104 protein-coding genes and 3 pseudogenes (2 of these 107 running past the window's edge) are annotated in these 113,780 nt (G+C 69.9%); 45 read left to right on the forward strand and 62 right to left on the reverse strand.

The annotated features are described in order from the left end of the window. On the reverse strand, positions 1-1,767 hold the 5' portion of the coding sequence (locus tag ACQP2E_RS29785; protein WP_433826253.1) for an ATP-binding protein. The gene continues 852 nt to the left of window position 1, outside the view; only the first 1,767 of its 2,619 coding nucleotides appear in the window; its start codon is at positions 1,765-1,767; its stop codon lies off the left edge, out of view. 76 nt (positions 1,768-1,843) lie between these two features. Here ACQP2E_RS29785 and ACQP2E_RS29790 point away from each other — a divergent pair, with 76 nt between their 5' ends. From ACQP2E_RS29790 to ACQP2E_RS29805, 4 genes are all read left to right on the forward strand, one after another. Next, entirely contained in the window at positions 1,844-2,881 is a 1,038-nt protein-coding gene (locus ACQP2E_RS29790; protein ID WP_433826254.1) for a class I SAM-dependent methyltransferase, read from the forward strand. Positions 2,882-2,938: 57 nt separating this feature from the next. Continuing rightward, positions 2,939-3,442: a hypothetical protein gene (locus ACQP2E_RS29795; RefSeq protein ID WP_433826255.1), complete on the forward strand. Its 504-nt coding sequence runs from the start codon at positions 2,939-2,941 to the stop codon at positions 3,440-3,442. A gap of 63 nt (positions 3,443-3,505) precedes the next feature. Further along, entirely contained in the window at positions 3,506-4,342 is an 837-nt protein-coding gene (locus ACQP2E_RS29800) for a helix-turn-helix domain-containing protein (RefSeq protein ID WP_433826256.1), read from the forward strand. Then, complete coding sequence (locus ACQP2E_RS29805) at positions 4,335-4,724, forward strand: VOC family protein (RefSeq protein WP_433826257.1); 390 nt, start codon at positions 4,335-4,337, stop codon at positions 4,722-4,724. The genes ACQP2E_RS29800 and ACQP2E_RS29805 overlap by 8 nt, the downstream gene beginning before the upstream one ends. Here the strand turns inward: ACQP2E_RS29805 and ACQP2E_RS29810 are convergent. The 7 genes from ACQP2E_RS29810 to ACQP2E_RS29840 form a co-directional block, all read right to left on the reverse strand. After that, positions 4,721-5,341 (reverse strand): LytR C-terminal domain-containing protein, encoded by a 621-nt coding sequence (locus ACQP2E_RS29810; RefSeq protein WP_433826258.1) that lies wholly within the window; start codon positions 5,339-5,341, stop codon positions 4,721-4,723. The two genes, ACQP2E_RS29805 and ACQP2E_RS29810, sit on opposite strands and share 4 nt — an antisense overlap. Continuing rightward, positions 5,331-5,840: a sigma-70 family RNA polymerase sigma factor gene (locus tag ACQP2E_RS29815; protein ID WP_433826259.1), complete on the reverse strand. Its 510-nt coding sequence runs from the start codon at positions 5,838-5,840 to the stop codon at positions 5,331-5,333. Before ACQP2E_RS29815 ends, ACQP2E_RS29810 begins: the two co-directional genes overlap by 11 nt. A 36-nt stretch (positions 5,841-5,876) precedes the next feature. Further along, positions 5,877-6,509, reverse strand: coding sequence for a response regulator (locus ACQP2E_RS29820; protein WP_433826260.1), 633 nt, complete (start codon positions 6,507-6,509; stop codon positions 5,877-5,879). Next, the gene (locus ACQP2E_RS29825; protein ID WP_433826261.1) at positions 6,506-7,768 is read right to left on the reverse strand and encodes a sensor histidine kinase; all 1,263 of its coding nucleotides are present in this window, start codon (positions 7,766-7,768) and stop codon (positions 6,506-6,508) included. The genes ACQP2E_RS29820 and ACQP2E_RS29825 overlap by 4 nt, the downstream gene beginning before the upstream one ends. A gap of 6 nt (positions 7,769-7,774) precedes the next feature. Then, positions 7,775-8,515 carry an ABC transporter permease gene (locus ACQP2E_RS29830; protein WP_433826262.1) on the reverse strand — a complete coding sequence of 247 codons (741 nt, stop codon included), beginning with the start codon at positions 8,513-8,515 and terminating at the stop codon, positions 7,775-7,777. Then, positions 8,512-9,426, reverse strand: a complete 915-nt coding sequence (locus ACQP2E_RS29835; RefSeq protein WP_433826263.1) for an ABC transporter ATP-binding protein — start codon at positions 9,424-9,426, stop codon at positions 8,512-8,514. Before ACQP2E_RS29835 ends, ACQP2E_RS29830 begins: the two co-directional genes overlap by 4 nt. An 82-nt stretch (positions 9,427-9,508) precedes the next feature. After that, positions 9,509-10,705 carry a glycosyltransferase gene (locus tag ACQP2E_RS29840; RefSeq protein ID WP_433834094.1) on the reverse strand — a complete coding sequence of 399 codons (1,197 nt, stop codon included), beginning with the start codon at positions 10,703-10,705 and terminating at the stop codon, positions 9,509-9,511. A 173-nt stretch (positions 10,706-10,878) separates the two neighbouring features. Between ACQP2E_RS29840 and ACQP2E_RS29845 the strand changes: the two genes are divergently transcribed. Further along, complete coding sequence (locus tag ACQP2E_RS29845; protein WP_433826264.1) at positions 10,879-11,310, forward strand: SRPBCC family protein; 432 nt, start codon at positions 10,879-10,881, stop codon at positions 11,308-11,310. Here ACQP2E_RS29845 and ACQP2E_RS29850 read toward each other — a convergent pair whose 3' ends face one another. Further along, the gene (locus ACQP2E_RS29850; protein WP_433826265.1) at positions 11,311-12,189 is read right to left on the reverse strand and encodes a helix-turn-helix domain-containing protein; all 879 of its coding nucleotides are present in this window, start codon (positions 12,187-12,189) and stop codon (positions 11,311-11,313) included. A gap of 602 nt (positions 12,190-12,791) precedes the next feature. On the opposite strand from ACQP2E_RS29850, the gene ACQP2E_RS29855 reads away from it, so the two are divergent. Next, a complete protein-coding gene (locus tag ACQP2E_RS29855; RefSeq protein WP_433826266.1) occupies positions 12,792-12,980 on the forward strand; it encodes a hypothetical protein in 189 nt (62 codons plus the stop codon). 98 nt (positions 12,981-13,078) lie between these two features. On the opposite strand, the gene ACQP2E_RS29860 is transcribed toward ACQP2E_RS29855, so the two are convergent. Then, a complete protein-coding gene (locus ACQP2E_RS29860) occupies positions 13,079-14,668 on the reverse strand; it encodes a phytoene desaturase family protein (RefSeq protein WP_433826267.1) in 1,590 nt (529 codons plus the stop codon). 97 nt (positions 14,669-14,765) lie between these two features. Here ACQP2E_RS29860 and ACQP2E_RS29865 point away from each other — a divergent pair, with 97 nt between their 5' ends. Further along, on the forward strand, positions 14,766-15,230 hold the full coding sequence (locus tag ACQP2E_RS29865) for an SRPBCC family protein (protein ID WP_433826268.1): 465 nt from the start codon (positions 14,766-14,768) through the stop codon (positions 15,228-15,230). 47 nt (positions 15,231-15,277) lie between these two features. Here ACQP2E_RS29865 and ACQP2E_RS29870 read toward each other — a convergent pair whose 3' ends face one another. Further along, positions 15,278-16,066 carry a hypothetical protein gene (locus tag ACQP2E_RS29870; protein WP_433826269.1) on the reverse strand — a complete coding sequence of 263 codons (789 nt, stop codon included), beginning with the start codon at positions 16,064-16,066 and terminating at the stop codon, positions 15,278-15,280. 64 nt (positions 16,067-16,130) lie between these two features. Between ACQP2E_RS29870 and ACQP2E_RS29875 the strand changes: the two genes are divergently transcribed. Further along, the gene (locus ACQP2E_RS29875; protein ID WP_433826270.1) at positions 16,131-16,340 is read left to right on the forward strand and encodes a hypothetical protein; all 210 of its coding nucleotides are present in this window, start codon (positions 16,131-16,133) and stop codon (positions 16,338-16,340) included. Positions 16,341-16,345: 5 nt separating this feature from the next. On the opposite strand, the gene ACQP2E_RS29880 is transcribed toward ACQP2E_RS29875, so the two are convergent. Next, on the reverse strand, positions 16,346-16,759 hold the full coding sequence (locus ACQP2E_RS29880; RefSeq protein WP_433826271.1) for a hypothetical protein: 414 nt from the start codon (positions 16,757-16,759) through the stop codon (positions 16,346-16,348). 110 nt (positions 16,760-16,869) lie between these two features. On the opposite strand from ACQP2E_RS29880, the gene ACQP2E_RS29885 reads away from it, so the two are divergent. Next, positions 16,870-17,226: a DUF6401 family natural product biosynthesis protein gene (locus ACQP2E_RS29885; protein ID WP_433826272.1), complete on the forward strand. Its 357-nt coding sequence runs from the start codon at positions 16,870-16,872 to the stop codon at positions 17,224-17,226. 309 nt (positions 17,227-17,535) lie between these two features. Beyond that, the gene (locus ACQP2E_RS29890; protein ID WP_433826273.1) at positions 17,536-18,915 is read left to right on the forward strand and encodes a helix-turn-helix domain-containing protein; all 1,380 of its coding nucleotides are present in this window, start codon (positions 17,536-17,538) and stop codon (positions 18,913-18,915) included. A gap of 29 nt (positions 18,916-18,944) precedes the next feature. Here the strand turns inward: ACQP2E_RS29890 and ACQP2E_RS29895 are convergent, their stop codons facing one another. Next, the gene (locus ACQP2E_RS29895; protein ID WP_433826274.1) at positions 18,945-20,513 is read right to left on the reverse strand and encodes a mechanosensitive ion channel family protein; all 1,569 of its coding nucleotides are present in this window, start codon (positions 20,511-20,513) and stop codon (positions 18,945-18,947) included. A 222-nt stretch (positions 20,514-20,735) separates the two neighbouring features. Between ACQP2E_RS29895 and ACQP2E_RS29900 the strand changes: the two genes are divergently transcribed. The 6 genes and pseudogenes from ACQP2E_RS29900 to ACQP2E_RS29925 form a co-directional block, all read left to right on the forward strand. Then, positions 20,736-22,898 carry an ATP-binding SpoIIE family protein phosphatase gene (locus tag ACQP2E_RS29900; RefSeq protein ID WP_433826275.1) on the forward strand — a complete coding sequence of 721 codons (2,163 nt, stop codon included), beginning with the start codon at positions 20,736-20,738 and terminating at the stop codon, positions 22,896-22,898. A 29-nt stretch (positions 22,899-22,927) separates the two neighbouring features. Beyond that, positions 22,928-24,172, forward strand: a complete 1,245-nt coding sequence (locus ACQP2E_RS29905) for a cation:proton antiporter (protein ID WP_433826276.1) — start codon at positions 22,928-22,930, stop codon at positions 24,170-24,172. A gap of 246 nt (positions 24,173-24,418) precedes the next feature. Continuing rightward, the gene (locus tag ACQP2E_RS29910; protein ID WP_433826277.1) at positions 24,419-25,033 is read left to right on the forward strand and encodes a VOC family protein; all 615 of its coding nucleotides are present in this window, start codon (positions 24,419-24,421) and stop codon (positions 25,031-25,033) included. Between the two features lie 103 nt (positions 25,034-25,136). Continuing rightward, a complete protein-coding gene (locus ACQP2E_RS29915) occupies positions 25,137-25,373 on the forward strand; it encodes a hypothetical protein (protein WP_014446469.1) in 237 nt (78 codons plus the stop codon). A 1-nt stretch (position 25,374) separates the two neighbouring features. Continuing rightward, positions 25,375-25,515, forward strand: a pseudogene (locus ACQP2E_RS29920) (Clp protease N-terminal domain-containing protein); the annotation flags it as partial. A gap of 111 nt (positions 25,516-25,626) precedes the next feature. Next, positions 25,627-25,932 (forward strand): annotated as a pseudogene (locus ACQP2E_RS29925) (Clp protease N-terminal domain-containing protein); the annotation flags it as partial. A gap of 66 nt (positions 25,933-25,998) precedes the next feature. Here the strand turns inward: ACQP2E_RS29925 and ACQP2E_RS29930 are convergent. The 3 genes from ACQP2E_RS29930 to ACQP2E_RS29940 form a co-directional block, all read right to left on the reverse strand. Beyond that, positions 25,999-26,478, reverse strand: a complete 480-nt coding sequence (locus tag ACQP2E_RS29930) for a GNAT family N-acetyltransferase (protein WP_433826278.1) — start codon at positions 26,476-26,478, stop codon at positions 25,999-26,001. 78 nt (positions 26,479-26,556) lie between these two features. Then, on the reverse strand, positions 26,557-27,504 hold the full coding sequence (locus tag ACQP2E_RS29935; protein WP_433826279.1) for a pirin family protein: 948 nt from the start codon (positions 27,502-27,504) through the stop codon (positions 26,557-26,559). Between the two features lie 3 nt (positions 27,505-27,507). After that, on the reverse strand, positions 27,508-27,948 hold the full coding sequence (locus ACQP2E_RS29940; protein ID WP_433826280.1) for a MarR family winged helix-turn-helix transcriptional regulator: 441 nt from the start codon (positions 27,946-27,948) through the stop codon (positions 27,508-27,510). A gap of 94 nt (positions 27,949-28,042) precedes the next feature. Here ACQP2E_RS29940 and ACQP2E_RS29945 point away from each other — a divergent pair, with 94 nt between their 5' ends. Continuing rightward, on the forward strand, positions 28,043-28,777 hold the full coding sequence (locus ACQP2E_RS29945) for a hypothetical protein (RefSeq protein ID WP_433826281.1): 735 nt from the start codon (positions 28,043-28,045) through the stop codon (positions 28,775-28,777). Positions 28,778-29,810: 1,033 nt separating this feature from the next. Here ACQP2E_RS29945 and ACQP2E_RS29950 read toward each other — a convergent pair. Beyond that, positions 29,811-29,939, reverse strand: coding sequence for a hypothetical protein (locus ACQP2E_RS29950; protein WP_433826282.1), 129 nt, complete (start codon positions 29,937-29,939; stop codon positions 29,811-29,813). A 100-nt stretch (positions 29,940-30,039) separates the two neighbouring features. Between ACQP2E_RS29950 and ACQP2E_RS29955 the strand changes: the two genes are divergently transcribed. Next, positions 30,040-31,623, forward strand: a complete 1,584-nt coding sequence (locus ACQP2E_RS29955; RefSeq protein WP_433826283.1) for a phospholipase D family protein — start codon at positions 30,040-30,042, stop codon at positions 31,621-31,623. A gap of 64 nt (positions 31,624-31,687) precedes the next feature. Here the strand turns inward: ACQP2E_RS29955 and ACQP2E_RS29960 are convergent. Together ACQP2E_RS29960 and ACQP2E_RS29965 are read right to left on the reverse strand one after the other, a co-directional pair. Next, a pseudogene (locus ACQP2E_RS29960) lies at positions 31,688-32,020 on the reverse strand (GNAT family N-acetyltransferase); the annotation flags it as partial. 9 nt (positions 32,021-32,029) lie between these two features. Beyond that, positions 32,030-33,091: a protein-L-isoaspartate O-methyltransferase family protein gene (locus ACQP2E_RS29965; RefSeq protein ID WP_433826284.1), complete on the reverse strand. Its 1,062-nt coding sequence runs from the start codon at positions 33,089-33,091 to the stop codon at positions 32,030-32,032. 42 nt (positions 33,092-33,133) lie between these two features. Here ACQP2E_RS29965 and ACQP2E_RS29970 point away from each other — a divergent pair, with 42 nt between their 5' ends. Next, positions 33,134-33,913: a transglutaminase-like domain-containing protein gene (locus ACQP2E_RS29970; RefSeq protein WP_433826285.1), complete on the forward strand. Its 780-nt coding sequence runs from the start codon at positions 33,134-33,136 to the stop codon at positions 33,911-33,913. Positions 33,914-34,020: 107 nt separating this feature from the next. Here the strand turns inward: ACQP2E_RS29970 and ACQP2E_RS29975 are convergent, their stop codons facing one another. Genes ACQP2E_RS29975 through allB form a run of 3 tightly spaced genes read right to left on the reverse strand, consistent with a single transcriptional unit; the run spans position 34,021 to position 37,467 of the window. After that, complete coding sequence (locus tag ACQP2E_RS29975) at positions 34,021-35,154, reverse strand: phosphotransferase (RefSeq protein ID WP_433826286.1); 1,134 nt, start codon at positions 35,152-35,154, stop codon at positions 34,021-34,023. Beyond that, positions 35,151-36,134, reverse strand: coding sequence for an allantoicase (alc, locus tag ACQP2E_RS29980; RefSeq protein ID WP_433826287.1), 984 nt, complete (start codon positions 36,132-36,134; stop codon positions 35,151-35,153). Before alc ends, ACQP2E_RS29975 begins: the two co-directional genes overlap by 4 nt. A 10-nt stretch (positions 36,135-36,144) precedes the next feature. Beyond that, positions 36,145-37,467: an allantoinase AllB gene (allB, locus tag ACQP2E_RS29985; RefSeq protein WP_433826288.1), complete on the reverse strand. Its 1,323-nt coding sequence runs from the start codon at positions 37,465-37,467 to the stop codon at positions 36,145-36,147. A gap of 93 nt (positions 37,468-37,560) precedes the next feature. On the opposite strand from allB, the gene ACQP2E_RS29990 reads away from it, so the two are divergent. Together ACQP2E_RS29990 and ACQP2E_RS29995 are read left to right on the forward strand one after the other, a co-directional pair. Further along, positions 37,561-37,986, forward strand: coding sequence for a glutaredoxin domain-containing protein (locus ACQP2E_RS29990; protein WP_433826289.1), 426 nt, complete (start codon positions 37,561-37,563; stop codon positions 37,984-37,986). Positions 37,987-38,342: 356 nt separating this feature from the next. Further along, positions 38,343-39,005: a hypothetical protein gene (locus tag ACQP2E_RS29995; RefSeq protein WP_433826290.1), complete on the forward strand. Its 663-nt coding sequence runs from the start codon at positions 38,343-38,345 to the stop codon at positions 39,003-39,005. Positions 39,006-39,385: 380 nt separating this feature from the next. Here ACQP2E_RS29995 and ACQP2E_RS30000 read toward each other — a convergent pair whose 3' ends face one another. The 6 genes from ACQP2E_RS30000 to uraD form a co-directional block, all read right to left on the reverse strand. Beyond that, entirely contained in the window at positions 39,386-40,522 is a 1,137-nt protein-coding gene (locus tag ACQP2E_RS30000) for a DUF6986 family protein (RefSeq protein WP_433826291.1), read from the reverse strand. Between the two features lie 35 nt (positions 40,523-40,557). Next, positions 40,558-42,105 (reverse strand): malate synthase A, encoded by a 1,548-nt coding sequence (aceB, locus tag ACQP2E_RS30005; RefSeq protein WP_433826292.1) that lies wholly within the window; start codon positions 42,103-42,105, stop codon positions 40,558-40,560. 110 nt (positions 42,106-42,215) lie between these two features. Continuing rightward, a complete protein-coding gene (locus tag ACQP2E_RS30010; protein WP_433826293.1) occupies positions 42,216-43,589 on the reverse strand; it encodes an 8-oxoguanine deaminase in 1,374 nt (457 codons plus the stop codon). Next, on the reverse strand, positions 43,586-44,437 hold the full coding sequence (pucL, locus tag ACQP2E_RS30015; protein ID WP_433826294.1) for a factor-independent urate hydroxylase: 852 nt from the start codon (positions 44,435-44,437) through the stop codon (positions 43,586-43,588). Before pucL ends, ACQP2E_RS30010 begins: the two co-directional genes overlap by 4 nt. A 13-nt stretch (positions 44,438-44,450) precedes the next feature. Beyond that, entirely contained in the window at positions 44,451-44,813 is a 363-nt protein-coding gene (gene uraH, locus ACQP2E_RS30020; RefSeq protein WP_433826295.1) for a hydroxyisourate hydrolase, read from the reverse strand. Beyond that, entirely contained in the window at positions 44,803-45,309 is a 507-nt protein-coding gene (uraD, locus tag ACQP2E_RS30025) for a 2-oxo-4-hydroxy-4-carboxy-5-ureidoimidazoline decarboxylase (protein WP_433826296.1), read from the reverse strand. The genes uraH and uraD overlap by 11 nt, the downstream gene beginning before the upstream one ends. Before the next feature lie 94 nt (positions 45,310-45,403). Between uraD and hrpB the strand changes: the two genes are divergently transcribed. Beyond that, positions 45,404-47,917 carry an ATP-dependent helicase HrpB gene (hrpB, locus tag ACQP2E_RS30030; protein ID WP_433826297.1) on the forward strand — a complete coding sequence of 838 codons (2,514 nt, stop codon included), beginning with the start codon at positions 45,404-45,406 and terminating at the stop codon, positions 47,915-47,917. Between the two features lie 773 nt (positions 47,918-48,690). Here the strand turns inward: hrpB and ACQP2E_RS30035 are convergent. From ACQP2E_RS30035 to ACQP2E_RS30090, 12 genes are all read right to left on the reverse strand, one after another. Further along, positions 48,691-50,997, reverse strand: coding sequence for a putative bifunctional diguanylate cyclase/phosphodiesterase (locus ACQP2E_RS30035; RefSeq protein ID WP_433826298.1), 2,307 nt, complete (start codon positions 50,995-50,997; stop codon positions 48,691-48,693). Positions 50,998-51,050: 53 nt separating this feature from the next. Then, positions 51,051-51,773 (reverse strand): PP2C family protein-serine/threonine phosphatase, encoded by a 723-nt coding sequence (locus tag ACQP2E_RS30040; RefSeq protein WP_433826299.1) that lies wholly within the window; start codon positions 51,771-51,773, stop codon positions 51,051-51,053. An 81-nt stretch (positions 51,774-51,854) separates the two neighbouring features. Beyond that, positions 51,855-52,889: a hypothetical protein gene (locus tag ACQP2E_RS30045; protein ID WP_433826300.1), complete on the reverse strand. Its 1,035-nt coding sequence runs from the start codon at positions 52,887-52,889 to the stop codon at positions 51,855-51,857. Positions 52,890-52,911: 22 nt separating this feature from the next. Beyond that, positions 52,912-54,057 (reverse strand): transporter substrate-binding domain-containing protein, encoded by a 1,146-nt coding sequence (locus ACQP2E_RS30050; protein ID WP_433826301.1) that lies wholly within the window; start codon positions 54,055-54,057, stop codon positions 52,912-52,914. 24 nt (positions 54,058-54,081) lie between these two features. Then, positions 54,082-54,324, reverse strand: coding sequence for a membrane protein insertion efficiency factor YidD (gene yidD / locus ACQP2E_RS30055; RefSeq protein ID WP_433826302.1), 243 nt, complete (start codon positions 54,322-54,324; stop codon positions 54,082-54,084). Continuing rightward, positions 54,321-56,051, reverse strand: a complete 1,731-nt coding sequence (gene treZ / locus ACQP2E_RS30060; protein ID WP_433826303.1) for a malto-oligosyltrehalose trehalohydrolase — start codon at positions 56,049-56,051, stop codon at positions 54,321-54,323. The genes yidD and treZ overlap by 4 nt, the downstream gene beginning before the upstream one ends. Further along, a complete protein-coding gene (treY, locus tag ACQP2E_RS30065; protein ID WP_433826304.1) occupies positions 56,048-58,315 on the reverse strand; it encodes a malto-oligosyltrehalose synthase in 2,268 nt (755 codons plus the stop codon). The genes treZ and treY overlap by 4 nt, the downstream gene beginning before the upstream one ends. Next, the gene (gene glgX, locus ACQP2E_RS30070) at positions 58,315-60,426 is read right to left on the reverse strand and encodes a glycogen debranching protein GlgX (protein WP_433826305.1); all 2,112 of its coding nucleotides are present in this window, start codon (positions 60,424-60,426) and stop codon (positions 58,315-58,317) included. Before glgX ends, treY begins: the two co-directional genes overlap by 1 nt. A gap of 207 nt (positions 60,427-60,633) precedes the next feature. Next, a complete protein-coding gene (locus ACQP2E_RS30075) occupies positions 60,634-60,897 on the reverse strand; it encodes a UBP-type zinc finger domain-containing protein (protein ID WP_433826306.1) in 264 nt (87 codons plus the stop codon). Beyond that, positions 60,894-62,468, reverse strand: coding sequence for a Na+/H+ antiporter (locus ACQP2E_RS30080; RefSeq protein ID WP_433826307.1), 1,575 nt, complete (start codon positions 62,466-62,468; stop codon positions 60,894-60,896). The genes ACQP2E_RS30075 and ACQP2E_RS30080 overlap by 4 nt, the downstream gene beginning before the upstream one ends. Positions 62,469-62,522: 54 nt before the next feature. Beyond that, positions 62,523-63,119 carry a fibronectin type III domain-containing protein gene (locus ACQP2E_RS30085; protein WP_433826308.1) on the reverse strand — a complete coding sequence of 199 codons (597 nt, stop codon included), beginning with the start codon at positions 63,117-63,119 and terminating at the stop codon, positions 62,523-62,525. Positions 63,120-63,150: 31 nt separating this feature from the next. Then, complete coding sequence (locus ACQP2E_RS30090) at positions 63,151-63,819, reverse strand: EcsC family protein (protein ID WP_433826309.1); 669 nt, start codon at positions 63,817-63,819, stop codon at positions 63,151-63,153. Positions 63,820-63,977: 158 nt separating this feature from the next. Here ACQP2E_RS30090 and ACQP2E_RS30095 point away from each other — a divergent pair, with 158 nt between their 5' ends. The 3 genes from ACQP2E_RS30095 (at position 63,978) to ACQP2E_RS30105 (ending at position 66,885) form a co-directional block, all read left to right on the forward strand. Then, positions 63,978-64,880 carry a proteasome assembly chaperone family protein gene (locus ACQP2E_RS30095; protein WP_433826310.1) on the forward strand — a complete coding sequence of 301 codons (903 nt, stop codon included), beginning with the start codon at positions 63,978-63,980 and terminating at the stop codon, positions 64,878-64,880. A gap of 167 nt (positions 64,881-65,047) precedes the next feature. After that, positions 65,048-65,695, forward strand: coding sequence for a hypothetical protein (locus ACQP2E_RS30100; RefSeq protein WP_433826311.1), 648 nt, complete (start codon positions 65,048-65,050; stop codon positions 65,693-65,695). A 215-nt stretch (positions 65,696-65,910) separates the two neighbouring features. After that, positions 65,911-66,885 (forward strand): DMT family transporter, encoded by a 975-nt coding sequence (locus ACQP2E_RS30105; protein WP_433826312.1) that lies wholly within the window; start codon positions 65,911-65,913, stop codon positions 66,883-66,885. Between the two features lie 510 nt (positions 66,886-67,395). Here the strand turns inward: ACQP2E_RS30105 and ACQP2E_RS30110 are convergent. The 5 genes from ACQP2E_RS30110 to ACQP2E_RS30130 all read right to left on the reverse strand — a co-directional run bounded on the left by ACQP2E_RS30110 (position 67,396) and on the right by ACQP2E_RS30130 (position 76,212). After that, the gene (locus ACQP2E_RS30110; RefSeq protein ID WP_433826313.1) at positions 67,396-69,387 is read right to left on the reverse strand and encodes an ATP-binding protein; all 1,992 of its coding nucleotides are present in this window, start codon (positions 69,385-69,387) and stop codon (positions 67,396-67,398) included. Between the two features lie 424 nt (positions 69,388-69,811). Beyond that, on the reverse strand, positions 69,812-70,435 hold the full coding sequence (trmB, locus tag ACQP2E_RS30115) for a tRNA (guanosine(46)-N7)-methyltransferase TrmB (protein ID WP_433834096.1): 624 nt from the start codon (positions 70,433-70,435) through the stop codon (positions 69,812-69,814). A 76-nt stretch (positions 70,436-70,511) separates the two neighbouring features. Continuing rightward, entirely contained in the window at positions 70,512-71,498 is a 987-nt protein-coding gene (locus ACQP2E_RS30120; protein ID WP_433826314.1) for a TolB family protein, read from the reverse strand. A 1,526-nt stretch (positions 71,499-73,024) separates the two neighbouring features. Beyond that, entirely contained in the window at positions 73,025-74,815 is a 1,791-nt protein-coding gene (ggt, locus tag ACQP2E_RS30125) for a gamma-glutamyltransferase (protein WP_433826315.1), read from the reverse strand. Between the two features lie 83 nt (positions 74,816-74,898). Beyond that, a complete protein-coding gene (locus ACQP2E_RS30130) occupies positions 74,899-76,212 on the reverse strand; it encodes an alpha/beta hydrolase (RefSeq protein WP_433826316.1) in 1,314 nt (437 codons plus the stop codon). A 314-nt stretch (positions 76,213-76,526) separates the two neighbouring features. On the opposite strand from ACQP2E_RS30130, the gene ACQP2E_RS30135 reads away from it, so the two are divergent. Beyond that, positions 76,527-77,642, forward strand: coding sequence for a PQQ-dependent sugar dehydrogenase (locus tag ACQP2E_RS30135; RefSeq protein WP_433826317.1), 1,116 nt, complete (start codon positions 76,527-76,529; stop codon positions 77,640-77,642). A 3-nt stretch (positions 77,643-77,645) separates the two neighbouring features. On the opposite strand, the gene ACQP2E_RS30140 is transcribed toward ACQP2E_RS30135, so the two are convergent. From ACQP2E_RS30140 to ACQP2E_RS30160, 5 genes are all read right to left on the reverse strand, one after another. Next, entirely contained in the window at positions 77,646-77,897 is a 252-nt protein-coding gene (locus ACQP2E_RS30140) for a hypothetical protein (protein ID WP_433826318.1), read from the reverse strand. A gap of 87 nt (positions 77,898-77,984) precedes the next feature. Beyond that, complete coding sequence (locus ACQP2E_RS30145) at positions 77,985-78,239, reverse strand: hypothetical protein (protein WP_433826319.1); 255 nt, start codon at positions 78,237-78,239, stop codon at positions 77,985-77,987. Positions 78,240-78,250: 11 nt separating this feature from the next. Beyond that, positions 78,251-79,927 (reverse strand): sodium:solute symporter family protein, encoded by a 1,677-nt coding sequence (locus tag ACQP2E_RS30150; protein WP_433826320.1) that lies wholly within the window; start codon positions 79,925-79,927, stop codon positions 78,251-78,253. A gap of 60 nt (positions 79,928-79,987) precedes the next feature. Continuing rightward, the gene (locus ACQP2E_RS30155) at positions 79,988-80,644 is read right to left on the reverse strand and encodes an HAD family hydrolase (protein ID WP_433826321.1); all 657 of its coding nucleotides are present in this window, start codon (positions 80,642-80,644) and stop codon (positions 79,988-79,990) included. Beyond that, a complete protein-coding gene (locus ACQP2E_RS30160) occupies positions 80,641-81,492 on the reverse strand; it encodes an LLM class F420-dependent oxidoreductase (RefSeq protein WP_433826322.1) in 852 nt (283 codons plus the stop codon). The genes ACQP2E_RS30155 and ACQP2E_RS30160 overlap by 4 nt, the downstream gene beginning before the upstream one ends. A 208-nt stretch (positions 81,493-81,700) precedes the next feature. Between ACQP2E_RS30160 and ACQP2E_RS30165 the strand changes: the two genes are divergently transcribed. Beyond that, positions 81,701-82,849: a glycosyltransferase gene (locus ACQP2E_RS30165; protein WP_433826323.1), complete on the forward strand. Its 1,149-nt coding sequence runs from the start codon at positions 81,701-81,703 to the stop codon at positions 82,847-82,849. An 80-nt stretch (positions 82,850-82,929) separates the two neighbouring features. Here ACQP2E_RS30165 and fgd read toward each other — a convergent pair whose 3' ends face one another. Continuing rightward, positions 82,930-83,925: a glucose-6-phosphate dehydrogenase (coenzyme-F420) gene (fgd, locus tag ACQP2E_RS30170; RefSeq protein ID WP_433826324.1), complete on the reverse strand. Its 996-nt coding sequence runs from the start codon at positions 83,923-83,925 to the stop codon at positions 82,930-82,932. A 10-nt stretch (positions 83,926-83,935) separates the two neighbouring features. Then, the gene (locus tag ACQP2E_RS30175; RefSeq protein WP_433826325.1) at positions 83,936-85,765 is read right to left on the reverse strand and encodes a sigma-70 family RNA polymerase sigma factor; all 1,830 of its coding nucleotides are present in this window, start codon (positions 85,763-85,765) and stop codon (positions 83,936-83,938) included. 132 nt (positions 85,766-85,897) lie between these two features. Here ACQP2E_RS30175 and ACQP2E_RS30180 point away from each other — a divergent pair, with 132 nt between their 5' ends. The 4 genes from ACQP2E_RS30180 (at position 85,898) to ACQP2E_RS30195 (ending at position 88,955) form a co-directional block, all read left to right on the forward strand. After that, entirely contained in the window at positions 85,898-86,296 is a 399-nt protein-coding gene (locus ACQP2E_RS30180; RefSeq protein ID WP_433826326.1) for an ATP-binding protein, read from the forward strand. A gap of 95 nt (positions 86,297-86,391) precedes the next feature. Next, the gene (locus ACQP2E_RS30185) at positions 86,392-87,528 is read left to right on the forward strand and encodes a PP2C family protein-serine/threonine phosphatase (protein ID WP_433826327.1); all 1,137 of its coding nucleotides are present in this window, start codon (positions 86,392-86,394) and stop codon (positions 87,526-87,528) included. A gap of 74 nt (positions 87,529-87,602) precedes the next feature. Continuing rightward, the gene (locus ACQP2E_RS30190; RefSeq protein ID WP_433826328.1) at positions 87,603-88,064 is read left to right on the forward strand and encodes a MarR family winged helix-turn-helix transcriptional regulator; all 462 of its coding nucleotides are present in this window, start codon (positions 87,603-87,605) and stop codon (positions 88,062-88,064) included. 9 nt (positions 88,065-88,073) lie between these two features. Further along, a complete protein-coding gene (locus tag ACQP2E_RS30195) occupies positions 88,074-88,955 on the forward strand; it encodes an LLM class flavin-dependent oxidoreductase (RefSeq protein ID WP_433826329.1) in 882 nt (293 codons plus the stop codon). Between the two features lie 99 nt (positions 88,956-89,054). Here the strand turns inward: ACQP2E_RS30195 and ACQP2E_RS30200 are convergent, their stop codons facing one another. Further along, the gene (locus tag ACQP2E_RS30200) at positions 89,055-89,405 is read right to left on the reverse strand and encodes a histone-like nucleoid-structuring protein Lsr2 (RefSeq protein ID WP_111649460.1); all 351 of its coding nucleotides are present in this window, start codon (positions 89,403-89,405) and stop codon (positions 89,055-89,057) included. A 190-nt stretch (positions 89,406-89,595) separates the two neighbouring features. On the opposite strand from ACQP2E_RS30200, the gene ACQP2E_RS30205 reads away from it, so the two are divergent. Continuing rightward, positions 89,596-90,027: a hypothetical protein gene (locus ACQP2E_RS30205; RefSeq protein WP_433826330.1), complete on the forward strand. Its 432-nt coding sequence runs from the start codon at positions 89,596-89,598 to the stop codon at positions 90,025-90,027. Beyond that, complete coding sequence (locus tag ACQP2E_RS30210; RefSeq protein WP_433826331.1) at positions 90,018-91,244, forward strand: D-alanyl-D-alanine carboxypeptidase family protein; 1,227 nt, start codon at positions 90,018-90,020, stop codon at positions 91,242-91,244. Before ACQP2E_RS30205 ends, ACQP2E_RS30210 begins: the two co-directional genes overlap by 10 nt. Before the next feature lie 18 nt (positions 91,245-91,262). Here ACQP2E_RS30210 and ACQP2E_RS30215 read toward each other — a convergent pair whose 3' ends face one another. Further along, complete coding sequence (locus ACQP2E_RS30215; protein ID WP_433826332.1) at positions 91,263-91,760, reverse strand: DUF456 domain-containing protein; 498 nt, start codon at positions 91,758-91,760, stop codon at positions 91,263-91,265. A gap of 182 nt (positions 91,761-91,942) precedes the next feature. On the opposite strand from ACQP2E_RS30215, the gene ACQP2E_RS30220 reads away from it, so the two are divergent. Then, positions 91,943-92,842 carry a sigma-70 family RNA polymerase sigma factor gene (locus tag ACQP2E_RS30220; RefSeq protein WP_433826333.1) on the forward strand — a complete coding sequence of 300 codons (900 nt, stop codon included), beginning with the start codon at positions 91,943-91,945 and terminating at the stop codon, positions 92,840-92,842. Between the two features lie 63 nt (positions 92,843-92,905). Here the strand turns inward: ACQP2E_RS30220 and ACQP2E_RS30225 are convergent, their stop codons facing one another. After that, complete coding sequence (locus ACQP2E_RS30225) at positions 92,906-95,224, reverse strand: HelD family protein (protein ID WP_433826334.1); 2,319 nt, start codon at positions 95,222-95,224, stop codon at positions 92,906-92,908. A gap of 174 nt (positions 95,225-95,398) precedes the next feature. On the opposite strand from ACQP2E_RS30225, the gene ACQP2E_RS30230 reads away from it, so the two are divergent. Continuing rightward, entirely contained in the window at positions 95,399-95,920 is a 522-nt protein-coding gene (locus tag ACQP2E_RS30230; RefSeq protein WP_433826335.1) for a hypothetical protein, read from the forward strand. A gap of 50 nt (positions 95,921-95,970) precedes the next feature. On the opposite strand, the gene ACQP2E_RS30235 is transcribed toward ACQP2E_RS30230, so the two are convergent. Further along, a complete protein-coding gene (locus ACQP2E_RS30235) occupies positions 95,971-96,822 on the reverse strand; it encodes a sigma-70 family RNA polymerase sigma factor (protein ID WP_433826336.1) in 852 nt (283 codons plus the stop codon). Between the two features lie 247 nt (positions 96,823-97,069). Between ACQP2E_RS30235 and ACQP2E_RS30240 the strand changes: the two genes are divergently transcribed. Then, positions 97,070-98,605, forward strand: a complete 1,536-nt coding sequence (locus ACQP2E_RS30240; protein ID WP_433826337.1) for a DEAD/DEAH box helicase — start codon at positions 97,070-97,072, stop codon at positions 98,603-98,605. A gap of 259 nt (positions 98,606-98,864) precedes the next feature. On the opposite strand, the gene ACQP2E_RS30245 is transcribed toward ACQP2E_RS30240, so the two are convergent. Genes ACQP2E_RS30245 through ACQP2E_RS30255 form a run of 3 tightly spaced genes read right to left on the reverse strand, consistent with a single transcriptional unit; the run spans position 98,865 to position 102,903 of the window. Then, positions 98,865-99,407 carry a YceI family protein gene (locus ACQP2E_RS30245; RefSeq protein WP_433826338.1) on the reverse strand — a complete coding sequence of 181 codons (543 nt, stop codon included), beginning with the start codon at positions 99,405-99,407 and terminating at the stop codon, positions 98,865-98,867. Positions 99,408-99,442: 35 nt separating this feature from the next. Beyond that, a complete protein-coding gene (locus ACQP2E_RS30250) occupies positions 99,443-102,217 on the reverse strand; it encodes an ATP-binding protein (protein ID WP_433826339.1) in 2,775 nt (924 codons plus the stop codon). 35 nt (positions 102,218-102,252) lie between these two features. Then, positions 102,253-102,903 (reverse strand): hypothetical protein, encoded by a 651-nt coding sequence (locus ACQP2E_RS30255; protein WP_433826340.1) that lies wholly within the window; start codon positions 102,901-102,903, stop codon positions 102,253-102,255. 17 nt (positions 102,904-102,920) lie between these two features. On the opposite strand from ACQP2E_RS30255, the gene ACQP2E_RS30260 reads away from it, so the two are divergent. Continuing rightward, positions 102,921-103,100, forward strand: a complete 180-nt coding sequence (locus tag ACQP2E_RS30260; RefSeq protein ID WP_433826341.1) for a hypothetical protein — start codon at positions 102,921-102,923, stop codon at positions 103,098-103,100. Between the two features lie 64 nt (positions 103,101-103,164). Here ACQP2E_RS30260 and ACQP2E_RS30265 read toward each other — a convergent pair whose 3' ends face one another. From ACQP2E_RS30265 to ACQP2E_RS30275, 3 genes are all read right to left on the reverse strand, one after another. After that, a complete protein-coding gene (locus ACQP2E_RS30265) occupies positions 103,165-104,220 on the reverse strand; it encodes an App1 family protein (RefSeq protein ID WP_433826342.1) in 1,056 nt (351 codons plus the stop codon). A gap of 89 nt (positions 104,221-104,309) precedes the next feature. Then, positions 104,310-104,954, reverse strand: coding sequence for a hypothetical protein (locus tag ACQP2E_RS30270; RefSeq protein WP_433826343.1), 645 nt, complete (start codon positions 104,952-104,954; stop codon positions 104,310-104,312). Between the two features lie 124 nt (positions 104,955-105,078). Continuing rightward, positions 105,079-105,432: a hypothetical protein gene (locus ACQP2E_RS30275; protein ID WP_433826344.1), complete on the reverse strand. Its 354-nt coding sequence runs from the start codon at positions 105,430-105,432 to the stop codon at positions 105,079-105,081. Positions 105,433-105,538: 106 nt separating this feature from the next. Between ACQP2E_RS30275 and ACQP2E_RS30280 the strand changes: the two genes are divergently transcribed. From ACQP2E_RS30280 to ACQP2E_RS30315, 8 genes are all read left to right on the forward strand, one after another. After that, positions 105,539-106,414 (forward strand): NAD-dependent protein deacetylase, encoded by an 876-nt coding sequence (locus tag ACQP2E_RS30280; protein ID WP_433826345.1) that lies wholly within the window; start codon positions 105,539-105,541, stop codon positions 106,412-106,414. Between the two features lie 112 nt (positions 106,415-106,526). Then, positions 106,527-107,537: a LacI family DNA-binding transcriptional regulator gene (locus ACQP2E_RS30285; RefSeq protein WP_433826346.1), complete on the forward strand. Its 1,011-nt coding sequence runs from the start codon at positions 106,527-106,529 to the stop codon at positions 107,535-107,537. 147 nt (positions 107,538-107,684) lie between these two features. Then, positions 107,685-109,373, forward strand: coding sequence for an ABC transporter substrate-binding protein (locus ACQP2E_RS30290; protein ID WP_433826347.1), 1,689 nt, complete (start codon positions 107,685-107,687; stop codon positions 109,371-109,373). A gap of 62 nt (positions 109,374-109,435) precedes the next feature. Continuing rightward, positions 109,436-110,482: an ABC transporter ATP-binding protein gene (locus ACQP2E_RS30295; RefSeq protein ID WP_433826348.1), complete on the forward strand. Its 1,047-nt coding sequence runs from the start codon at positions 109,436-109,438 to the stop codon at positions 110,480-110,482. Then, positions 110,479-111,459, forward strand: a complete 981-nt coding sequence (locus ACQP2E_RS30300; RefSeq protein ID WP_433826349.1) for an ABC transporter permease — start codon at positions 110,479-110,481, stop codon at positions 111,457-111,459. The genes ACQP2E_RS30295 and ACQP2E_RS30300 overlap by 4 nt, the downstream gene beginning before the upstream one ends. A 3-nt stretch (positions 111,460-111,462) precedes the next feature. Beyond that, positions 111,463-112,512: an ABC transporter permease gene (locus ACQP2E_RS30305; RefSeq protein WP_433826350.1), complete on the forward strand. Its 1,050-nt coding sequence runs from the start codon at positions 111,463-111,465 to the stop codon at positions 112,510-112,512. Continuing rightward, the gene (locus tag ACQP2E_RS30310) at positions 112,509-113,519 is read left to right on the forward strand and encodes an ABC transporter ATP-binding protein (RefSeq protein ID WP_433826351.1); all 1,011 of its coding nucleotides are present in this window, start codon (positions 112,509-112,511) and stop codon (positions 113,517-113,519) included. Before ACQP2E_RS30305 ends, ACQP2E_RS30310 begins: the two co-directional genes overlap by 4 nt. 64 nt (positions 113,520-113,583) lie before the next feature. Continuing rightward, on the forward strand, positions 113,584-113,780 hold the start of the coding sequence (locus ACQP2E_RS30315; protein ID WP_433826352.1) for a GH1 family beta-glucosidase. The gene runs 1,120 nt beyond the window's last position; 197 of the gene's 1,317 nt are visible here — the first part of the coding sequence; it begins with the start codon at positions 113,584-113,586; its stop codon lies off the right edge, out of view.

The following is a 113,780-nucleotide window of genomic DNA, read 5'->3' on the forward strand; positions in this document are numbered from 1 at the left end:
GACCTCGGTACGCTCGGCGAACACCATCCCCGCGTCCAGCAGCGCGCCGGCTTCCCGTGGCCGCTGCTGGTCGATCAGGTGCCAGGCGATGTTGGTGTACGCCCGGCAGGCGTGGTCGTCCTCCCCCGCCGCCAGCGCGACCGCGAGACTCTCCTCCAGCAGCTCCCGCCCCCGTGGATCGTCGACGTCCCAATACGCGTAACCCACGTTGTTCAGCGCGTGCGAGAGCACCGCCGCGTCGCCGGCGGCCCGGGCCAGGCCGATCGCGCGTTCGCCGGTCAGGATCGCGTCGGCGGGCTGGCCACCCAGGGCGTGCAGCTGGGACTGGTTGCTGAGCCCGAACGCCAGCGCGGCCGGATCGCCCGCGTCTTCGAGGACGGCGACCGCTTCCACGGCGGCTTTCTCGGCCGGTGGGCGCCGGCCCGCGTACCAGTAGAGGCGGGACAGCCGGCGCAGCGCCAGGCCGAGCGCCGCCGTGTCGGGCAGGGCCCGGCGCAACAGGACGGCTTCCTGCTGCGCGGTGACCGCCGGTTCGTCCAGGCCGAGGGTGTAACACTCCTCGGCGTACGCCTCCAGCAGGCCGGCCCGTTCGCCGGGACCGAACGCGGCGCGGTGTTCCAGGACGAGCCGGTAATGGGCGGCGGCTTCCCGGTGCGAACCGGCGCTCACCGCCTCCCGCGCCGCGGCTGGTGCGTACCGGACCAGCAGATCGGTGTCGCCGGCCTCGGCCGCGTGGTGCACGATCCGGGACAGGTCGGCGCCACCGTGTGCCAGGAGTGCGGCCAGCACGGCCCGGTTCGCGGCGATCCGGCGGGACGCGGTCAGGCCGGCCGCGACGGCCAGGCGCATCAGCTCGTGCCGGAACGCCACCCGGGCCGGCGTGACAGTGAGAACTCCGTGCTGCTCGGCCGGGGCCAGCACGTCGAGGCCGCCGGGCACCACCGCGCCGACCAGCCAGTGATCCACCGTGGACGGGATCACCGAGAGCAGGCCGAGGGCGTCGCGGCACCGGCCGTCCAGGGATTGCAGCCGGGCGTGCACGGCCTCGGTCACGGTAGCCGGCACCGCGTCGGCGTCACCGGCGGCGAGGACCTCGGTCACGAAGAACGGGTTCCCGTTGGTGACCGTGAAGATCCGGTCGGCCTTGACCGAGGCACTCCCGGCCGGCACGCGGACCACGGCGCCCCCGGCCGACCGGCCGGCCACGGTGCCCTCGGCGAGCAGGCGCACCGCCTCGGGTGACAACCGGGCCAGCGGCAGCCTGCGCATCGGCGCTCCGGCGGCCAGCCCGAGCAGGCCGTGCAGCGGGTGGCCGGCGCCGATCTCGTCGTCGCGGTACGTCCCGACCAGCACCACCGGCAGCGCGGTGATCCGCCGGACCAGGAACCGCAGCACGTCCAGCGTCGCCTCGTCGGCCCAGTGCAGGTCCTCCACGACGAGCACGGTCGGGTGACCGGGCCAGTCCAGCTCGGACCGGAACGCCTCGAACACCCGGGACCGGTCGCCGGAGCCGAGTGCGTCGGTCAGCGCCGTGCCGACCTTGCCGACCAGGTCACGCAGCGGGCCGAGCACCCGCGGGGTGGCGAGGTCGTCGCAGTACCCGACGAGCAGCCGCCCCTCGGCCGGCAGCACCGAGCGGACCGAGCCGACCACGGTGGACTTGCCGATGCCGGCCTCGCCGGTGACGAACACGACCGAGCCGTGGCCGTCGAGGGCCTGCCGGGCCGCGGCGCCCAGCTCGGCCAGCTCGTGCTCCCGTTCCAGCACTTCTAGGTACGTCCCTTCTCCGACCTAGGTAGTTCACACCGATTCCGGCACGAGCCGACACCCGTAGAACGGATTCATGACAGTTGACGAGCAAAAACTCATGCAATTCGTGCACCGTTTCGTGGGCGACCTCGGTGCCACGATGGCCGCCGGAGGCATCGTCATCGGCGATCGGCTGGGCCTCTACAAAGCCCTCGCCGGATCACCCGCGAAGCCCGAGGAACTCGCCGAGAAGACCGGCACGGCACCCCGGTACGTCGAGGAGTGGCTGCGCGGTCAGGCCGCCGGTGGTTACGTGGAGTTCGACCCGGCGACCGGCGAGTACTCGCTCACCGAGGAGCAGGCGTTCGCGCTGACCGATCCGGACGGCCCGATCTTCGCGCCCGGCGCGTTCCAGCTGGCCCTGGGCTCGCTGCGGGCCTCGCAGAGGGTCGAGTCGGCATTCCGGACCGGTGAGGGCATCGGCTGGCACGAGCACGACGACGACGTGTTCGCCGGGTGTGAGCGGTTCTTCCGGCCCGGGTACAGCGCCCATCTGGTCGCCGAATGGCTGCCGGCGCTGGACGGCGTCGTGGGCAAGCTGCACCGGGGCATCCGGGTCGCCGACGTGGGCTGCGGGCACGGCGCTTCCACGGCCCTGATGGCGCAGGCCTTCCCGTCGTCCGACTTCACCGGCTCCGACCTGCACGCCGGTTCGATCGACCAGGCGCGCAAACGGACCAGCGGGATCCGCTTCGAGGTGGCCGGGGCGCAGACCTTCGGCGGCGGGCCGTACGACCTGGTGACCACGTTCGACGCACTGCACGACATGGGTGACCCGCTGGGCGCGGCGCGGCACGTGCTCTCCCAGCTGACGCCGGACGGAACCTGGCTGATCGTGGAGCCGGCGGCCGGCTCGACGGTCGGCGACAACCTGAACCCGGTCGGGCGGGTGTACTACTCGTTCTCCGCGTTCCTCTGCGTACCCAGCGCTCTTTCCCAAGAGGGTGGTTACTCCCTCGGCGCACAGGCCGGCGAGGAGCCGATCCGCCGGCTGGTCACCGACGCCGGCTTCACCCGCTTCCGCCGGGCCGCCGAAACACCCTTCAACATCGCCTATGAGGCTCGTCCATGAATTGATCAACGCGTGAGCGGGTAGATAATGCTGTCGACCAAGGGAAAGGACCCTCGCGTGACGGACGTACCGCTCTACGCCAAGCTGGGATTCACCGACGCCGAGTGGGGGCTGATCGCCGGCCTGCCGCAGTCGGTGCTCACCGCGGCGAGCGCCGCCACCCACGACAGCGCCCGCAAGACCCGTGCCGAGGTGGCCGCCGGTCTCGACCGCATCTCGGACGCCCGCGCGTCGGCCAGTCAGCTGGTCTCCGCCGCCGCGTCCGCCGCGGTGGTCGAGGCCGGTGACCCCGAGCTGGGTGAGGAACCGCCGGTCATCGAGCCGAGCGACCCGGCCGGTTACGCCGCTGATGTGCTCGGCCGGGCCGCCGAGGTCGCGACGCTGCTCTCGATCAAGGTGTCGGCCGCGGACGCGGAGACCTACAAGCACTGGCTCGTCGAGATCGCCGACGAGGTGGTGGGCGCGGCCTCGACGGGCGGCGTGCTGGGCATCGGAGGCGACACGGTCACCGAGAACGAGCGCAGCTTCCGCGACGACCTGGCCAAGATCCTCGCCGGCTGACCACCCGCGCGCCTGGCCGCGATCCTGTCAAGATCGCGGCCAGGCAGGTGCGACCATCGAAGGATGACGGTCGACGAATACGCGCAGGCCCGCCCGGCCGCGCCGCTGCGGCCGTTCATCGGGTTCTATTCCGGTTACCGGCAGAACGGTCTGCCGCCGGGCCGGCATCGAGGGCTGCCCTCGCCGTACCTCACCCTGATCTTCACGATCGACGATCCTCTCGTGGTGGCCGCGCATCCGGATCCGCGCCAGACGCCCGGCCGGTTCGACGCCCTGCTCGGCGGCCTGCATCTGACGCCGGCGCTGATCACCCACGACGGCCGGCAGTCCGGCGTTCAGGTCGCACTCTCGCCGGAGGGTTGCCGCGCGCTGCTCGGTCTGCCCGCCGCCGAACTGGCGAACCTCGACGTCGACGCCGCCGCCGTTCTCGGCGAGAGGTTCGTCGGCGAGATCCGGGAGCGTCTGGCGGCGGCTCCGGACTGGCCGGCCCGCTTCGCGGTCCTCGACACCATGCTGGGCTCGCTCACCCGGGACGCTTCCGGTTTCCATCCCATCGGGTACGCGTACCGCAGGCTGCTGCGCCACGACGTGCCGATCGCCGAGCTGGCCGGAGAGGTGGGCTGGAGCGGGCGCCACCTGACCGGCCGGTTCCGTGCCGAGCTGGGCCTGCGCCCGAAAGAGGCGGCCCGGGTGGCCCGTTTCGACAGGGCCCGGCGTTCGATCCGCCCGGGTGTGCGGCTGGCCGACGTGGCGGCCACGCACGGGTACGCCGACCAGTCGCACCTGGTCCGGGACTTCCAGGCGTTCGCCGGGTGCTCACCGACGACATGGCTGGCCGACGAGTTCGGTTTCGTCCAAGCCCTGCCGCTGTCACCGGGCGACGATGAGTCTCATGACTGACACGATGGTGTGGCCGACCCTGCAGGCCAACGACGCCCGGGCGCTGATCCGCTTCCTGGTCGACGCGTTCGGCTTCCAGGAGAACGTGGTGTACGGCGACGGCGATCAGGTGGACCACGCCCAGCTGGACTGGCCGCTGGGCGGCGGGATCATGCTGGGCTCCGGCAAACCCGGCTCGGTGTGGTCCCTGAAACCGGGCACGTTCGGCGCCTATGTGGTGACCGACGACGTCGACAAGCTGCACGAACGCGCGGCGGCGGCCGGCGCCGAAATCCTCAAGCCGCCGTTCGACACCGATTACGGGTCGCGGGACTTCACCGCCCGCGACCCGGAGGGCAACCTGTGGAGCTTCGGAACGTACCGCGGTTCTGCCCGGGGCTAGCAGCGGTGGGGCAAACCGTCCGGGCCGATCGCGGCGAGCGACTGGTTCACCTCGGTCGGCGTGCCCAACTGGTGGAACGCCGGTCCGAGCATCAGCTCGACGGTGTTGTCGGCCTGGTCCGGGACGAACACCGTCTCGGCCTGCCCGATCAGATAGGCCTGGACCAGGACGGCCTCGCCGACACCGGCCGGGCCGTACCGGATCACCGCGACCGTGTCGTCCGGCAGCGGGTTGATCGCGGTCCACCCGCTCGCCACGAATCCCCGGGTCCGGAAGTCCTCGGCCACCGTCTCGGCCCGCTCGTCGTCGACGACCCGGATAGTGACCTCGCCGGGCGCGTTCGGAAGGGTGAGGTCGACCGGGACCGCGCAGATCGTGACGGGCAACGAGATGGCGGGGTTCGCCACGGCGGGGCTCTCCTCCTCCGGAGGCTGCCGGGTCACCAGGGCGCCGGCCGTCACCACGGCGACCAGCGACAGCGCCGCCCCGGCGGCCGCGGCCCGGCGGCGCAGCGCACGGCGGCGGCCCTGTGCCCGGACGTCCGCGGCCGGGGCGAGCAGCACACCGTTCACGTCGTCCTCCAACTCGCCGAGCACCTCGCGGATGTCACGCGGCATCACTCACCTCCACGTCGCTGAGCAGCAGTGCGAGGGCGGCACGGGCCCTCGACAGCCGGGCTTTCACGGTGCCGGCCGGTACGCCGGCGCTGGCCGAGATCTCCTGGACCGACATGTCCAGCAGGTAGTGCATGGCGATCGTCTGCCGTTGCGTCTCCGGCAACCGCTGGAGCGCGGCGACCACCGCCACCCGCTCCGGCGAGGGTCCGGCAGCGGCGTCGGCGGGCGGGCCGAGCCGGATGTGCGCGGCGAGCCGCCGGCGCAGGCCACGCCAGCGGTTCGCGGCCAGGTTCCAGGCCACCTTGCGGACCCACTGCTCCGGGCTGTCATATCCGGAGACCTTCGGCCACTGTTGCCAGGCTCGGGCGTACGCCTCCTGGGTGATGTCCTGGGCGTCGCCGAGATCACCGCAGACGGCGTACACATGGAAGAGCACCCGGCGCGCGGTGCCCGTATAGAACGCGTCGAAGTCCGCGCTCTCCCCGTCAGGTCTTCGCATACCTGAATACACACCGTTGCCGATGAGACGGTTGCATCAGTTCTTGCCGAGCAGGCCGAGTTCGAACGCGGTGGCGACGGCCGAGGCGCGGTCGCGGACACCCAGTTTCGCGTACGCATGAAGCAGATGCGTCTTCACGGTGGCCTCGCTGATGAAGAGCCGGCCGGCCGTCTCCCGGTTCGTGCAGCCCTGCGCGATCAGCGCCAGCACCTCCAGCTCGCGCTGACTCAGCGGCTCTTTTGCCGGTGACCGCAGCTCGCCCATGAGCCGGCCGGCGACCGCCGGGGAGAGCACCGACTCGCCCCGGTGCGCCGCCACGACGGCCCGGAACAGGTCCTCACGCGGGGTGTCCTTCAGCAGATAACCGGTGGCGCCCGCCTTGATCGCCGGCAGCACGTCGCCGTCGGTGTCGTACGTGGTCAGCACCAGCACCCGGGCCGCCGAGCCGGCCGCTTTCAGCTCGCGGATCGTGGTCACGCCGTCCATCACCGGCATCCGCAGGTCGAGCAGCACCACGTCCGGGGTGACCGCGCCGGCCACGGTGAGCGCCTCCCGGCCGTTCGCCGCCTCGCCGAGCACGGTGAACCGGTCGTCGGCGGCGAACATGCCGCGCAGACCGTCCCGGACGACCGGGTGGTCGTCGACGATGAGAAGACCGATCCCGGTCATGCCACGCCACCCACCGCAATGGCCGGGACACAGGCGGAGAGCGCGGTCCCGGAACCCGGCTCGGACTCGACCTCGAGGCTGCCGGCGATGCGGGTCAGTCGTTCGCGCATGGCGTGCAGGCCGTACCCGCCGGTCTCGCTCGCCTCGCGCGGGAGTTCCGGGTCGAAGCCGGCGCCGTCGTCCCGGACGTCCAGGGTCACCACATCCTCCATGTAGGAGAGGGTGAGGCCGACCCGGCCGGCGCCGGCGTGCTTGGCGACATTCGCCAGCCCTTCCTGGGCGGTACGCAACAGGGTGGCCTCGATCTCCGGGAGCAGCCGGCGAGGAACGCCGGTGGTGGTCAGGTCGGCGTTCACCCCGGCCCGCTCGGACCAGGTCTGCACGACCTCGCCGAGCGCGTCCGGGAGGGCGGTTCCGTCGAGTTGCTGCGGGCGCAGGGCCTGCACCGAGCGGCGCGCCTCGGCGAGGCTCTCCCTGGCCAGTCGTTTCGCGGCGGTCAGATGGTGATCCCGGCCGCCGGCGTCGGCCTCGGCAGCTTCCAGCTGGGTGACGATGCCGGTCAGTCCCTGCGCGAGCACGTCGTGGATCTCACCGGCCATCCGCTGCCGCTCGTCCAGCACACCGGCTTCCCGGGCCTGGACGAGCAGCTGGGCGTGCAGACCGGCGTTCTCCCGCAGCGCCGTCTCGAGCTTCTGGTTCGCCTCGGCCAGGTCCACGATCACCTGCGCCCGGCGGATCGAATTCTTCTCGGTCTTGATCTCCACGTAGAACATCACGCCGGCGATCAGCACGTTGAGGGCGATCGCGAAGCCCCAGAAGATGAACCCACCCTCAGCGGAGAGGGTGGGCAGGCCGCCGACCTGGGAGAGCGCCGCGATCGACGCCACCGGGAGGACGCCGAGCAGCCGCCAGAAGCCGTCCAGCGCCAGCCCGATGAACAGGTACCCGGTCCAGGTGAAGAAGCCGAAGAGCGGATGCATCCAGACCAGGAGGGCGTAGAAGCCGATCATCCCGGCCAGGAAGATCAGCATCAGCCCGCGGCGCTTCTCCCACTGTGGATGCATGGTGATCCAGAAGGCGATCCAGGCCGCCACGGTTACGGACACCGACAGGATCACCCAGCCCGGTGGCTTGTCGACGAAATCCGGGCCGACGGCCAGCACCAGCGCCGTCGAGATGGCCAGCGTCCCGTACGGCAACCAGGTCCGCCACGCCTCACGAGCGCGTTCCGAGCCCTCCTGCTCCGCCGCCGCCAGCATGTTTCCTCACTCCCACCGGAAGAGCTTCGCCGCCGCCGCACCGAAGATGAGCAGGTACCCCAGGAGCACGGTAACCGACAGCAGGTTCGGCCACTGCCCGGTCATCGCCTCGTGCATCAGGCGCTCACCGGCGGCCAGCGGGGTGAAGTCAGCGATCCGCTGGATGATGTCCGGCATGACCTCGCGCGGGGCGTAGAGGCCGGCCAGGAACATCAGCGGGAAGAACAGGATCAGGCCGACAGCGTTCGCCGCCTTGCCGCTGGGCGCGAGCGCCGCGATCAGCAGCCCGACCGCGAAGACGCCGCAGACCGCCAGCACCACCGCGAGCAGGAACGCGATCGGGGACTTCGGGAGGGGCACACCGTAGGCGATCCCGGACACCGTGAACACCAGGATCGTGGACAGCACCACGGTGATCGCGGAGAACACCAGCTGGGCGCCGAGCAGCGCGATCGGCCGGACCGGCGTGGTCGCGAGCCTGCGCAGGATGCCCTTCTCGCGGTAGTTGGCAAGCACCGTGGGCATGCCCTGCAGACCGATCATGGCGACGCTGAGCGCGATCACGATGCCGGCGTAGATGTCCACCACCCGCAGTCCGCCGAGCTCGGCGCTCGGCTCCCGGAAGTCCGGGATCGCACCGAGGATCGAGATGAGGATGACCGGGAAAAGGACCACGAAGAAGAGGTAGACCGGCTCGCGCAGCGCCGTCCGGAACTCGGTGGTGACCAGCTTGACGAAGACATTCATGACGGGTGCTCCTCGCTGGTGCGGCCGGTGAGGCGTACGAAGGCGTCGTCGAGAGTGGCCTGTTCCAGGCGCAGCTCGACCGCGACGATCCCGTTGACGGCGAGCACCGAGGTGACCGCGTGCAGCAGGTTGCCGGTGCCGGTGACCTCGATCCGGTCACCCTGACGGCTCATCCGGCTCACCTCGGGCAGCGAGGTGAGCAGCTCGTCGGCGATCGGCGCGGACGGCCGGAACCGGATCGTCTGGTCCGGGCTGGCGGTCTGCTCGACCAGGCCGGCCGGGGTGTTCAGGGCGACCACCTCACCGTGGTCGATCACCGCGATCCGGTCGCAGAGGCGCTCGGCCTCCTCCATGAAGTGGGTGACCAGCAGCAGCGTGACCCCGCGGTCGCGGACCGACGAGATCAGCTCCCAGGTGTCCCGGCGGGCCTGCGGGTCGAGGCCGGTGGTCAGCTCGTCCAGGATCGCGATCCGCGGATTGCCGATCAGCGCCAGGGCGATCGAGAGACGCTGCTTCTGCCCGCCGGAGAGCTTGCCGAAGTACGAGTTCAGCTTCTCGTCCAGGCCCAGGTCGCCGGCGAGCGTGCGCCAGTCGGCCGGGTCCGGATAGAACGCGCTGTAAAGCTCCAAGATCTCCCGGACGGTCAGCTTCTCCTGCAACTCGCTCTCCTGCAGTTGCACACCCACTTGGGTACGCAGGGAGCGGTCACGCGGTTCGCGGCCGAGGACCGTGATCGTGCCGGAGTCGGGAGTGCGCAGTCCCGCGATGCACTCCACCGTGGTGGTCTTGCCGGCCCCGTTCGGGCCGAGAATGCCGAAGATCTCGCCGGGTTCGACAGCGAATGAAACGTCTCGGACAGCGACGGTGTCCCCGTACCGCTTACTGAGGTTCTTGACCTCGATGACTGTCATGCATACATCATCACCGATGATCACCAGAGTCCGAATCGACCAGCGAGAGATACCGGTGGTCAACCAATCGGTTGATGCCGGGCTACGCCACTGCCTCTTCGGCGCTGGCCGGCGTCCGGCGCAGGCTGGAGTAGACCGAACCGACCTGGGACGCGACCCGGCGCCAGGAGTACGCCTGACGGGCCCGGTCCAGCGCGGCCGTAGCGTAGGTGAACCGGCGCACCTTGTCGTTGATCAGCCGGCGCACCGCACCGCCGAGCGCCCGGGGGTCACGAGCCGGGACCAGGTCACCGGTCAGCCCGTCCACCACGGTGTCGTTCAGCGCACCCACCGCGGTGCCGATGATCGGCACGCCGCAGGCCATCGCCTCCAGCGCCGACTGGTCCAGCGCGTCCTGGTCCTGCCAGGGCGCGGCAACCAGCAGATCCGCCGAGCGGTACCACCCGGGCATGTCCCGGTGCGCGACCGAGCCCACCAGCCGGAACCGGTCCGCCACCTGGAACTGCTCGGCGAGCGCCCGCAGCACCTTGGCGCCCGGGTCCGACTTCAGCTGCTCCGGCGGCGGGCCACCGACCACCACGACCTCGGCGCCGGGCACGTACCGCATCGCCTCCAGGACGTCACCGAAGCCCTTGCGCTCGACCAGCTTGCCGACCGAGAGGATGCGGGGCCGCTCCGGGTCGCGCTGCACGGCCGGTCCGTCCGGGGTGAACTGGTCACTGTTCACACCTGCCGGGACGATCGAGAGACGCTCCCTCGGTACGCCGATGCGCACGAGTCCGCGTACCTCGTCCTGGCTCTGTGCGACGACCCGGTCCACCGCGCGGCCGAGGGCGCGCTCGTAGCCGGAGCGCGACGGGCCTCGCGCGTCCTTCGGCCGATCATCCAGGCCGGCCAGTTCGTGGAACGACTGCACCACCGGGACGCCGATCTGGCGCGCCGCGGTGACCGCCGCCAGGCCACTGGTCCAGAAGTGGGCGTGCACGACGTCCGGCGACCAGTCGCCGCTCCAGTGCTCGGCGAGCAGCCGCGCGAACTCGCCCATGTGCGGCAGCAGAACGTCCTCGGGCAGCGGCCGGGCCGGGCCGGCGGCGACGTGCACCACCCGCACGCCGCTCGGGGTCATCGCCACCTCAGGGGTGTCCGGATCCGTGCGCCGCGTATAGACGCGCACGTCGTGGTCGAGCTCCGCGAGCGCGTCGGACAGCTCGGCGACGTGCGCGTGCTGACCGCCCGCACCCAGCGGGCTGGCGTGCTCGGAAATCATCGCGATCCGCACAGTGATCTCCTCCACCGGCTCAGGTTCCGGCTCCTGTCGTTCCGGCACGCCGTAAGCGGGGCGGAAAGAGCGAGCTCGAGTACGCGGACCGGATTGCCCGAGAGCCTCATACGTAAACATCGGCCGATAGTTACAAGGCCTTCCAGCAGGGTAATCCCGAAACCGTGGCAATCGTGGCGCGTACCGTAAAGGCCCCACCCGAACGAGTCTTCGCCGTCCTGGCCGACGGCTGGACCTACAGCGACTGGGTAGTCGGCACCGTGCACATCCGGGACGTCGACAAGTCCTGGCCGAACCCGGGGTCGAAACTCCATCACAAGGCCGGGCCGTGGCCCCTCTCGCTGCACGACTCGTCGACGGTGCTCTCCTGCAGCCCGGACAAGGCGCTGCGGCTGAAAGCCGGCCTGTGGCCGCTGGGCGAGGCGATCGTCGACATCCGCCTGGAGCCGGCCGACGGAGGCACCTCGACCCGGGTGGTGATCGAGGAGGACTTCGAGGCCGGCCCGCTGCAGTGGGTGAGCAACAAGATCAACGACCTCCTCCTGCACCGCCGCAACATCGAATCCCTGCGCCGCCTCGCCGACATCGCCGAACGCGCTGACTGATCAGCCTCCGGCCGAGCGGGCCAGATAGAGGTTCGCGTAACGGTCCAGGATCGGACCGATGTCGGCGACCGCGACGTCGGCGAACTCCTCGAAGACATCCCGGTAGAACTGAACGTCCGACACCACCTGTGACGACAGCGCGGTATTGAACAGGTCCATCATCACCCATTTGTCGTCGAGCAGCTCGAAGCTGTTCAACGGCGCCAGGGCCAGCGCGGCGTCGGCGGGAATGATGCCGATCGAGACGTTCGGCCGCTTTCCGATCTCCCGGATCTTCCGTACCTGAGCCACCATGTCCTCCGGGCTGCCGAGCCGATTGCTCAGCGTCGCCTCGGTCATGATGAAGCGGAAGCTCTTGTCGGGGACCTTCAGGATGCGCTGGCGTCGCAGCCGTCCGGCGACGGCGTCGGCCAGATCGGCCTCGGCGGTCTCCGAAGGGCCGTCCGGCTTACGCGGGCGCATCACGGCCTCGGCGTAACCGCTGGTCTGCAGCAGTCCCGGCACCAATGCGGGCTGAAAGACCCAGATCTCGCGGCAATTCAGTTCCGCCTTTGCGATGTCCGCCTGGCGGCGGGCCAGCCCGCTCTCCCCCGGCCGCCACTGTGTCATCCGGTCCGAATCCGTCCGGCGGACACCCTCGCGCGTGACCAAGTCTTCGATCTCCGCAGCGGACATCCGGAGTGCTTCGGCGAGCGTGCGCACGTCGTCCGGCGTGACCGCGGTGCGGCCGGTCTCGATCCGGGACACCTTGGCCTGGGTGAGGCCGGTGCGCTCGGCCAGCTCACTGCCGCTGAGTCGCATCGCCTCCCGGCGATCCCGGAGTACACGACCGACCGGATGATTCTCAGGAGAGCCGGGCTCGGGGTCTTCGTCCGTCAAGTCCGGCCTCCCGCTCGTTCGGTTTCCTCAGCTTCGTGAGCTCAGGACGGCGTCCCGGCACGGAGCGCGTCAGTCAGCAGCTCGATCGGGATCTCGACGAGTTGCTCCCCCTCGGGTGTCCGGACGCCGGCTTCTGCGGGGGTCACCGTATATCCCTGGATCACCAGGGTGCCGCGGTTCGTCGAATAGACCGTGGGACATGTGCCGGTAGCACATTTGACAGCGAGCGGAGTCAGAACAAGTCCTGACATTTCATTCTTTGACATGGCGCCAGATTCTCACAGAGATCTTGCAGAGATGCAGCTTCGTCCCAGATGCAACACACGCTCCCAGCTGTGCATGCATCACGGTATCGGTACGGCGATGGCATCAACAGCCCTCTGCGCCATGTGGCAATCTGCAACCCGTCTAAACGCTATCTAGCTGGTCATTTAGACGGCCGTTGAGGTTTTGCACCTTCCGCACAATGCATTGCACTGGATCTCAAATGTCATGCAGTCTTCGCTTCATAGGCGCTTCGCGCCGACGCGTAATTCATCCGGCCGGGTGCCCGTCATACCGCTCCGCCTCCGTCGTTCCGTGGTTTCGGATAGGGGTCCGCCATGTCGCCGTACCAGAACCTGCTCTACATCGCCGTCGCTGCCTGCATCCTGCTCGCGCTGCACATGGTGAAACGCATCCTGACGCCGATGGGTGCGCTGTTACGGGTGGCCGGCGCGGTGACCGTGGTGGTGCTCGCCCTCGTCACGGCGTTCGCGCTCGTGATCGTCTCGCTGGCCGGCAGCCTTTGACCTGGCTCAGCCTTTGACCCGGCTGTCTTTGACCCGGCTGTCTTTGACCCGGCTGTCTTTGACCCGGCTGTCTTTGACCCGGCTGTCTTTGACCCGGCTCAGCCGTAAACGGCGCGATTCGCTCCGTTGACCACGGTTCGGTACAGGCCGCCGGTCAGTTCCTTGTCTCTGGCCAGGGCGGCGCGGGCCGCGTTGGCGCCCGGCGCGCCGTGCACCCCGCCGCCGGGATGGGCGGACGCGCTGCCGAGGAACAGGCGGTCGACCGGGGTGTCCGCGCGTCCCAGGCCCGGGATCGGCCGGAGGAACAGCTGCTGGAACGCCGCCGACGTGCCGCCGCCGAGCGCCCCGCCGACCAGGGACGGGTTCTCCCGCTCCAGGTCCGCCGGGGAGAACACGTTGCGGCCGGCCACCTCGCTCCGGAAACCCGGCGCGTGCTGCTCGATCACCGACTCCATCCGCTGCACGTGCTCGGCGATCTCGTCGGCTTTCCACGACCTCCGGTGCGGCAGGTGCGTGTACGCCCACAGCGACTCGGTCCCCTCCGGAGAGCGGGTCGCGTCAGCAGTGCTCATCTGGCCCAGCAGCAGGAACGGCTTCGTCGGCAGCTCGCCGACCGCGAGCTGGGCCGCGTACGTGGTCAGGTCGTTCAGGTCGGCGCCCAGGTGCACGGTGCCGGCGCCGGCAGCGGCCGGGTTCTTCCACGGCATCCTGGTACGCACCGCCCAGTCGACCTTGAGGGTCGCGCCGTCCCAGCGGAAGTGGTCGAGATCCTCGACCATCCGGGGCGGAAGCCAGCGCTCGCCGACCAGGTCGAGAAAGAGCGCCGGGGCCGGGACGTCGGCGATCACGGCGCGCCGGGCGCGCCAGTCACGGCCATCGTCGGTACGCACACCCATGGCCCGCCCGCGAGCCACCAGAACCCGGCTCACCGGCGCGTCGTAAACGACCTCACCACCCTGGGCCTCGAGACGACGGACCAGGGTGTCGGTGATCTGCTGTGCGCCGCCGATCGGCACCGGCCAGCCGAATTCCTGGCCGAGCATGGTGAGCAGCCAGCCGTAGACACCGCTGCCGGCCTGCTCCGGCGACAGGTCGGTGTGCAGGGCGCAGCCGGCCAGCAGGAGACTCGCGCCCTCCCCGTCGAACATCTCGCCGCCGAGGTCGCGTACCGAAAGAACCAGGCGACGCGCCAAGCGCAAGGCGCCGCTCAGACCCAGGCCACGCAGCAGGCCGAGGCCGTTGCGGACCGGCGGGAACGGGGTGAAGAGGGTGTCCAGCATGCTCGCCGAGACGGACTGCCACTCGGTGTAGGCGGCACGCCACCGTTCCCCGTCGCCGGGGGCGAACTGCTCCATCGACGCCATGGTGCGTTCGATGTCGCGGTTGACCGTGGCGGCCCGCCCGTCCGGGAGCAGGTGAGTGAAGACGTCGGGGGCGTGCGTCCAGCGCAGACCCTGCTCCTCCAGGTGCAGCGACTTCATCACCGGCGAGGCGTACCCCAGCGGGTAGAAGGAGCTGAAGAGGTCGGAGAGGTATCCCGGCGCGGTCACGAAGCCGGAGCGGACCGCGCCTCCTGGCTGCGGGGTCGCTTCGAGAACCCTCACCGACCAGCCGGCGTCGGCGAGAAGATTCGCCGCCACCAGACCGTTGTGCCCAGCGCCGACAACGATCGCATCCACGGTCTCCACAGCCCGACGCTACCCACCGCATGCCCGGCAAAACCTTGTTTAGCCGGGCCTGGCACGGGCACCCGAGGATCACGGGAAGCAATGAAGGGAGCACCACGTGAGCACCGTTACCGAGTTCGTCGACGTCAACGTCCCGGTACGCACCGCCTACAACCAGTGGACTCAGTTCGAGGACTTCCCCCGGTTCATGGAAGGTGTCAGCGAGATCAGGCAGCTCGATGACACCCGAACCCACTGGAAGACCGAGATCGCCGGGGTGAAGCGCGAGTTCGACGCGGAGATCACCGAGCAGCTGCCGGACGAGCGTGTCGCCTGGCACGCCACCGACGGTGAGAAGCAGGCCGGTGTGGTCACCTTCCACCGGATCGACGAGACGCACACCCGGGTCACCGTCCAGATGGACTTCGACCCGCAGGGTTTCGTGGAGATCGCCGGCGACAAGCTCGGCATCGTCGACCGCAAGGTGAAGGGCGACCTGCACCGGTTCAAGGAATTCATCGAGAGCCGCGGTGGCATCGAGACGGGTGCCTGGCGCGGCCAGGTGGACCGGCCCGGCATCTGACCTCGGTCAGACTCTGGTCATCTTGGGTCTGGTCATCTTGGGTCTGGTCATCTGGGGTCTCGGCGGCGCAGTGTCATGTCGCCGAGGCCCGACCTGACCCGGATCGCATATCGGTCCGCCGCCCGCCGGTAACCCGGCTCGCGCAGTACCGTCCCGGCCGGCGTCCCGTTGTTCGCGGTCCACGGCGTCACCACCGACCCGGCGCCCTGATCGAACCTGATCCGGAACGGCGCCCCGGTCGCCGCAGTGACGATCGCGGCGCCCACCCCACCGGTGAACGTGACCGGCACCGTGCCGACCGGGTCCGGCAGCGACAGCTCGGCCAGGCCCGACGAGCCGAGCACGACCCGGTTCACCCGGCCCTGCCGCAGGTTGAGCTGCTGCTCCCCGGCACCGGCCGGCAACCGGATGTCCCAGCGGACGTCCCGGTTCAGCACGATCCGCAGCTCGTCGAGGCCATCACCGTCGGTGACCCGTAGGCGTACCACGACCCGGCCGCCACGACGGAAGACCACCGGCGCCACTCCGGCATCAGGGGCCGTCGTGATCCGGTAGAGCTCTCCTGGCAGCGGGGCGAAGCGTACGCGTACCCGGCTGGCCGCGTCGCCGACGGTGAGCCAGGCACCGGTCCTGGCCTGCAGCGGGCCGGCCAGCACCCGGGCCGGCCGGGCAACGGCGGGCGCGGCCGGCGCGATGGTCTTGGGATCAGGAATTCTCGGAGGGGCCGGCGTCGGCTGGCTGACCGTGCAGGATGCCGTCAGAAGGGCTCCGGCCAGCAACGACAGGCTGGGCAGCAGCACGCTTCGACGGCGGTGGTGCGAGGCGGTGGGCACCATCGGACAACGGGGAATCGGCCGAACGGGTGACGGCGAACCGTCCTGATCGAGGCAAACTGTTCGGGTGCGATCTGCCGGATTTCTGTCTGAACGTCAGCGCCGTTTCGCGTGGGTGGGTTTCCTGCTCGCCGCATTCCAGGCGCCTTTGGCCGCAATGGTGATCGACGACGCGTCGTGGTTCTTCGCCGTCGTCGTGGCGATGCTCGTCGCCACCGTGATCATCGCGGACGACGCCCAGCGTCGCCGCCCCGAGCAAGTCGACTACGCGGAGTAATCCGATCAGGCCTCGTGGCCGGCCCGTCCGTGGGTTCGCCGCTGGTCCTTGAGTTCCGCTTCATACAGGTGCCGGCGCCCCTGAGCCAACTGCTCACGGGCGTCGCGCTCGACCGTGCGGAACTCCGTGTAGTACCCGTCGTCGTACTCCTCGACGATCTGGAACGTCCAGTGACCCGGGATGACGTTGCGCCCGATCAGCTCCCGCTGGATCCGCTCGGCCACGTCGGTGTGCCCGGCCTGCATGAACAGCGACACCGCTTCGTCCAGCATGAAGTCGGCGGTGCCGGTCAGCTGGTGCATCGAGTACAGGTGTCCGCGTACCCGCTCGACCGTCTCCAGGGCCTCGCTCAGCTTGCCCAGCGCCTGCACGGTCGTGTCGTCAAGGCCGTCCGGCCGGGTGTGCGCCTCGTCGGTCATCCTGGTCCTCCTTCGGTCCGCTCCTGATCGTTCCCCGCGTTGCCGGGTTCAACCGAGCCGCACCCGAACGAGGAACCGTTCGCAAACTCTCGCTGCTTAACGTTCTTCTCATGAATGGCCTGTTCAGCAACGCCGCCGCCCGCTCCGCCCAGCGCTCCGCCCACGCGTCGCTCGCCGACCTCACCGCGACTGTCGGTGTCAGCGGCCTCGCCGCTGCCCAGCAGAACCCCGGATTCATGTCCATCATCGATCAGCACGCCGCCGGTGTGCGGGACAGCCTCAACGCCGACACCCGGCCGCTGACGGCGATCCTGCTCGCCGCGTACGCCGAAGGTGTCCGCGACGCCGCCCTCCAGCACGGCTGGCAGGCGCCGGAAGGCGAGATCGACTGGTCCGGCGACGACTGGGTGCTGCGCCGCCTGCTCGCGGTCTGCTCCCTGGCCCGCACGCTGCCCGCGTCGAGCTGAGCCCTCCGCGGTCCTGCCGCGCTGACCCCTGATCAACGGCCGGTCCTCGGCCCCATCCCCGACCGAATCCGACCGTAGAAGGGGCCGGCTCCCACGAGCCGGCCCCTTCGTTCTTCCCCTGCTTCTGCCTCGGCTTTCATCCCAGCTGTTGCCTCGGCTTTCGTCCCGGCTGTTGCCTCGGCTTTCGTCCCGGCTGTTGCCTCGGCTTTCGTCCCGGCTGTTGCCTCGGCTTTCGTCCCGGCTCTCGTCCCGGCGTTGTCCGGTGCGGGCTTGCACCACCTCGGGTCACCCCGCACTTACCGTCAGAACATGACTCCCCGACACACCGCCGACCCCAGCATCGGGTCGCGCATCCAGGCTCGCCGCCTGCTACGCGGATGGAGCATTCGGTACGCGGCCACCAGAGCCGGAATCTCGCACAGCACCTGGAGCCGGATCGAACGTGGCGTGCAGGCCGCCGACAACCGCTTCATCCTCGCCGACCTGGCCACCGCCCTCGAATGCTCCCCTGCCGAGCTGGCCGGCACCCCGATCCCGGCAAGCGACCGGGCAGCGGTAGCAGCCCACGCCGCAGTCCACGCGGTCCGCCAATCCCTGGTCGACCTGGACACTCCTTTCGGCGAAGCCCACACCAGGGCACACGGTGAGCGCTCGAATCCCCCCGGCCCAGCCCTGACCAGGGCACACGGTGAGCGCTCGAATCCCCCCGGCCCAGCCCTGACCAGGGCACACGGTGAGCGCTCGAATCCCCCCGGCCCAGCCCTGACCAGGGCACACGGTGAGCCCTCGAATCCCCCCGACGGCCCTGGGCGGCCGGTCGCTGAGCTGGCCCGGGACGTCGCGCTTCTCGACAGCCTGCGGCAGGCCTGCGACTACGCCGGCGCCGCCCGGATGACCGCCCGCCTGCTACGTGACCTGCACATCGCCACAGCCGGACCGAGTCGCGAACCCGCACTCCGGCTGCTCTGCGACGTCACCTTCATGGCGTCCTCGGTGCTGCGGAACCTCGGCCATCCCGCGGACGCCTGGCTCGCCGCCGAACGCTGCCGGGACGCGGCCCGTGCGACCGAGGATCCGGTGCTGATGGCGTACGCGTCCTACGCCCGGTCGTGTGCGGCCACCGCGTGCGGCTCGTTCGGCTCGGGGCTCGCGCTGGCCGCCCGCGCCCTCGACGATCTGGAGCCGCACTCCTCCCGTGCGGGGGTGCTGGAGATGCGCGGATCGTTGCAACTGCAGTGTGCGCACGCGAGCCGCGGCCGGAAACTCCTGGACGACAGCCGAGCCTGGGCCGTGGAGGCCGGCGACCTGGCCCGGCACACCGGCGAGACCACCACGATGGGCCTGTACTTCGGCCCCACCAACGTCGGCATCTGGCGCATCGGCATCGAAGCCGACGGCGGCGATCCCGGTCAGGCCACCGAGATCGCCCGCGCCACCAACCCGGCGATCGTGCCGGCCGGCTTCCGCCAGGTCTTCTATTTCGCCGACACGGCCCGGGCCCTCGCTCGCCTGCGCGGCCGCGACCGGGAGGCGATCCGCCTCCTGCTCATCGCCGAACGGGTCGCGCCCCAGCACATCCACACCTCGGCGATGGCCCAGGAAACCACCCGCGCCCTGCTGGAACGCTCCCGCCGAGCAGCGGGCGGCCCCGAATTACGAGCCCTGGCCGAACGCCTCCAACTCACCTGACCCCGCACACCCGAAGCCACCCGAGGTGGTCACCTCGTCGGCGGCGAGCCCGGGTCTCGGCGGTCCTTGGTCAACGGCTCGGTCACCTCGTCGTCCGGGTCCGGGGCGATGACCTGAGTCTTCTCCTGGCCGGGCAGGTTCACCACCTGGGTCCGCTCGCCCTCGTCGGTCCCGGTGAGGAGCACTGTCGAGTCCTCGTCCACCATCCGGACGACCGTCGGCTCCTCGTCGTCCGAACCCTGGGTGATCACGGTGGTCTCACCCGACCCAGAGCCCGAACCAGAGCCCGACCCGGGGCGGTTTCGGGAGATCACCTCGGTCTCCCGGATCAGCGGCGGAGTGTCCTCCTCATCCCGGTCGAACCCGGGAATCAGATGCGGCCGGTCATCGCGCGGCAGCGAGATCACCTGGGTCTGGTCGCCCGAGTCCTCGCCGGACGTGCGGGCCCACTGCTCCTCGGCACTGCGGCGTTCCCAGTCGCGGCGTTCCTCCTCGGCACGCCGTTCCCGCTCCAGCCGGGCCACCTCGGCGAGCCGGGCCTCCTCCGCCAGCCGCGCCGCTTCGGCAACCCGCGCCGCCTCCGCGACCCGGGCCTCCTCGGCCAGCCGTGCCTCCTCGGCACGACGAGTCTCGGCCTGCCGTGCCTCCTCGGCCAGCCGGGCCTCTTCGGCGCGACGAGCTTCCTCCGCCTTGCGTGCCTCCTCGGCCTGGCGCGCTTCCTCCGCGCGGCGCTGCTCAGCCAGCCGGGCCTCTTCAGCGACCCGCGCCTCTTCCGCCAGGCGGGCCTCCTCGGCCTTGCGCGCCTCTTCGGCCAGGCGCGCTTCCTCCGCGCGCCGGGCCTCCTCGGCCCTGCGGGCCTCCTCCGCCAGGCGTTCCTCTTCCGCCGCCTGCCGGGTCCGCTCTTCCGAGTACGCCCGAGCCTGCTCCCGAATGGCGGCCGACTCCGTGGCAGCCCGGTCGAGCCAGCCCTCCCAGCGCTGCTGCATGGGCCTGATCAGACCGCCGCCGACGCCCACGATGATCACGCCGGCGACCGTGGCGAGGATCGTGATGAGCAGCGGCCGGGTGACCGACGTGGCGATGCCGACCTGGTCGAGGCCGGCGATCACGCCCAGCGTGACGACCACGACGGCGGCCGCCTTGGCGAGCACCCGTGCGTAACCCAGGCCGCCCAGCGCGTTGACGATGAGGTCGTGGGCGGCGCCCGCGACAGCCGCCGCGACGACAACGATGACGACCGCGACGAAGACCTGCGGCAGCCACGAGATCAAGTCGTCGAGCAGGTCCCCCGCCGGATTCGGCCCCCAGAGCCCGAAGGCCAGCTGCAGGGCGAACAGCAGCACCACGAAGAACGCGAGCCGCGCGCAGAGGTCGGCCGGGCTCGGCGCACCGCCCCGGAACAACCGGCCGGCCGGACCGCGCTGCACCGCCCGGTCGAACCCGACGCGCTGCAGCGCCTTGCGGGTCACCGTGCGGGCCAGCCTCGCCAGCAGGTAACCGATCAGCAGAATGGCCAGGAATGCCAGCGCGTATGGCAGGAACAACACCACCGACCGCCACATGTCGCTCAGCCCACGGCTCAGCCCGTCCCCGGTCATCCGCCCTCCCTCGCCTCGAACGATCGATGCCTCATTCGAACCTTAGAGCCCAGGAGTACCACGCGCCTGCGACAGAAACCGCGGGCCGGAAAGCCTCCCAAGATCACCTTCGGTAGCCTTTGGCGCGAAACACGTCGGACACACGACCTGCGTACGGTCAAGAATCGGACGGTCGGACGGTGCGGCATCGTACAAACGGACCACTCGGGATAGGCTTTCTGCATGGTCGGCTCGGGAGCGATCGGGTCGGGCGGCATGCGCCCGGCTGCGATCTCAACGCTGCCCGTGCAGGGGGTCGGGGCACAGCACACCGGCAGGGGCTGCGCGGCGCTGATCCACGCCCATGACTGGTCGGGCACCTCACTGGGCCCGATCACGGGCTGGGACCCGGCGGTGCGCGCCGCCGTCGAGCTGATGCTGGCGTCCCCGGTGCCGATGCTGCTCACCTGCGGTCCCGAGGCCCTGGTCCTGCACAACGACGCGTACGCGGACGTGCTCGACGATCTGCACCCCGGCACGCTGGGTAAACCCGCTCCGGAGGCGTTCGGCGAGGCATGGAGCCGGCACGGCATGGGCGACGTGATCACCCAGGTCTACCGGACCGGCCGGGCCGTTCTCGAGCCGGAGAGCCAGGTGCCGATCCAGCCGGGCGACACCGAGCCCGCCTTCTACACCCAGGGCCATTCGGTGGTCCGGGACTCGCGCGGCGCGATCGCCGGCGTGCTGACCGTGGCCGCCGAGACCACTCAGGTGATCCACCGGCTGCAAAGCCTCGGTCAGCTCACCGCCCGGCTGGCCGGCGCGCTGACCATCGACGATGTCACGCGCGTCGTTCTCGCGTACGCAATGGCCTCTTTTGATCTTGATCACTGCGTGCTGGCGGTGGACGACGGCCTGGCCTATCGCTATGTCCGCCGCATTCGCGGCGAAATGCTGGACGAAGCGGACGAGCGTCTGCCACCGGTCTGGCGGCATGCCGCGGCCGATCCGGCGGCACCGCTGGTGGCGGCGGCGGAGAGTGGGCAGGCGACGTTCGTGGCCGACGGCGAGCCGCTGCGTGACGTGGCGACCGACCGGCACGAGCGCCGGGTTCGCGCGCTGGCCGTCCTGCCGCTGCGCACGCCTTCGGTGCGGGGCGCGTTCACCGTCGGCTTCACCCGGGCGCACACCTGGCTGCCCGCCGAGCGGGCGCTGCTCAACGCCGCGGCCGAGCTGGTGGCGCAGGCCGCGGAGCGCGCGCGGCGGTTCGAGGCCCAGCACGGTACGGCTCAGTTACTCCAGCGCAGCATGCTGCCCGAGCACCTGCCCGAGCTCGACACGTTCCGGATCGCGGCACGTTACGACGTCGGCGTGGACGGTAACGCGGCCGGCGGCGACTTCTACGACGCGTTCCGCCTGGTCGACGGGCGGCTCGCGATGGTGCTCGGCGACGTGGCCGGGCACGACGTGCGGGCGGCCGCCGTGATGGGCCAGGTCCGGGCCGCGTTGCGCGCCATGGCGCTGACCGACCCGGCGCCGCCGAGCGTGCTCGCCGGGCTGGACAGGCTGGTCACCTCACTCGGCGCGGAGTCGCGTAACGAGGAGATCTTCGTGACCGTGGTCTACGGGGTTCTCGACCCGGCCGACGGCACGATCACGCTGGCCAGCGCGGGTCACCCGCCGCCGGTGCTGCGCCGCGCCGGGCACCACGGCGAACCGGCCACCGCCGAGTTGGTCAAGGTGCCGCCGGGCGCGCCGCTCGGCCTGGGTGGCCGCTGGCAGACCGGCACGCTGCGGCTGGAGCCGGGCGACACGATCCTGATGTTCAGCGACGGTGTGGTGGAGCGTCGCGGCCATCCGCTGAACGACGGCCTGGACGCGCTGGTCGCGGCGGCGGCCGCATCGGCGAGCGGCGACCCGCGCAACATGTGCTCGCTGGCGACCGCCGCGGTCGCGGGCACCACCGACGACGATGTCGCGGTGCTCGCCGTCGAGCACGCCGTCGCGATGAGCCGGTCGGCGACGATGCGGGTGCCGGCCGAGCCGACCGGGCCCAGCCGGGTCCGCCAGTGGATGTCGACGCGGCTGCGCGAGTGGTCGGTGCCGGAGCAGGTGATCGGCGCGGCCATCCTCTGCACCAGCGAGCTCACGACGAACGCGCTGCTGCACGCCGGCACACCCGCCCAGGTGCACATCGATCTGAACTCCGAACGTCTGCTCGTCTCGGTCGCCGACACCGGTACCCGGGGCAGCGTGATCAGGGCGCGCGCCGACACCATGGCGAGCCGGGGCCGGGGCCTCGGGCTGATCGAGGACCTCAGCGACTCGTGGGGCACCGACCCGACGGTCCGCGGTTCCACGGTCTGGTTCGAGATGTTGCTGACCCGCGACGACTCGGACAGGTGAACGAGATCATCTCGGGGTAAGAGCGGCGTATGCAGCTCTCCGATGTGGTGTTCGCCCTGGTAGGGGTGGGCGCTCTGCTCGCCGGTGTCCTTCCCCGCCTGCTGGAGAGACGACCGCTTTCCATGCCGATCGCGTTCCTCGCCCTGGGCCTGCTCGTCTTCGGACTACCCCTCGGCCTGCCGGACGCCAATCCTCTGGAACACGCCAAGCTCACCGAGCACCTCACCGAGATCGGCGTGATCGTCGCGCTGATGGGTGCCGGCCTGAAGATCGACCGCCCGTTCGGCCGCCGCCGGTGGGCGTCGACCGGCCGCCTGCTGATCATCGCGATGCCGGTGACGATCGCCGCGACGGCGCTGCTCGGCTGGTGGTGGGCCGGTCTGGTGCCAGCGTCCGCACTGCTGCTCGGCGCGGCGATGGCGCCAACCGATCCGGTGCTCGCCTCGGACGTGCAGGTGGGTGAGCCGACCGACGAGGAGGACTCGGAGGACGAGGTCCGGTTCGCACTGACCAGTGAGGCCGGCCTGAACGACGGCCTGGCGTTCCCGTTCGTCTACGCCGCCATCGCGATCGCCGCGCACGGCCTGGACCCGGCGGGCTGGCTGGGCGAATGGGTGCTGAAGGACGTCCTCTACAAGGGCCTGATGGGTGTCGCCGGCGGCGCGCTGATCGGCTGGCTGCTCGGCAAGCTCTTCTTCCGCGCGAAGCGCGACGCGCTGCGACTCTCCCGCCACGCCGAGGGCTTCCTCGCTCTCGCTGCCACGTTCCTTGCGTACGGGTTGACAGAGGTGGCCGGTGGCTACGGATTCCTGGCGGTGTTCGTCGCTGCGCGGGCGATCCGGGCCGCCGAGCGGTCGCACGAGTACCACCAGGTGCTGCACGATTTCGCGGAGCAGACCGAGCGGCTGCTGACCGTCCTCCTACTGCTGCTGCTCGGCGGCGCGGTGGTCAGCGGCCTGCTGACACCGCTCACCTGGCAGGCCGCCGGCGCCGGTCTCGTGCTGATCTTCCTGGTCCGTCCGCTGGCCGCTTTTGCCTCGTTGCGGGGCGTACCGGGCACCCGGGCGGAACACTGGGTGATCGCGGCGTTCGGGATCCGTGGCATCGGATCCTTTTATTACTTAGCGTACGCAATGACACACGCGAATTTTCCTCGCGCCGACCTCGTATGGGCGACAGCGGCATTCGTGGTCGTCGGTTCGGTCGTCCTTCACGGAATCGCCGCGACGCCCGTAATGCGTTACCTGGATCACTCGACCGCTCACGCTAGGTAATACTTTTCTGCTCTAAACCGGACAATGAACCGTCCGGTGGTGACGAAGCGTATTCAGTGCCGTAGAGTGCTCAGGTAACTGGGGATGTCCACCATGGAGCGGCACATGCGGATCAGAGGCTATGCACCCTTGACACCCTGCTGGGTGGAACTGGCGAGTACGGACCCCGCACGGGCTGCGGAGTTCTACGGAGAGTTGTTTGGCTGGGAGTCTGCGGGTGATCGGTTCAAGCTGGGGGGCCGGGCCGTGGCGGGGCTCACCCGCAGCACGCCGGAGCGATCCGACGGCTGGCTCACGCACATCAGCACTCCCGACCTCGAAGAGACCCTTGAGCAGGTCGCCCTTTCCGGCGGCTACTGCTTGAGCGGCCCCTCCGAGGCTCACGGCGGCCGGCGCGCGATCGTCGCGGACCTGGCCGGCGGCACCATCGGCCTGTGGGAACCGGCCGATTTCGCGGGCGCACAGACCCGCGACGAACCGGGCACGATGTCGTGGCCGGAACTCATCACTGATGACCCGAGCAGCGCGGCCCGCTTCTACGGCTCCGCGTTCGGGTGGCTGCTGCGTCACGAGTTCGGCACCGGCGAGTGGCTGAACCACGGGCACGACGCGATCGCCGGGCTGGCGGCCGGCTTCCGCGGCGCGTGGTGGCGTGCGGCTTTCCAGGTCGCTGACATCGAAGAGGCGGCCGACCTCTGCGAGCGGCTGGGCGGAGCGATCATCTCCGAGCCGGCCGAGGCGGGGCTGAGCGCCTTCGCCGAGTTGCGCGACCCGTGGGGCGCGCGTTTCACGGTGGCCGCGCCGGTGCTCCACCCGGTCGAACTCACCGTGTCGCTGGGGACGCTTCCCGCCTGGGAGTGAACGGATTTTCGATAAGAGCGAACCGGCCCTCGGGCCGGTTTTCTTTTACCCTCGACGTCAACCAAAGTTGACACCGGGCCACGTGTCAACGTACGTTGACAGCATGACCGAAGCGACCGACCTCGCCGCCGCCGCCGGCAGCACCGACCCCCGGGTCGGCCTCCGCGCGGTCGTGGCGCTCCGCCGTCTCCTGGAGGGCCTCGAGCATCTCCAGGTCGCCAACGCCCGCGCCAAGGGATGGTCCTGGCAGGAGATCGCCGACGCCCTCGAGGTGACCCGGCAGGGCGTCCACAAGAAACACGCCAGGTTGATGCCGATGCAGGACCCACGGGAGGGCTGACATGTTCGAGCGATTCACCAAGGGCGCCCGCACCGCCGTCGTTCTCGCCCAGGAGGAGGCCCGCGAGCTGGGCCACACCACGATCGGCACCGAGCACCTGCTGCTCGCGCTGACCAGCGACGAGCAGAGCGGTGTCGCCACCCTGCTGCGTGACGCCGGCGCCGACCGGCACCAGGTCCGGGACGCGATCGTCCGGCACGTCGGCGACCACACCACCGAGGCCGCCGCCCTCGCCGATCGCGACGCCGAGGACGCTGCGGCGCTCAAGGCGATCGGCATCGACCTGGAGGCGGTCCGGGCCGCGATCGAGGAGAATTTCGGGGCAGGCTCGCTGCGGCTGCCCCATCCCGCGCCGAAGAAGAGGGGGATCTTCGGACGGTTCTCGGCGGGCAGCGGGCACATCCCGTTCTCGCCGCGCGCCAAGAAGGTCCTCGAGCTCTCGCTGCGGGAGGCGCTGCGGCTCAAGCACAACTACATCGCGCGGGAGCACATTCTGCTCGGCATCCTGCGCGAGGGGCAGGGGCTGGCGATGCTGGTTCTCACCGAGCTGGGTGCCGATCCGGCCGGGTTGCGCGCCGACCTGACCAGCTCCCTGGAATCCCGGGCGGCGTGAGACTCACGTTTCCTAGGTGACGCGGAGCCGCATCGCCGGGTCGGCGGTGCGGCGGAAGCCGAGCGATTCGTACATCGGCTCGCCGTCCTGCGATGCCCGCAGGTCGACAGCGCCGACGCCACGTGAGCGGAACCAGCCGAGCAGCGCGGTCATGCAGCCGCGCGAATATCCCTGGCGTCGGTGGTCGGGGTCGGTGACCACGCTGAAGACGTAACCGACCAGGCCGCCCGGGTTGCCGGGGTTTCCCAGCCGCTCCTCGATGATGCCGACGGCGCAGGCGGCGAGACCTGTGCCGCCGCCTGCCCCGCCGGTGCGGTCCACGACGAACGCGGCCATCGTGGGCTCCGGCTCGGACAGGCGTCTGACCAGGGTTTTTCTGGCCGGCTCGCGCCAGTCGTCGTTCCAGTCGGGCTGCGGAAAGCTCTGGAGCATGACAGCACGGAGACGAACCAGCTCAGCGGCGTCGCCGGGTGTCGCTTGGCGGATCTGCACGTCGCGAGGTTAGTCAAGGGCGGCCGTTTGCGCGTACCGAATAAGGGAGCGCAAGCGGACCGCCCTGATCGGCCATCGTCAGTCGGTGTGCGGGAGGCGGGTGGCCGGGACAGTGCCGAGGCGGCCTTTTTGGAAGTCCTCGAAGGCCTGCTTGAGCTCGTCGCGGGTGTTCATCACGAACGGGCCGTAATGCGCGATCGGCTCGCGGATCGGCTGGCCGCCCATGATGAAGAGGTCGAGTTCGGTCTTCGCCTCGACGCGGATCGCATCGCCAGGGCCGTGCGTGGCGAGCTGTCCGAGAGTGATCGGACGCAGGTCGGTGCCGACCCAGCCCTCGCCGGAGAGGGCGTAAACGAGCGCGTTGAAATCGGGCTGCCACGGGAGGTCGAGGCGGGAGCCGGGCTGCATGGTGACGTGGGCCAGATTGATCGGGGTATAGGTGGAGCCCGGCCCGACGTGCCCGGCGACCTCACCGGCGATGACGCGGATCAGCGCGCCGCCGTCGGGGGTGGTCAGGAGGGCCGCCTGCTTTCCCCGGATGTCCTGATATTTCGGGTCGAGCATCTTGGCGCGCTTCGGCAGGTTCACCCAGAGTTGCAGGCCGTGGAAAAGTCCGCCACTCATCACCAGGTGCTCGGGCGGGGCCTCGATGTGCAGAATCCCCGCGCCGGCCGTCATCCACTGCGTGTCGCTGTTGCTGATCGAGCCGCCGCCACCCAGCGAGTCCTGATGGTCCATGATGCCGTCGATCATGTAGGTGACCGTCTCGAACCCGCGGTGCGGGTGCCACGGGGTGCCTTTCGGCTCGCCCGGCGCGTAGTCGACCTCGCCCATCTGGTCCAGGTGGATGAAGGGATCAAGTTCGGTCAGGGGCACCCCGGCGAACGCGCGCCGCACCGGGAATCCCTCACCCTCGAAACCCTGTGGAGCGGTGGTGAGCCGGCGAACGGGGCGGAAATCGGTCATCGGGTCGAGCCGGGGCAGGCGCGGCAGGACGAGGACGTCTTCAACGGTGATGGCGGGCATGATTCACACCTTCCTGATCTTGGCGAAGACGCGGCCGACCACGGCCAGCTCCTCGTCGTCCAGATGATCGATGAAGCTCTCGCGCACGGTCGCGAGGTGCGCCGGGGCGGCGTCACGCAGCGTCTGCAGCCCCGTCTCGGTGAGCACCGCCTCCTGGCCGCGCCCGTCGTCGGGGCAGCTCTCCTTGCGAACAAGACCGCGTTTGATCATTGAGTTGATCTGATAGGTGACCCGGCTCGGCGAGAGCACGAGGCGGCTCGCGAGCTCGCCCATCCGAATCCGCCGGTCAGGGGCGTCAGCCAGCTCGACCATGACGTGGTAATCGTTCATGCTCAGCCCGGTCGCGGCGCGCAACTCGTCCTCAAGGCGGGTGTGCAGTGCCCAGGAGCTTTCGAGAAAGGTGCGCCAGTGCTGCAACTGGGTCGCGCTGAGCGGTTCGGCCATGCCCCGAAGCATACTACTTAAAATCTGAAACTTCAAAACTGAAATTCCTGGGTACGGGGTTGAGCGCCCACCGCCGCGGGTCGCCGGACCGGGGGTGCTCGCCGGACCGGGGATGCTCGCCGGACCGGGGGTGCTCGCCGGACCGGGGATGCTCGCCGGACCGGGGGTGCTCGCCGGACCGGGGATGCTCGCCGGACCGGGGGTGCTCGCCGGACCGGGGATGCTCGCCGGACCGGGGGTGCTCGCCGCCCCGGGTCGCCGGGCCGGGGTGCTCGCCGCCCCGGGTCGCCGGGCCGGGGTGCTCGCCGCCCCGGGTCGCCGGGCCGGGGTGCTCGCCGCCCCGGGTCGCCGGGCCGGGGTGCTCGCCGCCCCGGGTCGCCGGGCCGGGGTGCTCGCCGCCCCGGGTCGCCGGGCCGGGGTGCTCGCCGCCCCGGGTCGCCGGGCCGGGGTGCTCGCCGCCCCGGGTCGCCGGGCCGGGGTGCTCGCCGCCCCGGGTCGCCGGGCCGGGGTGCTCGCCGCCCCGGGTCGCCGGGCCGGGGTGCTCGCCGCCCCGGGTCGCCGGGCCGGGGTGCTCGCCGCCCCGGGTCGCCGGGCCGGGGTGCTCGCCGCCCCGGGTCGCCGGGCCGGGGTGCTCGCCGCCCCGGGTCGCCGGGCCGGGGTGCTCGCCGCCGCGAGGGTGCTCACCGGCGCGGGCGGGGCTGAGTGCTTGTCGGCGCGGGGGCGCGGGGCTGGGTGCCCGCCGCCGCGGGGCGCGGGGCTGAGTGCTCGCCGGCGCCGGGTGGGGTGCTCCCGCTGCGGGACACGAGCTTACTGCGATCTTGGCAGGTAGCGTCCGGACGAGTCGACCGAGGCGTCCGAGGGCGCGCGAGTTTCGCCATTTGAGCATGCCGATGCGAAGCCGAGATTCGGCTGATCAAGGCCGGCTACCAAGGCGGGTTTGGGCTACCGAGAAACAGGACGGAAGCCCACCGTGGGCCCGGAGCTACGTGGCGCGTGGCGCGTGGCGCGTGGCGCGTGGCGCGTGGCGCGTGGCGCGTGGCGCGTGGCGCGTGGCGCGTGGCGCGTGGCGCGTGGCGCGTGGCGCGTGGCGCGTGGCGCGTGGCGCGTGGCGCGTGGCGCGGGGCGCGTGGCGCGTGGCGCGGGGCGCGGGGACAAGAGCGCACATATGCCCGGTTCGACGTAGACGAGATCGCACGGTTGCGGTCTGTGTGACCTCACCACGGCCAGGGCGTAGACCCGGGCACACGATGGCGTTGTGTGCGACCTGACCCACCCTGCGACCCGACCTGCCCTGCGACCCGACCCGACCCTGCGACCCGACCTGTCCTGTGACCTGACGCAGCGCCGCACAATGGCGAAAGTCGAGCGCCCACATTCGTATTTCGCCCGAACGACCCGATTTCACGCGGCTCAGCGTCACCCTCGGCCCCCGGCGCAGATCTTGTGAGGATGCGGTCGGACGACGGGCGGAAGCTCACAAGATGAGGTGCGAGGCCCGCCGGAGCGGTGCGCGCTGTCATCCACCCCTCTGATCAACCGACAGCCGGGCATCAACAGGGCCACGGGCACACGGTGTGCTGACGGCCGCCCGGGTCCGAAGCCCAGCGGCTCCCCGCCATCTGCCGCCAACCCGGCGCCGCCATGACAATGAGTGACACTGCGCAGGCAGTCGAGTCACCCCTGGGCCTGCGGAGCCGAGGCAGTGTCACACCCGTTGTGGGGTAGTCACATCCACAACGGGCGCCGAAGTCTGCGAAAGAACACGGCCCAGCCCCTCGGACGCCGGGAGCGCGACGTCCTGCGCCCGGCAAACGGGGCCGGGCGGGCGGCGGCGCGAACCGCGCTGAGGGTCCGATCGGCGGTCAGGGCATTGTCATGAGGATGGCGGCTGTCCCCGCGAGGACCAGGAGCAGGACTGCGATGAGCAGGCCCCGCTCGGTGGATTCGGTAGTGTCGGTGACACTCGTGGTGACCAGCGGCTCAGCGCTCATGTGATCTGTTCCTCCGTGCGAAGGGGGGGTCGCCGCTCCGCGTGCGGGCGGCGGTCAGGAGGCTTACGGTGAGGGCGTCGTCGACCTCGGAGGGGCTGCAGTGCCGCCGCAAGAATGGCTTCTCACCGCTGCTGAGCGCGGCAACCCGGACACCTCCATACCCACATGGAACACGGGAAACACCGTCGAAGCATTAATTCACGGGCAAAGGTACTTCGATCGGTTGGCCTCGGAAGTGGAAGCCCTCCAACCGGGTGATCACCTCTTCTTCACCGACTGGCGGGGGGACCCGGACGAGCGGCTGCGGGACGACGGCCCCACGATCGCCGAGCTCTTCGCCGGCGCGGCCAAGCGTGGCGTGATCGTCAAGGGCCTGCTGTGGCGTTCTCATGTGGACAAACTCGCGTACAGCGAGGAGGAGAACCGCACCCTCAGTGACGACATCGAGGCCGGTGGCGGCGAGGTGCTGCTCGACCAGCGGGTACGCCGGGGCGGCTCGCACCACCAGAAACTCGTGGTCCTCCGGCATCCCGGCCGGGAGGAGCTGGACGTCGCGTTCGCCGGCGGCATCGACCTGTGTCACAGCCGCCGCGACGACGACCAGCACCACGGCGACCCGCAGGCGGTGTCGATGGCCGGGGCGTACGGATCGAATCCGCCCTGGCACGACATCCAGCTGGCGTTGAAGGGCCCGGTCGTCGGCACCCTGGACCTCTCGTTCCGGGAGCGCTGGAACGATCCGGCCCCGCTCGATCAGCACGGCCCGATCTCCACCGCCACCGACATGCTCCGGCACGAGGACATGCGCGCCGACCGGCTGCCGCCGCAGCCGCCGGACCCGCCGCCGGCCGGCGAGATGACGGTCCAGGTGCTGCGTACCTATCCGGCGATGCGGCCGGCGTACGGGTTCGCGAAGCTGGGTGAGCGCACCGTGGCCCGGGGGTACACCAAGGCGATCCACCGGGCGCGCCGGCTGATCTACCTGGAGGACCAGTATCTCTGGTCGAAGGAGGTCGCCCAGCTGTTCGCCGAGGCGATGCGGGAGCACCCGGAACTGCACCTGATCGCAGTGGTCCCCCGATATCCGGACGTGGACGGCAGGTTCGCGCTGCCACCGAACCAGGTCGGCCGTGAGCAGGCGATCGACCTCTGCCGTAAAGCCGCCGGCGACCGGGTCCACGTCTTCGATCTGGAAAACCACGTGGGTACGCCGATCTACGTGCACGCCAAGGTTTGCGTCATCGACGACGTGTGGAGCAGTGTCGGCAGCGACAACTTCAACCGTCGTTCGTGGACGCACGACAGCGAGTTGTCCTGCGCGACGCTGGACGGTACCCGCGACGGCCGGGCTCCCCGGGATCCGGCGGGGCTCGGTGACGAGGCGCGGCGGTTTCCCCGGGAGCTGCGCCTGTCGCTGCTGCGCGAGCACCTGGACCGGGCGGACGGTGACGACGCGGACCTGCTCGACCCGCTCGACGCGGTGCGGGCGGTGACCGAGACGGCCGACCGGCTGCGCGACTGGCATCTCGGCGGGGAGAAGGGTCCGCGCCCGCCGGGCCGGCTGGTGCCGCACGAGACCAAGAAGATGCCGTGGTACCAGCGGTTCTGGGCGGTGCCGGCGTACCGCATGGTCTACGACCCGGACGGCCGCCCGTGGCGCGACCGCCGCGAAGGCACATGGTGAAAAAGACAGCACTCGCGACCAGCGCACGGCTCACCCCGCGACGCCGATATCCGGTACGCGTGACAAAACACGTCACCGCCCACACCGCCGGATCCAGCCGGTTCTCGTCGCGCCCGGCCCACGGAACCCGGGCCGTGGACAGCCGTGGGTAAACCGTCCGGGGTTCGACGGCGCACCACCCGGCCGGCTCACCATCCGCATAAGCGACAAGACCACTGCCGGCCGCGGTCTGCGCCCGCAACCGCCGCGAGCGCTCCGGCACCGGAACCGAACCCCACTCGGCGGCTGTGATCTTGAACCACTGGCACTGGCAGCGGGCCGGCTCTCCGCGCGTACCCAAGATCTTTTGAAGGTCGGACCAGGTCGCCTCGCTGGCAGCGACGACGGAGATGTCCATCTCCGCAGCTTACGGGCGGTGCAGCCGCCACGTCCGTGGCACGAGCAGAGGCCCGGCCGGTTCGAGAGCGGCCCGCCAGGCGCTCATCGGCGGCCGGCCATGCGTCCACCAGCGATCGCTGAGAGCGAGCGCGACTTCGGACGCCTGCTCCGAGGAGGCGAGGATCGCGCCGTCCGGAAGCACCACCGCGCACGACGAATCGGAGACCACCGCGAGCAGACTCTGTTCCCGCCCCGGCACCGTGGCGTAGGTGACCTGCCGATTCCACGCACCCGCCGCGAACCACAGATCCCGGTAAGCCATCGCCTCCAGCGGAGCGCCCCAGCGCGGCGCCACCACCTGTTCCAGCCCGGTCAGCGGCGAACCCGGCGGCGCCGGATGACTGCCCGGATGCCGAGCGGCAAGCGGCCCGGCGGCGCTCATGAACCCGGCCGGGCACACCACCGACAACTCCCCCGCCGGCACGGCCGTGAGAACCGGATGCATTCCGGCGTGCTCGACCGGCGCGACGATCCGGCCGTCCCGGACCAGCCGGTTCATCCAGTGCGGCGAGATCCCGGCCACGCCGACCGTCACGATGATCCGGTCATAACGGCCGTCCGGCCCACCGGTGTACCCGTCGCCGGTCTCCACGCGTACCCCGGTGATCCCGGCTCGGGCAAGTGCTGTGCGCGCCCGATCCGCGACGTCGTCCTGCACGTCCACGGTCGTGACCTCGGCGCCGAGCGTGGCGAGCAGCGCAGCGTTGTACCCGGTGCCGGCGCCGATCTCGAGAATCCGCTGACCGGGCCGCACGTCCAGCGCCTCGATCATCACGGCCATCAGCGACGGCTGGCTGGAGGAGCTGATCGGTTTCTGCCCGCGCAGCTTGGTGACCAGCACGTCGTTGCTGTAGACCGCGCGCAGGAACTCGGGATCCGCCGGCAGCACGAGCCGCCCGTCCCGGCGATGGAAGCCCTCCGGCACGAAAACTTCCCGCGGCACCGCGCCGAACGCCTTCGCCAGCGCGGGTGACAGCCGCACACCGTCGTGACGGATCAGGTCGAGGTAGTGCCTGCGGGCGTCCTCCATGAATGACACCGTACGAAACCTGCCGCCGATACGGTGAGAATCGTGGATGCCGCACTGGTTGGTTGCACTCTGGAATTCGACGTCACCGAGCCCGCGGAGATCGCGTTGCAGATCGCCGCGGCTTCGCCCGCGACAGAAAAACTCACCCTGAGCGCCGACGTTCCGGTCCGCGAGATTCCAGGACGGCAACATTTGGTACGCGTACCGAAAGGCATCCTGACCGTCACGTACGAAGCAACAGTCCCCCTCGGCGATCCGCCACCCCCGGTGAGCGACGTCGACCGGATCCTCGCCGGGCGCCCGAGCAGGTACTGCCCGTCGGACCGGCTCGGCGGTTTTGCCCTGAGCCGGTTCGGTGGCTTCGGCGACGACACCGCCGCCACGGTGCGGGCGATCACCGACTGGGTGTTCGGGCATCTCGCGTACCAGGGCGGGGTGAGCGGGCCGACCACCGACGCGGTCGACACCCTGCTGGCCGGCGCCGGGGTGTGCCGCGATTACGCCCACCTCGTGGTGACGCTCTGCCGGGCCTGCGACATCCCGGCCCGGGTCGCCGCGGTGTACGCGCCCGGCCTGTCCCCGATGGACTTCCACCTGGTGGCCGAGGCCGCGATCGACGGCCGCTGGACCGTCTGGGATGCCACCCGGCTCGCACCTCGGCAGACGCTGATGCGGATCGTGACCGGCCGGGACGCCGCCGACACAGCCCTCGCGACGACGCTGTCCGGCATGCTCACCCTGCCGCGTACCGAGATCCTCGCGGTGGCCGCCGGCGACCTGCCGTTCGACGACCACCACGAGCTGGTGCAGCTGCGCGGCTAGAGCGCGGCGGCGTCGCCGTGAGGCGCAGCCGCTCGCTAGGCGACCAGCGCAGCCGCTCGCTAGGCGACCAGCGCAGCCACTTGCTAGGCGACCAGCGCAGCCGCTCGCTAGGCGACAGTGGCTGCGGCCGCGGCGTCATGCAGCGCCGCTTCGACGTCGCCGGCGTGGTACGGCCACTCGGCCGGCTCGATCCTCGCGAGGAAACCGGCGTAGGTGATCGCCGACCGCAGCGCCGCGACCGGGCGCAGCAGCTCGATGGCCCGCAGCGCGTCGCAGCCCGGCCATCGGGCGGCCCAGTCGCGCAGCACGCCCGGGTCGTCGCTGAGCCGCAGGATGTCGAAGGCCGGGTTGCCGACGCCGGAGTCACCCCAGTCGACGATCGTGAGGGAGCCGTCGGGGCTGGTCCGCACGTTGCCCGGGTGAAGGTCGCCGTGAATGAGGGTGTCCGGCAGACCGCAATCGGCGACAGCGGCCAGCCGATCCGGTAGGCCGTCAAGAAAAGCGCCCAGGCCGGATATTTCGTCAATGAAGGGATTTATTCGGTCGAGATCCACGACTCGGCAGTCCGGCACACCCGCCGCCAGCAACTCACCCACCCGCCCGGCGAAATGCGCCTGCACCGGATGAAAAGCGGCAGCCACCTCGGCACACAACGACGGCCCGGCGCCGTACCGATCCTCCCCCGGCACGTGCGCCAGCAGCGTCCGCCCCTGATCACCGGCCGCCAGGACGTAGGGCACCAGGCCTGGCGTCATCGCGTCGACCATCCGCAGCACGGCCGGCTCGTGCGCGAAGAACCGCGGGACCTGCTTGAGCCAGGCCACCGGTCTACCGTCCTCCGGCAGGTCGAACCGCCAGATCGCGGAGAGATTCCAGGTCCGCTGCTGCACCGGAACCGCGCCGCCGAGCCCGATCCGATCCAGCGCACCGGCCGCCCAGGCCAGCGACGCGGCCGGCCCACCGAACTCGGCGTAGGGCGCCCGCAGCGGGTGATCGCCGAGATCGACCTCGACGGGAGAAAGACCGGCCGGTCGAGCGGAGGTCGACGCCAGATATGTCACGTGCCCACCCGGCGGGGCCGGGCGGTCACCGTGCAGCAGCCGCAGCACGGTGACCTCGACGCCGGCCTTGGCAACGACCTCCGCGACCTCCTGCCACCACGGGGTGACCACCTGGAAAGGCGGCAGGGCCCCGAGCACAGCGCCGGAGGGGTCGGCCAGGACCAGCGAAACGGTTCTCACTCAGCCATTCTGGCCTTCAGGTAACCCCGGTCGGCGTCACCCAGCAGACGCAGCCGAGCCATCCCGCCATCAGGGAAGATGTCCAGCCGCACATGCGTCACCGCGGGCGCCTTCTCGATCTTGAACCGGTGCGGGGTGTCCGGCCGCAGCACCACCCGGGGCAGCAGCTCGGTCCACTCCTCGGACCCGGTCCGCTCGTCCCGGCCGGTCAGCCGTGCCGCACCGGGCGCGTTGCCCTTGAAGTGGCTGGTGTCCAGGTCGGCGAAGCGCAGCACGGCCGGCGCCGCCAGCTTCACGATGATCCAGTCGTTGGCGTCGTCGCGGCGCCGGGACGTCTCCCAGCCGTCGCCCATGTTCTGCGCGAGGCCGGGCATCAGCATCCGCTGCGGGTGGCCGTAGAACATGTTGCTGCAGTCGACCACTGTCGCGCCGTACTGCGCGGCGGCCACGTCGAACGTCTTCGGCAGCAGCGCCGGGTCGGGCACCACCTCGCCGTACACCCGCAGCCGGGCCACCCCGCCGTCCGGGAAGATGCGCAGGCGGACGTGGGTCCAGCGCTGCCGGTCGGCGACCGCGAACAGGTTGCTGCCGTCGCCCTTGAGCTCGGAGCGCGGGACCAGCTCGGTCCACTCGGCCGCTTCCAGCTCGTCCTTGCCGGGGTATCCCTCGATCGACGTCGCCTCGACCGACGCGGCCGGCGGGTAGTTGCCGGTGAAGAACGAGGTGTCGATGTCGACGCCGTGGACGATGCCGGGCGCACCGAGCCGGACCAGCGCGAAGTCGTGGCCGGCCTCGCGGCGGCGACGGGTCTCCCAGCCGTCGTAGACCTGTCCCTTGTGGTCGAACGTCTTCGGCGCGTGCCCCGCCGGTGCCGGCAGGACCAGGTGGTCCGCCGCTGCGAAGAACTCGTCGTTGGCGTAGACCACCCCACCGCCGAAAGCGCGCGATGCCAGGTCCGGTAGCCCGGTGAATTCGTCCATCAAATCTCCTCTACTCCGCGCCTGCGCCACGGAGAAGGAAACGGCCGCCCGGCTGGTCGCCGGTCACCGCGCTGCCGCGCAGCCAGGTCCTGCCCACGACACCCTTCAAGACCCTTCCCGCGTACGGGGTGACCGGGTTCTTGTGGTGCAGTGCGTGAGCGTCGACCGTGAACTCCCCGTCCGGCTGGAATGCCACCAGGTCCGCGTCGGCGCCGACAGCGATCCGTCCCTTCTGCCGCAGCCCGGCCAGATCGGCGGGACGGCGTGACATCCATTTCACCACGTCGGCGAGGGTGTACCCACGGGCTTGAGCTGCGGTCCAGATCACGGGAAGGCCCAGTTGCACCGAGGCGATCCCGCCCCATGCCGCCGCGAAGTCACCGGTGTCCTGGCGTTTCAGCTCCGGCGTGCACGGCGAGTGGTCGCTCACCACGCAGGTGATCAGCCCGTCGGCCAGGGCCTGCCAGAGCTGATCCGCGTTCGCGGAGTCCCGGATCGGCGGGCAGCACTTGAACTCGGTGGCGCCGTCCGGGATCGCCTCGGCGTCCAGGGTCAGGTAATGCGGGCAGGTTTCGGCGGTTACGCGTACCCCATCGGCTCGTGCGGCCGCGATGAGCGGCAGAGCTGAAGCGGCGGAGAGATGAAGGATGTGCACTCGCCGGCCGGCGGCGCGGGCCACCGCGATCGCGGTGGCGACCGCGGCGTGTTCGGCGTCGGCCGGGCGGGAGGCGAGGAAGTCCGAGTACGCGGCCGAACTCTCCGCCTCCTGAAGGTGCTCGGGGTCCTCGGCGTGCACCACGAACAGCGCGTCAACCACATGCATGGCCTGGGCCAGCTGGTCCGCGTCGACCGGCGGGAACTCGGGCACCCCGGAGTCGGCGAGGAACGCCTTGAAGCCGAAGACGCCGTTCGCGTGCAGCTCGGGCAGATCGGCGGCATTACCGGGGATCGCGCCACCCCAGAAACCGACGTCGACGTGGATCTGACCGGTCGCGGCCGCCTGTTTGATCTTCAGCGCCTCGGCGTGCACCGTCGGCGGCAGGCTGTTCAGCGGCATGTCGATGATCGTGGTGACCCCACCGGCGGCGGCGGCCCGGGTCGCGGACGCGAAGCCCTCCCACTCGGTCCGGCCCGGCTCGTTGACGTGCACGTGCGTGTCCACCAGGCCGGGCAGCAGCGCGTCGTCGCCGAGGTCGACGTCGTCTGTCACGTCGGCGATCACGGCGTCGTAGGGACTGATCGCCACGATCTTCCCGCTTTGGATCACAACCGCTGCCGCACGCTCGCCCTCGGGGGTCAGAACCCGCCGGGACCGCACCACCAGATCAACCATGTCCCGACCCTATTCGGGGTTTGTTTCACAAGAGAGATCATCCGCCCAGCCGGGGATTTCGTTACCCGCGGTAGCGGTGTAGCGTCCCGCTCCATGTTGCGTCGGTGGAGGCTCGCGATCCTGGCGACCATCTGTGGCGTGCTCGTCGCCGCCGTGAAGATCGGTGACGGTTCCCCCGGGGGCGCCGCCTTCCTGCTGTTGCTCTTCCTGGGCCTGGCCCTCGCCGTGTCACCAGGCGTCTTCCCACGCCCGGAACGCGCGGCCGACGCCGTCCTGGACGGCCGTCCGGTGGTTTACTGGCGGCCCGGCTGCCCGTTCTGCCTGCGGCTGCGCGCCCGCCTCGGCCCCGACGCCGGCCGCCTCCACTGGGTGGACATCTGGCAGGACCCGGAAGGCGCCGCGGCCGTTCGCGCGATCACCGGTGGTGACGAGACCGTACCGACGGTAGTGATCGCCGGTGAGGGTTTCGTGAACCCGGACCCGTCGTGGCTGAAGGACCGGGTCGTCCCGGCGGCCTGACCTGGGTCCACCCCAGAAACTGTTCGAAGAGGTCGGCCGGCGTCCGGCGCGGCAGGTCGTTCACGGCTTGATCCAGGTTGCCCCACATGTACATGGCGAGCGAAACCCGGTCGGCCCCCTCGGCCAGATGGTCCCGCGCCGGAGCACACGGCCACGCCCGGCCGCATGCCCGGCAGCTCCACGATGGACGCTGCCAGATGTGTTCCGATCTGCGTGGCTTGATGGATATATACCTCACCGAATGCCTCCCCGCGTGGTTGACAGGTAGCACGCGGGGACACCGCGGATCGTTCGACCCCACACCGAATTAGGCATGCGCTAAGGTCCAACGTCACGATCAAGTAACGGGGGTTCGCGTGGCACCGACCGAGAAGAACATCGAAGCAGCAGAGACGCCGCCGGAGGCCACCGAGCCGACACCGGAGGCCACCGAACCGACGGCGGAGGCGCCAGCAGAGCCGCCAGCAGATCTGGCAGCAGAGCCGGACATCACCGCCGACCCGGCGACGGAGGCCGATGCCGAGCCGGAGTCCACGAAGGACCCGGAGCCAGCCGAAGAGCCCGCCGAGCCCGTCGCAGAGGCCGAGACCGTCGCAGAGGCCAAGCCCGTCGCAGAAGCCCCGGCCGCCGCAGAGGCCGAGCCCGTGGCAGAGGCCGAGCCGGCCGCGGAGCTCGAGGCCGAGACCGTCGCGGAGCTGGATGGCGAGACAACCGGTGAGATCAGCGCCGAGCCGCTCATCGATCTCAGCGCCCCGCCCCGGGAAGAGCCGGAAATCGAGCCCGCCGAAGGCCGCGACCCGCAACTGGTCATGCTGAGCGTCCTGGTAGGCGCACTGGCCATCGCCGTAGTGGTCGTATTCGGAATGATCATCTTCGACCCGGTGGCGCTGATCAGCCTGGTGCCGAACTGGTTCGCCGAGCCAGGCTCCAGCCGCGTCATCGGCAGCGTCACCATCATCCTGATCATGTGTGCCATCGCCCTGGTGGCCCGCCAGCTCTTCCTACGCCGCCGCGGCTGACCCCACGATCGTGGCCGACCGCCTCTCACCACCCCCGGCAGAGTGACCAGGGCAGATCGCCCGCAACACGAGTGACCAGGGCGGGTGGCCCGCAACACGCGACCGGCAGGCGAGCCACCACCGCGCGAGTGAGGACCACCGCGCGAGTGTGAAGCCGAAGCGTGTTGATTTAGGGCGCTGTGCTCACCTCAAGTCGACACAGACAGCTGACGCGCGGCGTGCGTGTCGACGCTGAGAGCGGAGCGCACCCTAAATCAACACGCTGGCTTCGAGTGGACAGCGGGACCGACACCGGGAACTGGCCTGCCACGATCTCCGGGGCGGTCAGGCCAGAGCGGTCAGGCCAGAGCGGTCAGGCCAGAGCGGTCAGGCCAGAGCGGTCAGGCCAGGGCAGCCAGTTCTGGGCGGGGGAAGCCGGCGTCGGCCAGGGCGCCGCAGTCCAGGCCGCGCAGCAGGTAACCCGCCAGCGCCCGGGCCGTGGCCGGCTCGTCGGCGATGCCGCTCTCCTGGCGGTTCAGGTAACGGTGCAGGCGCTCCACCGCTACGTCCCGGCCGTCCCGGAAGAACTCATAGGTGGCCGCGTATCGGCTGGCCAGCTGGGCTGGGTGCAGGTCCCAGCCCTGGTAGTAGCCCCGCTCCAGCGAGCGCCGGACCAACCTGCGGTGCAGTTCCCAGGCCGACCGGACCTGTGCCGACGAGCCGACCGGGAGGACGTTGGTGGAGCCGTCGGAGAGGCGTACCCCGGTCTGGGCGGCGGCTGCCTGCATGACCGCCTTCGCGTAGTCGGCGGCCGGGTGCGCCATCGACTGGTAGGCCGCCGCCACTCCGGCTGCCGCGCTGTAGTCGTAGGTGCCGTAGTGCAACCCGGTGCACCGGCCCTCGGCTGCGGTGATCAGACGGGCCACCGTGGCGGTGCCGTCGGCGGCCAGCACCGCGGACGGCAGCTCCACCTGGATCTCGAAGGTGAGTGCGCCGGCGCTCAGGCCGTACCCACGCTCCAGCTTCTCGCAGAGGGTGACCATGGTGGCGACCTGGTCGGTACCGCTGACCTTGGGCAGCGTGATGGTGAAAAGCTCCTGGTAGGTGTCCAGGAAAAGGTCGAGGGTACGCAGCGAGCGGTGGCGGGTGGCGGCTTCGAGGGACTTGATCCGGATGCCGAGGAAGGGCGGTTTCGGGCCCTTCGCCAGCAGGAGGGCGGCCTGCCGGACGGCGGCGTCCTCCTGGGCGTCGTCGCGCACGCCGTAACCGTCTTCGAAGTCGACGCGGAGGTCTTCGATCGGTTCCAGTTCGAGCTTCGCCCGGATGGTCGGATCCGGCCACGGGAAATCGTGCTCGTCCATGGCGGACAGGGTCTGAGCACCCCAGTCGGCGAACCCGGACAGCTTGTCGGCGGGTACGTAGACGGTGTGAATCGGCTGCCTGCCGACGCGTTCCCCCGGGTATCGAGCCCGGAGGAACGCGTCGTGGGCAGCCAGGCGCCCGTCGATCTCCTGGTAATCAGAATCGGACAGGCGCACTGTTCTCCTTAAACCCTTAAACCCTTAAAACGAAATCAGTCGATCGAGTCGTAGGCCGCACTGGTGAGGAAGTCGGCGAAGTCGTCCGCAAGGGCGACCCGCTCGAACAGCTTGCGGGCGTCGTCGTAGCGGCCGGAGGTCCACGCCTCGTCGCCGATCGACTCGCGGATCGCGGCGAGTTCCTCGTCCTCGATCCGGCCGACCAGCTCAGCGGTGATCAGGGTGCCGTCCTCGAGGCGCACCCCGTTGTGGATCCACTGCCACACCTGGGAGCGCGAGATCTCCGCGGTGGCGGCGTCCTCCATCAGGTTGTGGATGCCGACCGCGCCGTTGCCGCGCAGCCAGGCCTCGAGATATTGGAGCGCGACGTTGACGTTGTTGCGCAGGCCGGCCGCGGTGACCGACGCCTTCAGCGACGAAACCCCCAGCAAGTCGTGCGCGGAAACAGCGACGTCCGGGCGCTGTTTGTCCAGCTGGTTCGGCTTGTCGCCGAGCACCCGGTCGAAGATCTCCTTGCAGACCGGCACGAGGTCGGGGTGGGCCACCCAGGAGCCGTCGAAGCCGTCGCCGGCCTCGCGCTCCTTGTCCTCGCGAACCTTGGTGAGCGCCACCTTGTTGACCTCCGGGTCGCGGCGGCTCGGGATGAACGCGGCCATGCCGCCCATCGCGAACGCGCCCCGGCGGTGGCAGGTGGAGACGAGCAGCTCGGAGTACGCGCGCATGAACGGCGCCGTCATCGTCACGGCAGCCCGGTCCGGCAGGATCATGTTCGGGTTGTCACGGAAGTACTTGATGATGCTGAACAGGTAGTCCCAGCGGCCCGCGTTCAGGCCGGAGATGTGCGGCCGGAGCGCGTACAGAATCTCTTCCATCTCGAAGGCGGCCGGGATCGTCTCGATCAGCACGGTGGCGCGGATGGTGCCGACCGGGATGCCGAGCTTCTCCTGGGCGTAGGTGAAGACGTCGTTCCAGAGGGCGGCCTCCTTGTGCGACTCCATCTTCGGCAGGTAGAAGTACGGCCCGCTCCCACGAGAAATCAGCTCAGCGGCGTTGTGGAAGAAGTACAGGCCGAAGTCGACGAGCGCGCCGACGGCCGGCTCGTCGTCGACCGGCAGGTGCCGCTCGTCGAGGTGCCAGCCGCGCGGGCGCATCACGATCGTCGGATAGGGACCGTCGCCCAGCTCATACGTCTTTTTCGCGGTTTCCAGCGAAATAGTGCGGCGAATCGCGTCGTACAGGTTCTGCTGGCCGTCGACCACATTCGACCAGTGCGGAGTGTTCGCGTCCTCCAGGTCGGCGAGCCACACCTTGGCGCCGGAGTTGAGCGCGTTGATCGTCATCTTGCGCTCGGTCGGGCCGGTGATCTCGACGCGCCGGTCCTGCAGGTCGGCAGGCGCGGGCGGCGCCGTCCACTCGGCGGCACGGATGTCCGCCGTCTCCGCGAGGAAGCCAAGGCTGGCGCCGGCCGCGATCTCCGCGCGGCGGGCGGCGCGAGCCTCAAGAAGCTCGTTGCGGCGAGGCCGGAATCGCCGGTTCAGGTCGGCGACGAACGCCACGGCCTCGTCGGACAGGATCTCGGTCATCGTTGACGGTTCCTCTCGGTGTGGTTACTCCCCCGTACCGTAGTCGAGCATTATTCACGCTCATGCTTCCGCACGGGCACCGGGATCATGCGGCCTTTAGCGGTATACCGTTAACTGGGCAGCAGCTTGCGATGCGCCCGCCGCGCCTCCCGGGTCAGGATCTCCTCGTCCACGTTGACGAGCTCACCCCGCTCCACCACCGGCCGGCCACCGACCAGGGCCAGTTCGACCGGCGCCGGCGGGCCGAAGACCAGCGCCGCCACCTTGTCGTCGATGCCCTCATGACCGAGGCCGTCGAGCCGCCACAGCACCAGGTCGGCCAGCTTGCCCACCTCGATCGAGCCGATGTCGTTCTGCCGGCCCAGGCACTGTGCACCGCCCATGGTGCCCATCCGCAGCGTCTCCCGGGCGGTCATCGACTTCGGGCCGCCGCGCTGCCGGGCCGTGTAGAGCGCCTGCTTCAACTCGTCGGACAGGCGTGAGGACTCCTGCGACGCGGCGCCGTCGACACCGAGACCGACAGGTACGCGGTGGTCCAGCAGTTCCCGTACGCGCGCCGACCCCGCACCCAGCCGAGCATTCGAGCTGGGGCAGTGTGCGATCCCGGTTCCGGTAGCGCCCAGTTTCTTGATCGCCGAGTCGTCGAAATGCACACCGTGGGCCAGCCAGACGTCGTCACCGAGCCAGCCGACGCGTTCCGCGTACTCGGTCGGGGTGCAGCCGAAGCGGTCCTGGCAGAACGCCTCCTCGTCGTCGGTCTCGGCGAGGTGGGTGTGCAGCCGTACGCCTTTACGCCGCGCCAGCACCGCCGCCTCCTCCATGAGACGGGTGGTGACCGAGAACGGCGAGCACGGCGCCACCGCGATCTGCAGCATCGAGTCCGGCGACGGGTCGTGCCAGCGGTCGATCGCTGCCTCGGTGGCGGCGAGGGCCTCGTCGGTCTCCTCGACCACGTTGTCCGGCGGGAGGCCGCCGTCCTTCTGGCTCAGGTCCATCGAGCCGCGGGTCGGGTGGAACCGGAGCCCGATGCGACGAGCCGCCAGGATCTCGGCTTCCAGGACGTCGCCGCCCTCACGGGGGAAGACGTAGTGGTGGTCCATCGAGGTGGTGCAGCCGGAGAGCGCCAGCCAGCCGAGACCGGCGCCGGCCGCCGCGCCGACCACGTCGGCGTCGAGCCGGCCCCAGATCGGGTAGAGCGTGGTGAGCCAGCCGAAGAGGGTGTCGTCGAGCGCGAGGCCGCGGGTCGCCCACTGGTAGAGGTGGTGGTGCGAGTTCACCAGCCCCGGGGTGACGAGGCAGCCGGTGCCGTCGACAACCCGCAGAGCATCCTGCCGCGATTTTTCGGATTTGTCGTAAATGTCGCCATAGCGACCCGCACCGACAGCCGAGATCCGGCCGTCCTCGCTGATCACCACGTGGCCGTCGGTGAACTCAGTGCCCGCGGCATCCACCGTGGCCACCGCGACGTTCTCAATAATGATCACAGCCACCACTCCGCAACGGCCGCCGGAGCGTCATCCCGCACTACCGAGCCCTCGATCAGCCCATAGGGCCGATCCCCCGCGATGAACACCTCGTTCTCGTTCGTCAGATCGAACGGCGACAGATCGACGAGGTAGTGATGTTTGTTGGGCAGCGTCAGCCGCACCTCGGCGATCTCGTCCCGCTCGGTCAGCACCCGGGTGCCCATCGCCATGAGCGTCTGCTGCAACGAATAGCTATAAGTCGCGACAAATCCGCTTTTAAGGGCTTCTAGCGCTCCGGCAAACGATGCCGCCCAGTCAGTGGTGTCGCCACCATGCCGCCACCGAGCGTCCACCGCCGTGGCGAGGATCCGGTCGGTCGTCTCCGGCAGCGTCGTGTACTTGTCCCGGGGAAACCCGTGGAACTCCGACGCCGTCGAGTTCAGCAGTGTCAGCCCGGTAACCCCGGAAACCACCTGAGTGCCAGCAGACTGCACGTCCACCACGGCAGTACGCGTGTAATCGCCACGCTTCGAGAAAGAGTGCGGCCCGAGCCGGTCCCACGCGTACGACTCGATCGACACCTTGGCGCCGTGCACCTGAGGCTGGCTGCCGACGAAGTGCCGGGCCAGCAGGAGCGCGAACTCCTCCGGTTCACCGACTCCGTGCTCCTTCGCGAAGGCGTACACGGTGTTCTTCATCGTGTCCGTCGGAAGAACGCCGGAGTTGTCGCCGGTGGCGTGGGTGGCCTCCAGGTCGCCGGAGAGGGCGACGCTGACGTTGAGGTCGACCAGGCCGTGGGTGTCACCGTTGCGGAACACCCGGACGAGCCGGGTCTCCGCTTTGCCGTATCGGTTGGGTCCGAGCACGATCGCCAACGGTCTAACTCCCTCGATATGTCGTGTAGCCGTACCGGCTGAGCAGCAGCGGTACATGGTAGTGACGGTCCGGGTCGTGGACGTGGAAAGCGACAGTGATCTCCGGGAAGAAGCTGTCCGCGCCGAGATAAGGCTCCACGTAGAAGAAGAGGCGGTAACCACCGGCCTGCCAGTCGCGGACCGGAACCCGGAAGCGGAACCGGCCGTCGTCGTCGGTGCGCCCCTCGGCGACGGTGAGCCAGCCCTCGGAGTCCCGGCGCTCCAGCCGCACGTAGACGTCGCGGGCCGGGTCACCGGTCACGGTGTCCAGGATGTGCGTCGAGATCCGGGCGTGGAACTCGGCGGCCGTGCCGTCGTCAGAGGGCATCGAGCACCCGCTCCAGCCGGAGCAGCGCGATCTTGCGCAGCTCGCCCTGAACCACGGCCCGCTCGGCGAGCGGATCGTTGCCGAGCCGCTCCCGAGCCGCCGCCAGGATCTCGTCCTGAGTGCGGCCATTCGCGAAGATCAAAAACACGTGACCGAATTTATCCTCGTAAAGCCGGTTCGCCGCAACGAGCGCCGATTTGTCCGACGAAGACGAAGACGAAGCCGACGCCGCCGCGGCCGACTGCTCGGCCCGCGACCAGACCGCCTCTTTCGACTCCCCGGCCGCACGCTCGCCGATCCTCGGGTGCGCGGACAGCCCGAGAAGCACATCGTCCCAGCTCAGCCCGGCCGCCGCGGCATCCGCGGCGGCGAACAGCTCGGCGCGGTCACGGTACGGTCGCTTGGCGGCGACCTCAGCTCCCCAGGCCGGCGCCGCCAAACAGGCGAGCAACTCGCTCTCGAGACGCTCAGCAGGTAACGCGTTGAAGCTCTCCACCGTCACCCCCTCGTCAATGTTGATCAGTCAAGCAGGCAGCGTCCGCCGATTGGATAGGCAGACGCAAGAATTAACAGACACATTGCCACGAAACATGAACGGAACCTTGCCCGTGCTGATACCCGCCGAAGCGCTCCCCGATCTTCCGGTCCGCCCGGTGCTGCCCGAGGTGGTCGCGACGCTCCAGCGGGCCGGAGCAGCCGTGCTGGTGGCTCCGCCGGGAACAGGCAAGACCACACTCGTACCCCTGGCTCTCGCCTCGGAGCAGAATCGGATCATCGTGGCCGAGCCGCGCCGGGTCGCCGCCCGGGCCGCAGCCCGGCGGATGGCGTCGCTGATCGGCGAGCGCGTCGGCGGCCGGGTGGGTTACGCCGTCCGCGGCGACCGCCAGGTATCGGCGAACACCGTCGTCGAGGTGGTGACGACTGGCCTGCTGGTTCGCCGGCTCCAGCACGATCCGGAGCTGGCCGGCACCGCAATCGTGATGCTCGACGAGTGCCACGAACGACACCTCGACTCAGACCTCGCGATCGCGTTCCTGGCCGAGGTCCGCGCCGCGCTCCGCCCCGAACTGCAGCTGCTGGCGACGTCAGCGACGGCCGATTCTGATCGGCTGGCAGCGGTTCTGGGCGACCCCGCTCCGGTACTCACCGCCCATGCCCGCACCTATCCGGTCGAGGTCATCTGGGCGCCGCCTGCCGGTCCGGTCGCCCCATCGCTCGGCATGCGCGTCGATCCCCGCCTGCTGGAGCACGTCGCCGCCACGATCCGCCGCGCACTCACCGAGGGTGACGGCGACGTGCTGGTCTTCCTCCCCGGCGCCCGCGAGATCGACATCGTGGCCGCCCGCCTCCGGGTCGACGCCGAAGTGATCACCCTGCACGGCCGCCAGTCCGGTTCTGCCCAGGATGCCGCGCTACGACCCGGTCCGGGCCGCCGTGTGATCCTCTCCACCGCGATCGCCGAGAGCAGCCTCACCGTCCCCGGCGTGCGAGCCGTCGTCGACGCCGGCCTCAGCCGAGTCCCGCGCATGGATCATTCCCGCGGCCTGGGAACCCTGGTCACCGTGCCGGTCTCCCGCGCCAGTGCCGAACAGCGCGCCGGTCGGGCCGGCCGTGAAGCGCCCGGCCGCGTCTACCGCTGCTGGCCCCAAGCGCTGCACGACCGCCTGCCGGCCCAGCCCGAACCCGAAATCACCGCAGCCGACCTGACCGGTTTTGCCCTCGACCTCGCACTGTGGGGCCACCCCGACGGCACCGGCCTCGCCCTCCCCGATCAGCCTCCACAGGGCGCGCTACGCGCCGCCACGTCCGTCCTGCACGACCTGGGCGCCATCGGCGAGGACGGCAAAGTAACGCTCCGTGGCCGCGCCCTGTCCGACGCCGGCCTGCACCCTCGCCTCGCGCGCGCCCTGCTCGACGGCTCTGCCCTGGTCGGCCCCCGCCGCGCCGCCGAGATCATCGCAACCATCGACGACGACAGATCCGCCAGCGACGACGTCGTCACCCTCTGGCGCCGCGCGCGCGCCACGAACGACCCACCCTTCCAGTCCGAAGTACGGAGACTGACGGCAACCCTGACCAGATCAGCTTCCACGGCCCCCGCCTCCACCGGCATCGCAAACACCCGGATTCCGGACGATTTGGCGGCCGGCCTGGTCGTCGGACTCGCCTTTCCGGAACGGGTGGCGAAGGCTCGCGAGCCGGGCGGTTCCGCGTACCTCATGGTGGGCGGGACCGCCGCGGAGCTGAGCGGCGGCAGCTCGCTGATGGGCGCACCCTGGCTGGCCGTGGCCGGCGCGGAGCGCGCGGCCGGATCACGCACCGCGAGGATCCGCAGCGCCGCGCCCCTGGACGAAGACACCGCGCGTGAGGTGGCCGCGACCCTGCTCACCGACGCCACCGAGATCGGCTGGATCGACGGCGACGTGGTCGCCCGGCAGGTCCGAAGGCTCGGCGCGATCACCCTGACCAGCGTACGGATCACCCGCCCCGACCCGGAACTGCTCCAGGAAGCCCTGCTCACCGGCCTGCGCGCCGAGGGCCTGAGCCTGCTGACCTGGACCCGGAACGCGTCCGAGCTCCGCGACCGGCTGGCGTTCACGCACGCGGCCCTGGGACCACCGTGGCCCGACGTGTCCGATTCTGCCCTGCTCGCATCAGCAGCCGACTGGCTCGACCTGCGCACCGCACGCCGCCGCGCCGACCTCGCAAAGATCGACGTGACACACGGCCTGCGCCGCCTGCTGCCCTGGTCGGTAGCCGGCCGCCTCGACGAGGTAGCCCCGGAACGGCTACCGGTACCGAGCGGCTCGCACGTCCGGGTGGACTACTCGGACCCGGCCGCGCCGGTGCTGGCCGTAAAGGTCCAGGAGGCCTTCGGCTGGCGCTCGGCGCCCAGGCTGGCCGAGGGCCGCGTCCCGGTGCTGCTGCACCTGCTCTCCCCGGCCGGCAGGCCGGTAGCGGTGACACGCGACCTGGCGTCGTTCTGGGTCCAGGGATATCCACAGGTGCGAGCGGAGATGCGGGGCCGCTACCCCCGCCACCCCTGGCCCGAGGACCCCACGACGGCAACCCCCACCCGCCGCCTGAACCCCCGCTCCCGCTAACCACCCACCCACCCGCGCCGCGCCGCGCCTCGCGGGACCGCGCCGCGCAGGGCCGGACCGCGCCGCGCAGGACCGGACCGCGCCGCGCAGGGCGCGACCGCGCCGCGCAGGGCGCGACCGCGCCGCGCAGGACCGCGCCGCGCAGGACCGCGCCGCGCAGGACCGCGCCGCTGGGCAGGGCCGGGCCGCTGGGCGGGGCCGGGCAGGGCCGTGCTGCGCCGGGCAGGTCCGAGCCGGCCTGGGTTGAATTCGGGCGCGAATCAAACCCCAAATCAACACGCGCGAGCGACCCCCGAAGTGCGTGTTGAATTCAGGCGCAAACCGAACCCCAGTTCGACACGAGCAAGCGACTCCTGACGTGTGTGTCGACTTGGGGTGCGGATTGAACCTCAAGTCCACACGCTCCGGCCCGGCCCGGCCCGCGGGCAGGCAACCCCCGCGGGCAGGCAACCCCGCGGGCAGGCAACCCCCGCGGGCCGGCAACCCCGCCGGCCGGCTCACGCAGAACGCCACCGCGCCGGCCTGCGGGGTGGGCTCGCCCGCGAAAACGACAATGGAATCGCCACGTTGCGCGGGATTCGGGCAGATCTTGTGACCTTCTGGTCGCCGCGATGGCTCAGCCTCACAAGATCGATAGGGGTCACCGCCCCCGGCGAGCCAGCAAAGATCGGGAGGCAAGGATCGGACAGCAAGGGCCGGACAGCGCGAGCCGGACAGCGCGAGCCGGACAGCGCGAGCCGGACAGCGCGAGCCGGACAGCACGAAAGGATTGGTCAGGGGGTTGGGGAGAGGCGGTTCAGGGGGACCGGGGGGCCGAACAGATAGCCCTGGCCCAGCGGGCACCCCAGCGCCGCCATCCCCGACGACCGTTCCACCGTCTCCAGCCCTTCGGCCACCACGGCAATCCCCAGTTCAGCACAGATCGCCAGCACCGACCGGCACAGCGCCCCCGCCCGATCCGGTTCCGCGTCCACATCCGTCAGTGTCGAGTCCAGCTTCACGATGTCGACAGGCATCGAGTGCAGCTGGGCGAGCGCGTTGTACCCACTCCCGAAGTCGTCGAGCGCGATCCGCACCCCGAGAGCCCGCAGCGAGTTCAGAACGGCGGCGGCGCGGGGCAGATCCGGGATCCGCAGCGTCTCGGTGATCTCCACGATCAGCCGGGACGGGGGCACACCGTGGCGTTCCAGCGCCGCCGACACCGCCTCCTGCAGGCCCTGCTGCCCGAGCCGCCCGGCCGACACGTTGACGTGGATGTCGATCGGCCGGCCGAAGACGGCGGCCAGCTGGGCCGCGTCGGCGCAGGCCTGGTCGAGTACGAAGTCGTCGATGGCGGCGACCAGGCCGGTCCGCTCGGCCATGGTGACGAAGACGTCGGGGTGCACCGGCCCGGCGACCGGGTCGGTCCACCGGGCCAGGGCTTCGACGGCCACCGTCGTCGAGTCCGACAGCCGCACGATCGGCTGGTAGTACACCTGGAAGCCGGCCTCGGCCGGGCTGCCGCCGTCGGAGAGCGCGCCGGCGAGCAGTTGCGGCAGGTCGGCGTTCGGGGCGGAGTCGCGCGGGCCGGCATAGGTCACCAGGGCACCCTTGCCGCGCCGCTTCACCGCGTACATGGCGGCGTCGGCGCGGCGCAGCAGGATGTCGGCGGAGAGCCGGTCGCCGGGTTCGGCAGCGACCAGGCCGACGCTGACGCCGACGCCGACCGAGCGGCCGTCGATCTGGTACGGCTCCCGCAGCTCGGCGAGCATCCGCTGGCCGATAGCTTCGGCTTCGGCGACCCAGACCGGGTACGGCAACTCCGCCGTGACCCGTCCCGCCGAGACCCGCCGATCCATCCCGTCGTGTACGCGTACCCCGGCGGCCGACAACACGTACCGTCGTGGCCGGAACCGGCCGCGGCGCCGGCGCGGAGCCTGCGCTGTCTCGAATCCGAAGCCGAGCACTACCGCGAACTCGTCACCGCCGAGCCGGGCCACCAGATCCTGCGACCGTACGCACGACCGCATCCGCTCCCCGACAGCGGTGAGCACCCGATCGCCCATCGCGTGCCCGAACGTGTCGTTGATCAGCTTGAAGTCGTCGAGGTCGGCGAAGAGCACCGCGACCGGCGCGCCCCGGCTCTGGTTGGCTTCCAGGGCCAGGCCCAGCCGTTCCCGGAACAGCGCCCGGTTGGCGAGCCCGGTCAGCGGATCGTGGTACGCCTGATGGTGCAACCGCTGCTGCGCCTCGGCGATCCGGCCGAGCAGCACGGTGTTGTCCATGATGGTGAGCATCTGCCGGGTGACGACGAGGGCCAGGCCGAACCAGCCGAGGTACGCCTGAGACGCGGTCAGCGGCTCCCCGCCGATCGTCTGCGCCACGAGCAGTCCCCCGACCACGACCACCGGCCCGTACGGCAGCAGCAGATGCAACCACGGGTGTTCGAGCAGCGTGGTGTCCGGCCCTGCGACAACCGGCCGGGCCGGGTTGAGCGCCGCCAGCGCGATGAACACCGGCCCGAGCAGGTGCCCGGTGATCTCCAGCCAGGCCGGGCCGGTGCCGAGCAGGCGCAGCGTGTCGCCGGTGCCGAACGCGAGTATCGCCGCCCCGATCAGCACGAGCGGCCGCCGCCCGGCCGGTGAGTCGGGCCGGGTGGTCAGCAGCAGCACGACCATGGTGACCAGGACCAGGTCGACGATCGGGTACGCGACGAACCAGTCGGCGGCAACGTCGTCGCAGAACGACCAGATCAGCGCCAGCAGCGACCCGGTGATCAGCACGCTGTCGATGATCAGGGCGAGCTGGTCGCGGCGGGGCGACGTCGGCACCGGCCGGGGCCGGGTGTGCGCGGCGGCCAGCAGCCCGACCAGCATGCACGCCGGAAGCACGAGAAAGCCCAGGTCGGAGAGGATCCCCGGGGGTTCGGAAACCCACAGCCGGGTCAGCGACCAGATCAGCAGCCCGCCCGCGGCGAGGTGCCGCCAGTGCCGGGAAACTCCGGTCCGCCCCCGGGCGGCGAACAGGCAGGTGACCGCGGCGATCAGCCCGACGACGAGCTGAGCCAGGTCGGCGAGAACGACCACGCTCGCAATCACCACCAGATTTGCTCCGGCCGCGCCCGATGTAACCGCGGCCGGAGTAAAATACCTGGTCAGTCTCCGGCGGTCACGTCCGCGACCAGAACGGTCACATTGTCGGGCCCGCCGCCGCGCAGCGCGAGGTCGACGAGGCGCTCCGAGCACGACTTCGGATCGGGCACCGCGCGCATCTCCTGTTCCAGCGTCGTGTCGTTCACGACGCCGGTGAGACCGTCGCTGCACAGCAGCCAGCGGTCACCGGCCTGCGGCTCCACGATGACGTACGCGGGAGTGACCGGCTCGCCCTGCAGAACCCGGGTCACCACGGCCCGGCGTGGGTGCCCGGCCGCTTCCTCGGGCTTGAGCAGGCCCTGGTCGATCAGCATCTGGACGTACGTGTCGTCCTTGGTCAGCTGGTTGAGCCGGCCGTCGCGGAGAAGGTACGCGCGCGAGTCGCCGACGTGGGCCATGGCCGCCCGCTCGCCGTTGAAGAGCACCGCCGTCAGCGTGGTGCCCATCCCCTGCAGGGCAGGGTCGGCGGCCACCTGCTCGGCGATCCGGCCGTTGGCCGTCTCCAGCGCCTTGTGCAGCGCGTCCATCTGGTGGTCGGTGGCGATCGGCACGTCGAGCGAGACCATGGCTTCGATGGCAAGGCGACTGGCGAGATCGCCGGCGGCCATCCCGCCCATGCCGTCGGCAACCACGAGAAGGTTGTCACCGGCGTAGTGACAGTCCTCGTTGTTGCTCCGGACGTGTCCTTGGTCGGTGACGGCCGCCCACCGGAGGTGCAAGGTCATGGCGTGCAGCCTGCCAGGTCGATGCCACGCTGTCTGCACGTGGTGGGCGGCGCGTCGCACATGTCGTTGTCGAAAATACACTCAGCTCGGATCAAGGGGACGTCCCAGGCATCTTGGATCGACTTCGGTCACCGCTCGTGTCGGTGCGATCCACCGTAGCGCCGACGCCTCCACGGGCCATCCGCGGACCGTCACACCGCTGTACGAAGGCGGTGCCGTGTCCGGGCAGAGGGTCCGCGATCGCACCTCGCCGTTGGGGATGAACTCCACTTCGCCGTCCGCCTCCAGCATCGTGGTGGAGTTGTCGTCCACCGAGATCAGCTGTCCGCGTACGACAGTGACAGCCGCACCCTCGGCGCCCACCTCGACGGCGCTGTCGGGAAGGACCGGGGCGCGCAGGAAAACCACGCCGACCACGAACGGCAGGGCGAACGCCGCGCCGATCGCCGGCCAGTACGTCGCCATCCGCGCCCACTTGGCCGGCACCGGCCCGGTGAGCACCGGTCCGAACAACGGTGGCAGGGCGAGCAGAGCAGCAGTGGACCACTCGCCACCGTTCACGGCCTGGACGATGCCCGGCCAGACGAAGATCCAAACCAGCACACCCGCCGCCACGGGTACGCCGATCGTGATCCAGAACATCAGCGGCCTCTCGCCCTGGACGCTCTGCGCCGCGGTCAGTCCGAGGATGGCGACGACGAGCAGCGCGAGCAGCGGCAGCAACTGCAGCTGCCAGGTGAACGCGGCGATCATCGCGGCCACCGCCACCACCCAGCCGGGCATCCGCAGCGCGGCCACCGCCAGGTACGACGTCCCGGCGTGCCCCGGGACGCTGACCAGCAGAATGCCGCCGAGCATCCGGACCACCAGGATTGCCGCCGGGATGGTCCAGCTCAGCGTGATGAAGAGCGCGCCGACCATCCCGAGCGGGTTGATGTACTGCACGAGCAGCAGCATCGTGGCCATGTCCTGCCGGCTGAGGTACCAGAGCCGGAGCACGAGCAGCAGCAGCGGGAAACCAGGTAGGACGGCGAGCAGCCAGTTGAGCTCGGCGCGATAGCGCGGCCGGGCGCCGTGCCGCTCCTTGGAGACGGCGCCGGTGGAGATCTCACTCATCGAACGAACCCATCGAAGGAACTCATCCCAGCGGATCCTCCCAGGGCAGGTGCCGCACGTCAGGGCGTTCGACGCGTGGCTGCATGCCTTCGGCGATCGGGACCGGCTTGTCCGGGTCGATCTCGGACTGAAGGTTCTTCTGGTAGGCCAGCTCCCAGCGGTCGTCGGCCGGGTCCGCGTAGGACCGGTACAACGTCAGGTTGACCAGCTTCTCCAGCGCCGGGTTGTCACCGACGTTGATCCCCCACCGCTCGACCGAATCAAGACCCAAATCCCAATGTACGTATTTTTGTGGAAATTTGGCTTTCCAGCCTGCCAGGATCGCCGCATCGGTGCTGATCGCGTCGATCCGCCCGGCATCAAGCTCGGCAAAGCAGTCCCGGACCCGATTCTTGCGGGACACCTTCGCCTCGGCGAGGGTCAGAGCCGACTGACTGGTCGAGGTGGAGAGCGTGCAGACCTTCTGGTCCTTGAGGTCCTCCAGGGAAGACACCGGGTCGTGGCCGTCAAGCGTGATCACCGACTGCTCGGTGAACAGATAGGGCGACGAGAACTTGACGCCGGCCGCCTTCCGCGCCTCGGTCACGCTGTAACTGGCTATCACCAGCTGCACCGGCACCCGATTGCCTTCCGGGTCGGTCGCCTGCATCCGCGCCCGGTCCTCGCTCTCCAGCCCGTAGAACCGGACGTCGTCGCGACGAAAACCCAGATCCTCCGCGACCATCAGCGCGATGTCGATGTCGAAACCGGACCACAGTTTCTGCCGCGTGTCGTAGAACGCGACCCCGTACTGGTCGTCCTTCACGCCGATGTTCAGCGTGGTCAGCGAGTCCACTCCGGCCTGCTCGCGCAGCTCGGCCACCGACGGCGGCCCGCCCACCAGCAGCCGGCTCATCGTCACCACCAGCACGACCACCAGCAGCAGGCCCAGCCCGGCGAGCCGCCACGCGCGGAACCGGTACTCCCAGTCGGCGATCGAGCGGAGCTGAACCTCCTCGATGACCTCCTCGAAGACCTCCTGCTCGGCGATGTCCCGCGAGGCGATCTCCTCGGCGGTCACGTCCAGAGGCGGGACGATCCGGCGGCGTAGCCACGGCAGATCCGGCGGTGTCCATTGCCGGAACCGCCGCGCCTGCGGATCGATCTCACTGTCGTCCCGGTCGACCATGCCGGACATGGTGCTACATGGATGTCACGGAACGGGGTCCGAGGTACCGAAAGGGACTCGCGGACCACACCGCGCCAGCCGGGCCAGCGCCATCCGCCCACCCCTGCCGAGCCCATGACGCTCGATCGCCTCCAGCGCGTAGGCACTGCAGGTGGGCGTGTACCGGCAGCGGGTCGCGAGACGCGGCGAGAAGCGCCGGTACAGCACGATGCCGCGCCTCACGGCCCGTTCCCCCCGGCCTTCCCAAGCCCCTGGGGTACGCGTCACCGCACGGCGACCACGGCCGCACTCTCCGCCGGAAGAACCAGCCGGTCGCGCTGGACCACGACGCCCGGCTCGGTGGTGAACAGCACCGAGCGCACCGGCGAGCGGACGCTGACCGTCTGCTCCACCCCGGCCAGGTTCGCCACCACCACGTACGACCCGCGGCGGATCACCACGTGCTGGTCGCCGTGCCAGACCTCGACGTCGCTGAGCCACGGGTCGGTGAGGTCCGGGACGGCCCGGCGTACCTTGATCAGCCGCTTGTAGAGATCCAGGATCTCGGCGTGGCCGGGCTTCTCCGGCTCGGACCAGTCCAGCTTGGAACGCTCGAAGGTGGCCGGGTCCTGCGGGTCGGGCACGTCGGCCTCGTCCCAGCCGTGCCGGGCGAACTCGCGGCGCCGCCCGGTCTGCACGGCGGCGGCCAGGTCCGGCTCGGGGTGGCTGGTGAAGAACTGCCAGGGGCTGGTCGCCGCCCACTCCTCGCCCATGAAGAGCATCGGAGTGAACGGGGAGGTCAGCAGCAGGGTCGCGCCGACCTTGAGCAGCCCGGGCGAGAGGCTCGCGGTGAGCCGGTCACCGATCGCCCGGTTGCCGATCTGGTCGTGGTTCTGCAGGAACGCGACGAACCGGTGCCCGGCGGTGCGCTGCCTGTCGACCGGCCGGCCGTGCCGCCGCCCACGGAAACTGGACCAGGTCCCGGCGTGGAAGAACGCGCCTTCCAGGACGGTACGCAGGCAGTCCAGCGACCCGAAGTCGCCGTAGTAACCCTGGCGCTCGCCGGTCAGCAGGGCGTGCAGAGCGTGATGCACGTCGTCGTCCCACTGGGCATGCAGGCCGTAACCGCCGGCCTCTCGCGGGGTGATCAGCTTGGCGTCGTTGAGGTCCGACTCGGCGATCAGTGTGAGCGGCCGCCGCACGTGCGCGGCGAGCGACTCGACCTCGACGGCGAGCAGCTCCAGCAGGTGCACGGCGCCCTCGTCGTGCAACGCGTGCACAGCGTCGAGCCGCAGGCCGTCGACGTGGTAGTCACGCAGCCACATCAGCACGCTGTCCGCGATGTAGCGCCGGACGCTGTCCGATTCCGGCCCGTCCAGGTTCAGCGAGCTGCCCCAGGTGTTGCTGCCGGTGGACAGGTAGGGCGCGAACATCGGCGCGTACGCCCCGCTGGGCCCGAAGTGGTTGTAGACCACGTCGAGGACGACGCCGAGGCCTTTGGCGTGTGCCGCGTCGACGAAGCGCTTCAGCCCGTCCGGCCCGCCGTACGTCTCCTGCGGCGCGTACCAGCAGACGCCGTCGTAACCCCAGTTGTAGGTGCCGTTGAACGCGTTCACCGGCAGCAGCTCGACCAGGTCGACACCGAGCTCGACGAGGTGGTCGAGCCGCTCGACCGCGGCGTCGAACGTGCCCTCCGGCGTGAACGTGCCGATGTGCAGCTCGTAGAGCACCGATCCGGGTAGCTGCCGGCCGCTCCAGCCCTGGTCGGTCCAGGCGAACTCGGCGTGGTCGTAGACCCGGCTCGGCCCGTGCACACCGTCCGGCTGCCAGGGCGAGCGCGGGTCGGGCAGCGGGGTCGGGAAATCCGGGAGCAGGAACGCGTAGTCGTCGCCGGGGCCGGCGCCGGGCACGTCGAGACGCCACCAGCCGGACTCACCGGCCTCCATCGCGCGCTCCTCCCCGGCGACCAGCAGGCGGGGAGTTTTCTCGGGTGCCCAGACCTCGAAGACAGTCATTCTTTCACCAACAGCGCGACGGGATACGTGTGCAGAAGCTCGGCCACAGCCAGGCGATTGCCACCGTAACTGGTATTCGTGAACACTTCCGTCCAACTGTGTCCGTCGAGTGAAAGGGTCGTGTCGTGCCAGCCGCCGTGGCGTGACAATCCGACCGGCAGGCGGGTCGCCACCGCCACCGCGCCGCCGCGGTCGAAGGCGAGCACGTGCTCACCGACCCGGCCGTCGGCGAAGACCGGGCGGTACCCGGTGAACAGCTCGGGACGCTGCCGGCGCAGGCGCAGCACCCGGCTGGTGACCAGCAGCTTGGCCGCGCCGGCCTCGTCCACCGGCGGCAGCCAGCCGTCGTCGATCCGGCCGAGCAGCTCGCGGCGCTGCGCGAAGTCGACAGGCCGCCGGTTGTCCGGGTCGACGAGCGAGTGGTCCCAGAGCTCGCTGCCCTGGTAGACGTCGGGCACGCCGGGCATGGTGAGCTGCACCAGTTTCTGCCCGAGCGAGTTGGACCAGCCGGGCGGCGCGATCGACGCCACGAAATCAGAGATCTCGCGGTGCAGCGCCGGGTCGTCGTAGATCTGGTCGACCATCTGCCTCAGCGCCTGCTCGAACGCCTCGTCAGGACGCTGCCAGGTGGTCGCTGCTCCGGCCTCACGGGCGGCCTTCACGGCGTACGCCTGCAGTCGCTCTCGGGAGACCGGCCACGCACCCACCGCGACCTGCCAGATGAGATGAGCCAGCGAGGGATCCGGGAGCGGAGCGGTCCGGACCCAGCGGCGAACGACCTCGGTCCAGTCCCCGGGTACCTCGGTGAGGACGGCGAGCCGGGCGCGGAGATCCTCGCCGCGCTTGGTGTCGTGGGTCTCGAGCGAGGTCATCGAGTCCGGCCAGTCGTTCTGGCGTTCCTCGGCGGCCTCGTGGAACTCGTCGATGGTGACGGCGAAGTCGGCCGGATCGTTGCCGACCTCGTTGCGGGCGACGAAGCGGGTCCAGCGGTAGAACGCGGTGTCCTCCACGCCCTTGGCCATCACCGCGCCGGTGAACTGCTGGAACCGGATCGCCAGTTCGTCGTCCGGGTTACGCAGCCGGGCGGTCAGTTTGTCCAGTACGCCGATCAGGTGCGGGTTGCGGCGGCCCGCCTCGGACCGGGCCTGTGCCAGGTGGCGGCCACCGAACGGCAGGTAGGAGCGGTAGACCGGGAAGCAGGCGGCCAGCTCGGCCAGGGCGCGCGGCGCGTCCGGGATGTCCGGCACGAACCGGGCCAGGCGGGCCAGCTCGGCGGCGAGCAGCGTGGTGGCGACGGTCTTCTTGGTCTGGTGCACCAGGTCCTGCCAGGACGTCACGGTCCCGGTCAGGTGGCGGTCGAGGGTGTCGAAGAACGCCTCGGTGTGACCGTCGACGAAGACGCCGTTCACGTCGGCCATCGCGTCGTACCCGGTGGTGCCGGCGACCGGCCAGCCGGGCATCTTCTCCCCCGGCTCCAGGATCTTCTCGACCACCAGCCAAGCCTCGGGTGCGGCCTCGCGGAGCCGGGCGAAGTATCCGCCGGGGTCGCGCAGGCCGTCCGGGTGGTCGACCCGGATGCCCTGGATCAGGCCCTCGTTGTACCAGCGCAGGATCTCGGCGTGGGTGGCGTCGAAGACGTCCGGGTCCTCCACCCGCAGCGCGGCCAGCTCGACGATCGCGAAGAACCGCCGGTAGTTGATCTCGCTGTCCCCGCGGGTCCAGTTGACCAGCTCGTAGCTCTGCCGGTCGTGCACCTCGCGCGGGCTGCCGTCGCCGGTGCCGTCGGCGATCGGGTACCGCTTGTCGAAGTAGTGCAGTTCGCCGTTCTCCAGCCGGAGGTCATCCAGCGCGTTCTCTTGATCAGCAAGAACGGGGATGAGTAGCCGGCCGCGGGACCAGTCGATGTCGTAGAAGTGCGCGAAAGCAGATTTCTGGCCGTTCTTGAGCACGTCCCACCACGTCGGGTTGGCCGCCGGGACGGCGACGCCCGCGTGGTTGGGGACGATGTCGGCGACCAGTCCGAGCCCGGCGCTCTTCAGCGCCTCGCTCAACGCCCGCAACCCCTCTGCGCCACCCAGCGCCGGGTTGACCTGCGAGTGGTCCACCACGTCGTAACCGTGTTCAGAACCGGGCGCCGAGGTGAGCAGCGGCGCCGAGTAGAGGTGGCTCACGCCGAGATCGGCCAAATAGTCGGCGATCTCGGCGGTTGCCGTCAGCGGGAAGTCGGGGCGGACTTGGACTCGGTAGGTACTGCTCGGGCGCATTAAACCGTCCTGTCGAGCACGATGAGAGACCGGTCCGGGACCCAGATGCTGTGGCCGCCCTCGACGACCGTGGGGTTGTCCGGCGACGGTTCGGCGGTTTCGATGACCTTCTCCCACTTCTCCCCGTACTCCGCGGGAGGCGTGGTGAACTCGAGCGGCGCGTCGTGCGCGTTGAAGAAGAGCAGGAACGAGCTGTCCACGTGGCGCTGGCCGTACTGGCCGCGTTCGCGGATGCCCTCGCCGTTGACGAAGAGCGCGACCGCCCGGCCGAAGTCGTTGCCCCAGTCGTCGCCGGCCATCGGCCGGCCGTCCGGGGTGAACCACTCCAGGTCCGGCAGCGGGTCGCCGCCACCGCGCGCGGTCACCGGCAGGCCGGTGAAGAAGCGCCGGCGCTGGAAGACCTGGTGCCGGTGGCGGAACGCGGTCAGCTTGCGGGCGAACTCCAGCAGGTGCTCGTCGGCGTTCTCCCAATCGATCCAGCTGATCTCGTCGTCCTGGCAGTACGCGTTGTTGTTGCCCTGCTGGGTGCGTCCCAGCTCGTCACCGTGCGAGATCATCGGGACGCCCTGGCTGAGCATCAGCGTGGCCAGGAAGTTGCGGCGCTGGCGAGCCCGCAGCTCCAGGACCTTCGCGTCGTCGGTCGGGCCCTCGATGCCGCAGTTCCAGGACCGGTTGTGGCTCTCGCCGTCCCGGTTCTCCTCGCCGTTGGCCTCGTTGTGCTTGTCGTTGTACGACACCAGGTCGTTGAGCGTGAACCCGTCGTGCGCCGTCACGAAGTTGATCGAGTGGAACGGCTTGCGGCCGTCGTCCTGGTACAGGTCGGCGGAGCCGGTGATCCGGCTGGCGAACTCGGCAAGGGTGGCCGGCTCACCGCGCCAGAAGTCGCGGACCGTGTCCCGGTACTTGCCGTTCCACTCGGTCCAGTTCGGCGGGAAGTTGCCGACCTGGTAACCGCCGGGGCCGACGTCCCAGGGCTCGGCGATCAGCTTCACCTGGCCGACCACCGGGTCCTGCTGGACCACCTCGAAGAACGTGGAGAGCCGGTCGACGTCGTAGAACTCGCGCGCCAGCGTCGAGGCGAGGTCGAAGCGGAAGCCGTCGACGTGCATCTCGGTCACCCAGTACCGCAGTGAGTCCATGATCAGCTGCAGGCTCTGCGGGCTGCGCACGTTCAGGCTGTTACCGGTGCCGGTGTAATCCATGTAGAACTGCGGCTGGTCCTCGACCAGCCGGTAGTACGTCCGGTTGTCGATGCCTTTCAGCGACAGCGTCGGGCCCAGGTGGTTGCCCTCGGCGGTGTGGTTGTAGACCACGTCGAGGATGACTTCCATACCGGCCGCGTGCAGCGCTTTCACCATGCCGCGGAACTCCTGGGTCTGCTGACCGAGGGTCCCGGTCGACGAGTACCCGTGGTACGGCGCGAAGAAGCTGAGCGTGTTGTAACCCCAGTAGTTGCGCAGCCCCAGGTCGTCGAGGCGGTTGTCGTGGACGAACTGGTGCACCGGCATCAGCTCGACCGCGGTCACGCCGAGACCCTTGAGGTGCTCGATGATCGCCGGATGCCCTATCGCCGAATAGGTGCCCCGCATGTCCCGCGGGATCTCCGGGTGCCGCTGGGTCAGACCCTTCACGTGCGTCTCGTAGATCACCGAGTGGTGGTACGGGATGTCCGGCCGCCGGTCGTTGCCCCAATCGAAGTACGGGTTCACCACGACGGCCTTCGGCATGTACTGCGCCGAGTCCAGGTCCGACATCTGGTCCGGGTTCGCCATGTCGTACGCGTACATCGACGGGTGCCAGGTGATGTCCGAGTCGACGGCTCGTGCGTACGGGTCGAGCAGCAGCTTGTGCGGGTTGCAGCGCAGACCCCGGTGCGGCTCGTACTGGCCGTACACCCGGTAGCCGTACCGCTGCCCCGGCTCGACGCCCGGCAGGTACGCGTGCCAGACGAAGGCGTCCTGCTCGTGCAGCTGAACCTTGCGCTCGTTGCCCGACGCGTCGAAGAGGCAGAGCTCCACCGCCTCGGCAACCTCGGAATAGATCGCGAAGTTCGTGCCCGTCCCGTCGTAAGTAGCACCCAATGGATACCGGTGACCAGGCCAGACCTGCATATCGGTTGCTCCTACCCCTCGGTCATCTCCGTGCGCACGACCGGCTCGGGCTGCAATGCCCACCAACTGGTGGAGCTAACCCTTTACCGGTCGTGTCCTGCCGCAATTCTCCCCGGATGTGACCGCTGACAGCGGTCCGACTGTCCGGTTGGCCGGGGTTATCTCTCGTCACACGGCTGCGGCATCGCCCGAGGGGTGGCGAGCCGCTCAGCCCAGCTGCTGATCCACGTAACACCAGCGCCAGGTCTCCCCCGGCTCGTAGGAACGCATCACCGGGTGGTCCGTCTCGTCGTGATGCAACGACATGTGCCGCCGCGGGGAGGAGTCGCAGCATCCGACGTACCCGCAGGTGAGGCAGGCGCGCAGGTGCACCCAGTCGTGGAAACCGCCGGCCACGCACTCGGGGCATCCGCCGTCGTAGGGCGCGAGCGGGGCCGGGTTGCCGGCCTCTTTCAGATGCTCACAGGTCAATGCTCACTCCGTTGCAGCTGGGATTCTTCGAGGTCGAGCTCGCGCTGGGCGCGTACCAGCACCTCTTCCGGGATGCGGCCCTCGTTGCGGGCGATCTTGAAGACGTGCCGTTCGGCTTTGATCATCTCTCGCCGGAGACGACCGTACGCCGCCGACGGGGTTTCCTGCTGCTGGCTGCCGAGCCGTTCCCAGGCGTTGTTGGAACGGCTCTCCATCAGGCCACGCAGCCGTTCCACCACGGCGGTCGGGGCGCTGGCGGCGTGCGCGTCGAGCGCTCCCAGGGCGGCCCGGCTCGCGGTGTGCTGGACGCCGGCCTCGGCGAGGGCGTCCTGGCTGCTGTTGTCCTCCTTGACCTTCAGCACCCGGGCCAGCGCCGGCAGCGTGGTGCCCTGGATCAGCAGGGTCAGCACGATGATCGCGAAGGCGACGAAGATGAAGAGCTCCCGCGGGTACTCGGGAACACCGTTCTCGCCGGGCAGCGGCAGCGTCTGCGCGGCGGCCAGGGTGACCACGCCGCGCATGCCGGCCCAGGCGATCACGGTCGGCACTGCCGGGCGGGGACGTTCCTCGCGGTTGCGGATCCGCGGCACCAGCCGGGCCAGGTACGTCGCCGGGTACATCCAGGCGAACCGGAGCAGCACCAGCGCGGCGAAGACCATGCCGGTGACCTGCAACGTCGTAACCATGTCGGTCTCGATGCTGCCCACCACGCTGCGCAGCTGAAGGCCGACCAGGAGGAAGACCACACCCTCCAGGAGGAAGCTGATCAGCCGCCAGACCGCCTCCATCTGCAGCCGCGAGGTCGGCGACAACAGGTACGGCATCCGGTGGCCCAGGTAGAGGCCGGCGATCACCACGGCCACCACGCTCGACGTATGGAGCTTCTCGGCGACGATCACCACGACGAACGGCGTGAGGAACGACACCGCGTCGTCCAGCAGCGAATCCTCGATCTTGCGGTGCAGCCAGGCGGCCCCGATCGCCATCGCGAACCCGATCATCAGGCCGCCGCCGGCCTTGAGCGCCACCTCGGTGGCGATGTCGGTGAACCCGACCGCCAGACCGCCGAGGGCGCCCGCCGCGACCCGCACCATGACCAGCGCGGTCGCGTCGTTGAGCAGGCTCTCGCCCTCCAGGATCGTGACCACCCGGCGTGGCAGCCCGACCCGGCGCGCGATCGCCGTCGCGGAGACCGCGTCCGGCGGCGCGACGATGGCGCCGAGCGCCACGCACGCCGCGAGCGGCACCTCGGGCAACAGCATGTGTACGAGATAACCGACGACGAACGCCGTCAGCGTGACGAGTCCGACCGCGAGCAGCAGGATGGGCCGCAGCGCGAGCCGGAACGCGGGCACCGAGGTCTGCAGCGCCGCCACGTAGAGCAGCGGCGGCAGGATCCCGATCAGGACCAGCTCCGGCTCCAGATGTGCTTCCGGGAACCCCGGAACGTACGAGAGCGCCAGCCCGGCGACCAGCAGAACCAGCGGCGCCACGAAGCCGAGGCGCCGGGCCAGTGCGGCGCCGACCACGGAGATCGCTACGAGCACGACCACGTCGACGATGGGATCCATTCCGGGAAGCTTAGAGAGTCATCCCGCCGACGGCTGCTCCCGCAGGAGTGGACCTCAGGTGGTGCTCACCACGCCGGAGCGTGCGACCGTCTTCGCGTACGTGCCGTCCACGCCACTCGCGTGCGTCATCACCTTGTCGACCACGAAGATGTAGTGCGTCGCGGGAGTCAGGCCGGTGACCGTCGCGCTCAGGTCTCCGCAGGTGACAGGGGTGACCGTGGCCCACCCGACCGGCTCCTGCTCGCCCGCGATCAGGTCCTGACTGAACGCGGTCACCCGGTAATCGACGATGTTCCCGCCGCCCGGGTGGTACCAGGTCACGATGGCGCTCGTGCTGCTCGGCCGCACGTCCAGCCCGTTGATCCCGCCGGCGCCCTTCGGCGGCGTGGTGCAGGACGGGCTCGCCTTCGCGGTCGGCGACGTGTTGGTGGCGAGCGTCGGCAGCGTCACCTCCGGAGTGGGTGACGCCGTGCCGTACCTGGTCGTCGGCGACGGGGTCCGCTTGCCGGCGTCCGTGTTGATCCAGTCGGTGCCGCTCCGGTCCTCGGTAGCCGACGGTGACGGCGAATCCGCGGACGAGCAGCCGCCGATCGCCAGCGGCAGTGCCGCGGCGAACAGGATCAGCGTGGACTTCCGACGGATTCCCTGCACGTCAGGACGTTCGGGCGGGTATGCGGATTGCTTAGCCCTTGCGGTAGTGCTCCCGGGCTCGGCGGGCCAGATCACGGGTGGCCACCGAGTTCGCCCAGGTGCCGAGGATCATGCCGCCGAGCGGGACCATTTTCACGACCACGCGCTTGGCTGCGCGTACCCCGGCCATCTGCGCGAGACGGACGCCCAGGGTGACCAGGACGCGGGCCATCGGGGCGCTGGAAGCGCCCGTGAAGATCCGGCTGGCGTGCTCGCGGCCGGCAGCGACGCCCAGAGCGGTCCGCGCGGTCTCGGCGACCTTGTGCACGCGCTGCAGGACCAGCAGCTCGGTGGCGCGTTCCGGAGCCGTCGGGTCGGCGCCGTGAGCGGCCGCGACGTGCAGCACCATCCGCGCCTGGGTCCAGGCCAGCACGCCGACGTCGATCACCGCGCCGGGCAGGCCGGCCACGCCCGAGACGGCGCCGGAGACCCGGGCCAGCGTGGTGAAGCGTTTGACGGCGAGGGCGGCGAGCTCCTCGGGACCGGCATCGGGACGTTCGGTACGCATCCGGGCGTGCCAGCGCGCGGCCTCCGGACCGAGCCGGCGCACCGCTTCCAGGGCGAGGTGCTCAGGCGCGTACTGAGGGTCGGCTCGCATCCGGGCCCAGAGCGTGCTCGGTGGTGCGGTGTTCTCGAGGATGGCCGGTACCTGTTGGCTCACAGATCACTCCGAGGGGGGCGAAGAAGTGGATCTGCTTCCCATTGTGCGTGGTGCGCGCACGTCCGCCTTCACGGTGGTGGGTAACAATTCGTGATGCCGGAATGTGCAAGCCGGTTCCGGTGTTGGCAAGAAAATCCACTCCCAAGGAGGTCCGCAGCGTGCTCGACCCACACGGGCTCTACGAGGTGATCGGTGAGCTTCCGGTCCTGGACAGCCCGGTGCTTCTCCAGGCGCTCACCGGATTCGTCGACGCCGGCAGCGCGATCCAGTTGTCCCGGGACCACATGCTGGAGCACCTGGAGAGCGAAGTCGTCGCGACGTTCGACCTGGATCAGCTCCTCGACTACCGTTCCCGCCGCCCCCCGATGATCTTCGTGGCCGACCACTTCGAGAGCTACGAGGAGCCGAACCTCGCACTGCACCTGGTGACCGACCAGCTCGGCACCAAGTTCCTGCTGCTCGCCGGCCCCGAGCCGGACCTGCAGTGGGAGCGGTTCATCGCGGCGGTCACCGAGCTCATCGAGGACCTGGACGTCAGCGTCACGGTCGGCCTCAACGCCATCCCGATGGCCGTGCCGCACACCCGCCCGGTCGGCCTCACCGCCCACGCCACCGACAAGCGCCTGATCGGCGACCACGAGTCCTGGCTGCAGCGGGTCCAGGTGCCGGCCAGCGTCGGCAACCTGCTGGAGTTCCGGCTCGGCCTGAGCGGTCACGACGCTCTCGGGTACGCCGCACACGTCCCGCACTACCTCGCGCAGACCGGTTACCCGGCCGCCGCCGAGCTGCTGCTGGACTCGGTGTCGGCGAGCACCGGGCTGGCGCTGCCGACCGGCGGGCTGCGGGAGTCGGCCAAGCTGGTCCGCGAAGAGGTGGACAAGCAGATCGCCGACGACGAGCAGGCGGGCCGTCTGGTCACCTCGCTGGAGGCGCAGTACGACGCGTTCGTCCGCGGGCGCCAGGGCAACCTGCTGGCCGACACCGACACCCCACTGCCCACGGCAGAGGAGCTCGGCGCCGAGCTGGAGCGGTTCCTGGCCGAGCAGACCCGGGAGGAGTAACCGGCATTCCGGACTTCTCACAGCGGCGGCGTTTCTTCGGAAGCGCCGCCGCTTTCGCGTTGGGGAATGTCGTACCCGTCGATTAGTATGTATGTACGAAAGAGGGGCCCTGAGCTGCTGATCTTCCGGCGTTCTTTGTCGTAGATCAGCAGGAGTGAGGAGACAACGTGACCACCTCCACCCTGTCCACGATCCCCCCTTATGCGACGATGCTCGGCTTCACTCGGTACGTGTCTCGCACCGGCCCCGCCAAGGCGACGTTCGTCGGCGGCCTGCGTCGTCAGCGGGAGCGCCGCTCCGGCTTCAACCCGCACGGCCAGCTGGTCAAGGCCCTGAAAACCGACATCGCCTTCCGCACCGGCGGCAGTTACCTGGCCGGCGTCGTCAGCCTGGTGAAAGACCGGTGGCAGCCCCTCTACTCCACGCTGCGCGCCGGCGCCCAGCAATACCTGACGTCCCTCGGCGACCCGGAAAAGGTCAGCCTCGCGCAGACCCGCGACGCGATCGCCACGGTCGGCCCCCTCGCCGTGAAGATCAACCCACACTTCGGCCTGCGCTTCGAGGACGGCCACCGCGAGGCCGTCCGGCTGCACTTCGACGAGGCGCCGCCGAGCGCCGAGGCCCTGACCGCGATGCTGCACCTGATGGCCCGGCACATGGACCAGATCCTGCCCAACGCCGAGCCGGTCCTGGTCGACGTCCGGCGCGGCGTCACTCACCGCCTCGACACGGCCGCTCAGCCGGCGCACATCGAGGCCTGGCTGGCCGGCGAGGCAGCCGCCTTCACCTCGATGTGGGGGACGACCGCCGCCTGATCCATCTCATTGGCTGAACAAGGGCCCGCGGAAATGCGGGCCCTTGTTCTAACCTGCCAACCGTGAGTCTGTCCCTCGACCTCGGCAACCTCGGGCCGCCGCGCTCCTGAGCGGAGCGCCCGCCACACCGTTCGAGCTGTCCTGCTCGACCGGTTGATCACCCCTGCGCTCCGCTGCCGGCCGAACCCTGACCGACTCACCTCATCGGAGCGCACGTGTCTTTCTCGTCCCGTCGCAGCCGTTCTTTCTCGTCCCGTTTCAACCGTTCTTTCTCGTCCCGTCTCAGCCTTCTGCAGCTCTCCGCCGCCGGGATCCTCTGGGGCACCGCCGGCGTCGTCGTCCAGGTCGTCGCCGAGTCCACCGGTCTCGGGGCCGTGGCGATCGGCTTCTACCGGCTTCTCTTCGCTGCCGCCGTGATGCTGCTGCTCGGCCTGCCTGCCCGGCGCCGGATCATCGCCGCATATCGCAGCGCGCCACTGGCGATCACGCTGGCCGGGGCCGGCCTGGCGTCGTACCAGGCGCTGTACTTCATCGCGGTACGCCTGGGCGGCGTCAGCATCGCGACAGTGGTCAGCCTCGGCATCGCCCCGGTGCTGCTCAGCGCGTGGGAAACCGTACGCACCCGGCAACGGCCCAGCACCGGCGTGCTGGGCGCCTCGGTCGCGGCGATCGCCGGACTCGTCCTGATCGCCGGCGCCACCGCCGACACCGGCACAGCCGCCGCTGGGCTCGGGCTGCTCGCCGCGGTCGGGTCCGGCATCGTGTACGCCGCGTCGACCGCGCTGAGCCGGCACACCACCCAGGGCGTCGAACCGCTGATCCTGACCACGCTGTCGTGTGCGATCGGCGCGCTCACCCTGCTGCCGGTCGCCGCTGTGGAGGGTTTGGCGTACAAGCCTTCACCGACGCCGATCGCGCTGCTCCTTTATGCCGGGGCGATCACCACGGCCCTGGCGTACGCGCTGTTCTACACCGGATTGCGGCGCACCACAGGCAGCGTCGCGGTCGTGGTCACCCTGCTGGAGCCGTTGACAGCGGCGCTGCTCGCGGTCCTGCTGATCAACGAACCGCTGGCCGCCACCACCATCGCCGGCGGAGCCCTGCTGCTGGGCGCGGTGGTTTCCCTGTATGCGACAACCACCGAGTCCACCGCCACCAACCAGTCCGCTTCCACACAGCGGCCACGCTAGATCTTGGCAGCGGGCGACCATCGTTCCGCCCGCCCGCCCGCCCGCCCGCTAGCTCGCCAGCCCGCTCGCCAGCCTGCTCGCCAACCCGCTCGCCAGCCCGCCCGCTAGCTCGCCAGCCCGTCAGCCAGCCCGCCACTGACCTGCTGTCAAAGGCCGGCACCCCGCCGGGTGAACCGCGAGCAGCCGCTCTGCCCGGACGGGCTCCGCCGCAGCCCCGATGCGTGTCGATTTAGGGCGCGATTCGAACCTCAAATCAACACACAGGGAGCCGCTCACGGTGTGCGTGTTGACTTTGGGTACGGATTGCGCCGTAAATCGACACACTGAAGCCTGAGCATCGTGCGATGTGCACGCGAACCAACTCGGGGCGGCCGGCTGTCACACACGGCTGCCGGCTGCACACCACGGCGACCGCTACGTGCAGCCCGTGCCGGCCCCGTGAGAGCGGGCAGCCGGCCCCGTGAGAGCGGGCAGCCGGCCACGTGGGGTGGGGGCTGGATGTGTCGGGGGTTAGCGGACCTCCAGTGGCAGGCGGATCAGGATTGTCGTGCCGGTGTCGCTGCCGGTCAGTTCTACGCTGCCCTGGTGTTTCTCCACGACCGCTCGGCTCAGCGTGAGGCCCAGGCCGCTGCCGGGGATTGCTCGGTCGTTGCCTCGGCTGGTGCGGTAGTGGCCGGTGAAGATCTGCTCCCGCTCGGCTCGGGGTACGTCGGCTGCCGCGTCGGAGACGGACAACTCCGCCGCTCGGCCGGTGCTTCGCAGCGAGATCGCCACGTGGCCGCCGTCGGGGCTGTAGCGGACCGCGCTGCCCAGCAGGTTCTGCACTATGTGGCGCAGCCGGTCCTTGTCGCCGGGGACGATCAGTTCGCCGGGCAGGTCGGTGTCGATGACGACCGGGGCGCCGTCGATCGCGCTGCGGGTTCGGTCGACCACGTCGCGGACCACGGCGGCCAGGTCGATCGGGGTACGCCGGACGTCCGCGTGGCCGGCGTCCAAGGCGGACAGCTCCAGCAGCTCGTTGATGATTTCGCGCAACGCCGTGGTGTTGCGTTCGATCACCTTGATGAGCCGGGGACCGTCGCGGACCAGAGTGGCCTCGTCGGCTTCGCCGAGCAGTTCGGTGTACGCGCTGATCGACGTGAGCGGAGTCCGCAGCTCGTGTCCGATCAGCGCGAGATACTCGTCCTTGCTCCGGGTCAGCTGGCGCTGGAGATCCTCGACCCGGCGGCGTTCGACGAACTGGCCGAGGTGGGCCGCTATCCCGGACATCAGGGCCAGCAGCTCGTCCTCCGGATCCTCGATCGTGTCGGCGAAAACGGTCAGTACGCCGATCGGGCCGGAGCCGTCGTGCACCGGGATGGCCAGCGCGGTGTGCAACCCGCCCGCTGCGGTCTCCGGTGAGATGAGGCTCTGCGGCCGGCCCACATCCCGGATCCAGAGTGGCTTGTCGACCTGCCAGGCCCGCCCTGCCAGGCCCTGTCCGTACGCGAGACGGTCCGGCACCGGAATGCCGGCCGGCAGACCGGGGGCGCTCCATCGGGCGGCCGCCCGGACGTCGCCCTCGTCGACGAGCCATAGTTCGGCGTGCACCCAGTCGAGGGCGCCGACGATCGCTTCGAGCACCCGCGGGCCGGCTGCCTCGATACTCGGCGCTTCGGCGAGGGCGGTCGTGACGGCCAGTTCACAGCTGCGGAAACTCTCGGCCCGGCGCTGCCGGGTCACGTCCTGGACGGCCTGGACCGCGCCGGTCACCCGGCCGTCGAGGCCGTGGATCGGCTGGGCGTCCATCACGTAGTGGTGGATGCGCCTGCTGCGGCCGTGCAGGGCCAGGTGCTCGTCGCGGATGACCTCGCCGCGCAGTGCCCGGACCAGGCCCAGGTCGTCGCGGGTGAGCGGGGTGCCGGTCGCGTCGGTGAGGCCGGGGACCGCCTCGGTGCCGAAGACGGTCTCACCCCAGAGGCGGCGCATCCGTTCGTTGACGATCGCGATCCGGCCGGAGGCGTCGCAGGCGACCACCCCGTCGTGCAGGCTGTCCAGCACGGCGTCAAGGAACCGGTGCTGCTGCTCCAGCTCGTACCGGGCGATCTGCTCGCCGATCAGCAGGGTGGCCACCTCGGAGGCCTCGTTGACCGCGGCGACCTGTTCCGGCGTCCACGGGCGCGGCCGGTGGTCGTACGCGAAGCACACGCCGAGGACCTTGCCGGCCCGGTCGTGCACCGGGCAGCCGAGGTACGCGCCACCACCGCGCCGGAGCAGGCCGTCCGGGATCCGCGGGTCGTCCTTGGCGTCCTCGACGATCAGGGTGGTGCCGGAGTTCACGACGACGCCGCCGAGGGAACCCTCCAGCGCGCTCTCGGCGACCACTTCCCAGTCGGCGGCGACACCCCAGCTGCCGTAGAGCCGCAGGCTGTCGTCCTCGACGAACTGGATGCAGGCGCTCGGCGCGCCCGCGGCCCGGGCGACCAGGGCGGCGAGCTGGTCGGCGGAGCCGCTGGTCAGCACGCCCCGATGCAGGGCGAAGACGTCCCGGAACGAACCGGCCCGGCGAGGCGCGGCAGCCGACGGAGGGTGGGCGCCATCAACACCAGCGGCAGCCGACGGAGGTTGGGTGCCATCAACTCCAGCGGCAGCCGCCGGCGGATGGTCGTTTCCGACACGATCACCGGCGGCTGTCCCCCCGTGAGGCCCGGCCGGGCGTGCGAGAGTCGCGGCTTCGGCCGCACCGGTCCCTGCGGACCGCCCGGCGTCGATGCCGGCGTCATCTCGGCGCATGGCTGACCTCCACCGTCAAGGGTAGAGGTGCGAATCGGCTAAAAGGCGCAAATTGCCAGAGCTGGAGACGGGTGCTGTTGCGGCGTCCCGCCGCTGTGGGGGCGGTCGTCCGGCGGATCGACTCCGGCGGACGGCCCTGCTCACTCTTGAGCGCTCAGGTTCGTGCGTACCGTAAATCGCTGATCGGGCGACCGGCGTCGGCGCCGCGCTTCTCGAACTTGGTGGTGGGTCGCGCATGCGGCTCGGCGGTCGCCGGGAGGCGACGCAGACCGGGAGTGGCGTCCAAGGTCTCCGCCATCGACTCGGCATAATGCGGCCAGTCCGTGGCGCAGTGCAGCACACCGCCGGGACGCAGGCGGTCGCGCAGGAGCGCGACGTTCGACGGCTGGATCAGCCGCCGCTTGTGATGCCGGGCCTTGGGCCAGGGATCCGGGAAGAAGACGTGCACGGCGTCGAGTGACTGCTCGTCGATGCGATGCACCAGCTCCATGGCGTCGCCGTGCGCGACCCGGACGTTTGTCAGGTGCTGCTCACCGACGAGCGCCAGGAGGTTGCCGATGCCCGGAGTGTGCACCTCGACACCGAGAAAATCCCGGTCCGGATCTGCCGCGGCCATCGCCGCGGTCGCGTCACCCATGCCAAAACCAATTTCGAGTACGACCGGAGCAGAGCGGCCGAACAATTCCGTGAGGTCGATCCTGCTCCGATCGCCGTCGACGACCGTCAATCCGAATGTCGGCCAGAGCTCGGCATGAGCGTCCGCATGGCGGGCACTCATCCGTCCCCGGCGAGGGTGGAACGTGCGAATGGGCCGGATGTTCGTCTCAGTCATGGCGGCCCCAGTGTAAAGGCAGTTATCGGACCACCGGCTGGACGCTCGGCTGCTCACCGGTCTTGAACGGGGTGCGCAGGCCGGTCGCCAGGCCGACCACGGTGACCCAGGTGGTTCCAGCGTTCTGGCTGGTCACCACGGCACGGGAGGCGTCGACGTAATCGAGCTCACGGTCCATCGCGTTGCCGATGGTCCGCTGCGCCCCGGTGATCGCGTCGTACTCGACCAGGTGCACCGGCTTGCTCTCGGTCGCGGTCTCACCCTCTTGGTACGCGGTGAAGGCCAGCTTTGCCCCGTCGGAACGCCAGCTCGGCACCACGGCGAAACCGCTGTTCTGCACGCCGCCACCGCCGAAGGCCGCCACTGTCTTCTCCCCGCCGGTCTTCACGTCACCGACACTCAGGCACGAGTCGTAGATCGACTCGCAGTCGCCGCCGCGGAACGCCAGCTGGACGCCGTCCGGGGACCAGGCCACCGAGTTGTCACTCTTCAGCTCTTTGGCCACGCTCTTCGCCGCCTCGGTCTCGGCCGGCAAAGCTTCGGTACGGCAGTCGCGCGGGAAGAGGACCTTCTCCTTCTTCGTGCCGTCGGCCGGGATGCTGTAGACACCCGGGCCGCCGTTGCACGACAGCGAGGAGAAGGCGAGCCACTTGCCGTCCGGCGACCAGGACGGTCCGGCCGCCGGACGGGTGGAGAGGCGGCGCTGGCCGGTGCCGTCCGCCTTCATGGTCCAGAGCTGGCCCTTCTTCAGGAAGGCGATCTGCTTGCCGTTCGGCGACCAGCGCGGCCGGGCGTGCGAGCCGCCGGTGGTCAGGCGCTGCTCGGTGGACCCTTTGCTGGTGTAGACGTCGCCGTTGCGGACGTACGCGACCATGCTCGGCAGCTGGGTGCTGGGCGCTGCCTTCACGGTCGCTGCCTGCCCGGTTGACGGGGTGCAGACAACACAGCAGAAGCTCGCTGCCGCCGCGATCGCCACGTTGCCCGCTACCTGACCGAAGTTCTTCTTCATGGCCGAACGCCCCCCGAAGTTCTGCCTGGTTACCGCTTGCACCGGAAGCATCGTCGCAACCGGCGAGCTGCTGAGCGGGAACCACGCGGATACCGAAAAATCACATCTGTTCGGGGTATGTCGGGGTGAACGAAAGGGTGAGCGTCCAATGGCCGTCGCCCATCACTGTCGACCGCCGGCGGCGCCGGAGCGGTGGCGGGCAGTGCCGGGCGGCGACCCGGCGGTGCCGGGGCGGCGACCCGGCGGTGCCGGGGCGGTGACCGGCGGTGCCGGGGCGGTGACCGGCGGTGCCGGGGCGGCGCCGGAGGTCCTTGGGCTGGTTGCGGGGCGGCTGATCGGGCCGGTTTGGCGAGGAGGAACGGCGCGGATCGGTCAGATCGTGAGCGGCCCGTTTGGTTGAGTCGAGTCTGGTGGATTCGCGTGGCCTGTGTAGTCCAGTCTCGACGAGGGCGGGTCGAACCGGTGGGACGAGACCGCACATAAGGCACAAGCAGGGTTGATGGAGCCGCACGCAACGGTTCGGTGCGCCCTGATCGACGCCAGGACCGTGACAGGAGGCCACGCAGGCATTACGTGATTCCTCGTCACCGTCGCCAGCCCTTTACGTGTGCCGCCGCCCCGCCCCGCGCCGTCCCGTCCCGTCTCGCCCCGTCTCGCCCCGCGCCGTCTCGCCCCGTCCCGTCTCGCCCCGCCCCGTCCCGTTTCGCCCCGCCCCGTCCCGTCTCGTCCTGTCTCGTCTCGTTCCGTCTCGTCTCGTCCCGCCTCGTCCCGTCTCGTCTCGTCCGTCTCGCCTGGATCTTGTGGACTTCTCCGCAGACGTGTGCGCACAACTCAACAAGATCGAAAAAGTCCGGCCGATCTTGCGGAGTTACGCGCAAACAGTTCGCCGAACTCCACAAGATCCGTGAAGCACCACGCTCACAACGTCGGAACTGTGAAGCTCCGCGTTCGCCACGTCGGAGCTGTGAAGCACCACGCTCACAACGTCGGAACTGTGAAGCTCCGCACTCGCCACGCCGGAAGCGTGAAGCACCGCGTTGGCCGAACTCCGGAAGCCGGTGGGGCATAGAACACCCGCGAGTCTCCAAGATCCGGCACTGTCCACCCGCTGTGGCGCTGAACAAAGCTCCCAGACCACCCAAACCGACACGCCACTCGCGGCCGCCCCCCAAAGTCGTGCGCTCGTGGTCGATCGGGTGGCCGAACCGCACAAGATCTCTGAGCGGCACCTCGCTTCAAGAAACCGCCGCGACGCCGCGCCGCCACGACACCCTGAAACCGCCGCGCCGCCACGACACCCCGAAACCGCCGCGCCGCCACGACACCCCGAAACCGCCGCACCGCCACGACACCCCGAAACCGCTACCGCTCCGCGAATGGCGAAACTCGAGCGGCCCGAGCTTGCCAGGATCGCGGCTGGGCGCCGGTGATGGCCGCGATCCTGGCAAACTGCACCCGCCAATTCAGCCCGGGCTTGCCACGATCCCAAGACCCGGAGCGGGCGGACGCGAGGAGGGGCGGGTGGGTCAGTTGTGCGGGTGGACCACTGCTGCCGCTCCGCCGCCTCGGCGGGTGGGTTCGGCTGAGGCTGTGTAGCCGCCTCGGCGGGTGAACTCGATTGCTGTTGCCGCGCCCAGTTCGGCCACGTCGGGGCCGAACGTGTGGCCTCGGGCGATCAGGGCGGGGCCGTGGAGCGTACGGAAAGCGGCCTCGGCCTGGACTCCGGCGCTGTTGCGCTGTGAGGCTCGCGGCGCCGCCATGGCCTCCGGCAGGGTCATGCCGAGTTCGACGCGGTTGAGCAGCACCTGCAGCACCGTCGTGATGATGGTCGCGCCGCCCGGTGAGCCGAGGGCGAGGAACGGCTTGCCGTCCTTCAGAACGATTGTCGGCGACATCGAGCTGCGCGGGCGCTTGCCGGGGCCGGGCAGGTTCGGGTCGGCGGCGGTGCCCTGGGTCGGTGCGAAGTTGAAGTCGGTCAGCTCGTTGTTCAGCAGGAAGCCACGACCGGGAACGACCATGGCGTTGCCGCCGGTCTGCTCGATGGTGAACGTGTACTCGACGATGTTGCCCCAGCGGTCGGCCACGGTCAGGTTGGTGGTGCTCTGGCCCTGCTCGGTCGGTCCGCCGACGGTCGCCGGCGTGCAGCCGGACGCGGTCAGGTCGCCCGGCGGCACCGGCTTCACCAGCGCCTTTGCCGGATCGATCTGGCAGGCCCGCTTCGCGGCCCAGCGGTCGGAGACCAACTGCTTCACCACCTGCTGCGAGGTGTACGCCCCAACGTGGCGATTCCGGTCGGCAAAGGCCAGCGCCGACGCCTCCAGGTAGTAGTGCAGCTTGTCCGTCGCGGTGGCCGACCCCGGCAGGCCCTTCTCGATGATGTTGAGCGCTTCGCTGACCGCGATGCCGCCGGACGACGGGGTGTTCATCCCGTACACGGTCAGGTTCTCGTAGTCGGAACGGGTCGGCGACGGGAAGCGGAGCTGGTATCGGGCCAGGTCGGCCTTGGTCAGCTCACCGGGCCGGATCGGGTACGCCCAAGCACCGGTCGGCACGTCCGCGACCGGCGGATTCTGCACCGTCTCGACCAGGTCGCCGGCGATCGCGCCACGGTAGAACACGCCGGTGCCCTTGCGCGCGATCAGCCGGTACGTGTCGGCGAGGTCCGGGTTCCGCAGTGTGGTGCCGACCGCGGGAGGCGCCCCGCCGGGCAGGTAGATCTCCCGGGTCGAGTCGAACTGGCCGAACGCGGCCGCGTTGTCGGTGACCTGCTGCCGGAACGTCGCGTCGACCGGGAATCCGCGCGAGGCCACGTCCGCAGCGGGCTTCAGGCCGGCCGCGAGCGAGCGGGTCCCCCATTTGCGGGCCGCCGCCTCCCACGTCGCCAGGGTGCCGGGCACGCCGACGGAGAGCCCGCTGACCCTGGCTTCGGGGAAGTCGTACGGCAACCCGTCGGCCGGGTCGATGAAGTACTTCTCGGTCATCGTGGCCGGGCCGGTCTCGCGCCCGTCGATCGTGGAGACGCTGCGCCGCTTGGCGTCGTAATAGACGAAGAATCCACCGCCGCCGATGCCGGCCGAGAACGGCTCGGTCACGCCGAGGGTGGCCGCCGCAGCGATCGCGGCGTCGACCGCGTTGCCGCCGTGGCGCAGCACGTCGAGGCCGACCGCGGTGGCGGTGGGGTCCACGGTGGCGATCGCGCCGCCATAACCGCTGGCAGTGGGGCCGGGTACCGGTGTGCCGGCGGCCGCCGGTGGAGCCGCGACCGCGACTCCCAGTGTGGTCAGGGACAGCGCAGTCAACGCGGGCAGGAACCGCATCGGCCCTCCAGTCAGGACAGTGTCGGTTGTCGATTCCCTGCCTACCGGGGAACCGGCCAAGGCACAACCGCAGAGACCAACGCTCAACCCACGCCGTACGGCACCGGCTCGACCGGCGGGCAGGTGGTTCCGGGCGCCGGCATGGTCAGCGCGGTCAGATAACGGTCGGCGGCACCGGACACACAATCGCTGTGCCCGTACGCCACGTGGCCCCAGCCGTCGTAGGTGACCAGCCGGGTTTTCGGGCCGAGCTGCCCGGCCACGTTCTTGGCCCAGGCGTACGCGGTCGCCGGGTCGTGCCGTGAGTTGACCACCAGCACCGGCACGGCCGAGGCCGGGATCGGGTGCTGCGGGTCGGACGGCGGGTCGGGCCAGCCCTCGCAGCCGGAGACCGCGGTGAGCGCCAGCGGCGAGGCCCGCATCTGCGGCGCCTTGGCGGCGGCGCCGGCGAGCAGCTTCTGGTACCCGGCCCAGCCGCCGACCGGCAGCGCCCAGTCCCGGCACATCACGGCCGGGAAGGCGTGCGGGGTGAGGTCCAGCTCGGGCAGCGCGCGGCGGCCGGCCGGGGCGGGCTCGTACGCCTCCTTCAGGTAGTGGGCGAACGAGAACCACTGCGGATCGTAGAACGCGCTGAACGCCGCCGAGATCAGCTCCCAGACCCGCAGCTTGGCGGGCGGGTCGTACGGGTCGTTGAGTGTGCCGGCCGCGGCCCGTTCCATCAGCCGGGCCCAGATCGCCGTGACGTCGCGGCCGTGCAGCGCGCACTCGGTGTCCCGGCCGCACCAGGCGACGAACTGATCGAACGAGTCCTGTGCCGATTCCGCGGTCCGACCGAGGAAGTCCTCGACGCCGGAGCTGTGGTCCATGACGCTGTCCAGCACCAGCGCCCGCAACCGGGTGGGGTATCGCTCGGCGTAGAGCTGGCCGATCAGCGACCCGTACGACGCGCCGTAGAAGCTGATCTTCTGTTCACCCAGGGCGATTCGGACCGCGTCCATGTCGCGGGTTACGTCGCCGGTGCCGGCGTGGTGGAAGACCGGGCCGCTGCGCGACGCGCAGTCCTTCGCGAGCCGCCGGTTGTAGGTGCCGAGCTGAGCGAACTCGGTCTCGTTCGCGGCCAGCGGCGACGGTTTCGCGTCGACCAGGTCCTGGGAGCAGAGGATCGGCGCGCTGCGGCCGACCCCGCGCGGGTCGATGCCGACGATGTCGAACCGGCGTTCCACCTCGCTGCCGAAGAACTCGGTGTCCAGTGCCTGGTTGACGGCCGAGGCGCCGGGTCCGCCCGGGTTGACCATGAGTACGCCGATCCGCCGGGCCGGGTCGCCGGCCGGCCGCCGGGCCAGCGTCAGCTCGATCGACGAGCCGTACGGCTGGGACCAGTCGGCGGGCACCCGCATCGTGCCGCACTGGGCCTTGGCGTCCTCAGGGCACGGTTCCCAGCGGATGACGGCGGCGTTGTCGTACCGCTGCGGCGGGGGCGCTCCGTGTGTTGGTTCGGCGTTAGCGGGCTGTTGCGCGTACAGGAGAAGGGTTGTGAGGGTGAGGACCGCGGCCGTGACCGGCCGCAGTGATCTTTGGTGTCCCGCTCGCAAAACCCATCTCCGCCCTAATCCGGCAAATCGCTATATTCAGCTTAGATTGAGCAGCCTTGAGATCGTCTTCGGGTGCGGCGGGCCGGGCCAGTCGTGCACGTTCGTGGCAACGTTGACTGATGAATGTGATCCGCACCTCGCGCCTGGCCCTCGCGGCAACGGGCGCCGCTCTGCTGACGGCGTGCTCCGGCTCGGAGGGCGCGGAGGGGCCGGCGCCGACGGTGCAGCCGGTGCCGGCGGTCTCGACGGCAGCACCGCCGAGCACCGAAATCGAGACCAGAAACAACGCCAAAAATCCGGATCTGTCGGCTGCGGAGACCATCGCGACCAGCATCGGCGTGCCGTGGGGCCTGGCGTTCCTGAGCGACGGCAGCGCGCTGGTCGCCGAACGCGACAGCGGGCGGGTGCTCCAGGTGACGCCGGGCAGCGAGCCACGCGAGGTCTACACCGTGCCGGGAGTGGACGCCGGCGGCGAAGGCGGCCTGCTGGGACTCGCCGTGAAGGACGACTGGGTCTACGCGTATTTCACCGGCGACCAGGACAACCGGATCGTCCGCTTCAAACTGACCGGAAAGGATCAGCCGGAGGTGATCTTCGACGGCATCACGAAGGGCGGCCGGCACAACGGTGGGCGGATCGCCTTCGGACCGGACGGGATGCTCTACGCGGGCACCGGCGACGCGAGCGAGGAGTCACGCTCGCAGGACCGGGACGACCCGAGCGGCAAGATCCTGCGGCTGACCCCGGACGGCGACCCGGCGCCCGGCAACCCGTGGGAGGGATCACCGGTCTGGACGCTGGGCCATCGCAACGTGCAGGGCCTGGCCTGGGACGACCAGGGCCGGATGTACGGGATCGAGTTCGGGCAGAACAAATATGACGAGGTCAACGTGATCGAGAAGGGTAAGAACTACGGCTGGCCGGAGGTGGAGGGCCGGGGCGGCGACTCCCGGTTCGCCGAGCCGCTCGTGCAGTGGACCACTGACGAGGCCTCACCGAGCGGCGCGGCGGTCGCCGGCGACACGCTGTACGTGGCGGCGCTGCGCGGTGAGCGGCTGTGGACGGTCCCGCTCGGCGGTGGCTCGACCAAGGCCGAGCTCACCGGTGAGTACGGGCGGTTGCGTACGGTCGCCGTGGCCCCCGACGGTTCGCTGTGGCTGACCACATCGAACACCGACGGCCGCGGCGACCGGCGCGACGGCGACGACCGGATTCTTCGATTCCCGGCGCGATGACGCCTACCTGCTGGACGGCTGGACCTGGGGCAGCGCCGAGATGGCCTGCGCGTACTTGCTGACCTGGCGCTTGTTGGGGACGACCCCGTAAACCCGGAGCTGTTCCTGGATCGCGTCCTTGATGGCGTCCTCGGACTGACCGCGATGGGTCAGCGAGACCTGGTTGACGACGTAGTCGACGCGGAGCTGGACCTGCCAACCGGGGTCGCGACGGCCACCTGAGGTGAGGCTGCTGAGTGCGCTGAGTGCTTGCATGCCCGGGTTATCGGTCGTGCGATTACCGGTCCAAGATATGAGGACCCTGTGCAACACGACCGCAACCCGGGCACACCGAGCTGGCCATTAAACCTCTCGGTCGGACCCTTCCAGGGGCTCCGCGGGCTCGTTCCTGACGGGATTCAGCTTCAGCCAGACCAGCATGAAGATGCCCAGGGCCAGCATGGCGAGGCCCATCCAGAGGTTGATCCGGACACCCTGCGCCTTGTCGATCTCGGCCTGGGTGTCGAAGATCCCGATCCCGGTGACGATCAGGCCGTAGACCACGAACAGGCCGCCGATCACCAGGCGTACGTCGAACAAACGATTCTTGTCAGGCATGGTTCAGCTCCTCACCAGACCGGGATGTACAGAAGGACGGCGAGCGCCACGGCGATCGCGCCGAGCAGGACCGGGTTGCGCCACCAGACCTTCTCCCCCGCGATGATCGTCTCGCCGGAGGTGGACTCGCCGCCCAGGCCGTAGACCAGGCCGCGCAGCTCGTCGTCGGACTTGCTGGTGCTCTTGGTGAACTGGGTGACCACGACCGCGACCACGACCGCCGTGACGAACGCGGCGCCGGCGCCCCAGAAGCTCTCCGACAGGTCGGAGTTGAAGTTGAAGACCTCGGTGAGGTGACCGATGTACAGCGTCAGGGAAGCCAGGAAGCCGAGCAGCAACGACCAGAACCCGGCCCAGGGCGTCATCTTCTTCCAGAACATGCCCACGATGAACGTGGCGAACAGCGGCGCGTTGAACAGGCTGAACAGCGCCTGGATGTAATTCATGATGTTGGAGAAGCCGGCCGCGATGAACGCCGTGCCGATGCCGACCACGATGCCGCCGATGGTGGCGAGCCGGCCGATCCGGATGTAGTAAGCGTCGTCCCGGTCCTTGCGGACGTACGGCCGCCACAGGTCGTACGTGAAGACGGTGTTGAAACCGCTCACGTTCGCCGCCATACCGGCCATGAACGAGGCGATCAGACCGGTCACCGCCACGCCCAGCACACCGTTCGGCAGCAGGTCACGCATGAGCAGCGGGATGGCGTTGTTGTAGACCAGGTCGCCCTCGTCGGCGCCCAGTCCCTGGATGGTGACCAGGGCGATCAGACCGGGGATGACGGTCACCGCGGGGATCAGCAGCTTCGGGAAGGCGCCGATGATCGGCGTACGCCGGGCCGCGCTCATGTCCTTGGCGCTCAGTGCCCGCTGCACCTCGGCGAAGTTCGTGGTCCAGTACCCGAAGGAGAGCACGAAACCGAGGCCGAAGATGATGCCGATCCAGCTCGCGCCGAGCGGATTGTCGGTGCTTCCGGTATTCGCGAACGTGTGCAGCCCGGCCTCGCCGAGCGGTGTCTGCCGCACCTTCTCGAACAGGCCGTCGATGCCACCGACCTTGACCAGTCCGATCACCGTGATCGGGATCAGGCCGGCCAGGATGACGAAGAACTGGAGCACCTCGTTGTAGATCGCCGAGGAGAGACCACCGAGGGTGATGTAGATCAGCACGATCGCCGCGCCGATCACGATCGACAACCAGAGAGGCCAGCCCAGCAGCGCCTGCAGGATCAGCGCCAAGGCGTACAGGTTGACACCGGCGATCAGCACCTGGGCGAGGGCGAAGCTCAGCGCGTTGAACAGGTGGGTGGGCCGGTTGAAGCGCCGTCGCAGGAACTCAGGGACGCTGTGCACCTTGGAGCCGTAGTAGAACGGCATCATCACGATGCCGAGGAACACCATGGCCGGCACCGCGCCGATCCAGTAGTAGTGCAGGGTCATCAGGCCGTACTCAGCGCCGTTGGCGGCCATGCCGATGATTTCCAGGGCGCCCAGGTTGGCCGATACGAAGGCCAGACCGGTCACCCAGGCAGGCATCGACCGCCCGGACAGGAAGAAGTCGGCACTGCTTTTGATCGCACGGCGGGCGGCGAAGCCGATCCCCAGCACCGTGACGAAATACAGAGTGAGAATCAGGTAATCGACGATGCCGACATCAAGCCGAAGACCCTCCGCAGCCAGTGTTCGCACGGGCCCACCTCCATTGGTCGGCCCGTGCTATGCCCTTAACGAAGATTTTTCACACGAGACTCACAGAGTGGCGATCGCCTCAGGTGTGATCTCGGATATACCGGACACCACGAGGCGGGCCTGCGCGAGCGCGTCCGGCGCCGGCGGGTACACCCCGTGCGGCACCGCGATCACCGTGAGACCGGCGGCCGCGGCCGAGCGCAGTCCGTTGCTGGAGTCCTCGATCGCGGCGCAGTCGTCCGGGGTGAGACCGAGTTTCTGCACCGCGGTGAGGTACACGTCGGGCGCCGGCTTGCCGCGCGGCACCTCCTCGGTGGAGAGCGTCACCTCGAACGCGTCGGTGATCCCGGCCGTCGCCAGGACCTGGTCGATCAGGATCCGCGCCGACGAGCTGGCGAGCGCGAGGCGGTAACTGCCCTGCAGAGCCCGGACGACCTCGACCGAACCCTTGATCAGCGGCAGCGCGTCCTGATAGCGCTGCGCCATCCGGCCCAGCACGTCCGCCGCCACCTGCTCGGCGGTACGCGGAACGCCGACCTCGTCGGCCAGGTGCGCCGACCACTCGCCGGTGCTCATCCCCATCATCCGGTCCTGGCTGTCCGGCAGGAATTCGCGTCCGAACTCGGCCACGTAACCGCGCCGGACGTCCTCCCAGACCTCCTCGGTATCGATGATCACGCCGTCCAGGTCGAAGACGACCGCCTTGACCTTGCTCACAGCGCCTCCAGAGCGGGCACGATCTCGTCGCGGTAGATCTCGAACTTCTTGGTGTCCCAGGCGTCGGGCACCCCGCCGTGCATCACGGTGAAGCCCATCGCCTGGAAGCCACGGGCGGCCTCCAGGATCTCGGCCGGCGAGTCCGGGAAGCGGTAGATCACCGTTTTCTCGATCTCGTCGTAGTCGCGGCCCACCGTGTCGCAATGCCGTTTCAGCACGTCCAGCTTGTGCTGCAGCTCCGGGCCGGGGAACAGGTTGCAGGCGTCCGCGTACTTCGCGACCAGCAGCAACGTCTTCTTCTCACCGGCGCCACCGATCAGGATCGGCGGGCGGTGCAGCGGCAACGGCGAGTTGAGCAGCCGGTCGAGCTGGTAGTGCTTGCCCTGGAAGGCGGTCTCGTCGCCGTCGAACATCTGCCGGCAGATCCGCAGCGCCTCCTCAAGGCGCTCGAACCGCTCGGCCGTGGGCGGGAACGGCAGGCCCAGGCCGGCCGACTCCTCCGCGTTCCACGCGGCGCCGATGCCGAGCATGGCCCGGCCACCGGAGAGCACGTCGAGGGTGGTGACACATTTCGCCAGAAGCCCCGGCTCGCGGTAGACGACACCGGTCACGAGGGTGAGCAGTTTCGCGGTGCGGGTGTGCGCGGCCAGGAATCCGAGCGCGGTGTAGGCCTCGAGCATCTCCTGCTCGGGTGGCCCGTTGACACCGATTTGCCAGACGTGATCCATCACGCTGATCCGCTCGAAACCGGCCTGGTCGGCGGCCGAGGCCACCTCGGCGAGGGTCGGGCCGAGGCGCTGCGCGCCGTCCGGCCACGTGAAATTGGAGATGTGCAGACCGAGTTTCACATCGAAGACCTTACCCCATGTGTACGCACGGTAACCGGTTTGGCGGGTTCGGCGCTTTCGGCCCGATGCGATGATCACTATCAACCGTTAGGCCCGGTTGCTACGGGGTTGCAGGCGGGTAGCTTCGGCTCTGCACCGCAGCCGAGCCGGGAGCCGCCGCACCATGCCAGTTCAGCCGAGTCACCTGGCCCGAACAACATCACCCTCCGTGAGCGTAGTGATCGCTGCCGGCGACGTTTCGAAGCTTCCCGTGTTGCTGGGCGCGCTGCCACCTGTCGACGAAGTGGTCGTTGTGGTCGGCCGTAACGACGACACCACCCGGGCACTGCCCCGGGGGGCGCGGACGATCCGGCAGACGCGTACCGGCGCTGGTAACGCGCTGGCCTGTGGTGTCGACGCCAGCACCGGCGACGTGGTGGTCACGCTGCCCGGCGACGGTTCCTGCGACCCGGCCGAGATGCCCCGGCTGCTGGACGCGCTGCTCGAGGGCGCCGACGTGGTGCACGGCTCCCGATACCTGACCGGCCGGCCCGGCGTGTTCGACATGGTGGTGCTCTGGTTCCTGCGGGTGCTCTTCGACTGCCGGCCCACCGACCCGGGCCACGGGTTCCGCGCCTTCTGGCGCGACAGCGTGGGCCAGCTCGGCCTGCCCCGGGTCGCCGGCCTGGATCCGGTACGCGGCGACGGCGCCGAGATCGAGCCCCTGCTGGCCGTCCGCACCGCTTCGTCCGGCCTGCGCGGCGCCGAGGTGCCCACCACGGTCCTGTCGCCGGCGTCCGGCAGTTCCCCGCTCACCGCCGTGCGGGCCTTGGTTGCCGAGCACTTCGAGCGGCGGCGCGGTGCCCGGGCGGGCGCTCCGTCCAGCATCGTCGTCCTGACCGGAAAACCGGGCGCGCCGTCCACGGCGGGAAAGCCGGCCGCCGCAACCGCGGCGCCGGCTCACCCGCTGATCAACAAGCCCGGTGCAGGCGCCCGCCCGGGCGTGGCCAACGGCACGACCTGGCCGGCACCGAACCAGCGCTCCGGGACGGCGGCCGATCACCCGAACAGCAGAGGCCTGCTCCCCGGCACTCCCGGTTTCGTCGAGCGCCGTCACGGCGGCGAACGTCGCAACAGCGACCGTGCCCGGGCCACCGGCAATCAAGACCGCCGGCGTGCCGACCTCCCGTTCGCCGGCCGCGGCTGGGGCAAGCCCCGGCTGGACGCCCCGGACAACCTCGCTCGCCGGCAGTGGCGCGACAACCGCACCAAGCAGAACGTCCGCGACACCGGCGGCGGCCGCCCCAACCTCCGCGTGATCAACGGCGAGGGCACCGGCCCGACCACCCGCCGCAACGGCCACCTGCGCTCCGTCTGACCACCACCAGCACCCGCGCCCCACGCAGGGCGGCCTCCGGGCCGCCAGCGCGGGCCGTCAGCGCGGGCCGGCGGAGGGCGTCAGCGGTTGCGCAGGCGGGGCAGGATCTCGGTGGAGTACAGCCGGAGGAAACGCTCCTGGTCCGGGCCCGGCGCGTGGAACACCAGGTGTTTGAAGCCCATGTCCAGATATTCGGTGACCTTGGCGGCGTGCTCCTCCGGGTCGGACGAGACGATCCACCGGGTGGCGGTCCGCTCGACCGGCAGCGCGTCGGCGAGCCGCTGCATCTCGACCGGGTCCTCGACGCCGGTCTTCTCCTCCGGCGACAGGGCGAGCGCACCCCAGTAATGCGTGTCGTTGCGGGCCCTGTCGATGTCGTCATCGAACGAGACCTTCACCTCGATCAGCAGATCCAGGTCGTCGGCCTTGCGACCGGCTTTCTCAGCACCCTCGGCCACGGCCGGCAGCAGCGTGTCGGTGTAGAGACCGTGTCCCTTGCCGCTGGTCGTGATGAAGCCGTCGGCGATCCGCCCGGCGAGCCGGGTCGCGGCCGGCCCGGAGGCGCCGATGTAGATCGGGACGGGCGTCGAAGGCTTGTCGTAGATGGTGGCGTTCTCGGTCTTGTAGAACTGCCCCTGGTACGTCACCCGGTCCTCGGCCCACAGCTTCTGGATCAGCAGGACGGCCTCCTTGAGCCGGGCGAACCGCTCCTTGCCGTCCGGCCACTGGGTGCCGAGCAGCACCTCGTTGAGCGACTCGCCGGACCCGACGCCGAGGATGGCGCGGCCCGGCGCCAGGCAGCCCAGCGTCGCGAAGGCCTGCGCGACCACAGCCGGGTGGTAACGGAACGTGGGCGTCAGCACGCTGGTTCCGATCAACACCTTTTCGGTACGCGCGGCGAGCGCACCCAGCCACGGCAGAGCCGCCGGCGCGTGTCCGCCGTCGTGCCGCCACGGCTGAAGGTGATCGCTGACGAAAACCGAGTCGAAACCCAGCTCTTCCGCGAGAATCCCGTATTTGAGCAGCTCAGCCGGTGCGAACTGCTCAGCCGATGCCTTGTATCCGAACCGAATCATGAAAGAAAGACTAACCCGCTGCGCGGTACGCCTTACCTGCCTCGGTGGGGGTCTTCCCATCTTCGTAGAGCCCGAAGTCCACGCTGTCGTCGACGGCCGGCAGGCCGAACCAGGCGTACCGCTGGACGAACGAGCGTTTTTCCAGGCCGGCGGTCGCGCCCTTGATGAAGGTGACCTTCTGCGCGTCGCTGGGATAGCGCGGAGTGGCGCCGAAATTGATCAGGCCGAACTCGGTGATCCAGATCGGCTTGTCGTACCGCTTGTGCACCGCGTCGACGTACCCGAGGAATTGATCGACCGAGGCCTTGCTGAAGTCGGAGCCGTACCAATGCAGGGCGATCGCGTCGACCCGCAGGCCCGTGGCGGAAGCCCCGGACATGAATCTGTCCAGCCAGCCGCCGGCGGTGTCGCCGCCGAACGCGACCGCCGGGCTGACCAGAGTCATTCCGGTCGCCTCCAGTTTCGGCCAGGCGGCCAGCGCCGCTTCGACGCTCATGTTGGACTGCTCGGCCAGATCCGGCTCGTTGAAACCGAGCAGCACGTCGCCCTCGGATTTCGCCTCTTTCAGGGTGGCGTCGGTGACGTTCGCGGCGCCCCAGATCATCGGCACGAATTCCACGCCGGCCGGGCCGGGCACCTCGTTGTCGTTCGGCGCCCAGTCGTAGTACCAGCCCGCGCCGACGTCTTTCAGCGCCGCTTTCGCGCCGCTGAACTTCCAGACGCCGACGCCTTTTTTCGCGGAGATGGCGGCGGGCGCCGCGGCCGGTTTCCGGGATGCCTGCGGCGACGCTGACGGAGAGGACGAAGGCGACCGCGAGACGGACGGCGACGGCGAGGCCGAAATGGCGGGCGCCGGTGCCGAAGAAGCGACCGCCGGAACAACGACGGCGGCCGGTGATGCCGCAGGAGAAGAAGGCGATTGGTACGCCACCACGAGCCCACCCGCTCCGGCGACAGCACCGGCCGCGAGGGTGCCGGCGAGCACCTTCTGCACGACTGATCCGCCCGCTTTCGCCGCGAGCTTTACGGGTACGGCTTTTGCTGCGGTTGTGGCGCTGGTAGCCGTACCGGAAAGGTTTGTGAAATAAGCCGGCGGCAATGGCACCAAGGCCATGCCCGCCAGAAGCCGCTCGGCGGCGATGAGGTCGTGCCAGGCGGCGCCACAGTTGCGGCATTCCCGGGTGTGCCGGGCAATGCGTTTGCGCCAGAGCGCGCCCGGACGACCGTCCCAACCGGCCAGCAGAGAGATCAGCTCGGCGCAGCGGGGTGTGCGATGCAGCGCCCGGACCACCGCACGGGCCGTCTCCAGCTGGCCTTTCATCCGCTGAATACGCACGGCGGCGTGCTGGCGGCCCACTCCGGTCGCCTCGACGATCTCGTCGCGGGTGAGTTCGCCGGAGGCCTCCAGCCACCAGAGGGAGAGCAGTTCGCGGTATTCCTCGTCGAGCCAGCGGGTCGCCTCGGCGGTCTCCCGGCGCTGGCCGGAGAGCTCCAGCCGGGTGATCGCCAGATCGGTGAAGTCGGCGCCCGGATCGCGCAGGTCGGGGTCGAGGATCTCGTCGGCCGCGCTGTGCCGGCCGCGGAACCTCTCCCGCACCTGGCGCACCGTGATCGCCACCAGCCACGAGCGGAACGCCTCGGGCTCGCGCAGCTCACCGAGGTTGCGCAGAACCCGGATCATGACTTCCTGCACGACGTCGTCGACGTCGGCATGGCCCTCCAGAGCCCGGCCCACGATGGTGTAGACCAGCGGCAGGTAGCCGGCGACCAGGCGGTCGACCGCGGCCGGATCCCCCGCACGGGCGGCCAGCACCGTCGCGATGTCGGGTTGTCGAGCCATGGTTCCGCCTTTCCTGGGCATACACGCGTCCACCGCATAGGGAGACGGGTGCGAGGACCATGGATAACACGAATCGGGGAGCTTGTTCAGGGCCGGCGGTTAGCCGGCGGCCCGAGCGGGAACAGAATGTCCATGCGTATGTCGGTCCGGCTCAATCTGCCACGCGAGGTGGACAGCGTCCCCGCCGTGCGCCGGCTGCTGCGCTGCGCGTTGACGATCCTGCGCGTGGATCGCCAGGCCGGCGCCGATCTGGAGATCGCCCTCACCGAGGCGTGCGCCAACGTGGTCAACCACGCCACCGGTGCGAACAACTTCGAGGTACACCTCGACGTCGCACCGGACCGCTGCTCGATCGATGTCGTCGACGACGGCAACGGGTTCGACCTGACCGCGGCGAGCGAGACGTCCCCGAGTGCGGACAGCGAGCGCGGACGTGGCCTTTTCCTGATCCGGGCGCTCGGTGAGAACGTGCGGATGCAGTCGAGCGCGCGTACCGGAAGTCTCATCCACTTCGAGAAGTCCTTCGCCTGAAGCAACTCCCGCGCGCCGGATGGGCCAGTGGCCTGTCCGGCGCCGAATTTGCTTGCCGTATAACAAATACCGGTCCCTGGAGAGGAGTGTGTGCGGTGTCCGACCAACCAGTTCCCCTCGGCGTTCTGCTTCGTGCTGCGCCGCCTGATCGCCTGCCCGAGGTCGCCGCCGAACATCTGCGCCGGCACTTCGGCGCCGACACCAGCGAGGTGTTCCTCGCTGACCTGACCCTGACCCGCCTGTGCCCGATGATCGGCTCGGACGCCAACGACCCGGCTGCCATGCGCTGCCTCGGAAATCAGCAGGTCGCCGTCGAGCTCACGGCCGGTGGCGCCGCGCGGATGCATCTACCGCTGAACAGCTGGGGTGAGCGGCTCGGCGTACTGCGCCTGGAGCTGCCGGCCCGGCCCGGCCCGGAGCTCACCGAGCAGCTGACCGTGATCGCCGACGAGCTGGCCGTCGCCCTGCGGGCCGCCGACACCAGCACCGATCGGTACCGCCGTGCGCAGCGCCGGGCCCGGCTCACGATGGCCGCCGAGCTCCAGTGGGAGCTGCTGCCCGGACGATCCCTCGGTGACGAGCGGTTCCTGGTGGCCGGCCAGCTTCAGCCCGCGTACGACGTCCATGGCGACCACTTCGACTGGGCACTGGACGGCGACCGCCTCACCATCACGGTGCTGAACGGCTCCGGCGACGGCATGGACGCGGCGCTGCTGACCACGGTCGCGGTCAACGCGATGCGCAACGCCCGCCGCTGCGGCTCCGACGTCGTCGAGCAGGCCGAGCTGGCCTCCGACGCGGTGCACGCGCTGCGCGGCGGTGCCGCTCACGTCGCCACCCTGCTGCTCGAGATCGACCTGGTGAGCGGGCAGGTGGCCGCCGTCGACGCCGGATCACCGCGCTGCATGATCGCCCGCGAGGGTGGGGTCGAGCCGGTCGCCCTGGAGCAGCAGCTGCCGTTCGGGATGTTCCCGGAGGCGCATTACGAGATCCAGCGGTTCCGCCTCGAGCCGGGCGACCGGATGCTCGTGGTGAGTGACGGTGTGCACGCCGCCGTACCCGGTGGGCGGTCCCCGTTCGGTGAATCCGCCCTGCTCAACGCCGTTCGCCGGACACGCTTGCAGCCGGCGACCGAAGCGGTGGGTACCGTGATGAGAGGTTTGCACGACTACCACGCCGGAATTGATCCGGAGGACGACGCTGTGACGGTCTGTCTCGACTGGCGGCGCTGACTTCGGTTCGATCGGCATACGACCGGGTAGAGGTGCAGGCTTACGGGTCCGCGACTTCGACAACGGGGATCGGCATGGAACGCGCCACCGAGCTAGCCGACGCCGTAGAGGCGTCGGTCGAAGCCTTGACGGCTGTGCTCGAACGCGCCCGGCTGGCGCTGAACCCCACCGTGCCACCGGCCCAGCTGCGGGTGCTCACGATCGTTGCCGGCAACCGGCACACCAACATGAGCAGATTGGCCGAGGCGCTGGACGTCGTCCCCTCCTCGGCCAGCCGCCTCTGTGACCGCCTTGAGGCGACCGGGCTGCTGCGCCGGGTCGCCGACCCCCGGGACCGCCGGGAGGTGCGGCTGCTGCTCACCCCGGCGGCTGGCCGGCTGCTCACCGACCTCCGGGAACGGCGGCGCGCCGCGCTCGACGAGGTGCTCGACCGGATGCCGGCCGCCGCCCGGCAGGACCTGCTGCGGTCGCTCCAGGCGTTCGAGGCGGCGGCGGGTCCCCAGGCCGAGTCGGACGGCAACCTCCGTACGGCCTAGGCTGGGCACGTGCGTATCGGCATCGTGATCCTCCCTGACCAGCGCTGGTCCGAATCTCGCGGACGCTGGCGTCTCGCCGAGGAGTACGGCTTCGACCACGCGTGGACGTACGACCACCTCGGCTGGCGTGACCTCGTCGACGGGCCGTGGTTCGACGCGGTCCCGACGCTGACCGCCGCGGCCGCGGTGACCGAGCGGATCCGCCTCGGCACGTACGTCGCCTCGCCGAACTTCCGGCACCCGGTGCATTTCGCCCGGGAGTCGACAGCTATCGACGACATCTCCGGTGGCCGCCTCATTCTCGGTCTCGGCGCCGGTGGCATCGGTTTCGACTCGGCCGTCCTCGGCCGTCCGGAACTGACCCCGCGCGAGCGGGTGGACCGGTTCGCCGAGTTCCTGGAACTGTTCGACACGATTCTGCGCAACCCGGCGACGACGTGGTCGGGCAGTTATTACGACGCTGTCGACGCCCGCAGCACCCCGGGACCGGTTCAGCAGCCCCGGCCGCCGTTCGTGGTGGCCGCCAACGGGCCGCGAGCGCTGCGCCTGGCCGCGAAGTACGGCGACGGCTGGGTCACCACCGGCCCGCAGGCGTGTGACACGGCGGAGCAGTGGTGGGCCTCGGTCGCCGAGACCCGGGAGAAGTTCGACGCGACGCTGGAGGCCGCCGGCCGCCCGCTCGACGCGGTGGATCGTTATCTCAACCTGGACTCGTCGCCCGTTTACTCATTGAGCAGCGTGGAATCCTTCACCGACGCGACCGGTCGGGCACGCGAGCTCGGATTCACCGACGTGATCACGCATTGGCCCCGGGAGTCCAGTTGGTACGCGGGCGACGAGAAGGTGCTCGAGGCCGTTGCGGCCGAGCTCCCACGGATCCGCCGAAGCTGATTTATCCGGGCACTTCACGTCCATTTCGGACGCGCCAAGTGGGATTTCTCACGGATGCTGTGCCGGTGGCGCGGCACCGGCACAGCATCACGAGGTGAATCAGCGGCCGTTGGCCGCCCGGTACGCGTTGCTTACCTCCTGGGGAATGCGGCCCCGCTCGGAGATTTTGTGCCCGTTCGCGATCGCCCACTCGCGGATCAAGCGGTTCTCGTCGCGCGAACCAGCAGTGCGGGCCGGTGCCAGCGCCCGCGAACCGATTCGGCCACTCGTGGTCCGGCCCAGCCGGGTGCCCGCGGAGATGTACGGGTCCAGCACCTTGCGCAGCTTTCCGGCATTGGCCTCGGAAAGGTCGATCGTGTAGCTGACGCCGTCGAGACTGAACTCGACCGTCCGATCCGCCTTCTTGCCGTCCAGATCGTCGATCAGGGTGGTGATTACCTGCCGCGCCATAACGACTCCCGAGAGATTATTAATCAACCGCGCCCAGTCTCGCTCGGGACTGGCACATGGCGCAACTCCCTACCGCGATCCGGCAATTCTTTCTTTGCTTCTTTACCGAATAGGGACCCGGTAATAGCGCCGAATCGGCGAGAAAACCCGGGTTGACCGACGCCCCGGCTCTCGCGTTAGGGTCTGCCCCATGCGGGACGAGGACGCCGCCTGGCGGGAACAGCGCGAGCAGGCCGTTGCCGGTCGCGCGGCAGCCCTGGAGGCCGACCGCGCGGCGGAGGCACGGCAGGCCTCGGCGCTGCTCGGCGGTTTCGTGGGGCAGGCGCTGGAGCACGGCCTCACTCCGTCCCCGCTGAGTGCCCGTGCCCTGAACGGCCGGGCCACCTATCGGACCCGGGTCAAAGGGTGGTACCTGAAGTCGGACCGTTCGGTCGCCGTCGGCGAGGACGGGGAGTACTACATCCTCTCCGTGCCGTCGTCACTGCGCGCCCGGTTCACCGGCGCCGACCTGTCACCCAGCCGCCCCCGCCTGATCGTCGGCGCGGGCGGCGGCGACGGTGAACCGATCCCGTTGAAGCAGCTGCTCGACCGGCGCCTGGAGGCGGGATCCCGTTGGCCGTGAAGATCCTTGCGGCCCTCAGCGCCACCCTGCTCCTGCTCACCCCTCTTCCGGTCCAGGCAGCGTCCCGAGCTGAGATCCCCTGCCCCAAGCCGAAAATCGCCAAGCCGAGTGCTCCGCCCCGGCCCGTCCCGCCTGCGGAGAACGCCGGACAGATGGTGGTCGGCGGTGACGACCTCGCCACCCACGGCCTGGTCGTGCCCGACGGCGCGAAGAACCCGCCGGCGCTGACCGCGACCACCTGGCTGGTCGCCGACCTGGACACCGGCGAGATCCTCGGCGCCTGCGGCCCGCACGTGCACCAGACGCCGGCCAGCGTGCAGAAGATGCTGCTGGCCGCCACCGCGATCGCCCGCCTCGACCCGAAACAGCAGGTCACCATCGTCCGCAGCGACCTGGACATCGAGCCGGGCAGCTCCGCGGTGGGTCTGGTCGTCGGCGGCAAGTACCCGGTCTCCACGCTCTGGCTGGGCCTGCTCCTCAACTCCGGCAACGACGCGGCGAACGCCCTGGCCCGGATGGCCGGTGGTGGCGGCAAGGACGGCGTCGCCACCACCGTCGGGAACATGAACGCGCTCGCGGCGTCGCTCGGCGCGTACCAGACGCACGCCGTGACGCCCTCGGGGCTGGACGGCAAGGGACAGTTCACCAGTGCGTACGACCTGGCTCTGATCGCGCAGGTGTGTTTCGCCAACGCCGACTTCCGCAAGTACGCGCTCACCAAGGTGGCGACGATGCCGGCGCAGAAGAAACCCAAGGCGAGCGGCTTCCAGTTCCAGAACGAGAACAAGCTGATCTACAACTACGACGGCGCGCTCGGCGGCAAGACCGGTTTCACCACGCTCGCCCGGCACAGTTACGTCGGCGCGGCCGAGCGGGGCGGGCGCCGCCTGGTGGCCACGCTGCTCGGCGCCGAGGCGCGGCCGCAGCGTGGCTGGGAGCAGGGCGCCGCGCTGCTGGACTGGGGCTTCTCACTGCCGCAGGGCACCTCGGTCGGCAATCTGGTGACGCCGGAAGAGGTCGCGTCGGCACAGGCAGGCGAACCGGAGCCCGAATCCGCGCCCGAGACCGCCGCCGGCGAGCCCGCGGCGGCGTCCGGGGACGAGGCGCCGCGCGGCCTGTCGGTGGTCGCCGCGCTCTCGGTCGCCGTGATGCTGGCCGTGGCACCCCTACTGTTACTGCTGATCCAGCGCCGCAGACGCCGCCTGGCACGCTTCTGACTGCCGCCTGGCGCGGCTTCAGCTCAGGATCAGTCCGAGCACCCACACGACCGCGATCCCCAGCGCCGCCGCGAACTCCACCAGCAGCGACAGCCCCACAGCGGCGATCGCCGACCGGGTCGACGGCCACGCCCGCTCCGAGCCGAGCCGTTTCACCTCGACCAGCCAGATGCCGAGCACGAACCCGAGCACCAGCCCGACCACCGGCACCACGAAGAACCCGATCAGCCCGAGCACACCGCCGGCCAGCAGCGCCGAGTTCGGCACCGTGTTGCGCAGTTTCTTCCCCGGCCACAGGAACTTGATCACCAGGCCGGCGCCGGCGATCAGCGTGGCGACACCCAGCACGGCCCACCGGACCCCGCCGCTCCCGCTGCCGAGCAGCGCCCAGAGCAGCACTCCTGACCAGCTCAGCAGCAGTCCGGGGATGACCGGCAGCATGACGCCGATCGCCCCGATCGCGATGAGCAGGCCGGCGAGGATATTGACTGTCGAACCGGTGTCGCTCAGATCCATGCGGCACAGAGTAGAACCCTCAAGCCGCCGGTCCCGCCGCCGATAGCTGGACAACGCCGCGGAAGGCCTGCCGGGTACAACCGGTATGCAACTGTGAGTGACCCGTTCATGCACCCTGCGCTCGCGAATATTTCTCCTGTCAGCCGGTGCCGCAAGGCGCCGACAACAACGGGGGAGACGACATGAACGACGTAGCGATCGCTGCAGACCTTGCCGCCACCACCAGCTCGGTGCTTTCCGCCAAGGAGCAGGAGGAGTTGATCCGTACCAACATGCCGCTCGTCGGTCACCTGGTGCGGGACATGCTGAGCCGGATCCCCAACCACATCCACCGCGACGACCTGACCAGCGCCGGCCTGCACGCCCTGGTCACCGCGGCCCGCGGTTTCGACCCGGAGCGCGGCGTGCCGTTCAACCGCTTCGCCGGAACCCGCATCCGCGGCGCGCTCCTCGACGAGCTGCGCTCGCTGGACTGGGCGACCCGCTCGGTGCGCTCGAAGGCCCGCACCACCGACACGACCCGCCAGCAGCTGATCACCACGCTGGGCCGTACCCCGACTCCGGAGGAGCTGGCGCAGGCGCTCGGCACCACCACCGACGACCTGCAGCGCACCGACACCGACGTGCAGCGCGCCACCGTTCTCTCACTACAGGGCTTCACCACGAGCAGCGCCGATGACATGGTCACCGAGCGCGCCCCGGGCCCGGAGGAGATGCTGCTGCGCCGCGAGCAGATCGGTTACCTGCACCACGCCATCGACTCGCTGCCGGAGCGCCTGCAGACCGTCGTCACCGAGTACTTCCTGCGCGAGCGCCCGATGGCCGACATCGCTGCCGACCTGGGCGTCACCGAGTCGCGCGTGAGCCAGCTCCGCGCCGAGGCCCTGTCGCTGCTCAAGGACGGCCTGAACACCCACCTCAACCCGGAGATGGCGCCGGTTCCGGACAACCCGGAGAGCATCGTGGCCCGTCGCCGCGCGTCCTACTACAACAACATCGCCAGCAACACCACCATGCGCAGCCGTCTCGCGATGACGAACGCTCAGGGCCACACCCGTACCCTCGCCGGCGCCGCCGCGTAACTCACCCTCACTGAAAAGGCTCGGCGTCCCAGAGACGCCGAGCCTTTTCGGGTACGCGTGAACTCAAGCCAGCGTGGAAAGGACTTCGGGGAGTTCGCCGGTGTAGAGGATGCCGAGCCGGCGGGTGGCCCGGGTGACCGCCACGTAAAGGTCGGACAGGCCCCGGGGGCTCTCCGCGATGATCTGGCCCGGCTCCACGACCAGCACCGAGTCGAACTCCAGGCCCTTCGCCTGGCGCACTGTCATCAGCACCACGTGGTTGAGCAGGTCCGGCTGCTCCCCCACGGCCGCTCCGGGGACGGACGCCACCAGGGCCGCACCGAGCGACTCCTCCAGCCCTTCCGGCACCAGGACGCCGAGGCGGCCTTCCTCGATCGAGGCCGCTTCCTTGCGTACGTCTGCGATCAGTTCTTCGGAAAGGGTGACCGGAGGCACCCGGCGCGCCCATGGTGTGACGCCGGCGGAGCGCACCGAGCGAGGCGGCCGCAAGGCCGGGTCGACCGCCGCGAGCACGTCCGCGGCCACCGCCATCACCTCGGCGGGGGTGCGGTAGTTGACGGTGAGTTCGACAAGGCGCCAGCGCTGCGCCACGTAGGGCTCGAAGGCCTGATCCCAGCCGGTGGTGCCGGCCAGCTCGGAGGTCTGTGCCACGTCGCCGACCACGGTCATCGACCGGCTCGGGCAGCGGCGCATCAGCAGCCGCCAGGCCATCGGCGACAGCTCCTGCGCCTCGTCGACGATCACGTGGCCGAACACCCAGGTCCGGTCCGCGGCGGCACGTTCGGCGGCGGTACGCGTGTCGATCACCTCGTGGCGTTCGACGAAAGCGCTCGCGTCGACGACGTCGAGGGCGGAGAGAATCTCGTCCTTCTCGGCGCCCTCGTCCTCGAAGTCGAGCGACCGGGAGCCTTCGACGATCTCCAGCACGCCCTCGGCGTACTCGATCGCGGCGTTGCGCTGACGCTGCTGCTCACGCACCTTGAGGGTGTCGTCGACGCCGAGCAGCTCGGCGAGTTCGTCGAGCAGCGGCACGTCGGCCGGCGCCCAGCCGGACTCTCGCGGGCGCAGCAGCAGCGCGCGCTCGGCCGGGGTGCACCCGGCCGACTCCAGGCGCTCGTCGTCGGAGAGCAGGTCACGCAGCACCTGGCGCGGGGTCAGCACCGGCCAGAACTCGAAGAGCGCCTGCTGCACGTCGACGTCCTCTCGCAGCTCGCGGCGGGTCTCGGCGAGGTCCGCCTCGGAGAGCAGGTTGTCGCCGCCGAGCGGGTCGGCGCCGATCCGCTCGGCGATCTGCAGCGAGAGGGCGTGGATCGCCTCGGTCACGAAGATCTGCCGGGCCACGTTGTGCGGCCGGCCGGAACGGCGGGCCGCGGCGCGGGCCTCCTCCAGCGAGGCGCGTTCGACCCGGACCGGGTAACCGTCGTGGTCGACCTCGACGAACTCGTCCGGAACGGTCTGCCGGTCGGCGACAGCGTTCTCCAGCACGTCGAGCATGTGCAGGGTGCCCTTGAGCGCGGCAGCGGCCGGTTTCTCGACAGCGCGGGCCCGCACACCGGGGAACATGTCGCCGAGCGTCGCCAGCAGCACACCGGTCTCGGCGAGCGACGGCAGCACCTGGGAGATGTACCGCAGGAACGTGGTGTTCGGCCCGAGGATCAGCACGCCGGACCGGGTCAGCTGCTCCCGGTACGTATAAAGCAGGTACGCCGCCCGGTGCAGTGCCACGGCCGTCTTGCCGGTGCCGGGCCCACCCTGTACGACCAGCACACCGGGCAGTCCGGAACGGATCACCTCATCCTGTTCCGCCTGGATGGTCTCGACGATGTCGCGCATCCGGCCGGTGCGGTTCGCGGTGAGCGCCGAGAGCAGCGCCGCCTCACCGGTCACGTCCTCCCGCCCGGTGCCGTCGCCGGCCTCGATGTCGAGCACCTCGTCGTCGATGCCGGTGAGCAGCCGGCCGCGCGTACGCAGGTGGCGGCGCCGGGTGACGCCGTCCGGGTGCACGGCGGTGGCGAGATAGAACGGCCGGGCGGCGGGGGCGCGCCAGTCGACCAGCAGCGGATCCTGATCGCGGTCCTCGGCGAAGAGGCCGAGCCGGCCGATGTATCGAGGGGTGTCCGCGGAGAAGTCGAGCCGGCCGAAGAGAAGACCGTTCTCGACCGAATTGAACTGTGCGAGCTGTTCGGCGTAATGGCTGCGGGTGGCCTCGCGCTGTGCTCGCCCTTGCGGGGTGCCTCCCGCCTCCAGCAGGATCCCGCGCAAACGGCGGTCGGCCTGCTCACGCAACTGATCCAGTCGCCCGTAGAGCGTGGTCAAGTACGCCTGTTCAGAATCGATCTCGGCGTCCGAGCTTGACAAAGTCGCCCCTTTTCGTGCTATCATTCCGGCGCTGGCAACCATTTCAATGGTTGCCATTTTGTGTTTCCGCCAAAGCATTCGGCAAACGACCAGACTAGCCGATGTCAGCTCGGTTACGGCCTGAGGCTTCAGTGTCCGCAATCCGTCTTCGACACGCCGGAGCGTTACGCACGGCGGCCGGCGCCCATTAACCGGGGCATGAACTACACCACCACCCTGACCCGTCGCCTTCCCGCTGTGGCCCTCGCCGCGATCGCCGTTCTGGGCGTCACCTCCGCCTGTTCCTCCGACGAGGCCGAGGCCCCGGCCGGCAACGCCGCGGCGGCGGCCGGTGGCGGCCCGGAGCCGAAGACTGTCGACGGTGCGAAGGCCGCCGCGCAGACGGTCTTCGACCGGTTCAGCGGCGGGGACTTCGCCGGCGCCTGGGAGCTGTACACGGCGGCCGGCAAGGCGGCGATCAGCAAGGCCGACTACATCAAGCTCAACGAGGCCTGCTCCCGCAAGGGTCTCGCGATCCAGCTGACCAGCGCCCGGATGGAAGGCACCGACAAGGCCATCGTGATCGCGAAGCAGCTCGTCGCGGCGCAGTCCTACACGATGGCCTACGAGAAGGACGCCTGGAAGCTGGAGCCGGCCAAGGAGGGCCTGGCGCTCTACAAGCTCGGCGCGGTGAAAGCGATCGCGGTGCAGAAGAAGGCAGGCACCTGCGCCAACGCATGACGCACGGCGCCCGCCGCGAACCGCGGCGGGCGCCGTCCAACCTGAGACGTCTAAGCGGCGACCGGCAAACCTTCCGGACTGGTCAGGGCGAGGCGGGTCCGCAACGTTCCCCGGGTCGCGATCTTCTCGTAGTAAGCGGTTCGCCGGCGGGCGACACAGCCCTCCTTCAGCGGGTTCTGCGCGGCGAGCGACGGCTCCAGGAGCGTGTTCAGCCCGTCACGCATCAGCACCAGCGCCTCGGCCCGCAACTGTGACACTCGTGACTCGCTGACGCCGAGCTCCTCGGCGATCTCCGCCATCGGCCGCTCCTCGAAGAAGTAGCCCTGCACCACCGCGCGCAGCCGCTCCGGCAGCACGTCGACAGCGTTGCGCAGGTAGCCGAGCCGTTCCCGGCGCAGCAGCATCTCCTCGGGCCCGGCGCCCGGCTCGGTGACGATGTCGTCAGCGGTCGCGGTCGCGAAGCCCTGGAGGCTGAAAACGGTCGCGCGGTGCACGTCGTCCTCGGCCGCCTCGATGTCCTCGACAGTGCAGCCGAGCCGTTCCGCCACCTCCTGGACGGTCGGCGTCCGGCCCAGCTCACCGATCAGTTCCTCACGGGCCGTATCGGTACGCCGAGCCCGCTGCCGCACCGAACGACTGGCCCAGTCCAGCCCGCGCAACTCGTCCAGGAGTGCTCCGCGGATCCGGGTCGCGGCGAACCGTGGGAACGGAACGCCACGCTCGCGGTCGAAACCACGAGCGGCCGCCACCAGAGCCGCGTACCCTGCGGAGAGCAGGTCGTCGCGGTTCACATGGGCGGGGACCCGGGCCAGCATCTCCCGGACCAGATGCCCGACGAGCGGCATGTTCGCCCGCACGATGTCTTCGCCACGCCTCTCCACGGCAGGTGCCTCACCGGTCATCAGGGGGTCTCCTCGATCGCCTGCCGGGCGGGGATCCCGGCGCTGAGAAGAAAGATCCGGCCTGTTGAGTGCGGTGAGGTTCGCTATCAGGTGCGAATAGGTTGCGGACCGTACCCGAGTACAATGATCGGGAGCGGCCAGCACTCTTTCACCAGGGCCGCCCTCGGATCGACCACCACGCGCCGCGGCCACCAGTGGCCAGCGCCGGGCTGGACGACCTCGACGACCCTTTGGAGTTCGTAACTTAATGACCACCTTCACCGAGCTCGGCGTGCCCGCCGCTCTCGCCACGGCACTCACCGGTCTCGGCATCACCTCTCCGTTCCCGATCCAGACCGCCACGCTTCCGGACACCCTCGCGGGCCGGGACGTTCTGGGCCGCGGGCGCACCGGTTCCGGCAAGACCTATGCGTTCGTGATCCCACTGGTGGCCCGCCTGGCCGCCTCAGCCCGCAAGCCGCGGCCCGGACGTCCGCGTGCGCTGATCCTCGCTCCCACCCGGGAGCTGGCCACCCAGATCGAGGCCACCCTCAAGCCGCTCGCCGACGCGGCCGGGCTGCGGACCCTCGTGGTGTTCGGCGGAGTCGGCGCCAACCCGCAGATCAAGGCGCTGAAAGCCGGCGTCGACGTGCTCGTCGCCTGCCCCGGCCGGCTCGACGACCACATCCGCAACGGCCACGCCGCTCTGGACGATGTGGAGATCACCGTCCTCGACGAGGCGGACCACATGGCCGACCTGGGCTTCCTCCCGGTGGTCCGGCGGCTGATGTCGCAGACCCCGGCGGGTGGCCAGCGGCTGCTCTTCTCGGCCACTCTGGACAACGGCGTGGACATCCTGGTGCAGCGCTTCATGCGCAACCCGGTGACGCACCATGTCGACTCGGCCGCCCAGGCGCCGGTCGAGATGGACCACCACGTGCTGCACGTCCAGCACGACGACCGGTTCGACGTCCTCGTCGAGCTGCTCGCCGCGCCGGGCCGGTCGGTGGTGTTCACGCGTACCAAGCGCCGGGCCAAGATTCTGACCCGTCAGCTGAACGCCGCAGGTGTGCCCGCGGTCGAGCTGCACGGCAACCTGGCGCAGAACGCGCGTAACCGCAACCTGTCGGCGTTCTCCGACGGCACGGCCGGCACTCTCGTGGCCACCGACATCGCGGCCCGGGGCATCCACGTCGACGACGTCGCCCTGGTCATCCACGCGGACCCGCCGGTGGAGCACAAGGCGTACCTTCACCGCTCCGGCCGGACCGCCCGGGCCGGCGCCCGCGGCACGGTCATCACCCTGATGACCGACGACCAGCAGGCGGACGTGCGCGACCTGACCCGCAAGGCCGGCATCCGCCCGGCCACGCACCGTACCCGGCCCGGCGACACGATCCTGGCGAAACTGGCACCGGGCGAGCGGATCTTCGTCTCCCCCGCCGCCATCTCGTCGGCGCTCGCCGTCGCTGCCGCGGCGTCCGCTCCGGCCCGGGGTTCCTCCGAGCCGGCCGGCGACTCCGAGGCGGGCGCTGGTGCTTCCCGGCGCCGTCGCGGCGGTCGCGGCCGTCGTCCGGCCTCGGCCACGCAGGGCGAGTCCCGCTCCCCGAAGCAGGCACCGGCCAAGGACGGCGCGGGCAAGAGCCAGAACGCCGGCCAGGCACGCAGCGCGAGCTCATCGCGCGGCTCCGGCCAGGCGCGTGGTTCGGCAACCCGCTCGGGTACGCCCCAGCAGCGCCCCGCCTCGTCCGGAGGCGCAGCCGCGTTCTCCTCGCGCAGCGGCGGCCGTCGTTCGGGCCGCTGACCCCGGGTTTCCACATCTCGAACAACCGTGAGCGCCAGCCACCCCGGCCGGCGCTCACGGCCGTTTCCGCCACTCCGGAACAGGGAGCTGGCAACCGCCCGCGCTGCCGCAGCCGATGTGTGGAGTTGGGGTGCGAATCGCGCCTCAACTCCACACGCACGCCGCGAACCGGCCGCCTGTGGCGAATCAGGGTGCGAATCACGCCCTAAATCGACACGCTGGTGGCCCTCGCGCGGCGGTTGCGGACGCGGTGCGGTGCTCAGCCGGCCAGGGCGTGGCCGGTTCGGGCTCGGACCGGGACGGCGTGGATGTCGAGTTCGATGCGTACAGTCCGGGCGATGACGAGCCGGCCCGCGCCCACCCCGGCCGCCACCCGGTCCACCGCGCATCGGGCCACCAGCCGGAACCCGTCACCGTCCGCCTCCGCCGGCGACAGATCGAGGACCACCTCGCAGGCGCCCCCACGGACCGCGAGCACCCCGGTCAGCTGCCAGCCGTGCTCGGTCCGCAGGCATCGGGTGCTGCGGAACCCGATCTCCGGATGATCGGCCGTGTTCAGGAATCTGCGCCCCCGGATGTCCCGGTCCCGGCGCGGATCGTCGGTGGTGAAGCTGGCCGCGTCGAGTTCGGCCGAGGCGATCGAGCGCTCCGGATCCTCGGCGACCGTGACGGTCCCGCCGGTCACCGTCATGGTCCCGGTGACCGGATGAAGACCGAACGCGTGGGTGGCGACGAGCCGGCAGACGGACCGCGCCGGGTCGATGCGGTAGGTGCCGGCGCTGATGTCGATGAGTGTGTTCATGCGGTTCAGCGTGCCGTCGCAGGCCGCGACGGTACTCAGTGCTGGTACTGACTCCCGGCACGCAGCCGGGCCGCCAGCTGGGTCCGGTTGGTGGCGCCGAGCTTCGCGAGCGCGTTGCGGACGTGCGTCTCCACGGTCCGTTCGGAGATGTGCAGCCGGGCGGCGATCTCCCGGTTCGCCAGGCCTTCGGCGGCCAGCTGGGCGATCTCGCGTTCCCGGCCGGTCAGATCGTCGCGGCTGAGCGCGGCGGCGGCTGTGGCGATCGGCCCCAGCCCGAGCCGGCGTGCCGTGGCGAGAGCCTCGGACGCGAGCATCTGGGCGGGACGTCCGTCACAGATCGAGGCGTACGCCAGCTGCGCCTGCGCGACGAACGGCGCCGCGCCGATCCGCTCCTCCATCGCGACGGCGCTGCGGAGATGCCGCTCGGCGGCCGGCCGGTCCCGCAGGAGCGCGGCCATCATGCCGAGCGGCCGGTCGACCGAGCCGTGGCAGGCGGTCATCGTGTTGAGGTACCGACCGGCCATCGGGAGCGCCAGCTCGTAAGCGGCTGCCGCCACGTCTGCCTGGTCCAGCCAGACCGCGATCTCACCGGCACTGAGCAGCACGAACCCGCGCCGGCTGTCCGGCGGCAGGCCGGGCAGCATGTCCCGCAGGATCCGGCAGGCCGCGCCGGCGGTGTCCCGGTCACCGTCGAGCATGGCGAGCCGGGCGATCTGCGCCACCGCGATCGGCTCGGCGGCGAATCCGGCGAGGGCAGCGGGCAGTCCGCCGGGCCACCGCGGAACCCGCCCGGTGAACGGCGCGAGGCAGGCGTGGAACGCCGCGTGCAGTTCGGGGCCGGGCTGCCCGTCGAACGTTCCGGCCAGCGCGAGCGCCTCGTCCGCGAGAACGCCGGCCGCGTCCGGGCGACCGGCCAGCAGCATCCGCGCGGCACGGGCCCGCAGCAGATGCCAGCGCACGACCGGCCGCCCGAGCCGTTCGGCGAGGGCCGCCAGCGCCGCCGTCTCCACGTCGTAACCGGTCAGGTCACCGATGGTGAGCAGCACGTCGAGCCGCCACAGCCGGCCCCAGAGCTCGGCGTCGACCGAACCGCCGCCGTTTGCCAGCCCGAGACTGCGCCGGGCCAGGTCGAGGATCTCCTCGGTGTCGGTCGCGAGGTCGAGCACCTCGTGCCGCGCGTGCACCGCGGCGGCCATCGCGTCGGCGTCACCGCCGGCCTCGGCCAGCGCCACCGCCTGCCTGCTCAGCGGCTCCGCACGGGCATGCCCACCCGTCTCCACCAGCAGAATCGCGTACTGCGCGACAAGCCGCGCCGGAACAACTCCAAGATCAAGATCAAGGTCCAAGCCCATCGGTACGCCGTACAGCGCCAGCGCCCGCTCGCACAGCCGGAGCAGCGACGACGCCACCGGGCCGCCGAATCCGCGTACCGTCAATGCCGCCGCCGCACCCAGATCGGGCCGCCTCGCGGCCTCGGCCACCGCCATGGCCGCGTCGCAGTCGGCGACCGCAACGGCGAGCCGTCCGTCCAGGCAGGCGGCTTCGGCCCGGGCCAGGCGCAGCCACGGGTCGCCCGGGAAGAGGTCGAGGGCCTGACCCAGCCAGGTCGCGGCCGCGCGATGGTCCAGCTGCCGGGTCGCGGCACGCGCCGCCGCTTCACAGGCTTCCTTCGCGGTACGCCGGGACGCCTCGTCCACGGCCGCCCGGACCCGATGACGTGCCGTCTCGTCGGCCCGGGCGCCCGCGACGGTGAACTCCTCGGCGATCCGGGTGTGCGCGGCGATCCGCTCGGCCCGGGACAGTCCGGCATATCGGGCCTCACGGACCAGTTCGTGGGCGAACCGCAGCCGGGCCGGCGCCCACGGATCCTCGACCAGGATCCCGGCCCCGATCGCCTCGGCCAGCAGAGGCTCGATGCCGGCGGTGCCCGCCGCGATCCGGCTCAGCGTCGGCACGTCGACGTCGGTGCCGAGGGCTGCGGCAAGGCCGAGCAGCTCCCGGGTCGGCGGGGTGAGCGCGGCGAGCCGGCGGCCGACAAGTCGCAGCAGCCCGTCCGGCAGATCGACGGCGCCGGCCGGGTGGCGCAGGCGATCGGTCGCGGTGAGCAGCCGGGTCAGTTCCCGGGTGTAGAGCGGATTGCCGCCACCGAGCCGGTGCACCACGGCCGGCCACGAGGCATGCACCGGCGAGCCGGCCCGCTGTGCCAGGTACGTCGCGACGGTCGCCGGATCCCACGGAGTCAGGGTGAGTGACTCGGCGCCGGGCAATTCCACATCGAGGGTACGAGCGGTCGCGATCACCAGCAGCCGGGTGCCGGACACCTCACGGCAGACCAGGCCGAGCAGTGCGAGCGAACCCGGATCGGCCCAGTGCAGGTCCTCCAGCACACAGACCAGGCCACCGCCGGTTTCCGAAGCGGCCGACCGCAACGCCCGCAGCGTGTCCTGCATGACCCGGAACCGGGCGGCCGCCGGGTCCTCGCCGGTGTCGTTGCCGGTGCCGGTGCTGTCGCCAGTGCCGGTGCTGTCCCCGGTTTTCAGCAGATTCGGAGTGAGGCCCGGGACGTCGCTGTCGAGCAGGCGCAGCCACGGCCAGAACGCGGGCGCACCCTGGTCCGGGTCGGCGCGGCCGGTCAGCACCGTGGCGCCGGCCGAGGCCGCGCGGGCCACGGCCTCCTCCACGACAGCCGTCTTGCCGATCCCGGCCTCGCCGGTGAGCAGAGCGATCCCGCCCGTACCGGCGGCGGCATCGGCGCGCAACCGGTCCAGTGCGACCACTTCGGCGACCCGGGCCACCAGCGGAGTACCCATGCGGGCATTCTGCGCCCGATCGGCGGTCCTGACTGTCAGGCCTCCGGCACGCTTACCGAGATCTCGTCCCCCAGGGTGAATCCGGCGGTCAGCTCCAGCTCGTCGCCGGACCAGAAACGTCCCGGGTCGTACCAATTGGCCTTGCGGTTGCGCGGCAGCAAGCCCATGTCCTCGTAGGTCACCGCGACCACCTCGGCGCAGTACGCCTTCTCCAGGGTCGCGTCGCTGACCTCACCCTGCTGCCAGGGCAACCTGATCTGCGGCACCCGGCCGCGCGCCCAGCGGAAGGCGAGCTGCGACGTCGACGGGAACGGCGTGCCGTCGAGGCGGGCCACCGTCTTGAGCGCCTTGTCCTCCATGTCGCGGGTGACGCCGGGCTCGATCTGGCGCAACCAGCCACGCTGGCCGTACCGGCGGGCCCAGACGGTGACGGCGTCGCGCAGGTCGTGCAGCTGCACACCGCGCTGGAAATTGCCGGACCACATGTCGGGCAGCGAGCGGCCCAGCTCGGCGTGCCACATGAGTGGCGGCATGTCCTCGATCACCAGGGACATCCCGACATGGTTCACCGGGCTGTTGGTGAGCGTCTGGATGGCACGATCCGGCCCGGAACGGCCGCGAAAGATCCAGATGTCACCCGTACGCGTCAGGTCGATCGCCTCGTCGAGGCTGAGTTCGGCAACCACGTGTCTATCCTCAGCTGATGCGTTGGTGGAAGGTAGCGGGACTTGCAGGACTGGCCGGAGTCGCGGCGACCGGGGCGGTGATCGCCCGGGCCGAACGACGGCGGCGGGCGTACACCCCGGACGAGATCCGGCAGAAGTTGCACGATCGGGTCAGTGCGGCGGCCGAGCCGGCCACCTCGGAGAAGAACGTCGACTGAGGATAGTCGCCCGGCCCGCCCACAGCAGATCGGCTCACGCCAGATCGGCTCACACCAGATCGGCTCACACCAGGTCGGTGTCGCGCAGCAGGGACCAGAGTCCGGCGCCGTCCGGGGCGGAGAACCAGGTTTTGCCGCCCGACGGCACCATCTCGGCGGTGTCCGGACCCGGGATCGCGCCGGCCAGCACTGCCTGGGTCGGCGAGAGCCGGCGGATCGCGACGGCCGCCACGTTTTCCGGGTGAGATCGCGCGAACTCGGAGTAGATCTCCTGGTCGTGCTGCCCGTCGTCGCCGATCAGCAGCCACCGGATGTGCGGGAACTCCTCGGCGAGCCGGCGCAGCGAGTTGCGCTTGTGCTCCTGGCCGCTGCGGAACCACCGGTCCGGCGTGGGACCCCAGTCGGTCAGCAGGATCGGGCCGGCCGGATACAGGTGCCGGCTCAGGAACCGGGTCAGGGTCGGCGCCACGTTCCACGCGCCGGTGGAGAGGTAGACCACCGGGGTGCCGGCGTGCCCGTTGACCAGCCGTTCGTACAGCACCGCCATGCCGGGCACCGCGGTGCGGGCGTGCTCGTCCAGCACAAATGTGTTCCACGCGGCGAGCAGCGGACGCGGCAGGGTGGTGACCATGACGGTGTCGTCGATGTCGGAGAGGACGCCGAACCGCACGGCCGGGTCGATCACCCGGATCGGCGCGTCGACCGGGGCGGCGCCCTCGGTGAACATCCGGGCGGTGCCCCAGCCGGGCTCCAGGTCGCCCTTGACCTTGCAGTCCACGTAACCGCTGCGGTCGGAGCGGGTCTCGGTCACCGTGCCGCCGAGCTCGATGCGGACCACGGCCCCGCTGGCCGGGGTGGTGGTGAAGCTGCGCCAGCCGCGGACCTTCTCCCGGCGCTTGCTGACCGTGCCGGGGCGGGCCAGCAGGACCCGGCCCATCACGCGGGCCCAGCCGGGTGAGCCGTAACCGGTGTACGCCGTGATGGACGGCTTCCACCCCCGGCCGAGCAGCCGGCGCTCGATGAGGCCGTGGATCGCGTCTTCGACCAGGGCAGCACGATGCATCCGGGTCATGGCCGCATTGGTCGAGGCCCTGTCGCCTGCGGGAGTTACCGTCACCATCGCCTCCTTACCCCAAGACCGCCCGAGGTCACGTTACCCGGGCCGTCTGTACGAGCGTCAGGGAACGGTACGGGCGTCCAGGATGGACATCAGGCAGCCGCCGGGAGTTCCGCCCGGGTCCACTGCTCGGACCACCACTGCTGGTCGGCGGACTCGGAGGCGGGGCCGCGCAGCCGGGCGGAGGCCGCCTCGGCACGCAGGTCACGCAACGTCTCCGCGGCCGCCTCGGCGCCACGCCACGCAGCCTGCTCCCGCGCCACCGCCTTGCGGTACGCCTCGAGCCGGTGCGCCCGGACCGCGCCGTGCAGCACGGCCTCCTGCTGGACCGGGTGCAGGCGCGGGTTCCAGCCCCGGTGCGCGAACACGTCGTTGAGCTGGGCGATCGACAGGTCCTGGGTCCGGCACAGCTCGGTGGCGGCCCGGTGCAGGTACCGCTGCCGGTCGATGTTGTCCCCCGGTTTGCGGCGGCGGCTCATCAGCGGGAACGCCGTGGCCGCGGCGATCCGCCGGGTCTGCAGCTCAGCCTCCTCGTACGCCGCCCAGGTGGCCTCGACCTCCTCCTGTGCGGCCGACCACTCGGTGCGGCGGCGAACCGCTGCCTCGGCGGCCTCGGCGGCGGCGCTCTCCACCTCCGCGGCGTACGGGTTCTCGTCCGGCTCGGGCTGCACGAAGGCCTTGGCGCGGGGCAGCTTGGCGCCGACCACGGCGATGGCCAGCAGAAGGAGGATCGTCACCCAGATAGCGGCGGCTTGCGGCACGGCGCTGAGAAAGCTTTGCAATGCGGAATCCATCGAACACCCCCAAGTAAGACACGACCGGCATCGTCGGGAGCGGACGGCCGGATGGCACGTCCGCGTCTCACCCGGCCGGGGGTGCCCGCGGGCCGGTGGCCTGCGGGAACTCGCCGGCCGGTGTGGCCGTGCGACCCGTGACGGCCGTGACGGCCGTCTCGGGAAGGGCCACCGGGCTCGTCGCCTGCTCGGCCGGCGCCTCGGGGGCGGCGCTGACCGGGGTGGCGGCATCAGGTGCCGCGGCGACGGGTGCCGGCGTGGCCGGGATCACGACGACCGCGGATGCGGGCGCCGCTGCGGGTGGCTGGCCGGTGGAGAGTTGCAGAGTGGCGGCGAGCGCGAGCATCGCCAGGCTGGTGAGGAAACGCAGCAGGCGACGGGCGTCCCACGGACGTCCTTCCTGCTCTTGCGTCACGATCACACCACTCAACCTACTAAAGCGCAGGTGAACGCGCACCGCCTGTTGAGGTCACGGCCACCCGTACGGATGGCACGCGCGGTCACGCGGACGAGGGACGATAGGTGCCATGGACTTGTCAGTGGTGGAGCAGGTGGCTCTTCTGGACGCGTGGATCGCCGAGGGCGGCGTCGCGGTGCTCAGCGGGGCGGGCCTCTCGACCGACTCCGGGATCCCGGATTACCGCGGTCCGTCCGGCTCGGCCCGGCGCGGCTCCCCGATGACGTACCAGACCTTCACCTCGGACGCCCTGGCCCGCCGGCGGTACTGGGCGCGCAGTCACCTGGGGTGGCGCACGATCGGCGACGCACGGCCCAACGACGGGCACCGGGCGGTGGCCCGCTGGCAGTCGTCCGGCCTGCTCAACGGGCTGATCACGCAGAACGTGGACGGTCTGCACCAGGCCGCCGGCGCGCACGACGTGGTCGAGCTGCACGGCAACCTGGCCCGGATCGTCTGCCTGGATTGCCGGGAGCTGACCTCCCGGACCGAACTCACCGCCCGGATGGACCAGGCGAACCCGGACTTCTCGGCGGTCGCTACCGGGATCAACCCGGACGGCGACGTGGAGCTGGACGACGCGGAGCTGACCGGGTTCACGGTGGTGGACTGCCGGTCCTGCGGCGGCGTGCTGAAACCCGACGTCGTGTACTTCGGCGAGACCGTGCCCCCGGACCGGGTCGCCACCGCTTTCGACCTTGTGGAAAGCGCCCGTACGCTGCTGGTTCTCGGCTCCTCGCTGACTGTGATGTCCGGCCGGCGGTTCGTCCTGCGCGCGGTCCGGGAGGGCGTCCGGGTCGCGATCGTGAACCGCGGAGTGACTCGCGGCGAGCCGTACGCGAACATGGTCATCGATGCCCCGCTCGGTGTCGTGCTGCCGAATCTTGCCTCGGAAACCGATAACCACCGATTTGTAAACACAGTTACCGTCTCGAAATACAAATAGATCCCCCGGCACGTTGACGTGACGGCCCTCACTGAGGTTGACTGCCGGAACCGGTACCGAAACCGGTTCCGAAACCTACGGGCAACCACCTGGATACATCCGCGGAGGAGCAGTGCCGATCACGATCGCCGACGTGGCGGCCCGGGCCAAGGTCAGTAAGACCACGGTCTCCCGGGTGCTGAACGGCAAGGGCGAGCTCGACGAGACTACCGCCGCACGGGTGCGCGCGGTGATCGACGAACTCGGCTACGTTCCCAGCGCGCGGGCGGTCAACCTGGCCCGCGGCCGCACCCGGGTGGTCGGCATGCTGGTGCCCTCGCTCACCTGGCCCTGGATGGGCGAGGTGCTGCAGGGCGCGGTCGACGTGCTGGAGGCGGAGAACTACGGTCTGCTGCTCTTCACCTGCAACCGCGGTGACGACTCGATGCGACAGTTCGCCGCTCAGGTCGCCGCGAAATCCTTCGACGGCCTGCTGGTGATCGAGCCGGAAGGCACCCTCGACTACATCGCCACCCTGCACTCCCGGGGTCTGCCGATGGTTCTCATCGACGACCGCGACCAGCTCTCCGGTGGCACGATCGCGACGATCGGCACGACGAACCACACCGGCGCCGCCGACGCCGCACACCACCTGCTCGGGATCGGGCGCCACAAGCCTCTCGTGATCACCGGGCCGTCCCGCTTCGGCTGCACCCAGCAGCGCACCGACGGCTTCGTCTCGGCGTACGCCGGCGCCGGGTTCCCGATCTCGGAGGACCGGGTCATGCTCGGCGACTTCAAGTTCGGGTCCGGGGTGGACAACGTCAACCACGCGATCAAGGCCGGGATCGAGTTCGACGCGGTCTTCTGCCACAACGACCTTTCCGCTTTCGGTGCGATGCAGGCCATCCAGGACAGCGGCCGCAGCGTGCCCGAGGACGTCGCGGTGGTCGGCTTCGACGACATCCCGATGGCGGCGCACGCGAAGCCGTCGCTCAGCACGGTTCACCAGCCTCTGCGGGAGATGGGCGAGGCGGCGGCACGCACGCTGCTGGCCCACTTCGAGGGAGTTCCGCTCCCGAACCGGCCGACGATAATCCCGGCCACCTTCACCGTCCGCAACTCGACCGGCCCCGCTTCGTAACCGGCGTTCCCCATATCCACCGGCCGCTATGACGGCCGGGACACCGCGACACCTATCGACCGGCTGATGCCGGCCGAGCGATGCCGCACGCCTTAGGGCACCCCTCTCACCCCTCTCACCCGGCATTGAATCCTGAGGAGTTTTGCGATGCAGAGAAGGAAACTGTTCGCGGTCGCCCTGGCGGGTGTCCTCGCCACGGGCGGGCTGGCCGCGTGCGGTGATTCACCGAACGACAACGCCAAGAACGCCGGCAACGGTGACCAGGTCGACTTCCTCTCGATCGGTATGCCCAACGGCACGGTGACCGAGAACAACAACCCGTTCGTCGGCACCTCGGCGGGCGCGTCCCTCGGTTACCGCTGGATGATCTACGAGCCCCTCGGCCAGTGGAACAACACCAAGCCGGCCGACCCGCTGACCCCGTGGCTGGCCAGCGAGATCAAGTGGTCGCCGGACTACAAGACCGTCGACCTGGTGATCCGGGACAACGCGACCTGGTCGGACGGCCAGAAGCTGACCGCCGAGGACGTCGCCTTCACGCTGAACCTGGTGAAGAGCAACGAGGCGCTGAACATCTTCGCGATCCCGTTCGACGTGATCACGGTGACCGGCAGCAACGTCAAGGTCACGTTCAAGACCTCGCAGTTCACCACCCAGCACAAGGTGATCGGCCAGATCCCGATCGTGCCGAAGCACATCTGGGAGAAGATCGCCGACCCGGCCACCGACACCATCAAGGAGCCGGTCGGCAGTGGCCCGTACCTCTTGAAGTCGTTCTCCCAGCAGGCGACGATTCTTACCGCCCGAGAGAGCGGTTACTGGGGTGACGCACCCAAGGTCAAGGAGCTGCGTTACACCTCCTACGCGGACAACAACGCGCAGTCCACGGCCCTGGCGACCGGTCAGGCCGAGTGGAGCTTCGTCTTCATCCCGAACTACGAGCAGACGTTCGTGGCCAAGGACCCGGCGAACTACAAGGTCTGGGCGCCCGGCGTGCTCGGCATCCACGGTCTCTACATCAACACCACGAAGAAGCCGTTCGACGACCCGGCCCTGCGCCGCGCCATGAACATGGTCATCAACCGGAACGACATCTTCGTTCAGGCCGAGGCCGGCTACTTCCACCCGGAGATCAAGAGCGTCACCGGTCTGCCCGAGGGCGCCGGCGACGCGTACATCGCCGACGAGTACCAGGGCAAGACCTTCTCGGTCGACGTCGAGGGCGCCAAGGCGCTGCTGGCCCAGTCCGGCTACAAGCTGGAGGGCACGACGCTGAAGGACAAGTCCGGCAAGGCCGTCACCATCAAGCTCAGTGACCCGGCGCCGTGGTCGGACTACCAGACCACGCTCGAGATCATCAAGAGCAACCTCGCCGAGATCGGCATCGCCGCGACGGTCGAGAAGCCGAACCAGAACGTCTGGGACGCGAACATCCAGAAGGGCGACTTCGAGGCCAGCATGCGCTGGACCAACGGAGGCTCGACGCCGTTCGACATCTACCAGACCGTGCTCGACGGCGACCTCTACAAGCCGATCGGCACCGCCGCTCAGCAGGGCAACTTCGGCCGGTTCCAGAGCCCGGAGGCGACCGCCGCGCTGAAGGCGTACTCGAACGCCACCGACGACGCGGCCCGCAAGACCGCGCTCGCCACGATCCAGAAGATCTTCGTGGAGCAGGCCCCGATGCTGCCGGTCGGCTCGGACAACGTCGGCGCCGCGTACAGCACCAAGAACTGGGTCGGCTGGCCCTCGGACGCGGACTCGTACGCGCCCGCGCAGCCCACTCAGGCCGCCGCACTGCAGGTGGTCCTGCGTCTGCAGCCCGCCAAATCCTGATCGCCTGACGGGCGTCCCGGTTCGCCGGGGCGCCCGCTCCTCCTGTTCAAAGGACACCCGGAATGACGTCGATCCCGGAGGCCAAGGCGCCGGCCGACGAGGTGGTGCTCGAGGCGATCGGCCTGACCAAGCACTTCCCCGTCCGCCGGCAACTGCGCGACCTCTTCTCCAACCGGCACGATGCGGTTCACGCCGTCGACGATGTGAACTTCACCCTCCGCCGTGGTCAGGTGGTTGCCCTGGTCGGCGAGTCCGGCTCAGGCAAGTCCACTGTGGCCCGGCTGCTCGCCCAGCTCTATCCGCGTACCGGCGGCGACATCCGGCTGCACGGGGTGTCGACGAAGGTCAAGTCGGGCTCGGCGTTCCGCCAGTACTGCGCCCGGGTTCAGATGATCTTCCAGGACCCGTTCGCCTCGCTGAACCCGGTGCACACCATCAGGTACCACCTGGAACGGTCTCTGAAGATCCACGGCAACGCCGGTGACGATCTCGAGAGCGCGCTGCACGAGCTCCTGGAGCGGGTCTCGCTGACGCCGCCGGAGCGGTACCTGGACAAGTTCCCGCACGAACTCTCCGGTGGTCAGCGGCAGCGAGTGGCGATCGCCCGGGCCCTGGGCGCCCAGCCCGAGGCGCTGCTCGCCGACGAGCCGGTGTCCATGCTGGACGTCTCGATCCGGCTCGGCGTGCTCAACCTGCTGCGTGATCTGAAGGAGCGGCTGAACCTGGCCATCCTCTACATCACCCACGACATCGCCTCGGCCCGCTACTTCGCCGACCAGACAATGGTCATGTACGCCGGCCGGATGGTCGAGGGCGGCGATTCCGAAACGGTCACACAGTCGCCTGCTCACCCGTACACCAGGCTCTTGATCGAAAGCGCGCCCGACCCGGATCGTCTCGCCGGGACCTCCGAAGCCGTAGGCGAGGAGCGTGGCAACGGTGAACCGCCGAGCCTGATCCATCCGCCTGCCGGATGCCGGTTCCATCCGCGGTGCCCGGTCGCGATGCCGCGCTGCTCGACCGACCTGCCGGTCCCCCTGGAGATCGGTGACGTGCCGGGACACTGGGCAGCCTGCTGGCTGTACGACAAGGCCGAGGTGGCGTCGTGAAGTATTTCCTGCAGCGTCTGGCCTTCTATCTCTTCACCGCGTGGGCCGCGATCACGCTGAACTTCTTCATCCCCCGGATGATCCCGGGTGACCCGGTGCAGGCGCTGATCACCAAGTACCAGGGTCAGCTGAGCAGCCAGGCGATCGACTCGCTGTACGTCCTTTTCGGACTCGACAAGGACGCGAACATCTGGCAGGAATACATCGACTACTGGCAGCAGCTGCTCAGTGGCGACCTGGGCCTGTCGTTCACGTTCTTCCCGACGCCGGTCTCCGAGATCCTCGCCAGCAGCCTGCCCTGGACACTGCTGCTGGTCGGCATCACCACGGTGATCAGCTTCTTCCTCGGCACCGGACTTGGCATCCTGGCCGGCTGGCGGCGCGGCTCGTGGGCCGACGGCCTGCTGCCGGTCACCACCTTCCTGTCGTCGGTGCCGTACTTCTGGCTCGGCATCATCGCGATCTACCTGCTGACCGGGCCGGACAGCTTCTTCCCGTCGTCCGGCGGATTCGACAGCGGCCTGGTGCCGGCCTGGGACCAGTACTTCATCCCGAGCGCCATCCAGCACAGCCTGCTGCCGGCCCTGACCATCCTGATCTCCTCGGTCAGCGGCTGGATCCTCAGCATGCGCAACATGATGGTCACCGTCGCCTCGGAGGACTACATCACCGTGGCGCACGCCAAGGGCCTCACCGACCGACGGGTGGCGATGAGTTACGCGGCACGCAACGCGCTGCTGCCGAACGTGTCCGGGTTCGCCCTGTCGCTCGGGTTCATCGTCGGCGGCACGCTGCTCGTGGAGATCGTCTTCTCGTACCCGGGCGTCGGGTTCCAGCTCTTCCAGGCTCTGGGAGCCTCCGACTACCCGCTCATGCAGGGCGTCTTCCTGATCATCACGATCTCGGTGCTGATCGCGAACCTGCTGGCGGACATCGCGTACCTGCTCCTCGACCCGCGCACCCGCAAGGAGGGCTGAGCTTTGACGATCCCCACCTCCAGCATCGAGCAGGTCATCCCCGGCCAGGGTTCGATGGCTCAGCCGGCGACGGCGAAGAAGGCCAAGCGGCAGCGCTTCCGGTTCGTCTCGAACAAGAAGGCCGCGGTCGGGCTGGTCATCCTCGGCATCTACCTGCTCATCGCGATCATCGGGCCCTGGGTGGCGCCGTACGATCCGGGCGCCCGTGGCAACCAGCTGGTCCAGCCGCCGTCGGCCGATCACTGGATGGGCACCACCCACCTCGGCCAGGACGTGTTCAGCCAGCTGCTCGTCGGCACCCGCAGCGTCATCTTCGTCGGCTTCTTCGCCGGCATCGTGGCGACCGTGCTGTCGGTGCTGATCGGCGTGACCGCCGGTTACGTCGGTGGCAAGGCCGACGAGGTTCTCTCCGCGCTCTCCAACGTCTTCCTGGTGATCCCGGCCCTGCCGCTGATCATCATCATCACGTCCACTCTGGAGAGCGCCGAGGACTGGCTGATCGCTCTCGTCATCGGCCTCACCTCGTGGTCCTGGAACGCCCGGGTGCTGCGGGCGCAGACCCTCTCGCTGCGCCGGCGCGACTTCGTCGAGGCCTCCCGGGCGACCGGCGAGCGGACCTGGCGGGTCATCGGGTTCGAACTGCTGCCGAACCTGACCGCGGTGATCGCCTCCGGTTTCGTCGGCACTGTCATCTTCGCGGTGCTCTCCGAGATCACCCTGGCGTTCATCGGTGTCACCTCGGCCACCACCTGGAACTGGGGAACCATCCTGTTCTGGGCGCAGGGCCAGCAGGCGCTCGCCCAGAACGCCTGGTGGTGGTTCGTGCCGGCCGGTCTCGCGATCGCGCTGCTCGGCACCGCGCTGTCCCTGATCAACTTCGGCATCGACGAGTTCGTCAGCCCGCGCCTGCGCAGCATGGGCAAGACCAAGCTGAAGACCGCGTCCGGCAAGACGGTCCGGATGCGCATCGGCTTCACCCCGGTCCTGAACAACTCGCCCGAGCCGCTGACGCACGCTTCGGTGACGCCGGTCATGAAAGAGGTCGCGCAATGAGCGAGCCGGTTCTCGAGATTCGCAATCTGAACGTCGGGTACGGCCTGGGTGACCAGGCGGTCCGCGCGGTCCGCGACGTCAACCTCACACTGCACCGCGGCGAGGTGCTCGGCCTGGCCGGCGAGAGCGGGTCCGGCAAGTCCACCCTCGCGTACGGACTGACCCGTCTGCTCCCGCCGCCCGGTGTGATCACCGGCGGCCAGGTGATCTACCACCCCGCTGACGGCCCGGCGTACGACGTGCTCGGGCTCTCGGACAGTGAACTGCGCCGGTTCCGGTGGAACGAGACGGCGATCGTGTTCCAGGGCGCGATGAACTCGCTGAACCCGGTTCACAAGATCTCCACTCAGCTCACCGACGTGCTGCGGGCGCACGAGCCGAAGATGAGCGAGCACAGCCGCAACGCCCGGGCCCGGGAGATGCTCAAGCTCGTCGGCATCGCGGCGGACCGGATGGACGCGTACCCGCACCAGCTCTCCGGCGGCATGCGGCAGCGCGTGATGATCGGCATGGCCCTGATCCTGCAGCCGCAGGTCGTGATCATGGACGAGCCGACCACCGCGCTCGACGTGGTGATGCAGCGGCAGATCCTCGGTCAGCTCATCGAGCTGCGCGAACGGCTCGGCTTCTCGGTCATCTTCATCACCCACGACCTGTCGCTGCTCGTCGAGTTCTCGAACCGGATCGCGATCATGTACGGCGGCCGGATCGTCGAGGAGGCGCCGGCGTCGGCGATCTACCGGGACTCGCTGCACCCGTACTCGGCGGGGCTGCTCGGCTCGTTCCCGGCGCTGCGCGGCCCTCGTCGCGAGCTCACCGGCATCCCGGGCTCGCCGCCGGACCTGAAGGGCATGCCGACCGGCTGCTCGTTCCACCCGCGCTGCCCGAAGGCGTTCGATCCGTGTGCCGGGAACATCCCGGTGCTCGGCCGCCCCGACACCGCAGACGGGTCGACACGTTCGGTCGCCTGTTGGTTGCACCCGACGGAACAGCCCGTCGGTCTCTGACAGAAGGCCGGTCCCCTGCCGTCGGGACCGGCCTTCACTTTGTCTCTTTATTGGGAGATTTATCGTGACATTCACGTGGGGAGTGGCCACCTCGGCCTATCAGATCGAGGGCGCCGCGTTCAAGGACGGGCGCACGGCGTCCATCTGGGACACCTTCGCCCGGGACGTGGTCGGCGAGACCGGTGAAGTGGCGTGCGACCACTACCACCGGATGACCGACGACGTTCAGCTGATCAAGAGCCTGGGCGTCGACGCGTACCG

Origin of the sequence: Actinoplanes sp. CA-015351 (assembly GCF_050955685.1) — a bacterium.
In the GTDB taxonomy this organism is placed as follows: Bacteria; Actinomycetota; Actinomycetes; order Mycobacteriales; family Micromonosporaceae; genus Actinoplanes.

What these genes read in the sequence shown, in the direction of transcription:
- ACQP2E_RS29825 (WP_433826261.1), bottom strand. Translation starts at nt 7,768, where the DNA reads ATGCTGGCGGCGGCGGAGCAGGAGGGCTCGGAACGCGCTCGTGAGGCG.
- hrpB (WP_433826297.1), top strand. Translation starts at nt 45,404, where the DNA reads ATGAACGGAACCTTGCCCGTGCTGATACCCGCCGAAGCGCTCCCCGAT.
- ACQP2E_RS30200 (WP_111649460.1), bottom strand. Translation starts at nt 89,405, where the DNA reads ATGGCGCGGCAGGTAATCACCACCCTGATCGACGATCTGGACGGCAAG.
- ACQP2E_RS29935 (WP_433826279.1), bottom strand. Translation starts at nt 27,504, where the DNA reads ATGCCCGCCATCACCGTTGAAGACGTCCTCGTCCTGCCGCGCCTGCCC.
- ACQP2E_RS29890 (WP_433826273.1), top strand. Translation starts at nt 17,536, where the DNA reads ATGACTCCCCGACACACCGCCGACCCCAGCATCGGGTCGCGCATCCAG.
- ACQP2E_RS30230 (WP_433826335.1), top strand. Translation starts at nt 95,399, where the DNA reads ATGAACTACACCACCACCCTGACCCGTCGCCTTCCCGCTGTGGCCCTC.
- ACQP2E_RS29790 (WP_433826254.1), top strand. Translation starts at nt 1,844, where the DNA reads ATGACAGTTGACGAGCAAAAACTCATGCAATTCGTGCACCGTTTCGTG.
- ACQP2E_RS29820 (WP_433826260.1), bottom strand. Translation starts at nt 6,509, where the DNA reads ATGACCGGGATCGGTCTTCTCATCGTCGACGACCACCCGGTCGTCCGG.
- alc (WP_433826287.1), bottom strand. Translation starts at nt 36,134, where the DNA reads ATGGACGAATTCACCGGGCTACCGGACCTGGCATCGCGCGCTTTCGGC.
- ACQP2E_RS29800 (WP_433826256.1), top strand. Translation starts at nt 3,506, where the DNA reads ATGACGGTCGACGAATACGCGCAGGCCCGCCCGGCCGCGCCGCTGCGG.
- ACQP2E_RS30130 (WP_433826316.1), bottom strand. Translation starts at nt 76,212, where the DNA reads ATGCGGGTGCCCGCCGACTGGTCCCAGCCGTACGGCTCGTCGATCGAG.
- ACQP2E_RS30140 (WP_433826318.1), bottom strand. Translation starts at nt 77,897, where the DNA reads ATGCAAGCACTCAGCGCACTCAGCAGCCTCACCTCAGGTGGCCGTCGC.
- ACQP2E_RS29900 (WP_433826275.1), top strand. Translation starts at nt 20,736, where the DNA reads ATGGTCGGCTCGGGAGCGATCGGGTCGGGCGGCATGCGCCCGGCTGCG.
- ACQP2E_RS29855 (WP_433826266.1), top strand. Translation starts at nt 12,792, where the DNA reads ATGTCGCCGTACCAGAACCTGCTCTACATCGCCGTCGCTGCCTGCATC.
- ACQP2E_RS30180 (WP_433826326.1), top strand. Translation starts at nt 85,898, where the DNA reads ATGCGTATGTCGGTCCGGCTCAATCTGCCACGCGAGGTGGACAGCGTC.
- ACQP2E_RS30145 (WP_433826319.1), bottom strand. Translation starts at nt 78,239, where the DNA reads ATGCCTGACAAGAATCGTTTGTTCGACGTACGCCTGGTGATCGGCGGC.
- ACQP2E_RS30310 (WP_433826351.1), top strand. Translation starts at nt 112,509, where the DNA reads ATGAGCGAGCCGGTTCTCGAGATTCGCAATCTGAACGTCGGGTACGGC.
- ACQP2E_RS30080 (WP_433826307.1), bottom strand. Translation starts at nt 62,468, where the DNA reads ATGGATCCCATCGTCGACGTGGTCGTGCTCGTAGCGATCTCCGTGGTC.
- ACQP2E_RS29815 (WP_433826259.1), bottom strand. Translation starts at nt 5,840, where the DNA reads ATGCGAAGACCTGACGGGGAGAGCGCGGACTTCGACGCGTTCTATACG.
- ACQP2E_RS29950 (WP_433826282.1), bottom strand. Translation starts at nt 29,939, where the DNA reads ATGAGCGCTGAGCCGCTGGTCACCACGAGTGTCACCGACACTACCGAA.
- ACQP2E_RS30295 (WP_433826348.1), top strand. Translation starts at nt 109,436, where the DNA reads ATGACGTCGATCCCGGAGGCCAAGGCGCCGGCCGACGAGGTGGTGCTC.
- uraH (WP_433826295.1), bottom strand. Translation starts at nt 44,813, where the DNA reads ATGCCCTCTGACGACGGCACGGCCGCCGAGTTCCACGCCCGGATCTCG.
- ACQP2E_RS30240 (WP_433826337.1), top strand. Translation starts at nt 97,070, where the DNA reads ATGACCACCTTCACCGAGCTCGGCGTGCCCGCCGCTCTCGCCACGGCA.
- ACQP2E_RS30250 (WP_433826339.1), bottom strand. Translation starts at nt 102,217, where the DNA reads ATGGGTACTCCGCTGGTGGCCCGGGTCGCCGAAGTGGTCGCACTGGAC.
- fgd (WP_433826324.1), bottom strand. Translation starts at nt 83,925, where the DNA reads ATGATTCGGTTCGGATACAAGGCATCGGCTGAGCAGTTCGCACCGGCT.
- ACQP2E_RS29915 (WP_014446469.1), top strand. Translation starts at nt 25,137, where the DNA reads ATGACCGAAGCGACCGACCTCGCCGCCGCCGCCGGCAGCACCGACCCC.
- ACQP2E_RS30245 (WP_433826338.1), bottom strand. Translation starts at nt 99,407, where the DNA reads ATGAACACACTCATCGACATCAGCGCCGGCACCTACCGCATCGACCCG.
- ACQP2E_RS30215 (WP_433826332.1), bottom strand. Translation starts at nt 91,760, where the DNA reads ATGGATCTGAGCGACACCGGTTCGACAGTCAATATCCTCGCCGGCCTG.
- aceB (WP_433826292.1), bottom strand. Translation starts at nt 42,105, where the DNA reads ATGACCGAGATCCTGTCCGACGAGGCCGTGGCGTTCGTCGCCGACCTG.
- glgX (WP_433826305.1), bottom strand. Translation starts at nt 60,426, where the DNA reads ATGCAGGTCTGGCCTGGTCACCGGTATCCATTGGGTGCTACTTACGAC.
- ACQP2E_RS30260 (WP_433826341.1), top strand. Translation starts at nt 102,921, where the DNA reads ATGCGTTGGTGGAAGGTAGCGGGACTTGCAGGACTGGCCGGAGTCGCG.
- trmB (WP_433834096.1), bottom strand. Translation starts at nt 70,435, where the DNA reads ATGAGTGCCCGCCATGCGGACGCTCATGCCGAGCTCTGGCCGACATTC.
- ACQP2E_RS29940 (WP_433826280.1), bottom strand. Translation starts at nt 27,948, where the DNA reads ATGGCCGAACCGCTCAGCGCGACCCAGTTGCAGCACTGGCGCACCTTT.
- ACQP2E_RS29805 (WP_433826257.1), top strand. Translation starts at nt 4,335, where the DNA reads ATGACTGACACGATGGTGTGGCCGACCCTGCAGGCCAACGACGCCCGG.
- ACQP2E_RS30050 (WP_433826301.1), bottom strand. Translation starts at nt 54,057, where the DNA reads ATGGTCGACCGGGACGACAGTGAGATCGATCCGCAGGCGCGGCGGTTC.
- treZ (WP_433826303.1), bottom strand. Translation starts at nt 56,051, where the DNA reads ATGACTGTCTTCGAGGTCTGGGCACCCGAGAAAACTCCCCGCCTGCTG.
- ACQP2E_RS30235 (WP_433826336.1), bottom strand. Translation starts at nt 96,822, where the DNA reads ATGACCGGTGAGGCACCTGCCGTGGAGAGGCGTGGCGAAGACATCGTG.
- ACQP2E_RS29990 (WP_433826289.1), top strand. Translation starts at nt 37,561, where the DNA reads ATGTTGCGTCGGTGGAGGCTCGCGATCCTGGCGACCATCTGTGGCGTG.
- ACQP2E_RS30290 (WP_433826347.1), top strand. Translation starts at nt 107,685, where the DNA reads ATGCAGAGAAGGAAACTGTTCGCGGTCGCCCTGGCGGGTGTCCTCGCC.
- ACQP2E_RS30265 (WP_433826342.1), bottom strand. Translation starts at nt 104,220, where the DNA reads ATGGTGACGGTAACTCCCGCAGGCGACAGGGCCTCGACCAATGCGGCC.
- allB (WP_433826288.1), bottom strand. Translation starts at nt 37,467, where the DNA reads ATGGTTGATCTGGTGGTGCGGTCCCGGCGGGTTCTGACCCCCGAGGGC.
- ACQP2E_RS30205 (WP_433826330.1), top strand. Translation starts at nt 89,596, where the DNA reads ATGCGGGACGAGGACGCCGCCTGGCGGGAACAGCGCGAGCAGGCCGTT.
- ACQP2E_RS30135 (WP_433826317.1), top strand. Translation starts at nt 76,527, where the DNA reads ATGAATGTGATCCGCACCTCGCGCCTGGCCCTCGCGGCAACGGGCGCC.
- ACQP2E_RS29880 (WP_433826271.1), bottom strand. Translation starts at nt 16,759, where the DNA reads ATGACCGACGAGGCGCACACCCGGCCGGACGGCCTTGACGACACGACC.
- ACQP2E_RS29830 (WP_433826262.1), bottom strand. Translation starts at nt 8,515, where the DNA reads ATGAATGTCTTCGTCAAGCTGGTCACCACCGAGTTCCGGACGGCGCTG.
- ACQP2E_RS30120 (WP_433826314.1), bottom strand. Translation starts at nt 71,498, where the DNA reads ATGAAGAAGAACTTCGGTCAGGTAGCGGGCAACGTGGCGATCGCGGCG.
- ACQP2E_RS30220 (WP_433826333.1), top strand. Translation starts at nt 91,943, where the DNA reads ATGAACGACGTAGCGATCGCTGCAGACCTTGCCGCCACCACCAGCTCG.
- ACQP2E_RS30175 (WP_433826325.1), bottom strand. Translation starts at nt 85,765, where the DNA reads ATGGCTCGACAACCCGACATCGCGACGGTGCTGGCCGCCCGTGCGGGG.
- treY (WP_433826304.1), bottom strand. Translation starts at nt 58,315, where the DNA reads ATGCGCCCGAGCAGTACCTACCGAGTCCAAGTCCGCCCCGACTTCCCG.
- ACQP2E_RS29835 (WP_433826263.1), bottom strand. Translation starts at nt 9,426, where the DNA reads ATGACAGTCATCGAGGTCAAGAACCTCAGTAAGCGGTACGGGGACACC.
- ACQP2E_RS30190 (WP_433826328.1), top strand. Translation starts at nt 87,603, where the DNA reads ATGGAACGCGCCACCGAGCTAGCCGACGCCGTAGAGGCGTCGGTCGAA.
- ACQP2E_RS30045 (WP_433826300.1), bottom strand. Translation starts at nt 52,889, where the DNA reads ATGAGTGAGATCTCCACCGGCGCCGTCTCCAAGGAGCGGCACGGCGCC.
- ACQP2E_RS29965 (WP_433826284.1), bottom strand. Translation starts at nt 33,091, where the DNA reads ATGGAGGACGCCCGCAGGCACTACCTCGACCTGATCCGTCACGACGGT.
- ACQP2E_RS30225 (WP_433826334.1), bottom strand. Translation starts at nt 95,224, where the DNA reads ATGATAGCACGAAAAGGGGCGACTTTGTCAAGCTCGGACGCCGAGATC.
- ACQP2E_RS29870 (WP_433826269.1), bottom strand. Translation starts at nt 16,066, where the DNA reads ATGGTGCCCACCGCCTCGCACCACCGCCGTCGAAGCGTGCTGCTGCCC.
- ACQP2E_RS29885 (WP_433826272.1), top strand. Translation starts at nt 16,870, where the DNA reads ATGAATGGCCTGTTCAGCAACGCCGCCGCCCGCTCCGCCCAGCGCTCC.
- ggt (WP_433826315.1), bottom strand. Translation starts at nt 74,815, where the DNA reads ATGCGGTTCCTGCCCGCGTTGACTGCGCTGTCCCTGACCACACTGGGA.
- ACQP2E_RS29895 (WP_433826274.1), bottom strand. Translation starts at nt 20,513, where the DNA reads ATGACCGGGGACGGGCTGAGCCGTGGGCTGAGCGACATGTGGCGGTCG.
- ACQP2E_RS29905 (WP_433826276.1), top strand. Translation starts at nt 22,928, where the DNA reads ATGCAGCTCTCCGATGTGGTGTTCGCCCTGGTAGGGGTGGGCGCTCTG.
- ACQP2E_RS30040 (WP_433826299.1), bottom strand. Translation starts at nt 51,773, where the DNA reads ATGACCTTGCACCTCCGGTGGGCGGCCGTCACCGACCAAGGACACGTC.
- ACQP2E_RS30280 (WP_433826345.1), top strand. Translation starts at nt 105,539, where the DNA reads ATGGACTTGTCAGTGGTGGAGCAGGTGGCTCTTCTGGACGCGTGGATC.
- ACQP2E_RS29810 (WP_433826258.1), bottom strand. Translation starts at nt 5,341, where the DNA reads ATGCCGCGTGACATCCGCGAGGTGCTCGGCGAGTTGGAGGACGACGTG.